Raw genomic sequence first — 115,343 nt, 5'->3', positions numbered from 1 at the left:
GGATGAAAGCGTCACCAAAAGTGATTTGGTATACCAGCTTAATTTGCAAAATATTTACCGTATACCAAAATCTGTAGAAGAAGTGGTAGCAAATTTATATCCATCCGCTGCGCACTGGCATTTATATTCCATATTGTCCGGTGCAAAAAAGGACACCATTAATTTGTTGTATTGTATTTTTAGTACTAACCATTTTATGGTGCAATTAATAAAAAATGGTCAGCTTCAAATCATCCAGCAATTTGACTACAAGTTACCTGAGGATGCGGCTTATTATTTATTAAGTATTTGTGAACAGTTTGGAGCGCCATTGAAGGAGACGGAAGTGGTATTAAATGGAATGATTGACCAGGAGTCTGCTTTATACAAGGAATTAAAAAAATATTTGCCGGAGATCAGGTTCTGCTCACTACCCGAAACATTTACTTATGATGAAGGAATAAAAAATTATGCTCCGCATTATTTTAGTCATTTATTTGAAATTGCAGCATGCGTATAATCAGCGGCATTCACGGTGGCAGAAAAATAAATCCGCCTGCGAATATGCCTTACACTAGGCCAACTACAGATATTGCCAAAGAGGGTTTGTTTAATATCATTCAGAATAACCTTGATATTGATGGACTTAAAACACTGGATCTTTTTGGTGGCACTGGTAGTATCAGTTACGAACTTGCCAGCAGGGGAGCAGCGGACTTAACCATTGTTGAAAAAGACAATAACATGTTTGACTTTATAAAAAAAACTTCAGCTTCCCTGGCACTGGAAAATTTTAAACTGGTAAAGTCAGATGTTTTTAAATTTATCGACAATTGTGCTGATCAGTTTGATTTCATTTTTGCAGGCCCGCCCTATGCGTTGGGAACTATTGACGAACTTCCTAGAAAAATATTTGACAAAGGTTTACTTAAAACAAAAGGCTGGTTTGTGCTGGAACATACGCCGCGTAATGACTATAAAAGGTTTGATCACTACCACGCCGAACGCAATTACGGCACTACAATCTTTTCTATCTTTATCCAATAAAATTGTTTCTTCCACATTATTTTAATTGTTGGCCCAATCTTACAAACAACGATGTACAAGAGTGAAATCAGGAATCTTTATAAAACGAAAAGACAACAACTTTCTTTTTCTGAGAGAGAGAAAATGAGTGACTTGATGCTGATTCATTTTCAACGGTTGCCTATTGACATCCCGACAATAATACTTACCTACTCTCCGTTTCAAAAAATGTCAGAATTTGATCCTCAATTAATTACAGATTATTGCTTCTTTAAAAATAGAGATATGAAATTACTCTACCCTGTCATGATGAATGATCAAAACCAATGCGAAATGCAGGCAGTTTTGGTAGATGATGACAGTTATTTTGAGACCAATAAATATGGAATTGACGAGCCTGTCGGTTGCACTGCCGTCCCTGCATCTGAAATAGAGCTGTCCATTATTCCCTTAATAAGTTTTGACAAAACCGGTAACAGGGTAGGTTATGGCAAGGGGTATTATGACCGTTTTTTAAATAAATGCAGCCCCAAAAGTATCAAAATAGGGTTTAGTTATTTTGATGCCATAGACGTTATTGACGACGTAAATCCTTACGATATCAGGCTGGATTATTGCATTACACCCGAACGTATATTTACATTCTAAAATTTATTTATTGCTAAAAAGTTTCCGATATCTGTTGCTGCCTCTATCATTTTTGTATGGAATGATATTATGGATTAGAAACAAATTGTTTGATAAAAATTATCTCAAATCTGCTTCCTTTAATTTTCCAGTTATATGCGTGGGTAACCTGGCCGTAGGAGGAACCGGTAAAACGCCCATGGTGGAATATTTGTTGCGGTTTTTAAAAAATGATTACGCGACAGCCACTATCAGCCGGGGTTATAAAAGAAAAACCAAAGGTTACGGACTGGCGGATGAGAATACCACGGCGCTTGATATAGGTGATGAACCAATGCAGTTTCATTTAAAATTTCCTGATGTGAGCGTAGCTGTAGGTGAAGAAAGGCTGGAAGCAATACCGCAATTGTTGCATGACAGACCAGATACTCAGGTAATCATTCTGGACGATGCCTTTCAACACAGGCAGGTTACAGCCGGCTTAAATATATTACTGACAGACTACAACAATTTATATACCCGTGATTTTATACTGCCCGGCGGCGATTTGAGAGATATTAAATCAAGCGCAACCCGTGCGCAAATTATTGTTGTGACAAAATGCAGGCGTAACCTGGAAGAAGCCGAAAGAGACCAGATTATAAAAGAATTGAAACCTTCGCCAAATCAACAGGTTTTTTTTACTGAGATCATTTATGGAACGCCCTATCATCTTTTTTCAAAAGTACCGTCAGCAATTTCACATAGCACTGATGTGTTACTGATTTGTGGTATTGCCAATCCCAAACCGCTGAAAGATTTTTTAACAACGCAGGTGCATACCTATGATATGCTGCGTTATCCGGATCATCATATTTTTGACAGTGGTGACCTTGCTGAAATAAAAAAGCAGTTTAGTAAAATCGCTTCTGAGGATAAAATTATTTTAACCACTGAAAAAGATGGTGTAAGGTTGAAGAAATTTGAAAATGAACTGAAAGAGTTACCAGTGTTTGTATTGCCCGTACAACATGCGTTTATGTTTAACCAGTCTGAAGCATTTTGCAACACAGTCACTGATTTTATTGCTTCTTTTAAACCAAAAGAAAACTGAAGTTGCGGACAAACTTATTTTGCTACCGCAATTTTTACTTTTTTATTTTTTATCTTTTCGTCTTTAATCAACTCCAGCACGGAGCCTGCTTTTAACTTCCGCACTGCGACAAAAGAAAAGAAATCTTTCACTTCTATTAAACCGATGTCATCTTTTTTTAGCAGCCCTTTATTCGATAAGAAACCTACGATATCAATTTTATTGACTTTATCTTTTTTACCTGCTGCTATAAATAAAGTGCTCCATTTGGGTTTTTCTGGCAACTCAATTCTTTCCGGCAATTCAATGGCTTCTGTATGGCCTGTTATATAGTTCGGCAGTTTTTCATCTTCAGACAAAATCAATACTGATTTACCGCCGGCATCCATACGGGCGGTTCTGCCGTTGCGATGAGTGTACACATCTGCCGTAGGTGGCAGGTGAAAGTGAATGATATATTTTATATCAGGAATATCAAGTCCACGGGAAGCAAGGTCAGTTGTAACCAATACATTGGAAGTACCATTCTTGAATTTGCACATGGCACTTTCCCTTTCCTGCTGTTCCATTCCTCCATGGTAAAATACATTCACAATTCCCTTTTCTTTTAAAAAATGACTGGTGCGTTCTACCGATTCACGGTGATTACAAAATACGATCATTGATTTGTTACCTATGGAACAAATCAGGCGGAACAAAGTTTCAACTTTATCCTTGTCGGGCGATAGCACGGTTCTTACAACGAGTTCGTCGGCTGCAGGTTTTTCGGAAGGCGATAAAAAATTCAGTCTTGCTGGTGAAACCATTCCGATAAAATCCGGAATGCGAACAGCTTCGGTTGCCGAAGTCAGGATTCTTTTCTTTACCGATGGAAGGGCGCCAACAATGAAAGACATTTCCTCCAGGAAACCCAGCTCCAGCGATTTATCAAATTCGTCCAACACCAATGTAGTGATGGCGTCGGTTTCAAAATTATTCCGTCGGATATGATCTGCTACACGGCCGGGTGTACCAATAATAACTGCAGGCGATTGCACCAAATTATTCTCTTCTGTTTCTCTTTTATGTCCGCCATAGCAAACGGTAACCTTGTAACCGGTAGCCATTTTTCTGAATACCTCATCAATTTGAATGGCCAGTTCACGGGAGGGAACTAATATGAGCGCCTGGACACTTTTATTTTGTTTTGTAAGTAATTGCACTACAGGAAGCAGAAATGCCAGTGTTTTTCCAGAACCGGTCGATGACAGCAACAATACATTGTCGTTTTCTTCATTGGCCTTTAGTGCAGCGTGCTGCATTTCATTTAGCGCTGTTATTTGCAGGTTGGCCAGTATCTTTTCTGTGGGTATATTATTGTGTTGCATTCCGGTAAAAGTAATCTTTGTACCAGTAAGTGCAAAAAATAGAAAGAAGGAGGCTAAATAACTGATGCCCCACAGGGCGGATGATGGTGGTAATAATTTGTTTACTCTGTAAAATGAACAGCAAACTTACACCCATAAGTACCCGGTGTAAAAGTGAAAGTGCCCGATTTAAGGGGCTTTCCTGAGCCGGTAAGGATAACACTTTGTTGACCATTGGCCGCAAATTTTCCGGTGACCGAAAATAGCACGCCATTTACTGCATTACTGCTTACGGAATAGGTTCCTGCGGTAGTCACTGATACTTTTAGTAAAACGGTGTTGGCAGCATTGAGCGCAGTACCCACAATATAAGTGCCGCTTACCACCGGGGCAGTGCAACTGTCGGGTGCTCCGTTTAAGGTAAACTGGGCAACACCAGTTGACTTAGCTGTAAAAGATATAGAAAATGCACATCCGGCAAAACCTGGTATGAAGTTAAAACTGCCTGCTGTTACAGGTGTTCCCGATCCTGTCAAAATAATATTTTGTGATCCTGTGGAAGTAAACTCGCCCGAACCACTAAAGATAACCCCATTGATATTGGCGGTTGCCAGGGTGTAAGAACCAATAGAGTCAACTGTAACTTTTAATGTAATGGTATTTTGATTGTTGAGAGCAGTTCCGGCATTATAGGTACCACTGATTAAAGCCCCGGTGCAGGAATTGGCACCGCCTGCAAATTTAAATTTAGCAGAGCCGCCACCTGTACCGGGTGTAAGTATGCTGGTGGAAGGAAAATTCAATTCTTTCTGGCAGGAAGTAAATGACAGCGCTCCAAAAAGCAATAACAAAAGCCGGGATAATTTTTTGTTCATTTTAATTGGTTATTTATATAATATTTTGCCGGCATTAAATCTATTGAACAGGCAAGCTAAATATCCCATCCGTTATTACTTTCGTATTGCCTCCGGCAGCACCAGTATCACTTATTGTACCACTAAAGGTACCCTGTATCCTGGTATCTGTTTTGCCCGTAATCTTAACAGTAAAAGGTGTATATACAATTGAAGACACAGCGCTCCAGCTTAAGAGAGAAGCATTGGTATATGATACGAGGTAAATCTTCCCGGTAGCCAGGCTATTGACATCAAAAATATCACCTGTAATAATAGAGGCCGTTGTTTTTGTAAGCGACATTTCAATTTTCTCTTCAGAGTCTGCAGCCATGCCTGCCGTAATACCCAGTCCAAAAGTCGCAGGAACAGGTGGCTGAGCCGGTGTGTTAATTGCTGAAGCCGAAACTGAATAACCAAATGTTGTTGTTACACCATCTATTTTACACCTGATGTAATCCACAGGCAATGGATTCGCCGGAGATACTGCGATAGTAAATGAGCATCCGTTGTTGCCGGGTGAATAATTAAAAGGGCCGGAAGTAATAGGGGTTCCGCTGGCAACGAGACCTATGTTTTGTAAACCCGTTGTGGTAAAGGATCCGGAGCCACTAAAACTGATTCCATTATTGGGTAATGTTGCAACCGCCCAGGTTCCTGTTTTGGTAACATTTACCTGGATTCCATTAACTGTGTTTGCTGCTGAAAGTGTTTCTCCCGCAATATAACTTCCATTTACGGTTATTGCACTGCATACATTGGGTGCATCCGGAAAAGTATAAACGGATGTTGCAACAGTACCTTCATTGAATACCACTTCAAATGTGCAACCGTTGGTACCGGGTATATAGGTAAATGTTCCCGCCGCCACCGGCGAGCCCGTTGCCAGTAAGTTTAAGTTTTGAATGCCTGTTGTTGAAAATGTACCTGATCCTTTGAAAGTTATCCCATTAATAGTAGCTGTGGAAATTAGATATGTTCCCGGTGTTTGGACATTAACCTGAAGTGTAACAGTATTGGCAATAGTTACAGACACGCCGGCCGCATAACTTCCTTTCACCTTGGGAGAGGTACAGTTCGGTGCGCCAACATAAGAATAAATCGAAGTTCCGGAATTGGTACCAGTGGTAAATAGTCCCGATTCTGTACTGCGTTCCTTCTCGCATGACGTAAATGCCAGCGTGAATATGATAAAAGAGAAGATATAGAATAATGTATTTTTCATAGAAATAAAACAATTGATAAAATATACGCTTTACTGCGAATGTAATTACAGTTTATTTATAAAATAGGAAGGACACCCGTTTTCGCTACTTATTTCGTTAATTACTAACCTTTTATCAGCCCTAATATAATAATGGCAAAGTCTTTGATAGATATGTTTTAGAATTTCAAGTGTATTATTAAATCCAGTTGCTTTGCTTTTTTAAAACCAACAACATCTTAAATTCTATATCTATGACTGTAACAAAATATTCATCATATACTAACACGAATGGAACCCTTGATTTTTTAAAAAGGGCATTACGACTTGTAACTTTTCTTATCTTTTTTTGTCTTTTTTTAGTTTATTATGTAAAAATGTCAAAAGATACTGGTTTGTAAACAGGTGGCAATAGCATAAAAGAATAATGTATTATTGGGGGTTTTATTGTGCAAAGACCGCATTATTTGTCCCCATTTTTCTATTTTTCATAGATAGTATTTTATTGGTATACACACTAGCTATTGTTTTTGATACCTCATATTAATTTGCACCTGATCTTTTATTCATAAGGTCATTCAATTTAATGATTTACTTCATTTTGCGTAAAATTAATTGTGGAGCAATTCCTATAATTAATATTATGTTAAACAGGCGCACATGCCTTTCTTCTCCCTCCCACGTTTTATTTTTTTTCCTTGCCACTGGCGAATGGATCGTAGCGGTGGAGTGCGTTTTATTTTTGCTGTCCTTATTATAAAGCTAATCAGGTTCACAAATTTGACACGGACGGTCCTTTAAAAATTTTAATCTATTTTTTAATTTTGTATAGCCTTAAATGTCACTCAACATATGGAAAACGATTCGCTCAAGTTCACTGTATTAAAATGGATGATCAGGGTAACCGTCATGGCCATTGCATTCCTGTCAGTGCTCTATATTGCCGCAACTGTTGGCTGGAATTAATAATGAGGTGTTCCATCAAAGCCGGACAGGCTTATTCTAACGGTCTTTATATACAAGTAGTATTTATTCTTGTCCAGCATTAAGCTGAGCTTTTAATTTCGCGATTTTGCAAAAAAAGTATTCCGAATCTCGTAATAAATAATCCGTCTTTCACCTGTTACTTTACACTGGTTTTCATAGGATATTGGACAAAAAACGGGGCGGTGTTTCAACACCAGCCCCTCTTTTATTTAAGCACTGTTTTGTTTGAGCGCCGACGTCAACCTGACTTCCCTTAAAAACTTTCCAGGTTGGTTGCAATACCGGTTAAAATATTTCGTTAGACATTTGTTAATACCTCATAATTCATGTTGTAAATTGTTTTAGCCTCTGTGACAGCAGAGGCATTTTTACTAAAAGATGCCAAATTTATGAATGAAGATTTACTGACGCTGACACTCCTGAAGTGGTTAGTCAGATTTGCTGCTGTTTCCCTGGTACTCCTCATTGCTTACCTTGCCTACGATATAACAATGGCAGGAAATTAACTTCCCCGCTTTTGCTATACCGAAATCTTACCGCTCATAAAAATTGATAATTGTTATGTTGACAATTAACTTATTTTTGTACAAATATTCAAAGTGTCACTATAAATTATATTGGTATAGCAGCTAAGTAATGTGAAGACTTTTCCCGGCATTTTTCTAATTGCCGGGTTTTTATTTAAATAGCGCTATTCAGGCCAACCCGTTCTGCGCCAAAAATTCATCTAATTGAGTAATATTCCGTCGTTACATTAACTAAATATTTAGATAACTTGTTATAAAATAATAATTACCAGCATTTTAATTAATTTTGGAAGTCGTTATATTTTTCATTAGCCATTCTGATTTTATACGTCCATAATGCAAAAATTAATTTTGAAAATATAAATAGGAAAATTAATAGGCTGATAATCAGGAAGTAAATTAACATATTTATCATTTAATTTTAAATAATAAAACCTACTTGGAATTAAATTATTATAAATTGGTCCTAATTCTCTAATTATCAATAAGAATAAAATATTTATTAATTTATTTATGACGGAGTTGGATTAAAATGAAGCAATAAGATCCCGTTCACGACTGCGATGAATGAAAACAGGCTGCCACGTTACCGCAACAGCCTGTTTTATTTCAAATAAATTCTATAAATTATTCAGTATCAGCATCCGACGCTTCCTCCAAATTTGGAGTATCAGTTGCATCTGTATCGGCTTTATCCTGATCTTGATTTTCAGCTGGAGTTATAAGTTCAGTTTCCTCCTCTTTTTCATCCAGTTTGGTAATGGCGGCAATTTCATCACCTTCATCTACCCTTATCAGTTTTACACCTTGTGTCGCACGGCCCTGTTCACTTACGCTTGCGACACTCATTCGAATAGTTACGCCACTTACGCAGGTTATCATCAAATCTTCCTTTTCTGATACATCCAGCAGACCTACCAGCGATCCTGTTTTTTCTGTAACGCTGATAGTTTTAACGCCTTTTCCACCCCTGTTCGTAACACGGTAATTTGCTTCACCGGTTTCAGGATCGTCCAGGTAAGTACGTTTGCCATATCCTTTTTCGCTCACTACCAGTATCGTCCTGGTTTTATCTTCCCGGTTTACGCAGACCATACCAACCACCGCATCATGATCATTGTCCACTTCTATACCGTAAACCCCAATGCCCCCACGACCGGTAGAACGCACTTTCTCTTCCGGAAAACGTATTGCCCTTCCACTCTTCACAGCCATGATGATTTCACAATTGCCATCCGTTAATTTAGCTTCCAGCAGCTGATCACCTTCCAGGATATTAATGGCATTAATACCATTCTGTCTTGGGCGACTGAAATCTTCCAGATCCGTTTTTTTGATAATACCCTTTTTTGTACACAGCAATATATAGTGGCTGTTTACATAATCCTTATCATCAAAATTCTTCACATCAATAATTGCCCTTACAGTATCATCCGGCGGTATTTGTATCATATTCTGCAATGCCCTGCCCTTACTGGTTTTATCGCCTTCAGGTATTTTATATACCGGCAGCCAGAAACACCTTCCTTTTTCTGTAAAAAATAATAAGGTATGATGTGTAGATGCTACAAACAGGTGCTCGATATAATCTTCCAGCCTGGTACTGCTTCCTTTGGCACCGCGGCCACCCCTTCGCTGTGAGCGGTATTCATCTGAAGAAGTTCTCTTGATGTAACCTAAATGCGAAATGGTAACCACTACATCTTCGTCTTCAATCAGGTCAAGCATGCCAATCTCATCATCCGCGTAAGTGATCTCAGATTTACGTTCGTCGCCGAATTTATTTTTGATTTCTGTTAATTCATCTTTAATGATCTGGTAGCGCATGCCTTCATTGGCAAGAATCTCTTCCAAACGTGCAATCAGTTTCATAATCTCAGCATGTTCTTCCCTGATCTTATCTATTTCCATACCAGTCAGGCGTTGTAAACGCAGTTCCAGTACGGCTTTTGCCTGTATCTCACTCATGCCGAAATTACTAACCAAACCCTCCTGCGCCAGGTTAGGCGTAGATGATTCCCTGATCAGTTTTATCACCGCATCCAGGTTATCCAGTGCAATGATATAACCTTCCAGGATATGCGCCCTTTCTCTTGCTTTGCGCAATTCATATTGTGTTCTCCGAACCACCACTTCATGGCGAAACTCAATAAACTCAACAATCAGTTCTTTTAAGTTTAAAACTCTCGGGCGGCCTTTTACCAGGGCCACATTATTGATACCATAAGAAGTTTGTAACTCAGTTAGTTTAAACAACTGGTTAATTACCACCTGCGCAACCACATCTTTTTTAAGTTCTACAACAATCCTGGTACCTTCCTTATTATTACTTTCGTTGTTTACGTCAGAAATGCCTTCGATAGCTTTGTCGTTGATAAGATCACCAATTTTTTGCGTAAGCATATCCCGGTTAACCTGGTAAGGCACCTGGGTGATGATGATTTTTTCCCTTCCTTTATTGTCGATTTCAATATTTGTTTTACCACGCAACACCACCCGTCCGCGGCCGGTATGCAGCGCCTGCTTTACGCCTTCAAAGCCATAAATAATACCGCCTGTAGGAAAATCTGGTCCTTTTACAAAATGAATCAGTTCATCAATTGTTATCTCGCGGTTATCAATGTAGGCAATACAACCATCCACCACTTCGCTCAAATTATGGGGCATCATGTTGGTAGCCATACCTACGGCAATACCGCTGGCGCCATTCACCAGTAAATGCGGAATGCGGGTTGGCAAAACCGTTGGCTCCTTTAAACTATCGTCAAAGTTCAGCTGGTAATCAACCGTCTCTTTTTCGATATCTTCCAGCATTGCTTCAGCAAACTTTTCAAATCTTACCTCGGTATAACGCATGGCAGCCGGCGGATCTCCATCCTGGCTACCAAAGTTTCCCTGTCCGTCAATCAGGGTATACCGCAAGCTCCAATCCTGCGCCATACGCACCATCGTATCGTAAATAGAAGCATCGCCGTGGGGATGGTATTTACCCATTACTTCTCCCACAATACGGGCACTTTTTTTATACGGCTTATTGCTCGTGTTACCCAATTCACTCATGCCGTATAAAACACGACGGTGAACCGGTTTTAAACCATCCCGTACATCAGGCAATGCACGTCCTACAATCACACTCATGGAGTAGTCGATGTAGTTGGTTTTCATTTGTTCCTCTATATTAACAGGAATAATTCTTCCCCTGTTACTGGCTGCGCCGCCATCGTTTATAGGCAGGTCATTTGCGCCGGAATTGTCGTTGTTTTCCATATTATTTTGTAGGCTGCGAATGTACTGATTTTAAGCGGATTTCAGCCCTTAAAACAGATGCTGAAACAACAATCTTTTCAACATTTTTTGCCATTTTGTGGACAACATATTATAGCATTTTCTATCACAGAATTTTAGCTGGTTACCGGGTTAAAAAGTAGCTTTGTGTTACGCTGAATCAGCATAATGGGTTGAATTATTACTTTACCGGCACGTTTAATTATTTCTCCTGTTTCAAATCGTTTACCTTGCAAAAAATTATTTTACTTGAAAACAATCCTGCTGCTGGGAGCCGGCAAATCGGCCACTGTGTTAATCAGCTACCTGTTAAAAGAAGCCGAAGTAAACAAATGGAAATTGATTATTGCAGATGCCAGTAAAGAACAGATACTGGCAAAAACCAACCATTCCCTTTTTGCTGAAGCGGTGCAACTCGATATAACCAACGACAGGCAAAGAGAAAAAATAATTCAGCGGGCACATGTGGTAATTTCGATGATGCCCCCTGCCCTGCATTTTTTAGTAGCTAAAGACTGTGTAGAATACAGAAAACACTTACTTACCGCATCGTACCTGGATCATAATATTAAAAGTCTGCGGGATGAAATAGCGCAGAGAAAACTATTATTTATCTGCGAAGCCGGTCTTGATCCGGGAATTGATCACATGAGCGCCATGAAACTGATGGATGAAATAAAAAAGAAGGGTGGCATAGTTACATCATTCAAAAGTCATTGTGGAGGCCTGGTGGCTCCCGAAAGTGATGATAATCCCTGGCATTATAAAATAAGCTGGAACCCCCGTAATGTAGTGCTGGCTGGTAAGGCCGGTGCAGAATACAAACTGGACAACACTGTCCGGCATAAGAGTTATGCGGAACTTTTTGAAGATTGCCCCCGCGTGAATATTGATGGCATTGATCCGCTTGCTTTTTACCCCAACAGGGATTCTTTAAGTTACATACCGTTGTATAAATTAGGCGTTATTTCCACTTTCATAAGAACAACACTGCGACATCCTTCATTTTGCATCGGGTGGGATGCAATCGTAAAAGCAGATCTTGCAAATGCTGATGTTGCTATCAACACAAATGATTTAAGCTTCGCCAAATGGTCATCTGCTGTTATACCATTTGTAAACGAACACAATCGAACGATGCTTGAGTATCTCGGACTGTTTGATGAAACACTGGTACCAGCCACGGCCCGCACATCATCCGATGTATTGCAATATTTACTGGAAACAAAATTAGCCATGCAACCGGGGGATAAAGACATGATAGTTATGCTGCATGAAATTGAGTATGCTCTTGCTGGCAAAATAACAAAAATGCAAAGCAGTCTTATAGTAAAAGGTGAAGATAGCCTGCATACTGCAATGGCTAAAACAGTCGGGCTTCCGTTGGGCATTGCAGCTAAAATGATTTTAAACGGAGTGCTTCAATTGACCGGTTTATACATTCCCATCATTAAAGAAATATATGAGCCCTTATTACAAGAACTGGAGCTGTATGGCATAAAGTTCAATGAAAAGATTGTTGAATGAGTGAAGCCGAAATCATGGCTCTAGATACTTACGTAACTCCTTTACTCCTTCGGTGGCGGGCATTTCTATTACTGTCAGATTGGTATAATTGTTTATTGCCGGGCTCTTTTTATCTATGATAAATTTAGGTAAATACCTTGGAGCGTATTGCAACAAAGCCGCCGCAGGATAAACCTGTAAAGATGTTCCTATAACTACGAAATAATCTGCATTCTGCACAATCTGAACCGCTTTTTCCATCATTGGTACTTCCTCTTCAAACCACACAATGTGCGGCCGCAATTGCGTTCCGTCAGGAGCCACATCCCCTATTTTAATATCACCTCTTATTTCGTAGACAGTATCAATATCCGCCACACTTCTCATCTTGAAAATTTCGCCATGCAAATGTACTACGTTAGATGAACCTCCCCGTTCATGTAAATCATCAATATTTTGGGTGATGATAGTTACATCAAAATCTTTCTCAAGACCAGCAAGGCCAGTGTGAGCTGCATTGGGCTTTGCTGCAGCAACATCCCTCCTCCTGTCATTGTAAAAATCCAGCACCAGTTGTGGATTTTTTCTCCAGCCTCCGGGTGTCGCCACTTCATATACGTCGTATCCATTCCACAAACCATCACTGTCTCTGAAAGTTTTTAGACCGCTTTCTGCGCTAATACCTGCACCAGATAAAACAACGATGTGCCTTTTATTCATTCAATAAATTTAGCGATTTTGTGCCATGATTTTTGATGGCCTGAATTTTTTATAAACTAAAAAAGAGCATGCAATAATGAGCAGTAACGGCCATGCAGCTATCAGCCCAACCAGGATATCTGCAAGCGATGAAGTACCTGTTTTGAAAGCTGTGACGATGCGGGCAAAAAAACCGGGATTGGCGTTTGCAGGTGTATACCCGTTGATCGGCTGATAAAAATTAAGATTGATAGTGCTGTAAGCAGACTGGTGTGATAGAAATTCCATCCTACCCGCTGCTGATTCTATTTCTTCCTGGATGCCGTTGATTTCAGTTTGTACCTGTAATACTTCTTCCATATTTTTTGATTGCTTTAAGAACTCCAGGTATTTTAAACGCATACCTTTTTTGGCTTCCAGTCTTAGCTTTGTGTCCACCATTTCACCAGTAACATCTTCGGTTGAAATATTTCTTTCCAATATCTTGTTTTTATTGCCTGGCAATTCATTCATAATATTGTCAAACTGATCTACAGGCACTTTGATAACGATTGCGGCTTCCGTTTTCTCGTCAGTTGCATGTTGCTCTTCCTGTGCAACATAGCCGTCGAAATGTTTGACTATGATGTGGATATTATCATTGTATTGCTGAAAATTACTGACCTCAATTTTGACGTGAGCCGTCCTGATAATTTTTTTATCCCAGTCGGGATTGGATGCAGTTTTAAATGGCGCAGCAAGTGTTGCTGAATCCAAGTTACCGGTCTGCAATGCTCCGACCGGGATTTTTTCATATTCTTTCGCCGAAGTTTGGTTGTCTGAATGTTGTGGCGGCGCAGCTTTTTTTAGTTCTGGCAACTGTGTATCTGTAAGGTTAAGTGTTTCTTTGCGGTTCCTGTTGCAGGATATCAGCAAAGTAAAAAATAAAGCGAAAGCAGTAAGCAGTTTAGTGTTCATGGAAATAAGTTTAGAGTTATTAGATGCCTATTGATATCGTTTACATAAAGTGGTAACCAGATGGAAATGTTAATTGAAGACGACTATAAATAACTTTAGCATTTTCTTTAACATTGTATAATAAACCACAATAACAAAATCATATCTTAACAACATGAAAAGAAACTCATTCCTTAAGGTTCTTGTTTTTTTACTGTTATCAGGAATCGCTGTGCAGGCACAGAGCACCCAAACAGGTGCAAAAAAAGTAATAGCCGGTCATAGTGAGCAGGCCGACAAGATACAAGGCAAAAAAATACAGCAGGGCACACTGTCCGGCAATAAGATTGAAAAATTAGATGCCCCTGATGTAGTAAAACCAAAACCAACGAAAAAGATAGTTGCAAAAAAGAAGAAGATAAAGATAAAGAAGCATTAATTTAACAGCATAAAAAAAGGGGCTGCTTGCAGCCCCTTTTTACAATACAATATTTTCTATCTCGGCTTTACCACAAACATACCGGTAAATTTATTACCGTATAATTTACTGTTCAACGGCTGGTATAATTTCTGTGCAGCCATTTGCCGCTGATTACTTTCTTCTGCAGCAGCATACCTGCCAAACGAGCCGGTGCTTATATATTTTAGAGCCGCCCCTAGACATGGTTCAGTTTGATCGCCCCAATTTTTATTAACACCATCCGGGCTCAGTTTATCAGGTGCAAAACCATCATAGTATTCAGCGCTGCCTGCACTGTTTACCGTTTTAAATGAAATAGGATAAATGGCGTAATTAAAAATGGAAATTGGGAAGAAGCCAACGGGTTTTCCATAAGTAGTATCTCCTATCAGTTTAACATCCATATACGGCCGTAGATTATTAATGAGCAATTCACTGGCTGACGCTGTTTCACCGCTAACAATAAAAAACACACGGCTTAATGTGTTTACACTACCTGCTTTTTCAAAAGTCTGGGTATTGTCTGCTGGTAAAAAAGACACATTGCTAAAGCCAGGCTTCTTTTTCAATAAAGGAAATTTGCCGGCTGTTAATGAATCGTTGAACATATAAGTATACATCGTTTGGCCATTAGCTGATGCCGGTGCAATCAGGTCGGCGAAGGCATCCTGCGTTGAGGTAGAACCGCCATGATTGTAACGCAAATCAACCACCAGTTCATTAATACCCTTTGATGCAAAATCAGTAAACGCTGTGTTCAATTCCGTTACAGAGCCTGCGCCGAAAAACTGGTTAAACACTATATAGCCAGTTTTTTTTGCACCTGCAGTAATTACATCTGTATATAAAACAGAGTTGGCGGTAAATGCCGCTTTGGTCAGGTTCATGGCAACGGTGCTTCCATCTTGTTTTGTAAATGTGAAACTGGCAGAGGTTCCTGTTCCAAAGAATATATCATTCAAAATAGTCACGCTTGCGTCGTCATACCCGATGGCTGTATTATTGATCTTGCTGATATACCAGCCTCTTTGAACACCGGCGGTGCCGGAAGGAGAAGCTTTATAAACATACTCGACAAACCAATGAACGGAATCATATGGCAACGCTTTGTCCAGCGCAGCTGCTTTTATAAAAAAACCATAGTCTTCATCAGCGCCTGTCTGTATGGCATCAGAACCAGCCTGTGTGGTTACAAAACTATAACCATGTTTTTTATCCTGGGGTTGCAAAGCCCTTATTGCAGTCATTTCATTTTGGGCAGCTATCAGGTCAGTACTGCCTGTATATTGTCTTGGATTAAATGCGGCATAGGATGGTATTACTTCGTGCCACAGGTACACTTCTTTTGTGTACAGGTAAAGAGAGTCCATCAATAAATCCTTGGCGGTAGCTTTAACTGTAGTGGTGTCCGTTGGTGGAGTGGTTGTTCCGGGATTACTTTTTTTGCAGGACAATCCCAGCATCACAACCAGGGAAAGCCCAACCAGGTACTGATAAATTTTCATAATCTTGAATATTAATGTATGTTATAAAGATAAGCCTATTTAAAAAAAAAAGATGTTAGTGGAAAGTTATTCGTTGGGTAGGCACTACTACCCTTTTTTAATAACGGCTAATACTGGTTTCAGGTTGTCCGCACTTGATCATTTTTCTCCTGCCAGTTCCATTATCACATTCCACTCTTCGTTTGTAACCGGTTGCACAGATAAACGGCCAAGCCTCACCAGGGCCATATTTTCAAGCCGCGGATCTGCCTTTACCTGTACCAAGGTAACAGGTTTTTTTAATTTTTTAAAAGGTTTCAAATCCACCACCACCCACGCTTCTACATCTGTTGTGGGATCCTGGTAAAATTCCTTCGTAACCTTTGCAATACCTACAATCTTCACTCCTTCATTGCTGTGGTAAAATAAAACCTGTTCGCCTTTTTTCATAACCTTAAGGTTATTGCGGGCAGCATAATTGCGAACACCATCCCAGGTGGCTTGCTTATCTTCCACAAACTTATCCCAGCTATATTTAAAGGGTTCTGATTTTACCAGCCAGTATGCCATTGTATTGTATTAAAATAGTGATGAAGATTTGTCCGCAAACATAAATGTTTTTCTATTCCCATCCGCTTGCAAGTACATCTGCAAGATGCATTGTTTTAAGCGGCAGATTCTTTCCTTTAATATATCCATCCAGGTGCATCAGGCAACTAAGATCAGTAGATATAACCAGGCTGGCGCCGGTAGCTATGGCATTCGCAACTTTTTGATCGGCCATACCAATGGATATGCCATCAAACTTTACCGCAAACGTACCACCGAAACCGCAGCATGTTTCCACGTCATTCATTTCAGTCAGCTGAAGACCTTTTACATGGCTTAATAATTTGCGGGGGCCATCTTTGATCTTGCATTCTCTCAGGGCTGCACAACTATCGTGGTAAGTAGCGATAATATTTAAAGAAGCACCAAGGTTTTCAACCTGGAGAACATCTGTTAAAAATTCAGAAAATTCAAAAATGCGATTGCTTATATTATCTGCCTTTTGCAATTCTTCCTCACCGGTAAATAATTTCTTGTAATAATTTTTTACAAAACCTACACAGCTGGCACTGGGTGCCACAATATAGTCAGCCGTATCAAAGTCTCTTAAAAATTTCGTGCAAACTGCTTTGGCCTCGTCCCAAAAACCAGCATTAAAAGCAGGCTGGCCGCAGCAAGTCTGATTGGTGTTATACCCCACTTCACATCCAGCTTTCTCCAGCACTTTAAGCATGTTAAAAGCCGTTTCGGGATATAGCTGATCAACAAAACAAGGTATAAATAACTGAACTTTCATATTGTAGTTCGTAACGGCAAAGCAGGTTAACAGATTAGAAAATGGACTTACCAGATTGGACTATATAGAAAAACTGTCCTTTAATGCAATCATTTTTAAGGCCGTTACCGCAGCTTCTTCGCCTTTATGGCCATGTATGCCCCCGGTTCTTTCATCCACCTGTTGCTGGTTATCTGTTGTAAGCACGCCAAATATAGTCGGTACAGGTAGCAGTAGATTTACCTGTAACACACCTTCTGTTATGGCTTTGCACACGTAATCAAAATGCGGAGTGCCACCGCGTATTACGCAACCAAGCGCTATAAACGCAAAAGGTTTATCATCTTTGTATTTATGTGCGTCCCAGTAATTTTTAATACAAAAGGGAATTTCAAATGCACCAGGCACGGTGATAATTTTATAGGGCACTTTATTTTCAGCTAATACTTTCGTACAGCCGGCTTCCAATTTATCAATAGACGCTGCATTCCACTCAGTACGCACAATAACTACACAGGCACCCTTTGGTAGTTGGATGCCTGCTGTTGAATATAAATTTTCTGTCGAAATTGCCATATGTAATTATTTAGTAACCCCTAACCGCGCAAGGTATTTTTCAACCGGAAAATCAATCCTGTTATCTCTTAAAAAAGCAGGTGTGATCTCATCTTTTATCTGCTGATAAAAATCAATTGCTTCTTTTGTTTTGCCAGTTGCCTCGCAAAATAAAGCCGCTCTTGATAAAGATAAAAATCGGGTAGATTCATCTTTTGCATCAGCTACATCAATCGCTTTTTTATAATAGTTCAACGCCTCGTCATTTTGTTTTAATTCGGAGTAGGCGTCGCCCAGCATCCTGTAACAGGCACTTTGCGGCTGTTTACTACTGGTAGAAAATTCTTTTAGGTGTTTAACCGCGTTGTTGAAATCTTTATTATGCAGGTAACAAGCGCCTGCTATAAAATGGGCTCTTTTACCAGCAGCTGTGCCGCTATAATTCCCTGCTACTTTTAACACACCCGTTATACCGTTGCCGCCGTTTAACACGATGCCGATAGAATCTTTATTAAATCCAAGCTGCGTCATTTTATCAAACAACTGCTCAGCGGGAAAAATTTGTTCTGCTGATTTTGTTTCATTTGGAACCAGTACTAAGTTCTTATAACCAAGCCATCCTCCCGCAATCAAAATAATTGCACCGCCAACATAAATAATTGGTTTGCTGAATTTGGCCCAAAAGCCCTTTGCTTTTTCAACAATTTCATTCGTCTCCACTTCGGGAACTGTAACTTGCTTCTCTGCCATTTTTTGTAGTTGTTTTAACGCTGGTAAATTGATTGGAATTAAACGGAAACAACGCCAGCGGATTATTTCCTGCGGTTAAAATTAGTCGGTTATAAAAGGATAATCCTGCTGTATGTACACATCTTTCAGCAATTCATCATCGTTTGGCCAGGGACTTTCTTCTGCAAATTGCACACTGTCTTCAACCTGCACCTTTACGCGTTCGTTAATTACTTCAATGTCTTCTTCAGTTAATTTGTACTGCTCTTTTAATACTTTCAAAACATGGTCAATAGGATCCCTGTCTTTATATTCTTCCACTTCGTCTTTGGTACGGTATTTTTGCGGATCGCTCATACTGTGTCCTTTATAGCGGTATGTTTTAATTTCAAGTAAAGTGGGACCGCCTTTTTCCCTTGCACGGTTTACTGCCCTTAATACCGCATTGTGTACTTCTTCAGGACTCATACCATCTACGCTGTCGCCAGGCATATCATAGGCATCGGCCAGTTTATATAAGTCCAGTACATTGCTGGTACGGGCAACGGACGTACCCATTGCATAGTTGTTATTTTCGCAAATAAATACTACCGGCAGTTTCCACAACATGGCCATATTAAATGTTTCATGCAACATACCCTGGCGTGCGGCACCATCACCAAAAAAACAAAGTGCCACATTGTTTGTACCACGGTATTTTTCAGCAAATGCCAACCCTGCCCCTGTTCCTATCTGTGCGCCTACAATTCCGTGACCACCAAAAAAGCCAACATCCACACCAAAAATGTGCATGCTTCCACCCTTACCTTTACTGCACCCTGTTGCTTTTCCATACAATTCAGCCATGGTAGCTCTTGGTGTAACGCCCTTTGCGATAGCCAGTGCATGACAACGGTAAGCGGTGATAAATTTATCTTCAGCATTGGTTGCTGTCATACAGCCCGCAGCTACAGCTTCCTGGCCAATATATAAATGACAGAAGCCGCGAATTTTTTGCATTCCATACAACTGGCCGGTCTTTTCCTCAAAACGGCGCAATAAAAGCATTAGTTCGTACCAGTACAGGTAGGTTTCTTTTGAAAACTTTGTAGCCAATGGGTTATAATTTTAGGCTGCAAAGATAAGGGAGAAATTAATAAATTAAACAAGCTAAAAAGAAGCCGTTTTTGGAAGAATTTTAAGGCTTTAATTGTTATATTTTCAAGCTGTTATATCTTTTGAAACTTGAAATCTTATAAATATATTATCATTAAAGATTTAAATAAAGTGAGGATAACAGTGCTGTATAGATACTAGCACTACGCAGTTATAATATTTCAATCACAATTGGCAAATCATCACTTTCATTTAAGATGATTTCATAATGTCATCTGACTCAATTGGCAAGTGAGTTTATTTTATCATCGATAAACGCTACATCTTTTCATTTATCTTGCAACCGCATGTTCAGGCTTTCAAAAATAACCATCACACAATTTAAGAATTACGATTTTTCCACTTTCAATTTTACAGAAAGGGTCATTGGCATATGTGGCCTGAATGGCCGTGGAAAAACAAATCTGCTGGATGCCATTTATTATCTCTGTTTTACGAAAAGTTATTTCACAAAAACTGACAGCCTGAATATTTCTTTTACAGCTGACGGATTCCGGCTGGAAGGTATAACCGCTCCGGCAGTTTCTGACCTGAAATCACCTGTTGATGAAAATACCGTTGCAGGCGCCGACAGAAATTCTTCCAATTCCATTGTATGTGTGTTCAGGGGCCTTGGGAAAAAAGAACTCTTGCTAAATGGTGTACTCTACACCAAATTTTCTGAACACATCGGCAAGTTCCCGTGCGTAATAATAGCGCCGGATGATGTAGAAATGATAACCGGCGGAAGTGAAGAGCGCCGGCGGTTTATGGATACAGTCATTAGTCAGATGAATGCTGAATACCTGCAGCAACTGATTATTTACAACAAAGTATTGCAACAACGCAATAGCCTGCTGAAGAAATTTGCAGAACAGGGTAAGACAGACTGGACGCTGCTGGAGGTGCTGGATGAACAACTGGTGCAACCCGGCAAATACATTTATCAAAAGAGAACAGAATTTACTCTGCAGTTGATTCCGTTGGTGCAGCAATTTTATAAACAGATTGCGAACAATACCGAAGTGGTTGACCTGCATTATGAAAGCCAGCTGAATGACAACGATTTTTTTGCTGTGTTAAATCAATTCCGTCAGAAAGATTTTATTTTGCAACGCAGCAACGGCGGAATTCATAAAGATGATTTGACTATACAGTTAAACGGGCAGGTTTTTAAAACAACCGCATCGCAGGGACAAAGAAAGAGTTTATTGTTTGCCTTAAAACTGGCGGAATTTGAATTACTGAAACTAAATAAAGGCTTTGCCCCCCTGCTGTTATTGGATGATGTTTTTGAAAAATTAGATGAAACCCGGATGCAGAATTTGTTGCACTGGGTTTGCAATAAAAACAGCGGACAGGTTTTTATTACTGATACGCATAAAGAAAGACTGCAACGGGCTTTTGAAGGATTACAAAGTAATTGCCAGGTTATTGAATTGTAGTAACAAAAATTTGTAGACCTGTTAAAAATAGCAGCGCTTATCCAATAAAACAATAACCTGCCAAAAATCAAACAGCAGCAATCTCCATAGTATTATCTTTGCCGTATGGGCGAATTTTCGATGCAGGATGCGATTCAGCAGTTTTTAAAACAAAGCCGTTTAAAAAGCGGTATCCAGGCTTTAAGAATAGAGGATGTGTGGGAGCAAATTATGGGTAAAACAATTGCTAAATACACCGATCAAATTCAGATTGTCAATCAGACTTTATTTATCAGTAGCACGGTGGCCCAGTTAAAGCATGAGTTACTGTACCAAAAAGAAAAGATTATAGAAAGAGTCAATGAAGCCCTGGGCGAAAAAGTGATTAACGACGTTGTAATTAAATAACCAATCCGATCCTTAAGTCCGCATTCTTGGGTCTGCAACGGCATACAAAATATCCGCAAAAATATTGATTACAATAAAAATACAAGCGCTTACCAGTACAGATCCCATTACTACCGGATAGTCCAATTTTTCCAGCGCATCTACTGTTATCTTTCCAATACCCTGCCAACCAAAAATATATTCCACAAAAAAAGCGCCTGCCAATAATTCGGCAAACCATCCGGTTATAGCTGTTATTACCGGGTTCAGCGCATTGCGAAGCGCATGTTTAAAAATGATTGTTCTCTTGCTTAGCCCCTTTGCATAAGCTGTGCGGATATAATCCTGCGATAATACATCCAGCATACTGCTGCGTGTGAGTTGGGTTATAATGGCCAGCGGACGGATACCCAATGTAAACGCCGGAAGAATTAAGTTTTTAAGGGTAATGTATTTTTCTCCGGTAACTTCATCCACTTCAAACCAGCTACCGGTTAAGTTTAGACCGGTAAAAGGGTGCAACACAACACCAAATAAATAGGCTATGATAATGGCCATAAAAAAAGAAGGCGCTGAAATACCTGCAATACTCGCTACCAACGCAGACGTGTCCAGCCAGGTACCTTTTTTTACTGCTGCAACAACGCCCAGTAAAATACCGGTGAATGTTGCAAAAAGCATCGCGGTTACGGCGAGTAATAAAGTGCCGGGTAATGCTTCCATTAATACCGTGCCCACTTTTTTCTTTGTTTGATAACTTGTGCGCAGGTAAGGAATCTTCACTCCTATTTTGGTGTTAGTTCCTAAAAAAAATCCCTTTAATTCTTTCTTTTTTATATCCGCTGCAGTATGCACGCAAAGCGGGCTTACATCATTAAGATACAAAAAAAATTGTTTCCATTTGGGCTGGTCCAGGTAAAGATCTTTACGGATGTTATCCATTGTTTTTTTATCACCGGTTTGGCCAACGATCAGCCTTGCCGGATCGCCAAAACCCTGGAACATAAAAAACACCAGCACCACAATACCCAGCAGTATAAGGGAGGAATAAACCGTTTTCGTTACAAGGTGTTTCAAATAAAATGAATTATCTTTTGCGGACAATAAAATTGCCTGATGCTTTGGCTTGTTAAAGCAACATCATGTTACTTTAACGCCTCTTTAATATCGGCCCAGCTCCATTTATTTTGTACGACCGGCCCTTTCATTAAAAACAAAGTTGGGTTGGCCCGGGCTGCAGTTTTTATGGCGGTGGCATCACAAGTCAAAATCGGGATGCCGTTGTTATTGGTATTAAAAAATACAGTGGCTTTATCTTTATCAGCCGTTACAATATATAGCGGTCTTTTTTGTTGTTTTGATTTTTGCCATAGCGCAGTAAAATCTCCCGACCATTTGGAACTGCCTTCATCCAGTTCTTTTAAAAAGAAAAGATAGTACTCTCCTTCTTGACCAAGCACGCTTTCTGTAACATCCGCACCAGTTGTATCCGTTAAAGAGAAATCATTAATTTTAGGAACATTGTTGGATCCCTTTTTTATCAGGGTTTGCTTGCGGTCTGCATACGTCCAGGTACTATCGGGAAGTTTGTCAGGAGTAAATTCTTTCTTAACACCATCTTTTTGATACACAAAAATATATTCAAACTGGTCGGGTATTGCATTAGGGGGCATCTTCCTTAATTCCAGTAAATTATTTCCCTTTTTATAAGGCAGGCAATCAGTTAAAGGTAAATGTTGCAATACATGCATTTGCAGCATGGATACGCCCATAATACTTAACAGCACAAGTACCAGCGGTAAAAAACCTTTGCCAACAGGAAGGATGTATTGTTGTTTGAATAAAAGAAAAATGATAAGCAGCAGCAGGATGATATCTTTTGTAAAAGTCTGGATGGGAGTAAGCGGAATGCAATCGCCAAAGCAGCCACAGGTAGCAATTTTACCACTAAATAGCACGTAACTGGTTAAAAAAGTAAAGAAGATCATTAACCACAATAAAAGCCGCAATGTTAGCTTTTTGTAAAAGCCTGCCAACAAAGCCACACCAAGTACTACTTCCAATGCAATCATTATAATAGAAAATAAAAAGGAATGATTGTACATCCAGTTCATTATAATGGTTGCGTAGCCTTCCCTGCCCCACACTTCAAAAAATTCCTGCATCTTGTAGGTCAATCCCAACGGGTCGATGGCTTTTACAAGGCCAGAAAAAATAAATAAAACACCTACAATAATTCTTGCAATAGTTACACTAATTTTCATACTTCCTTTTTAATTGCTTACAGTCAACCCGATTATTTTCCGCACGGATTATCTTGAATGTTTTCCCTCTTCAATCAATATCATGGCAAAAACGGCATAGTTCATAATGTCATAATAATTGGCATCAATACCTTCACTCATGATGGTGGCCCCTTTGTTCAATAAAATTTGTTTGATGCGCAACAGCTTTGTCAGTATAAGGTCTGCAAAACTTTCCTGGCTCATTTCCCTCCAGGCTTCTCCATAGTCATGATTTTTGTCCTGCATCAACTTTTTTGCTATAGCTATTTTCTGATCGTATAATTTAGCAACTTCTTCCAAAGGGAGATCTTCTGTTTCATCAGTTTGTTTGTCAAGCTGAATTAAACCAATCACAGCATAGTTTAATATCCCTTTGAATTCACTTAAAATATCATCGCCTATTTTCTGCTCCCCTTTTTCCTGTATAGTGCGGATGCGTTTGGCCTTTATATAAATCTGATCGACTACTGAAATGGTACGGTAAACCCGCCATGATGTGCCATAGTCTTTTGTTTTCTTTAAAAAAATGTCCTCGCATGTTTTTATCGCTTCGTCGTACTGCTCGTTTGTGTTCATTGTTTGCGGAATGTATCTACTTTTGTTAATTGTCAAAAATACTTGTTTCTGCCTGATGTACACACTTAACTGCAAAGGAAAATTATTGGTCATTGAAAAACCGCTGGTGATGGGGATCCTGAATGCAACGCCTGATTCTTTTTATGACCAGTACCCCGAAAAAAGTTTAGCAGCTATCCTAGCGGTGGCAGCAGAAATGATCAGTGAAGGCGCCAATATACTGGATATTGGCGGGCAAAGTACACGGCCCGGAAGCAGCACCGTTTCAGCAGATGAAGAAACTGCAAGGGTACTCCCGGTAATACATGCGCTACTTGAAAGATACCCGGATATTATTTTATCTGTCGATACATTTTACAGCCAGGTAGCCGCTGCTGCTGTGAACGCGGGCGCCGTTATTGTGAATGACATCAGTGCTGGGAATATGGATGCCGCCATGTTGTCCACGGTAGCAGGTCTGCAGGTTCCGTACATATGTATGCATATGCGGGGGACTCCCCAAACCATGCAGCAGTATACAACCTATGATGATATTGTTAAAGAAGTACTTGATTTTTTTATTCATAAATTAGAAGAATGTACCAAAGCAGGAATTAAGGATATTATTATTGACCCTGGTTTTGGTTTTGCCAAAACAATACAACAAAATTTTACCTTACTAAAACATCTGGATGTCTTCAGGATGCTGGATAAACCAATACTGGCAGGACTTTCGAGGAAAAGCACGGTATACAAAACGCTTAATACAACTGCGGCTGAGGCACTGAATGGAACCACTGTTTTGAATACGCTGGCTCTTGAAAACGGAGCAGGTATTTTAAGGGTGCATGATGTAAAGGAAGCAAAAGAGGTGTGCGCACTTGTTGAAAAATATAAACATGCTTAATGTTTGTGTATTACATAAAGAGCTATTGATATCCCTTTGCCTGCAGGTTAAAAAGTTCGGCATAGCGACCGTTATTTTTTAGCAAGCTATTGTGGTCACCAGACTCCAACAGTTGACCTTTTTCCAGCACAAGAATTCTGTCGGCCATACGTACTGTTGAAAACCGATGGGATATCAACACCGCTGTTTTTCCCCGGGTTAGTTCTGTAAATCTTTCAAACACTTCGTATTCGGCTCTTGCGTCAAGGGCCGCCGTTGGTTCATCCAAAATCAGTAACTGCGCTTTTTTCATATAAGCCCTTGCCAGCGCAATCTTCTGCCACTCTCCTCCGGAGAGTTCTACACCCTGATTAAACCGTTTGCCCAGTGCCTGCGCATATTTACCAGGAAGTCTTTGCACCATTTTGTCTGCCAGGCTTTGTTTGGCTGCGTGTTCAATTAGTCCGTTGTTTTCCTTTTCAGCAATGTTGCCGACCGCGATGTTTTGTGATACCGTCATCTGGTAACGGATATAATCCTGGAAGATAATGCCCACTTCTTTTCGCAATTCGGTAAGGTCATATTCTTTCAGGTCATGATTATCCAGTAATATCCTTCCTTCCGTCGGATCATATAATCTTGCCAGGAGTTTAACCAGCGTTGTTTTGCCTGCCCCATTCTCCCCCACCAGGGCTAATTTTTCACCAGCGTGGAGCGTAAAACTCAGGTGCCGGTTTGCCCAGCGGTCTGAATGATGATATTTAAACCCTACATCTTCAAACACAAAACCTGTTTGTATAGGATTTGGAAAAGGCCTTGCATCAGGGGACAATTTAATTTTAGGTTGGATTTCAAAAAAATCAAAAAAATCTTTCAGGTAAATAGCACCCTGGGATACAGCAGTAAAGCGGGAAAGAATGGTTTCCAGCAAACTCCTCAGCTGTCGGAAAGAACCGGCGAGAAAAGTCAATGCACCAATAGATTGTTTGCCCGTAATGGTAGTAGCAATAATAAAAATGTAAGCCCCGTAATAGCCGGCGCTGCCCAAAATAGCAAAGATGGTTCCCCATAATGAACGCTTTACTGATAGTGCTTTGTTATCCTTATAAAACTGATTGGACAACTGCCGGAAACGGTCGGTAAGAAAATTGGAGAGATTAAATATTTTTACCTCTTTGGCTGTTTCGTCACTTGCCCCGATATACCTGATATAGTCCAGTTCCCGCCGCTCAGGAGTTTGTCTTCGGTTGAGCGAATAATTTTTATCATTGAAATAAGCCTCTCCTAAAAACGCCGGTATCACGGCAACAATCAACAGCAGTATCAGCCAGGGATTAAAAACAACGAGTCCTGCGGCAAGGAAGAGCATGGTTATCAGGTCCTGTACCTGGCCTAATACCTGCGATAACAGGATCGTGCGCCCTGCAGTTTGCTGGCGGGCCCGTTCCAGTTTATCGTAAAATGTGGAATCTTCAAACTGGTCGAGGTCCAGTGTAGCAGCATGTTTCATTATCCGGATGCTGGTGAAGTTACTAAACAGATCGCCCAGTAAACCGTCAACCAGATTGGTAGCCCGTGTTAATGCATCTGATAAAATAGCCAGCCCAAATTCAATTGCCACCAGCCGCCATAAAAAAGTATGTGGTACCGCAGTGGTGCTATGGGTCAGCAACACCACTTCGTCGATAATTAATTTCCCGGTGTACAAAATGGCCAGGGGTATAGCGGATCTTATAACCCGAAGCGCTATACTGCAACTCGTAAGTAACCTGCTTGTTTGCCACACAAGTTGAAAAAATGAAGGGAGATTACTGAGTGCGGAAAAGCGTTCTTTTAAACTGATAGCGGCCATATATATTATTGAGGATGTAAAACTAACGCAACTTAATTGCGTGATGACTTTTCACCCGAAAATACCAAATGCTAAAAAAAACAAAAAATCGGCTGCATTAAAATGTGCCCTGTAAACCTGCAGACTATTTTCCTGTCTTTAATACAAACAACGCATAATTATGAAAATTTACTACTACAAAAGACAAAACAAATGGTTGTAAAATTTCAGTAAAGGCAAACAACATTCCTCAATAATTAAAACATTTTATCATGAAAAAGATCTACGAAAAAATTTACAGCAGTTCAAAAAAAGAGTTAGGAATTAAAGCATACGGTATGTTGATTACTACCCTTTCCGCGGCTTACCTGGTAGCCTACATTTTTCTAGTACATTAGCAGACATAATATGGGAAAAGAACAGGCAATTAAATTGCTTGCGTATAAGGTTATGCAAGCTGGATTTTTAAAAAAACTATGGCAATTGGCCATCTGCTTATTTGGAAAATATTATCATCGTTAGTCCGGCGATGTATAAAAGTAACATTACGTTTAACAATTTTTTTGTACCGGCAGGCGCTTTGTCAAATTCCTTCCAAACGTATATACCCCAAAGCGCAGCAATTACGGTAGCTCCCTGTCCTAACCCATACGATACGGCTGGCCCGGCTTTACCTGATGCAATGATACTAAGGCTCATGCCAATGCTCCAGATTGCGCCGCCAGCGATACCTACCAAATGATCTTTACCTAAACCTTTAAAATAACCGGCAAACGACACGGGTTCCCCGGTAAAAGGCTTTTTCATTTGTAAAGTGTTGAATAAAAAACTGCTTATAACAATACCAGTTGAAAAAATTACCAATGCAGTGTACGGCGTTAACTTTCCGGGTTCCGGATCAGTAAAATTAGTTACCATAGAACTGGCCACATATTTATAAAACAGGCCCATCAGGCAACCACTTATTACTGAAAGCAGAAGGCCTTTTTCTGACAGTTTTATGGCAGCACCTGCTTTTAATTTTTGGTAGGCGCGTGCATTTAAAATAATGGCTAACGATATTAGGGCTACGCCGCTAAAGATTAATAGAGGGTTACCTTGCGGCACGGCAATATAATTTACAATTACCCCCAGTACCAACGCAATACCGATGCCTACAGGAAAGGCAACCGACATGCCAGCAATGCCGATAGCCGCTACCAGTAAAATATTGGCAAGGTTAAAGATAACTCCGCCTGCAAATGCAGCAAATAAACTGGCCGGTTGGGCCTGTTTCAAATCCTCCATAAAAGCTCTTCCGTGGCTGCCACTGCTGCCTAATGTAAAAGCAAGCACCAGGGTGGTAAGCAAAATCCCAAAACCATAATCCCAGTAAAATAGTTCGAACCTCCAGCTGGCGCTGGTGAGTTTTGTTGTATTGGCCCACGAACCCCAGCAGAGCATGGTAATAACGCAGAGGAATATCGCTAAGCCGTAATTTTCTACAATAAACATACTATTGTTTTTATTTATTAATTCATTACAAGCCAAGTTCGCTTCTATATGGCACAGATGCCTGTGCACCCAGCCGCGTTACAGAAACGGCCGCAGCATTTACGGCAAATTGTACAACTTTTTGCCAGTTCATATTTTCTGTGAGCGCCACCGTTACAGCGCCGCTGAATGTATCGCCTGCAGCAGTAGTATCAATCGCATTTACTGTTGGTGCTGGTATCGTAAATGCCTCTTCCTTGTTTTTAAAATAAGCGCCTTGACGGCCCAGTGTTATGATTACGTTTTGCACATCTTTGTCCAACAAAATACCTGCAGCTTTTGACGCAGAAATGGTATCTGTTACTGTTATGCCGGTTAAAAATGCCACCTCCGTTTCATTGGGTGTAATTAAAAACAGGCCTGATATTAATTCATCCGGCAACAACATTGCAGGTGCAGGATTCAATATTATTCTTTGTCTGTTTAACCTCGCTTTATTTACAACGGCAGAAATTGTAGTCACAGGTATTTCCAGTTGCATCAGTATAATTCCGGCCTCATGCAGCGAAACTTTTTCAATATCTGCAGGCTGCAGGCAGGCATTGGCACCGGGTGCAACTGCAATACAATTCTCTCCTTCGTGGTTTACAATAATCAACGCAACGCCTGATGGGGACTGTTCATCTGTAAAGACAAATTTTGTATCAATATTTTCTTTCTGCAGGTCCGCAACAGTTTGCCTGCCGAAAATATCGTTACCAACTTTTGCAACAAAGGTAACCTCTCCTCCCAACCGGGCCGCTGCCACTGCCTGGTTGGCACCTTTTCCTCCCGCGTTCATAAAGAAGGTGCCGCCTAAAACTGTTTCGCCGGGAAATGGTAATGTGGCACATTTTACAACCATATCAGTATTGGCGCTTCCTATGACAATTATTTTTTTCATTACAATTTTGTATTTAGGCTGGTTTAGATCAAAGACTTGAAAGGCATCGCAAAACTCAGTGTAATATTGCTTCTGTTAACCGCATCAACAGCACCCAAACTATAAGTTGAAGCATTTATTTAGCCAGTGTTTATCGAAGGGTGAAGGATATAAACCTCCTGAAAATGTGCAATCGATTTTATTAATGGCGGAGACTTGCTAAAAATTGAAGATAAGCTTTTATGTAAAAATCACGATTACCCGACTTTAACAATATGCTTCCTTTTTTTAAATTATCTACCGGCACTGTCACCTTTAATACTATCGGCGTTATGGTTATGGAATGAAAGAGATGGCAATAGTAAATAGAGTTTCAAACATCAGAAAGGAAGGCTTATAGCCGTACAATTTTAGACCTGCATATCCCATATACAACAGCATACAATCAATACACTTATTGATAGTACAATCCAGTGGTCGAAAAGAAATGGTAATATAACCGGGATTATTGTTTTTTGCTTAATATTGCTTTTCAGATTAAAATCTAATTTCTTAAACCAACTTGAAAACAAACATGAAAAAACTTTTCTTCGCAGCAGTCTGCATGATCACAATCACCACAACTAAAGCACAAAAATCTGATCTTAAATTCCAGGGTGGAATCAACGTAGGTATTCCAGCACACAACCTGGGTGGAACCTCATTGGGACTTGGTTTAGATCTGCTGGCTCATTACAGCCTTTCACCGCAAGCCGCCATCACAGGCGACGTTGGATACACTGCCTTGTTTGGCAAAAATGGCGCAACAACTACTAATTTAATCCCTATCAGAGCCGGGCTTCGTTTTTATCCTTCTGACAACTTTTTTGTCGCTGGCAAGATAGGCGCCGGCTTCATCTCCAACAGTGGATCAAGCGTTACAACCACGGCTTACTCGTTTGGCATCGGATATAAAATTGACACAAAGCTTGAATTGGGTGCATCTTATGATGGATACAGTAAAGATGGAACGGTAGGTTTAATCAATCTCCGTTTAGGCTATTTTTTTAACTAGGTAATAAAATAATTTAACAAAAAATCCCGTGAATGGTTTCACGGGATTTTTTGTTCCTAAATGGATAAAAGTATTAATTGATAGGGGCACTAATCATTTCTTAAAATAACGTTTAGTGCTTGCCATGAGGTCCTTTTTTGCCACCCCTGTTACCATGGTCATGTTCTCTTTTCTTAACTTGTCCCGGAGCATAGTCGGTTGCAGAACCGCCATAAATTTTCTTCGCCTGGCCGGGTGGTAAATTTGTTCGCCGGCTTCTTCTTGTGTATACCCTGTCGTCGTCTCTTCTTTCGTCATTCCTTCGGTCTTCGCCCCGTATAATATTGGGAAGACTTGCTGTGTTGTTGGTGGGTTTAGATTTCTTTGGTCCGGATCCGGGAATTACGTCGTAGACACTTTTTTGTGCTGCTACATTAATTGCCCCAAATAATAAAAACGAAAAAATTGCAGCCATTGCGGCTTTTTTGCATTGTGTTGCGTGGTTATTCATATCAGAGGTTTTGTTTTCAATAGTGCAGGCAATTACTTTGCCAGAAATACAGGTGGATTGAATCGTTTTGTACCAGTAAAGGATTATAACGTGTAAAGGAGTTAAATATTTTTGTTCCGAAAGTAAAATATGTCATATGTAAATATGGAGACGGTAAATCCAGTCATGGGTTTGACCAGGTAGCCATTCAGCCACTGAGCCGGTTTAAACAGCATACAAGGTATTTTTTCCCCGAATGCTTCAAATAATCAGACGGGTAGGTATATGGCTGTTTAAGGTTATATTTTATTGCCGCCCCTTGCTGCAATAATAATTCGCTGCTTTTATCAGCACATTTCCTTCGAACTACCGCAAATCAACACAGGCAGCTTAGCTATTTTCTTCTAATTTTTGTTATATAAATGCTGCTGGTTTTACATATGCCAGGGATTTAAATTTGCAGCTCCGGATTTGAAAGTTTTGCCCAAAGCTGCAAAAGTACAAGAGGGCGACGCAACAATGTACCACAAAGTATCTTCAGCCCGGACAAAAATTAAAACAGCTCCGGCTGCGCATTTTCATCATCGATCTTTTTCTCCCACTCCATTTCCACGCTTTTAGAATATTCTGTAAGCTTGGCTCCGACCGCTTTCCAGCCCATTACTTCCACCATATTCTTTACTTTGAATTTGGCGCTGCGTACCAGTTGCCCACGGCCGGTTCTTACAATCAGCAACGGTTCATCGTCTGTCGTTACCATTTCCAGGCGGTTGTCTTTGCCTTCCTTGATGAAGAAGAACTTACTTTTTAATGTGGTCGTTTCAATTTTAAAACGCTTGATATTATACTGCAATTTTTCATTGTCCAGGTACACAGCCGTAACAATTTTGTCCGCTTTAAACTTCTCTATAAGTAATATCTTTTCGGGGTCAAAACGTTGCGTTAACTCCTGGTCTGTGATCTCGTAATTGCCATCGTTGTAAATAACGAGAATTCTGTCTTCTGCATCAAACTTGCCAAGGTACTCCCCTTTTTCTTCAGTATTCAAACGACCGAACTTATTATCAAACCAAAGCTTTTTAGCATCCAGCGTTGACTTGCCGGCTTCCTTAAACTTAACTGACTTTATAGGATATTTTGTTACCTGGTTGCCGATGCTGCTACGGCCTTTTATTTCAAGTTCTTCAAAATAAAATTCCAGTTCTTTTTTCTTGGCAGTGCAATTGGGACTTAACACAATCTTTACCACTTCCGCCTCGCCGTTTGGATTCGCTGAAAAATAATGCACCCGGCTTTTTTCTGCCCCTTTGGTAAGATCGTATTCCTTATCTCTTGTGATCCCTGTTACATTAAAACGCTTGGCGTAAGTAACACCCGTTTTTCCGTCCACATACACCAGGTTATAAGTGGTACGTTCATCATTTTTTTGGAAGACTGCAACATGGATAATGTCTTTACCAATAAATATTTTATCGGATACCCTCACTACTTTCATGATACCGCTTTTTGTAAAAGCAATGATGTCATCCAGGTCGGAAACCTCCGCAACAAATTCATCTTTTTTAAGTCCTGTGCCTATAAAACCATCCGCATAATTTACGTAAAGCTTAATATTGGCAATGGCTACGCTCTTGGCCTGTATGGTATCAAACTGCTTGATCTCTGTTTTACGCTCGCGGCCTTTACCATATTTTTTTAACAGGTTTTCATAGTAGGCTACGGCAAATTCCGTCAGGTGTTCCAGGTCGTATTTAACCTGTTTGATATCGCCTTCCAATCCTTTTATCTGCTCATTCAGTTCATCAATATCCAGTTTGTAAATGCGGCGTACAGGCTTCTCCGTTAGTTTAACGATATCTTCCCGTGTAATTGGCCGGCGCAGCAATTTTTTGAATGGTTCAAAGGCTTTGTCAATTGCCGTAAGCACCTTTTCCCAGGTCTCGTGTTTCTTCTCTAACTCTTTGTATATTTTTTCCTCAAAAAATATTTTTTCAAGCGAAGTGTAATGCCATTTTTCCTGCAGTTCGTTGAGCTTGATTTCAAGCTCTCTTTTCAGCAGGTCTTTTGTGTTATCGGCCGACACCCGTAATAATTCCGGCACGCCTAAAAACTGCGGACGGTCTTTTACGATTACACAGGCATTGGGTGAAATACTGACTTCACAATCTGTAAACGCATACAAGGCATCAATGGTAATATCAGGCGAAATCCCCGGTGCCAGTTCAATGATGATTTCAACTTCAGCAGCCGTATGATCATTTACTTTTTTGATTTTTATTTTTCCCTGGTCTGTGGCTTTTACAATACTCTCCATCAGCTGGGTAGTAGTAACGCCATAAGGCACACTCCTGATCACCAGTGTTTTTTTATCCAGCTCTTCAATGATGGCCCTTACCCTGATTTTACCGCCGCGTTTACCATCGTTATAGTTGCTGGCATCCATGGTGCCGCCGGTTAAAAAGTCCGGTAACAGCTCAAACTTTTTGCCTTTTAAATATTTGATGGAAGCATCTATGAGTTCACAAAAATTGTGAGGTAAAATTTTAGTTGCCAGCCCCACCGCGATACCTTCGGCACCCTGTGCCAGCAGCAGGGGAAATTTCATCGGCAAGGTTACCGGCTCATTTTTTCTGCCATCATAACTCAGCGCCCAGTCGGTGGTTTTATTATTGAACGCTACTTCCAGCGCAAATTTGCTGAGCCTTGCCTCAATGTACCTTGGCGCCGCCGCATCATCGCCGGTACGTACATCGCCCCAGTTTCCCTGGGTTTCAATCAGCAGGTCTTTTTGACCCAGGTTTACCAGTGCATCACCAATACTCATGTCTCCATGCGGATGGTATTGCATCGACTGCCCGATGATATTGGCCACCTTATTGAAACGACCGTCATCCATTTCCTTCATGGCGTGCAGGATGCGGCGCTGTACCGGTTTTAAGCCATCTTCAATGGCGGGTACCGCTCTTTCCAATATTACATAACTGGCGTAGTTTAAAAACCATGTTTTGTACTGCCCGCCAATACCACTGTCTGTGTGTATGTAGTCTTCTTTATTTTTACTTGTTGCCATTGTTATTTCCCCTTATACTTCATACAATTCCAGCGGCTGCCCGTTGGGATCGTAAAAAAAACAAAACTTTTTATTGGTTAATTCATCCACTCTTATACCTTGTACATCTACTCCTCTGCTTACCAGTTCATCCACAGATGCCTCAATATTTTCCACGGCGAACGCCAGGTGCCGCAAGCCTTTTTGTTCCGGAAAAGAAGCCCGTTCCTTAAAGTCCGGAAAAGAAAATAATTCAATTTGGTATTGCCCGTTGATGGTTAAATCCAGCTTGTATGATTTCCTTTCTTTCCGGTATGTTTCGGCCAATATTTTAAAACCCAGCACCTCGGTATAGAACGTCTTGCTGCGCTCATAATCGTCGGTTAAAATGGCTATATGGTGAATGGCTTTGATGTTCATCGGTTATCCTTTTGTTTTTATTTCAAACTCTTTCATGTTGCCCACCTTGCCTTGTACATCAAATATATCCTGCCCGATCAGCACTTTCAAACGCCACAACAGATAAGCATCACCGGTAGTATGTTTAGCTTTGCTTGCATACTGATGTATAATTTTAGAGGCCTTTTGCCAGTCGGGTGTAATCAATTTTTTTAACTCAGCATCATAAAAATCATAGTCTTCCTGGGCCAGCTTTTTACCACCTTCCAGTAAGCGGATGCCTTTGTTTTCGTTGCATAGTTTGGTCCATTCGTCCGGGTCAACTTCAAACTCACTCAGGGTTATTTCCCGGGCAAGTTTTTTCGCTTTCAAAAATTCCTTTGCCGGAATTTCGTGTAACCAGTTGGGGTAAAAGATATTTCCCTTTTCATTGATGAAAGGCAAGTTGTTGAGGTATAAAATAAACACCCGGCCCTGGAACTCCTGCATGTATTTCAGCAACCAGTAATAGCCACTCACATCGTGTTTGTTTTGTGCAGCCCAAATCCAGATGATTTCTTCTTCATTCCTCCTCATCGTGCCAACCAGTTCGGCAACGGTTTTATAGTCATCTACGTCACCACTGTCAGCTTTGCCATCATAATCGCCACCAGCCAGTACTTCCCGCCACCATTGTTTACGTGCTTCAATACCTTCGCCTACATAGATATTATTCAGTGGGCCAACTGCATAATCATCTTTTATCTGCACTACTTCTCCCTGCAGGCTTTCATCCAATGCGATGGCTTCTTTTATAACTTTTATATCTGCTTCGTTAAATACAATATGAATCATGATTTTAATTAAGAATTAATAATTAAAAATTAATAACTCTTTTGTTGTTTGGAGTGTATAATTTTAAAAAAGTTTTCATTATCCTTCCGGCATTTGCTTATATTTTGTCGAATTTAAAATTGCTGTTAGAATTTTAATTATTTCTTCGCAATCGCTAATAAAAGATTCTGCAAGTTTACTTTCCTGTAATTCACTTTCTTTCATAAGTCTTAACCAATATCTTGTTTCTCTTGCTTCCCTATATGCTATCTCCAATTTATGTGCAAAGTCCTTTATGGATGATCCGCCAACTGATTCCTCAACATTGGGCCCAACCGAAGTTCCGCTTCTTAATAATTGCAAACACAAATCTCTTTCAACTTTGGTCTCTTTCAAATGAACAAACAGCTTAACAATCCGCAAACTGAATTGAAATGATTTATCAAGAATGAGGTTGTCATTTTTCATACACCAATTAATTTATGAACTGACCGTTGTTAGAATAATTATTAATTATTAATTTTTAATTAACCAACTACCCTTCCAACACCTCTTTCCCATCCTCCACCAAATCAATTTCCAGTTGCAAATTATCGATGATAAATTCCTGCCTGGTTGGTGTGTTCTTACCCATATAATATTCCAGCAATTGCTGAATATGCGTATCAGGTAACATCATCACCGGCTGCAGTTTCATATCGCGGTTTATAAAACGGGCAAACTCTTCCGGGCTAATTTCTCCCAATCCTTTAAAGCGGGTGATCTCTGGTTTACTGCCCAGCTTTTTTATTGCTGCCTGTTTTTCCGTGTCGTCGTAACAATAAATCGTTTCCTGCTTATTGCGTACACGAAACAAGGGCGTTTCCAAAATATATACGTGGCCATTCTTCACCAGATCAGGAAAAAACTGCAGAAAAAATGTCATCAGCAACAAACGAATGTGCAGTCCATCCACATCAGCATCTGTAGCAAAAACAATGTTGTTGTAGCGCAGCGTTTCATAACCTTCTTCAATATTTAGTGCATGTTGTAACAGGTTGAATTCTTCATTCTCGTACACTACTTTTTTGGTAAGCCCGTAGCAATTTAATGGTTTACCACGCAAGCTAAAAACTGCCTGGGTATTCACGTTTCTTGCCTTGGTAATGCTACCGCTGGCACTGTCGCCCTCGGTGATAAAAATGGTACTTTCCTTTTGTTTTTCTAAAATATTGTCCTTGTCTTTTCCGCTAGCCTCGTCATTATAATGAAACTTGCAATCCCTTAATTTTTTGTTGTGCAGGTTGGCTTTTTTTGCACGTTCATTGGCCAGTTTGCGAATGCCGGATAATTCTTTCCGCTCCCGTTCGTTTTGCTCGATGCGTTTTTTTAAAGCTTCAGCAGTAGCGGTGTTTCTATGCAAAAAATTGTTGAGCTCTTTGCCCAAAAAATCACCTATGAAGTTGCGCATGCTTGGGCCGCCTTCATACACATTTTGAGAACCCAGTTTTGTTTTTGTCTGGCTCTCGAAAACCGGTTCCTGCACCCTTACCGAAATGGCAGCGCAAATGCTGCCGCGTATATCCGCCGCATCATAATCCTTCTTATAAAAATCACGGATGGTTTTTACATAACCTTCCCTGAAAGCGGCTAAATGTGTACCACCCTGTGTAGTAAACTGACCGTTGACAAAACTGTAATATTCTTCCCCGTAAGCATTCTCATGGGTTAGCGCCAGCTCAATATCTTCTCCTTTTAAGTGTATAATCGGGTAGCGAATTTCGTCTTCATTCGTTTTGCGTTGCAACAAATCCAGCAGGCCATTTTTGCTTACATAGCGCTTGCCATTCAGGTTCATGACCAAGCCTGCGTTGAGGTAGCAGTAATTCCAGAACTGGTTGTCTAAATATTCCTGCACAAAATGGAAATTTTTAAAAATGGTTTCATCGGGGATGAAAGTTACAAATGTGCCGTTGTCTTCTTTGGTGACTACTTCCTTGTGTTCTTTTATCAAAACGCCTTTTTGAAATTCGGCAGTCTTTTCTTTGCCTTCACGATATGCAGTTACTTTAAAATAATCACTTAAAGCATTTACCGCTTTAGTACCCACACCATTCAACCCAACACTTTTTTGAAACGCTTTACTATCGTACTTGGCGCCGGTATTTATTTTGCTCACCACATCCACCACCTTACCCAGCGGAATACCACGGCCATAGTCTCTCACTGTTATCGTTTTCCCGTCAATGGTAACATCCACATGTTTGCCATACCCCATGGTATGTTCATCAATACAATTGTCAATAACCTCTTTCATCAGCACATACACGCCATCATCAGCACTACTGCCATCGCCGAGTTTACCAATGTACATTCCCGGCCGTAAACGGATATGCTCTTTCCAATCCAGGCTCCGTATAGAGTCTTCATTGTAATCAGCCGCAACTTTTTCTTTTTCTGCCATTATATTTTTTTTGTCCTACGGTTGTTTTCCAATCAGCAATCTTGCGTCTCCTCCGCCGCGGCGAAACGCACTCCTATTACATACTTCAAATACCAAAGCGGGCCGCAAGCTACTAATTTATTTAGTATTTTTAAACAAAGGCAAATATAAGTAAAGCGGAATAGAGAAATTGCCAAGGGTTTTTAACACCTGTGTATAAAATAAATGTTCTGTACACAATTTTACGTGGCAACCGTAAACAGTCAATTTTTTGATGATAACTGGCTGGCTACGGTGGCCTGAAGTTTTCAGTAAGCAGAAAGCATGATAGTCAGATCTGCTATGGCGCCGCAGCGATTTCTATCAACAATTCATGCCCGGTTAATTGATTTGAAATGATGAAATCACCAAACATTTATTTTTATGATAAATAATAAAATGTATTTTGTTTATTCAACGGGTAACATATTCAATAACAGCTGTTCGCATTTTAAATACCAAATCATGCAAAAGAAAATATTGTTAGCAATAACTTTTACAGGATTACTCTTTTTATCGGCATTTAAATATTTACCCCGTCCCGAAGCCGGTCAACCGAAATTTATTTCCAGGCATGAGGCGTTGAAAAACATATTCATCTTACAGTGTTCGCCAGACTGGAATCATTTAAATAGCGATAGTCTTGCGAAGGGCATTTCTATGTTAAACGGATGGGGCAACTACCAATGGCCTATCTCATCCAGAAACGACAGTGCTCAGCTATTCTTTCAGCAGGGCATAAACATGTATTATTCTTTTCACATCGTTGAGGCTATGGCTTCTTTTAAAAAGGCTGGACAGTTTGATAGCACGAATGCCATGATTTGGTGGGCACAGGCCCTGGCTTATGGTCCCAATATCAATGACTATGCATATTCCGCAACTCCGGAAGCTTTCGCCGCTGCACGCAAAGCGATGGTCTTAGCGGAAGGTTGTACTGCTAAAGAAAAAGACCTGATAAAAGCTATGAATATCCGCTACACAGCCGATAGTACAACCAGCAGGACGATATTAAATCAATTGTATGCAACTGAAATGCGAAAAGCATATCTCCAATTTCCAAACGATGCAGATATAGCGGCGTTGTATGCGGATGCCATGATGAACCTGCATCCCTGGGATTACTGGCAAGACAATGGTGACGCCCAACCATGGACGCCACACATACTGGAAGTACTCGAAAAAACCCTGCGGCTATCGCCCCTTCATCCAGGTGCCAATCACTATTATATTCATGCGGTTGAAGCATCTGCTAATCCGCAGCGTGCGCTAAACAGCGCTCACCGGTTAGCGAAGATGATGCCTTCTGTTTCACACATGGTACATATGCCATCACACATTTACATCAGAAGTGGGATGTACAATGAAGGCGCCAGGGTTAACGAATTATCGTTAAAGGGATATAAAGAATACCTGGCTGCTTACCCGGACGTTGCAAACAGCGCACCGCTTTATCTAATCCACAATTTGCATATGCAATCGGCCTGCGCCATGCTTGGCAAAGGTTATACTTACAGCGCAAAAAGTGCAACTGCGTGCAGGGAAAGCTTTGACAGCACTTACATGTCCATGCCAGCCCCCTTGGGCACTTTTATGCAGTATATCTATATGACGCCAATGATTAATGATATCCGTTTTGGTAAATGGGATGCAGTTTTAAATGCACCCCATTTACCTGAAAAATATGTATACGCAAGTGTTTTGGCACATTGGGCAAAAGGTATTGCGCTGGCACGAACAAACGAGATTGCAAGGGCGAAGAAGGAATTAAACTGGTTGCAAACAAACATGCTACCCGGGGACATGTTGGTAGTAATGCAACCCTTCAACGCTCCCGCTGATGCCGCAAAAGTGGCTGAAAAATTACTGGCGGGTATTATTGCTGAACAGGAAAATAATTTCGGCCCGGCCATACGATTGTTTACAGAGGCGGTAGACAATGAAGCGGAGTTGATTTATAATGAACCCAGGGATTGGTTGCTGCCTGCAAGAGAATACCTGGGAGCAGCACTTTTAAAATCCGGCTCGTTTAGAAAAGCCGAACATGTTTTTAAAGAAGATTTAAAAGAAAACCCCAACAATCATTGGGCGTTAAAAGGATTATACGAGTGTTTGCAGAAGCAACAAAAGTCTGCAGATGCAGCCTTGGTTAAAAAACAATTGAACGCCAGTGTAACCGTTGATACAAAGGACTTGCCAGTGGTGTTTTAGTGATATTTAACCCTAAACAAACTGAATGCAGCTGGTGATTTGTATTACATGATTTTCAGGTTTCAATTGCGCCGGCCAACTTATTCACAAACCCTTTTCGTATTTTTTCCCGGCAACGCTGTGGAATTGATACAATCACTTTAAGAAAAGCAGGCGTTTCCACAACATTTAGGCCCATATAATTTTACCTGCTGCTGTTGATATATCGATCTAACACGCGGACTGATGTGTAATTTAAATGTGGTACAAAAATTGACAGAAGAACTTGATGTTAAATACTGATAAACAATATCGTTACGCATACTATTAAAATCCATGCTTTTATTGCACCAATAAAAAATTACCATTAACTTGTCAAATAAACATAATAATATCTTTCTTTTTACCTTTCTTTGAACATACATTTTAAACGAAAAATTACAACCATGAAATTGACAAAACTATTAATGGCCATTGCCATTATAACAACGGTAAGCTTTGTAAGCTGTAAACCGAAAGACGCAGACATTAAAGCCGCGGTGGAAGCCAAATTAAATGCCATGCCTGATATGATAAAAGGCGCAACAGTAGACGTAACCGATGGTGTAGCAACATTAGGTGGCGAATGTAAAGATGACATGTGCAAGACAGAATGCGAAAAAGCGGCCAAAGAAGTAAAAGGTGTAAAATCTGTGGTTGCTAATTTCACACTCCCCGCACCACCGCCGCCGGCAGTTGCCCCTCCAGCTTCGTTAACCACAACCCTGGATGCTGCAGCTCAGCAAAAAGTAAAAGACGGCTTAAAAGACATCAAAGGTGTTACCGTAACATTTGAGGGAGATAAGGCGGTATTGACTGGTGATGTAAGCAAAGCGGACAGGATGAAAATTATGCAGATGCTGGCTGCTGCAAAAGTAAAATCTGATGTAAGTAAGTTAGGAGACAAAAAATAATTACAATATACTTAAAACGATAATAAAATGGCACTTCAGGAAAAATATGCAGAGTTGATACAATCAGCCACCACTATAGGTGTAGCCAACCTGGCTGTTGCAGAACAGGACGGCGTGTTGCATGTAAGCGGCACAGCAAAAAGTACGGCTGATTATGATGCACTATGGGCATTGTACAACAAAATTGACCCTAACATGGCAAGTGGCGATTTGATGATGAATATTGATATTAAGGCAGATGCAGGAGCTCAGCTAAAAGTAACAACCGATTCAACCAATCTTAATATCAGAAGTACCCCCACTACAGAAGGCGCTATTGTTGGTAAGGCTGCACATGAAGAAATTGTTACACTTGTTGAAAAAACAGACGACAGCTGGTGGAAAATTAAGACAGCCAATGGCGAAGAAGGATATGCTTATGCCCAGTATCTTTCTCCATTGTAATACATACCGGAGCAATTAATTCGAAGAGGCTGTATTGGCAATTGTCATACAGCCTCTTTCTTGTATTGATCCACGCAAAGAAATTAATTCAGATTGTGGCTCCGGCATGACATTGTTAATCAGATACAATTAAATTTATCAGCTAATTTAACAGCAGGTAAGCTATGGACTATACCCTCCTAGCATTCACTTAAACTAATGGGAATATTGATGGCCAGGCCACCGTCTGAAGTTTCCTTGTATTTACTATTCATGTCCAGGGCCGTATCCCACATGGTCTTTATTACTGCATCAAGACTCACTTTTGCATAATCCGGAGTGCTTTGCAATGCAAGCTGGCTGGCGGTTATAGCTTTGATGGCGCCCATTGTATTTCTCTCAATGCATGGTATTTGCACCAGCCCCGCAATGGGATCGCAGGTTAGGCCCAGGTGATGTTCCATGGCTATTTCGGCCGCCATTAAAGTTTGCTTTTGTGTGCCGCCCATACACTCAGTTAATGCTGCCGCAGCCATAGCACTGCTTACTCCAATTTCTGCCTGGCATCCGCCCATCGCCGCAGAGATAGTTGCCCCTTTTTTAAAGATGCATCCCACTTCACTAGCAGTCAGTAAAAAGCGAATAATTTTATCTTCGGTATTGCCATCACAAAAAAGAATATAGTATTGCAGAACAGCCGGTATTACCCCTGCAGCGCCGTTGGTTGGCGCTGTTACAACCCGTCCGAAAGAGGCATTTTCTTCATTCACCGCAAGGGCAAAACAACTTACCCAATCCAGTATGTATTTAAAATTATTGCCGCCTTGCCTGATGGCCGCAATCCAGCCATCGTAATCGTTGTAACTGCGATCCAGCAATAATTTTTTATTTAAATTAAAGCCCCGCCGTTTTACAAATAACCCGCCGGGCAAATTGCCCTGCGTATGGCAACCGCGGTACATACATTCTTTCATCACATTCCAAATCTGCAATATTCCTTGTTTAGTTGCCGATTCGGGCCGCCAGGCGTTTTCATTTTCCATAACCACTTCACTTACATTCATACCGGTACGTATGCACCAATGCAAAAGATCTTCGGCAGTATTGATTGGAAAAGGTAAAACAGTTTCATTTTTTTCATCGGGTGAAAAACCTTCTTTTATAACGAACCCACCACCCACAGAATAGTAAGTTTCGGCAAAGGTATAACCGTTGTGCAGGGTCACTAAAAAACTCAGCGCATTGGGATGAAACGGTAATGATTCTGTAATTAAAAATTCGATATCTTCCTGGGGATCAAACTCAATTTCATGGCGTCCATGCAGCAATATCTTTTTCATATTGCGGATATCATTCATTTTGGCCGTGATATTATCCACATCAAATGTTACCGGATCTTCACCACACAAGCCCAGCTGAACTGCAATATCCGTACCATGCCCGATGCCGGTTTTCGCCAGTGAGCCATACAACAACACTTCGATATTCTGCACCTGTTGCAGCAGGTCTTTTACTGTAAGAGATTCTAAAAATTGCAGGGCAGCCTTCCAGGGCCCCAGTGTATGACTGCTGCTTGGCCCTACGCCAATTTTGAACATATCAAATACTGAAATGGCTTCGTGGCGCAAGGTCATTTTTTTATTGAACTTCTAAAAGCTCGATTGTAAAAACAAGGTTAGAATTTGGAGGGATAGCTTGCCCGGAACCACTGGCTCCATAACCCAGTGATGGTGGAATGTAAAGCGTGATGGAACCGCCTGGTTTGATCAATGGAATGCCGTACTTCCATCCTTCAATCAACTGCCCAAGCTGAAATGTAGTACCGGTTGTATTTTGGTCAAATGGTGTGGTGGTCGTAAGTAATCTGCCCATATACTTAACGGTTACATACGAACATACGACTGGTGTTACCGTCCCGCTGCCCTGTTCGGTGATGTGATAAAAAATTCCACTCGGGTGTGCTGTGTAAGTAATAGAGTTGGAATCCAGGTAAGCTTTTAAACTGGCAATTTCGGTGGCACTTGCCACTGCAGTAGGCGCCTTATAGTTGCATGTGTAAGAAGAGGATGATTTGTTGCAGGCCGTTAACAATAACAAAGGCAAAACCAGTAGAAGCAAGATCTTTTTGTGCATGTTTTTTAAATTGGTGTTAGTTGATTGTTTGTGTTTTATTTTGTTTAGACTTTATTTCATTGTAGAGTTGTTCATTCATTTCCCATTTATACTGCATGCGGAAATAGGCGTAAAAAATAATGATAATCATCATTGCAATTATAATTGTAATAAATGCTCCTGGTGAAGTTGCGGACATCTTCATATACCAGGCCGGCGCAAATAAACGCACAACTATTACTGAAAGAATGATAGGCAAACCAAATAAAAAGGCCATCGGCAAACCGCGGCCTATCTTACTGGCAAAAGTATTTTCACTGTCCCTTACCCCCTCCCAATAAGTCATAAATTGCTTGTCTTTTTCACTGATCATGCGGCAAAGTTAACCAATAATTAAGTTGTTGTTTTGCTAATTGAGCAATATTAGTTAGGTTTGTTTTAGCCAAATATCTTTATTTTGAAAATAGAACAGTTAATTGTACAGTTTTTATACGTTCATAAACAGGTTTCCCTTCAGGGCATTGGTACCATTAAATTAAAACCCAATGTAATTTTACCCACCGAGGGTGATAAAGATTATGTGATGCCTCCCGATGCCTTTTCTTTTGAGTATAATTTAAAAACCGGCCAGGATGAACAGCTGGTAAATTATATAGTTGAACACACCAATAAAATAAAGCCACTGGCATCATCTGATTTAGAAAGTTACGCCATACTGGCCAAACAATTTTTAAACATCGGCAAGCCATTGGTTATGGAAGGTGTTGGCAGCATTCAAAAAAGCCAGCAGGGCATATATGAGTTTTTTCCGGGACAATTGATCACCCCAAAAATTGGCGATATCCCTAAATTACCGAAAGAGAAGAAAGAAGATGTTGTTTCTTATGAAACCGAAGTACCTGCTTCAAAAAATAATAAAGGGTTATCCATCGGCCTGGTTATAGCAGGTGTATTATTGGTTTCCATGGTAGCATACTATTTTTTGGTTCTTCAGCAACCTTCAACAGCACCACCGGTGACAGAAATACCGGTTGAGGTGCCTGCAAAAAAAGATACAGTTACAACTTTAAAGGCAGTTGATTCAACAAAAAAGGATTCATTGGTAACTACCATTGTTCCCGCCGTTACAAAAACAGACAGCACTACTTTTAAAATTGTATTGAAAGAATATTCGTCAGAACAGGCCGTTCAAAAAGCTTATAACCGTCTTACGAGTTATGGCCATAAGTTAATAATCTTAAAAGCTGATTCTGCCAGGTTTAAACTGATGCTGCCATTTTATAAACCATTATCAGATACTGCTATTGTAAGAGATTCAATTAAAGAATTTTTTGGCGGAGCCCCCTACGTGCAATTGTAAAAACGAATTTTAAAAAAGTAAGGCGCATGTTTTGTCTACAGGCGCCTTACTTTTTTAATTGTTATCCAGCTTAGTTAAAACTTACTGCAACAGAAACTTTGGGTTCCTTATTCACTTTGCCAGCTTCGATGGCTTTGCCTGTGATGCCGTAGTCATCTACTTTAACAACAAAGGCTGCCGTAGCAGAAATCATTTTGCCTGTTACAACTATTGTTCCTTTGGTACTAATTGTTTTAGTCACACCATGAATAGTCAGGTCGCCGCTTACCTCCGCAGGATAAGTGCCATCTTTACTAAAATTAACAGCCGCCAAATTCGTTATTTTCCCCTTGAAAGTCGCAGTGGGAAACTTATCTGAATCAAGCCAGTTAACGCTGTTGAAATGTCCCTGCATCATGGGGTTCACAAAAGAGAAACTTTTGATAATCGCTTCAAATGCTATTCCGCCTGTTTTGGGGTCCAAAGCTGCTACTACTGTTTTATTCTCAGCCCTTGGCAAAGCATCCAGGCTGGTTGTGGCATCAAAACTTATTGTACCAGAGGTGGTTGTTCTTTTTTGTGCAAATACACTTGCTCCGGATATAAGCAGTGCAAAAATCAGGGTTGTTTTTTTCATCGTACTTTATTTTTCTTGATGGTTAAATGCTTATTTACTTATAGCACATCTTTTAAAAGTAATGTACTCCGTTTCCAATATTTCGCTGTAAGCGCCTCCGCTGCAGGATCCCTTTACCGATAAACTATCACCAGCCTTTACCCTTCTTGCATTAGCAAGATGCTGTTGTTGAAAAGCAAAAATAACATAAGATCCTGTGCTGTCGGCCATTTTAATGTTTACCGTTGTATCCGCCGGCTCTACTGCTGTTACAATCCCGGTAACTTCAATCATTCTTTCTGCATATTTTTTATTAGCAAGACTGTCACTTTTCTTAAACTCTGCTATCAGGTCCTGCGCTGACATTGTGTAATCAGCCTTCTCTTTACGGGTATCCCCAAATTTTTCTGTAAAAAGATACCATAACACTCCCCCACCGGCGAGTGCAATTAGCAAAACTGCGATCAAAATATTTTTACGCCTGGTTTTACTGATGACCATGATAATATTTTTAAGTTCGTTTTGTTCAAATATACAATGAGAGCACAATGAAATTTTAAATCAAATAATATTTTATGTTAAAATTCTGCACCCACTCACATGAAGACGTTTTTAAAATTTAATTTATTGTTGTTGCCACTGCGTTCCGGTTGAAAAACCGAACTTTTTTAATTCCTTTTTGTTATTGCGTAAATGTTGATTTATGGCAGTTTGAGATATATGATTGCGTATAAATACTTACATTGCGCAAGTATTACAAGTTTGACCACAAAGACGGCTTATACATTTTTAAATTAATAATACGCCTGTATAATTTTTTTCTCTTATGACTCAAAAAAACTCGTTTGTATTTTCAAATACTTCTGAACCCCATCGTATCAGGACAAAGGAAATACTAAAAAGCCACCCTGACATCAGAAACTTGATTGGTAAAAATCCTTCCACTATTTTCGTAATTATCGGCCTGGTTGCACTGCAAATTGTTATGGCATGGCTGGTGGCCGACAAATCCTGGTGGATTGTTGCGGGTGCCGCTTATTTGATCGGTGCTTTTGCTGATCATGCTTTATTTGTGATGATACATGAATGCGCTCACAGGCTATTGTTTAAAAAGCCGGAAGCCAACAGGCTGGCTGGCATACTGGCAAACATTCCCCAAATTTTTCCAAGTTCTGTTTCCTTTGAAAGGTATCATATCAAGCACCACTCTTTTCAGGGAGTACACGAACTGGATGGTGATTTGCCAAATAAATGGGAAGCTAAACTGATAAATAACTACTTTATTGGAAAGGTCATATGGCTCTTATTTTATCCATTTTTTCAAATTTTTCGTATTGCCCGTCTAAAGGAAATTAAACCTTTCGACGGCTGGGTAGCTTTAAACTGGGCTGTTCAGATCGCTTTTGTGGTTGGTATCTCTTTTTTACTCGGGCCAAAAGCAATTGCATTTTTACTGATGAGTTTCTTCTTTTCAGTTGGTCTGCACCCACTTGGAGCAAGATGGATACAGGAGCACTATTTAACACACGGCGAACAGGAAACATACAGCTACTATGGTGTATTGAATACAGTGGCGTTTAATGTTGGATATCACAATGAACACCATGATTTCCCTTCTATACCATGGAACAAGCTGCCACAAATCAGGCAAGGCGCTCCTTCGTTTTACAACAGTTTATATTACCACACTTCATGGACAAAATTATTCTTCCGTTTTCTTTTTGATAAAGAAATTTCTCTTTACTCCAGGATTGTAAGAGCGAATCGCGGTAAGGTAAAACTTACGGACGAATCGAAACCAGATATAGAACTGGTAAACCATAATTGAGTAGCAGGATATGCTATTTCAGGGGTATTAATTTCTGTTTAACTTTTTTCATTTAATTACACATCAGCAGCTGCATGGCTAGTACAAAAATTACCGTTAATAATAACGGCTCTCTTAAGATAGAAGGTGATTTTGAAATAGTAGACAAAAGTGGTGCAGTCTACCACCTGGGTGGCAGAGAAATTATCTCAATTTGCCGTTGTGGTTTATCCAAAAATAAACCCTTTTGCGACGGCTCGCACAAAGGACATTTTGAACATGAAGCGGTTGCTTTTGATCTTCCTCCCAAAAAGCAGGATTAAATTGTTTACAGTTCCTGATCTACCAAAATAATATCCAGGCTATGTAAGAAAGAAAGCGCTTGGGGAAGGCTGAATTTTGCTTTTTTTGTTTTATTATTTTGCAGGTTGATACTGTAGTTGGTGGCGTTCACAAAATTGGCCTGAGACATATCTGTGTTTATAAAAATCGCATTCCTTAAATCTGTTCCGGCAAAATTCGATTGAATAAGGTTGCAGTTAGTGAAATCTGCTTCATCAGCAATACAATCTATCATCTGCATTTTCTTTAAGTTTTTGCCGTAAAAACTGCTGTAACTTATTCTTGAATTTTTAAAGTTGACAGACAAAGGATTGGAAGCGGCATGCCACACAATACCAATTGCTTTTGAACCATTGATCTGTGTATTGCTGAATGCAGTTTCCTTCAATTTGATCAGGGACAAGTCACATTCTTCAAACACACAATTTTCAAAATTGCAATCCTCAAAAACAGATCCTTTTAAACTGCACTTGTAAAAGGTGCGATGGTCAAAATACCTGCCGGTAATTGTTTTTTCTTCCGAGGTAATATTTTTAAATTTTTTTTGGTGATGGGCCGTTTCCTCTTCGCTCGTTTTCATAAAAATATTTTAAAACCATTACTTTTTCTGTCCGCGGCTGATTGGTTTACCATACTTTTTCATCATCCGGTCTTTTTTCCTCACAATAAAATTTACCTTTTTATTTTTGGCTGATTTCTCATGAAAGCTGGGGCCTGCAGCGTCTTTGGCAGGTGTTTTTAATTGGATGATTTTCATGAAAACCTTTGGCTTTTCGTCTTCCGTCAAAACATCCGATATGATCAATTCTGCAGGCAGGTCAGCAACAGGTATTGTGTATTTCATCAATGCTTCAACGGCAGCCTGGTTGGGTTTTTCAGCTTCTGTAACAAATGTTACTGCAATGCCTTTTTTATCTGCACGCCCTGTACGGCCTATGCGGTGAATATAATTTTCCGGTACTTCCGGCATATCGAAATTAATAACGTGCGTTACCTCCGAAATGTCGATTCCCCTGGCAACAATATCCGTAGCAATTATAAAGCGATAGTTACCTTCCTGGAATTGTTTTACCGTGTTAAAGCGGTGATTCTGTTCTTTATTGGAATGTATCACGCCCGCAGTTCCGGGATATTTGGCTTCCAGCTGTTCATACAATTCATCCGCCAGTTTTTTTGTTGCCACAAACACCAGCACTTTACTCATCTCAGTATTGGTTGCCAGCAATAATTCCAGCAGGTTAACCTTGGTATAGAAATTAGGGACGTTATAAATGGTCTGCACAATATTCTCCAGCGGTGTGCCCGTTGGCGCAGCCTCTACCCTTACCGGGTTGTTAAAATAGGTGCTCATCAACTGTTCAACTTCTTCTGTAATGGTGGCAGAAAACATGAGGTTTTGCCTTCTTACGGGTAACAGGTCCAGTATATTTTTTAACTGTGTTCTAAAGCCAAGGTTCAGCATTTCATCCACTTCGTCAATTACCAGGTGCCGGATGGATTTTGTTTTAAAAGCACCATTCATTGCAAGATCATACAGTCGTCCCGGCGTAGCCACCAATACGTCCAGGCCTTTCTCAACCTCCGCTTTTTGGGTATTGATATTTACGCCCCCATATACGCCCACTGCAACAAGGCTGGTGTACTTGCTTAATGCTTTTACAGCTTCTACTACCTGCGCTACCAGTTCCCTTGTAGGAACAATAATCAGTATCTGCGGATTTTTATCTTTTGTAAATTTCCATTGCCGCAGACAGGGTAACAAATAAGCAAAGGTTTTACCTGTGCCAGTTTGAGCAATACCACACACATCTGCACCAGACATAACAACGGAAAAAACCTTGCGTTGAATAGTGGTGGGATTGGTATAGCCAAGGTCATCCAACGCACTTAACAACGGCGTATTTAAATTTAAATCATCAAAAGTCATATTGCTAAAATTGGCTGCAAAGGTAATGGTAATAAGCCGTAAAACCCTTACCAATACTACATTTGAACATCAAGCTGTAATTGAATATAAAACCTTGTTCATTAAGGACAAAGCCAATTTTTAACTGGTAAGTCATGCTGCTTTTTCTGAATGTACAAGACTTAAAATATTTTTATCCCGAATAATTAAATGAAATTGCAGCTGTACAGATCACCATTTTTTCTTTATTATGATGCCGGAAGCACATCGTTATTTTATCATCAACAAGCCGTACAACATGGTATCGCAGTTTGTTAGTCCTGACAAAGTTGGTTTGTTAAAAGATGTGCCATTTGCCTTTCCCGAAGGCATTCATGCAGTTGGAAGGCTGGACAATGACTCGGAAGGATTATTGATTTTAACTACCAATAAAAAAGTAACCAAACTGTTATTTGAAAGCAAAGTACCCCATAAGCGAACGTACCTGGTGCAGGTTAGAAATATTGTAACACCGGAAAAATTATTGTTGCTGCAAACCGGCGTAACTATACGAATTAAAGGCGGGGAATATTATACAACTGGGGCCTGCGATGTGCAACTGGTAGACAAACCGGCCAATTTATTTGGCCGGGCAGATGAATTTAAGGAGGGATTGCCCAACTCGTGGCTACTGATAACCCTTACAGAAGGCAAGTATCACCAGGTAAGAAAAATGACGGCTGCTGTAAAGCATCGCTGCAAACGTTTAATCCGTTTATCCATTGAAGATTTGGCGTTGGGTAATCTTCAACCCGGCGAAGTAAAAGAGCTTGAAGAACAAGATTTTTTTAAGCAATTAAAAATAGACTGGCATCGGTAAATGTATTGGCATTGTTTTTATTCTGACTAACATGAATAGTTTACATGAAAGATAATTTTTCCACTCGGTCAGCTTTGTATGCGACCTTCAGGCCCTCCTACCCGGATGAACTATATGACTTTCTTTTACCGCTTGTTGCGTCAAAACAAAATGCCTGGGATTGCGGAACTGGCAATGGACAGGTGGCAAAAATCCTGTCCCATTATTTTACAAACGTCTATGCTACTGATATCAGTAACGAGCAAATTGATCATGCGATTAAGCAAAACAATATTTTTTATTCAGTAGCAGAAGCTGAAAAAGCAAAATTTGACGATGCTTTTTTTGATATGATAACCGTTGCCCAGGCTATTCATTGGTTTGATTTTGATGCTTTTTATAATGAAGTAAAAAGAACATTAAAACCAGGTGGTTTACTGGCAGTAATGGGCTATGGCCTGCTGAAAATTAACGATGAGGTTGATAAAATAATTAATCACTTTTATACTGAAATCATTGGTAAATACTGGGATAAAGAAAGGAAGTATGTTGATGAAAATTATACTACCATTCCTTTTCCATTTAAAGAGATTAATTGCCCGGCATTTAAAATAATATTTGAATGGACACTGGAGGAACTGACCGGCTATCTTACAACCTGGTCTGCCGTTCAGCATTATATAAAAGCAAACAAAAGTAATCCGGTAGAAATTATTTCTCCGCAACTGGCCGGTTTGTTTCCATCAAAACAAAAAATAAATGGTCACTTTACCGTTTTGTTAAGGGCGGGCTTCAGGTAATTGCAATAGGCATAATTACTGTAGTAAAACATAGATGACAGCATTATTAATTTTTATTTTTTTAACAATGTGTGAATAACTAAACGGCGGCTTTGTCAGTTGCAATTCAGTAAATTTGAATAACCAGTAAAGCATTAAAAGTACCAGGCAATTTCATTCGAAAACTTAAAACCAACAGTACATTGACAGACACTATCATCAACCTCGAGTCAGTTAACCCGATTGAATTTTTTGGTGTTAACAATGGTAAGCTCGACATTCTGAAAAAGAAATTTCCCCTTTTAAAAATTTTAAGCAGAGGCACACAAGTAAAACTGAGCGGGGCTCCCGAGCAAATTGTAGATGCCAAAGAAAAAATCAACCTCATTGTTCAATACATTGAACAGAACGGCCACATGAGTGAAAATTATTTTGAACAGATTTTAGGCGGTGATGATCAGCAGGTGGTAGACAACTTTATTGATCGTAACCCCAATGATGTATTGGTATTTGGCCCCAACGGTAAAACCGTAAGAGCACGTACCGCCAATCAAAAAAGAATGGTTTCAGCGGTTGACAAAAACGATATTGTTTTTGCAATCGGGCCGGCGGGCACGGGTAAAACTTATACCGCGGTGGCGTTGGCAGTGAGAGCTTTAAAAAACAAAACGGTTAAAAAAATTATTTTAACAAGACCCGCAGTTGAAGCCGGCGAAAATCTTGGATTTTTACCGGGCGATCTGAAGGAAAAAATTGATCCGTATCTGCGGCCTTTATACGATGCGCTGGACGATATGATACCTGCTGATAAACTAGGTTATTATATGACCACACGCACGATAGAAATAGCGCCCCTGGCGTATATGCGAGGCCGCACACTTGACAATGCTTTCATCATTTTAGATGAAGCCCAGAATACAAATGATGGACAATTAAAAATGTTTTTAACCCGTATCGGTGCTAATGCAAAAGCAATTATCACCGGGGATCCCACACAGGTTGATCTGCCAAAAAACATGCGTAGCGGTATTGAAAAAGCCTTGCGCATTTTGAAAAACGTAGATGGTATAGCACATATAGAACTGGATGAAGAAGATGTCGTACGCCATAAACTGGTAAAGGCAATCATTAAAGCATATGACAAAGACAAAGAATTTGACATGGCCAATGAACGCAGGTAAAGCAATTATTTTTTTTGAAAGAGGTAGCCATCAACTACCTCTTTTTTATTACCTGCACAATTTTTACCTGGCTTATCTTCAGAGGTGCCAAGTAAGATCTGCTTTTTTAGCTTGCATATTATAAAGATGGTTTACCTTTAATTATGAAAATAAAATCGTTCATTATTTTTCTGGTTATTGCCGCATGCGCCTCCTGCAATAACAGCAGGACTGTTCCTAACACCGACATTGATGTTGCCAGGGCTTTCATAAAAGATGTGCTGGACAATAATTTTGCAGAAGCTAAATCGCTGGTGCTGGATGAAGATATAAACAATCAATATTTTGATTTGTCACGCAAAAATTTTGAAGGGAAAAATAAAGAAGAGCTGAAAAAATACAAAGAGTCTGACATAATCATTAATGAGCTCAAAAATGTAAATGACTCGGTGACCATTGTCAATTACTCAAACAGCTACAAAAAGGATATACGCAACGAGATAAAGGTGGTAAAAGTAAATGGCAAATGGCTTGTTGATTTAAAACATACTTTTCAGGAAGAACCAAAAGAAAAATAATATTACTATCAGATAATCCTTTCAACAGCAACCCTGATAGTAGTTTATTCATTCTATTCCAGGTATTCGCTTTAATGGATTTGCAATTTTAATTATTCTGTAACAACCCAAAAAAATTATTTATGTACGTATTACACCCATGGCATGGTGCCAGTTACGGCGACAAAACTCCCGAAATCGTTAATGCTTTAATTGAAATTCCACAAGGCTCCAGGGCAAAATATGAAATTGACAAAGCTACCGGTTTGCTGATACTGGACAGGGTAATCCACTCCTCTTTTCATTATCCTATTAATTATGGTTTTATTCCTCAAACGCTCGGCGATGACCATGATCCTTTAGATATCCTGGTGATGTGCAGCGAAAGTATTCAGCCACTTTGCCTGGTTGAAGCAACAGTAATTGGTAACATGCAGATGATTGACAATGGCGAAAGAGATGATAAAATAATTGCCGTGGCTACAAACGACCCTACAGTTAATCATTTTACCAGTGTGAAAGATTTACCAACCCACTTCATTGCCGTACTTAAAAATTATTTTGAACAATATAAAGTGCTGGAAAATAAGGTGGTTGAAATTGATGAGTTCCAGGATAAAAAGGCGGCTTATGAAGTAATTACCCATGCCATTGCTTTTTATACAAGAACCTATCCCAATCATGGCAAATAATGATTAACAAAAAAAATACCATGGATCTACAAACATTGGGTATTCTAATACTGATAGGTATTCTGGCTGGTATGCTCGGAGGTATGGTTGGCGTGGGCGGCGGGATTATCATTGTTCCGGCTTTGGTTTTCTTTCTTGGTTTTTCACAAAAAATGGCACAGGGAACTTCACTCGGCATACTTCTTTTACCGGTAGGTTTGCTGGGTGTTATACAATATTACAAACAGGGCTATGTTGATTTAAAAATCGTTATGATCATTTCAGCTGGTTTTTTCGTGGGTAGCCTGCTGGGTAGCAAACTAGCACTCAGTATATCCCAGGAAACCATGAAAAAAATATTTGCGGTTATACTGATCTTGGTTGCTGTTAAAATGCTTTTTTTTGAAAAGCCTGTTTCAACAACTCATTCTGCACTGGAAATAAAAAATAAGCCCTGAATAAAATTTGCAAATCAACATCACTACAAAGCAGCTTCTTCCGGGAAGCTGTTTTTATTAGGTCATGCTGCTCTGCCACCATGTGCTCAGGCAAAGGCGACCGGCTGGTGTGACATTGGCTAAATGACCATTCGCATTTTTGGCCGGTCTCAAATAGATTATTTCTTTTAAACTGCTATGTCAGATTGGCATATTTAACTGGTAATTACTTATTTTTGCACCCTAATTTTAATAATGGATACACTGTTAAATATCAATACAAAAGAGCACGACGAGAAAAGACAGGGAGAAGCTTTCGCCCCTTTTGTGTCAGATGGTAATGAATATAAAAAATTATTTTACATAGAAAGCTATGGCTGTGCCATGAATTTTGCCGATAGTGAAGTGGTTGCTTCTATTTTACATAAAAATGGTTTTGGTGCGACGCTGCAATTCGAAAACGCTGACCTCATCCTGGTAAATACTTGCTCTATCCGTGAAAAGGCGGAAGCAACTGTGCGTAAACGGCTGACTGAATTTCGTAAATTAAAAAAAGCCAATCCCGGACTAATTGTGGGTGTTTTGGGATGCATGGCAGAGCGGCTGAAAGAAAAGTTTATTGAACAAGAAAAACTTGTTGACCTTGTTGTAGGCCCCGATGCATACCGAAGTTTACCATCACTGATTGAAGAAGCGGAAACCGGTCAGAAAGCCGTAAATGTTTTATTGAGCAGGGACGAAACCTATGCCGATATTGCGCCTGTGCGTTTAAATAGTAACGGCGTGAATGCTTTTGTAAGCATTATGCGTGGCTGCAATAATATGTGTTCGTTTTGCGTGGTACCCTTTACAAGGGGAAGAGAGAGAAGCCGGGAAGCCGGGTCTGTAATTGCAGAATGCAAAAGCCTTTTTGAGGATGGATACAGGGAAGTGACTTTGCTTGGACAAAATGTTGACAGCTACCACTGGGTGGGCGATGAAAGCGGGGGCGGTTATGAAGAACCGGTAACATTTGCCAACTTGCTGGAACAAGTGGCTTTGATTTCCCCCCTGCTCCGTGTTCGGTTTTCTACTTCTCATCCAAAAGACATTACGGACGAAGTGCTGTTTACCATGGCCAGGTATGATAACATCTGCAATTATATTCATTTGCCGGTACAAAGCGGAAGCAGCAGAATATTACAGCTGATGAACAGGACTTACACAAGAGAATGGTACGTTGCCAGGGTTAACCGGATAAGAGAGATTTTGCCGGATGCCGGATTATCTACTGATATGATCACCGGGTTTTGTACAGAAACTGAAGAAGACCATCAGCAGTCACTGAGCCTGATGGAATATTGTAAGTATGACCTGGCCTATATGTACTTTTACAGCCAGCGGCCCGGAACCCTTGCCGCCAGGAGATTTGAAGATGATGTTCCTGAAGAAGTAAAAAAAAGAAGGTTACAGGAAATGGTTGAACTGCACCGGAGAAACACATTGTTAAGCATGCAGCGGGACGTTGGCAAAACTTTTAAAGTGCTCATAGAAGGCTTTTCAAAAAAAACACCCGAAGAATTACAGGGAAGAAATGACCAGAATAAAGTGGTGGTTTTTCCAAAAGAAAATTTTAAAAAAGGTGAGTATGTGTCAGTTAAAATCACCGCTTGCACGGCTGGTACATTAATTGGTACCGCTGTGATATAGAACACTTTTCACTAGTAAGAAATTTTCACAACGTTAATTTTTTAACCCGTGGTAAAATCATTTTAATAACGGTTGCCGCTTTGCGGATACAAAAATGCTGTTGCATTGATAACTATTTATGGATTTACAATCAATTAAAAATCGCTTCGCTATTATCGGAAACTCTCCTGCCCTTAACCATGCACTCAATATTGCAGCCCAGGTGGCCAATACGGATCTAAGCGTACTAATCAACGGAGAAAGTGGTGTTGGTAAAGAAGTGTTTTCGCAGATCATTCATGCATTAAGTGCCAGAAAACACAACCCGTTTATTGCCGTGAACTGCGGCGCTATTCCGGAGGGTACCATCGATAGCGAATTGTTTGGCCATGAAAAAGGTTCGTTTACCGGAGCAGTGGATAGCCGCAAAGGCTATTTTGAAACTGTAAACGGCGGTACCATTTTTTTGGATGAAATTGGCGAATTACCATTGGGTACGCAAGCCAGGCTATTGCGTGTATTGGAAGCCGGAGAATACATTAGGGTGGGCAGCAGTAAAGTACAAAAAACAGATGTAAGGGTAATTGCGGCTACCAATAAAGAACTGATAGAATTTACTCAAACCGGGCGGTTCAGAGAAGATCTGTATTACCGTTTAAATACAGTCCCCATCAGAGTCCCATCGTTAAGAGACAGAAAGGAGGATATCCCATTATTATTCAGAAAATTTGCTGCTGATTTTTCTGACCGGTACAAAGGTGCGCCGATCCAACTGGAGGAAGATGCCAAAAATTTATTAATGAATTATCCCTGGCCAGGCAATGTAAGAGAACTGAAAAATATTGCCGAACAGATATCCGTGTTATCGAAAGAAAAAAATATTACGGCAAAAGAATTGCAAAACTTTTTACCAGACCATAATTACAATCGTTTACCAGTTTTAGCCGGTGGTAAATCTGCCGTAAGTCAGCAGGAATTTGCCAATGAACGGGAAATATTGTACAAGTTGTTTTTCGACATGAAAAAAGATGTAAACGAACTGAAGAAGATGTTTTTTGACCTGCTGCAAAATCCCGGTCTTACTTCACATATGCCCATGTACAACAATACAGATAACTCGTTGCCTGAAATAAAACACGGTGGCGCACCGGGTAATTATCCATCTTCCAACATGCCTGTTTTTATTAATCAAAATGGCAATGAAATACACCAGCATGAGCAGGTGGAAGAATCACTAAGCATTATGGATAAAGAAAAAGAACTGATTATTAAAGCGTTGAAAAAACACAAAGGTAAACGCAAGGATGCCTCATCCGACCTGGGTATAAGTGAAAGAACCCTTTACCGGAAGCTGAAAGAATACGATATAGAAGAATAATAGAGTGGAATTTAGCAGAGACTAATTGGCAAAAAGTACACCCGCGCCGGTTATTTTTAACATCAACAGATAAATAAAAACAGGTTAATTTGCAATATGAGGCAACCATTATTTTTAAACAAAACAAGTAGACAAAGCAACTGGTTTAGCCGGATTGGTTTGATAATAGCCAGTTTTTTTACAATAACCATTTTCAGTTTTAACACCTGTAAATATTCGTTTAAAGATACCTCTCCTATACCACCGGAGATTAAGACCTTTCGTGTTAACTACCTTGAAAATAAGGCCAGGTACGTCAACACGCAGTTAAGTCCTCAGCTAACGGAAAAATTAAAAGATAAAATCAGGAGCAATACCAGACTTCGCCAAGTTAATGAAGACAGCGCCCATTACGACATCAGTGGTTATGTTTCTGATTACAGTGTAAGTACAAGTGGTATTTCAGGTACTACAGCAAGCAGCAACAGGTTGTCTGTTACATTTCACCTTATCTTTAAAAATAATTTAGATCTTTCTAAAAATTTTGAAGCTGATATATCCACCAACTATGATTTCAGTGCGTCTCAAAACCTGCCTCAGGCTGAGTCTACACTAACTCCGGATATTATTAAAAACACCATTGACGGTATCTTTAATAAAATCTTTTCCAACTGGTAAAAGACCGCCTGATAACAATTTATAAAAAAAACAGTTGTAAAATATGCAGACTACCGATCAGCTTTTTGAATCTATATTTAAAAGAAACTTTCGTTCGGTTGATACAGAAGCTTTTCTTACTGCGCTTACAAAAGAGTGCCCGTATTTTACTGTAGCCCAATTTTATTTATTAAAGCAGCTGCCCACAAACAGCAGGGATTTCGCCAGCCAGGCGGCCAAAACTGCACTTCTTTTCAATAATCCTTTTTGGCTCAATTATCAATTAACCAGTGATGAGCAAACAACTTTGCAACCTGAAAAAGCAAGTGAAAACAAGGACGTTGATATTGAAGCCACAAAAAACATGGTATTGGGCCCTGTTACAGAACCAGGAGAAAATTCTATTGAACAGGCGGCATTGGAACACACGCCAATTGTCGGCGACAGTTATAAGGAGAACACCGGCAATGAAACAGCAGTCGAAAATCCAGGTTTACCGACTGATAATTTGTATGCTAAAAAAAACAAACCGGAAGACTTGCAAACTCCGGAACTTAGCCTGGCAATGCCGGTAAAAACGGATGAAGCATTCAGTGTTGCAGCGTTACCGGTTACTGAAAATAGAAAGGAAGAAGAACAGGATTTTAATTACGCCCAGGATGCTTCGCTGCAGACGGGGCAAGTTGAAAAAGACAGCCAATATCAAGTTCGTGAGGAACAGACACTTACTGGTGATGTTCACTTGTCAACTGGACAAGTTGATGACGATGCAAAGACAGCAGTAAACGACAACCTTTATAAATCCGGATTCCCAGACGAAAGCAATGCAACCCATACGAACATAGAAGAAACAGAAACTCCGGTTGCTCTATCAATCGTCAATGCAGAAGACAGAGATGATGACGATATAATTAATGACACGGACAATACCTTTGAAAAAGACATGCAACCGATGACTTTAAATTTAACTTTTGATGCAAAGGCCACCACTACTGAAGACACTATTTCTTACCAGCCACTGCATACATCTGATTATTTTGCAAGCCTGGGTATTAAACTCAATGAAAATGGGATACCTGTTGATAGGCTTGGCAAACAGCTAAAAAGTTTTACAGACTGGCTGAAAGTAATGAAAAAAATACATCCCGATCATCTGCCCCAAACGGACGAACTGACGGAACAGACCATCCAGGAAATAGCGGAAAAATCGAACAAAAAAGGAGACGTGGTAACAGAAGCCATGGCTGATGTGTTAATACAGCAGGGCAAGCTGAATAAGGCCATTGAACTTTACCAAAAATTAAGTTTGCTCAATCCTTCCAAAAGCGCTTACTTTGCAGCCAAAATTGACAATATCAAACGATAGGTCAGTGAGAGAAGAAAAACAATTTGAAAAATCATTTTAATTAAAGCATACTACTATGTTAATTGTATTTGGAATTTTAATCATCCTGTCTTCAGTGATTTTAGGATTAATTGTATTGGTTCAAAATCCTAAAGGCGGAGGTTTATCCGGCAGTTTGGGCGGTTTCAGCAACCAGTTAATGGGAGTTAAACAAACTACCGATGTATTGGAAAAAGGTACCTGGGTTTTTGCGGCAGTTGTTGCAATTCTTTGTGTAATGTCTCCGGTGTTTATCCCTTCCGCCAGTGGTACTTCATCTAAAAATGACGAACTGATAAAGAATGCACCGGCGACTGCGCCATCAACCAACCAAACCAATACGGTTCCGATGACTGCTCCTGCGGCTGCAGATACAACAAAAAAACCATAAAATATTTTCAAAAATATTTGAACCCCGTCTGTTTATGACGGGGTTTTTATTTTACTTTGATTATCCAATGAAACAGGATTATTATGACCTCCCGCAAAAAAAACTTCTCACTCAGCCTTGCCATAATTTTTTTGATTGCCATCTTATTGGGCTGGCGAATATTTGGCAGCAACACCAATTTTACAGAAAATAAAAAAAGTTTTTACATCAAAACAGGCAGTAGTTTTAATAGTGTTATTACGCAGCTGGAAGAGCAAAAAATTCTTAAAAACCCAGGCACATTTAAATTGATTGCACACCAGCTTAAATATGATCAAAACGTAAAAGCCGGCCGCTATGTAATTGAAAACGGTGCCAGTATTTTTAACGTGATAAAAATCTTAAAGGCAGGAAGGCAAACGCCGGTAAATTTAATCATTACAAAACTGCGTACCAAAGAAGACCTTGCACAAAAAATAGGTAACAATTTTGAATGTGATTCCATCGCTGTAATCAGTCTGCTAAACAACAATGATTCGTTATTGCAATATGGGCTGGATACCAATACCGCGATGACTGCTGTGATACCAAATACCTACGCGATATTATGGAATACATCTGCCAATAAAATTTTTAAAAAACTAATTACCGAACACGAAAAATTCTGGACGGCAGAAAGAAAAAAGAAAGCTGACGCATTGCATCTGTCAGCAACACAAGTGTATACTTTGGCCAGCATTGTGGAAGAGGAAAGCAATAAAGATGAAGATAAGGGAAAGATTGCGAGTGTGTATCTGAACAGGTTGCGAACAGGCATGCGGTTGTCGGCAGACCCAACGGTAATATTTGCTCTAAAAGACTTTTCGATTAAACGCGTTTATAAAAAATATACTGAATTTCCTTCTCCTTTTAACACTTACCTCAACAGCGGCTTACCACCAGGGCCCGTTTGCACACCATCCATTAAAACGATCGATGCAGTGCTGAATGCACCTGCTACCAATTACCTGTATTTTGTTGCACAACCGAATTTAACCGGCTACTCCAACTTTGCCACTACCTATGAAGAGCATCTGGCGTTTGCAAAACAATACCAGCAATGGCTTACAGGATATTTAAAAGCAAAAGAAGATGCAGACAGTGCAAAGTGATTTGATTTTTTAGCAGCTTAATCAGTAGTTTTGATTGCATCAAACGCTTTTCTCATAAAATATTAACAAGGTTCAACAGTTTGAATAAGTTAGAACGCATTATAATTACAAAAACACCAGTCGGCTATTTTTTTCAAAAGAGTAAAAAATGGCATCTGCCAGGTTTTGAAGGTGTGCCATTGTATGACGTAATTGTGTTTTTCTACAAACAGGTAAAAACGGTCGGACTTACCGAAAGAGCTTCTGCGGTGGCCTACAATTTTATAATGGCCATTCCCCCTTCCTTTTTATTTTTATTTACACTGATACCAAGCTTGCCTTTTATATCCAAAAAAAGTATTAAGCTGCAGTTACATGGATTAATTACAGATGTAATTCCACTAAAAGTACACAATGAAAACCTGATAAAATTTGTAGACAGCTTTATTGATGGTTCAAAAATTGGTCTCATCTCTTTTGGTTTTATTACTGCTTTGTATTTTGCCTCCAATGCAATGATGGGTATCATGCGCTCTTTCAATAAAAATTATATTGGCTTTGCAAAAAGAAAAGGTTTACATAACCGGTGGATGGCAATTAAACTGACGATGTTGTTGTTTCTGGTGGTACTTGGCAGCCTGCTCATGCTGATAACACAAGGAGCTGTTTTAAAATGGATGGGTATACAAAGTGAAACCATCCGCAACATCATTTATTATGTAAGATGGATTTTTATTGTGGCGATGATTTTTTATTCAATGGCTTTTATTTACAAATACGCACCGGCAGTTCAAAAGCGCTGGAAACTGGTAAGCCCTGGCGCTATACTGGCCACATCACTGAGTATACTTGCTTCTGTTGGCTTTTCTTATTTTGTAAATAATTTTGGGCGGTACAATGCCCTGTACGGTTCTATCGGAACCATCATCGTTTTAATGGCACTCATCTACATTAACTCACTCGTACTGATGATTGGTTTTGAATTGAACGTAAGTATCAAAAGCCTTAAGTCTATTGCAGAACAAAGAGAGAAGGAAGAGAAAAATAAAAAACCCGTACCGGGCACTTGATATTGCTGGTTGATAAGCCACATTATCTGCAAAAATTATCATCCTAATACAGGTTAGTAAGCTAAAAAGCAGGCCATCTTGTAACGATAAATTATCCATTTGGCTAATCCCCTATTTCAGATTATTTTTGCTGCGCTAATCGTTCAGACGATTATCTGTTGTTATCAATAAATTCAATCAATAAACAAATAATTAAGTATGGCATACGATGTAATTGTGTTAGGCAGCGGCCCTGGTGGATACCCGGCAGCAATCAGGGCAAGTCAGTTGGGTAAAAAGGTTGCTATAGTTGAAAAAGAAAGCCTCGGTGGCATATGCCTTAACTGGGGTTGTATTCCAACCAAAGCATTGTTGAAAAGCGCCAACGTTTATGAGTATGCCAAACATGCCGCAACATACGGAATCAAGGTAGATAATCCGGGGCATGATTTTGATGCGGTAATTAAACGCAGCCGTGGTGTGGCCGATAAGATGAGCAAAGGTGTTCAGTTCTTAATGAAAAAGAACAAGATTGATGTAGTAATGGGCTACGGTAAACTGGTAGCGCCAACAAAATTAGAAGTAACTGCTGCGGATGGTACCAAACAAATTTTAGAAGCTAAGAATATTGTAATTGCAACAGGTGGCAGAGCCCGTCAGTTACCCAGCATGCCGATTGATGGTAAAAAAATAATTGGTTACAGGGAAGCAATGGTATTGCCATCTCCGCAACCAAAAAGCATGATCATTTGCGGCAGCGGAGCTATCGGAAGTGAGTTCGCGTATTTCTATAACACGATGGGGACAAAAGTTACGATCGTTGAGTTTATGCCACGCATTGTGCCGGTAGAAGATGAAGATGTGAGCAAAGAACTGGAAAAGCAATTTAAAAAGCAGGGCATTGAAATAATGACCAACAGCGAAGTATTGAGTGTGGATACCAGCGGGGAAGGAATTAAAGCAAAGGTAAAAACGCCCAACGGCGAAGTTGAATTAAGTGCTGATATTTTATTAAGTGCTGTAGGTGTTATCGCCAACCTTGAAAACATTGGTTTGGAAGAACTGGGTATCAAAACTGAAAAAGGAAAGATTGTACGGGATGTAAACGGTCTTACCAATATTCCTGGCGTGTATGCTATTGGTGATTGTACACCAGGCCAGGCATTGGCACACGTTGCAACCAAAGAAGGCATCAGTGTAGCAGAGCATATTGCAGGTCATCATCCAGAACCAATGGATTACAACAATATTCCTGGTTGTACTTATTGCTCTCCGGAAATAGCTTCAGTTGGCTACACAGAAAAAGCAGCAAAAGATGCCGGCTTCGAAATTAAGGTAGGTAAGTTTCCATTTATGGCAAGTGGCAAAGCAAGTGCTGCCGGTGCTACAGAGGGCTTTGTAAAAGTTATTTACGACGCAAAATACGGTGAATTTTTAGGTTGCCATATGATAGGAATGAATGTTACCGAAATGATCGCCGAAGTGGTAGTAGCACGAAAACTGGAAACAACCGGCCATGAAATATTGAATGCTGTTCATCCGCACCCGACCATGAGTGAGGCGCTGAAAGAGGCGACAGCAATGGCTTATGGCGAAGCGACTGATATTTAATAAATCAACCGGTTTAATAAAATATAGTATAAAAAAAAGACTGTGAATTTTCACGGTCTTTTTTTATGGATCAAATAATTAATATAAATCATTACTGCTTTTATAGTAAGGTGACTACATCGCCTTAGTATTATTTTTCTTTCTTTTGTTTATCCCAATTTAATATTCATGAAAAATTTATTGTTTAATATTTCACTCTGCTGTCTTTTGACGGCTTCCAATTTATTCGCCCAAACGCCTGGTATAATCGTGCGACCCGCAGGCAGCAATGGCCCTGCGGTTTTAGATCCCAATGCCGACGCCTATACATCGAAAACAACTGCAGGTTTTGGCACGGATGATATCTTAAACAGCGAAATCCCTTATAAAATAGTTCCACCGGTAATAGCTGAACCAACCGGTGATCTTTTAAGGGGACCGGATGGAAAATACAGCGATATTGTAAAAACAGTCGACGGCAGCGGGTTCTACCTTTTCAATGATGGAACCAATCTGCTGTGCAGAATCAGGATGGGAGGCATTGTGAGTGGCTCCAAAGGCTACAGCCTTTTGCTTGATACAGACAATAAATTTGGAAATACCGGGGCTACAGCAGATCCTAATTATGTGCCCGCAACTACTGGTGTAAACGGCAATCCCGGATTTGAACTGGAGATTGTGTTTGAATCTAATTTCAGAATAGCCGTTTACAATGTAGACGGGACAAGCACTCCTGTACTGGTCACCTTCTATCCCATCAATGCCAACTCGCAGATTTCTGTTGCAGCCAGCACTGACGGTGGAGATGCAGACTATTTTTATGATTTCTATGTACCATTTTCCGTGCTGGGTATTTCAGCATCAACTCCCATCAGGGTTTCAGCAACAACGGTGATGTCGCCACAAGCTGCCATCGGCGGTCCAAAGTCAGATATTTATGGCATTGCAGGAAACGATTACATGACGCAGTGGACCACGGCCATTTCCTCTCAACCCTCCTTTACATTCAATAGTTTAAGCAGCGGCGGATCTGGTTTGGGTGCGATTTGTACAGATGCACCTGTTTTAAACGGACCAGTTACACCGTCAGCAACTACAGTAACAGGTACCTGGACAAAAGGAACATCATCCCCTCTTTCTACGGCAACGATTACTTTATACAAAGGTGTCACTGCAATTGGTACCACTACGGTTTCTTCTGGAGCTACCTGGTCCATCAGTGTTTCTGGCCTTGCCAACGCAGATGTAATCACTGCCAAATCCCAGGCATCCGGCGAATCAATGTGTCTGTCAAGTAATGCTGTTACGGTTAGTGTGTGCAACTCATCCAACATACCTGCTACTCCATTACTCAGTTGTACAAGCGGCAGTAAAGGGGTTGGTGGAACCAACTTCGCAACTGGATGGACAATACATGTTGATAATATCACGAGAAGCACCGCTGAAAACAGTGTTGCCAATACAGGTGGATTCTTCGGTGCAAATACCGGCACCAGTCCAAACATTACCTGGCAATATTCAGGCGGTTGCAGTTCAGGTTCCCCCTTAACTTCAGGTTCTTACAAAATTTATTATACAGATAATACCACGGGATGTAACTCTCAGCCAGCCTATTTTTGTGCGGCTGGTAATGGAGGAAATGCGCTCGGCGGCTCACTGGCTGTACCAACCATTACATCTCCGTCTAATGGTGTGTACACGCCGGCTACAACTTCTATCACAGGTTCAATAACAACTGGTGCAACCCTTACCTTATACATTAATGGTATTGTTGCAAAAACTACCACAGCAGCTGCCGGAACATTTACTTTTTCTGGTCTTACATTTTTAACCGGTCAGCAGTTTTATATCGTGTGTGAATTAAATTCAGGAACTGTAGGTACCAGTTATTGCGCCAGTCAAACAGCCCCTGCAACAATTACCTGTTTTACCAGTGCGCCTGTGATAACTACCAGCAGCAGCAACCAGCTTACTACGGGTGTTGCCATTACCGGTACTGCTGCGGAACCCACCGGCACAATAATAAAAGTATATACATCAGCCAATACACTTGTTGCTACCACAACTGTTCAGTCAAACGGCACATGGTCAACCACGAACGCTGGCACCACTCCTGCTGCTTACACAGCTGTGGCTGCCACAAGCTATTATGCAAATGCCCAAAATGGCAGCTGCGGACTGAGTAATAATTCAGCAACAATAGCAACTGTAAGCGCTACCAGTTCCGCACGTTGCGGAACTATCACAGGCCCGGTAACAGAATCCGCAACTTCAGTTTCCGGTACGTTGAGCGGCACAACCTTAGCCGGAACAGTGGTTACTTTATATGCCGATGGAAACTCAGTAGGAACCTATACCACAGCCAATAATGCATGGGGGCCAATTACGGTAAATACTACAATAAACAACAACGTATATGCGGGAGCTACCTTAACGATCGGTATTGCCGAGCCTTCTAAAAATGAGGTCATTTGCGTTACCCAGTTAACCGTAACCTGCACCACCCCTACGGCTCCCGCAGCAAGCCCTGTAAGCACTACCATCGCTGTGGGACAAACGGTTACTTATACCATTGCTTCATCTCAATCCGGGATATTATACTCACTCAGGGATAATGCAGATGCGATTGACATAGGAGAATCTAAATTTGGAACAGGGGGAACAATAACACTTGTATCAAATCCTTTTAACACCGCGGGCACCATTCCTGTAAATGCAAAAGCTACTTCGTTCTCTGGTGCCAATTGTTTAAGTCTGTCTGCTGCGTCAGTTATTGTAACTACACCGTTACCAGTTAGCCTTGTTAATTTTCAGGGCAGGTATAACAACCAATCGGCGATCCTTTCATGGATTACGGCATCTGAAATAAATCTGAAAAACTTTGAATTGCAAAAAAGCTATACCGGCAACCAGTTTAGTGCCATAGCCACTATAGCATCCTCCGGCAACACTCAGCTTACTCATAATTATGGCTTTACCGATGCTTCCATTCATTCAAATGTTGTTTACTACCGGCTTAAAATGGTGGATAATGACAATGTTACTGCCAGGTACAGTAAAGTGATCGTATTGCATGCAGACAAAGGAATTATGGTGAACAATATCAGCCCAAATCCCTTTGCCTCAACAATAAAAATAAATGTCAATGCAGCTAAAGAGGCAAAGCTTGATATTTCACTAAATGATTTATCCGGCAGAAGAATTAAGACGATCCATTACATTGCAAAAGAAGGTGTCAATAACATTACTATGTCTGGCCTTTCCGGCCTTGCCAAAGGCGCCTATATTGTTGAACTCAATTCAGCAAATGAAAATATCAGCAGGCAAATGCTGATTAAGCAATAGCCAGGAATGATTGATCCGGCTTTAAACAAATAGCGGCTACCCGAAGTTTCGGAAAGCCGCTATTTGTATGTTTTACCCTATTTGAATTAAGCACGGCGGTAATCTCCCTTCCAATTTTGTATCGCCATTTTAATTGCTTTTGCAGACAGGTTTTCGTCTACCGCTCTTTTTGATAAGGCTACATATTCATCATCGCCTGCAAAACGCAGTGCAATTATTTGCGGAACAGTGAGACGGCTGTCTTGCGGTTGCCCGGTAGCAATGTAATGCCTGAAATTTTCTTCTGCACTGATGGCCCTGTCCTGTACTTTCAGTGCAGAGAGCCTGGCAATAAAAGCGAGTAAGAGCGTCGCGAAAGACAGTGCTACCAGTAATGAAGCTGAATAAAAATTGCCGGGAACAGAATGTACCAGGTTTACAATTGAGCCGATAAAAACAAATAACAAGAGAGGAACTGTAACAAAGTGAAAAGCAGGAACCAGCTGCGTATGATTTTTGTAATTTTGTGTGGACATGTAAATTAGTTTAGCAACGAAATACCGGTTTTCATTTCAATAAAAAAAATAAACCTTTTCCTTAACCTGTATTAGCTCTATTTCGCTGCTATCATTTCATCATATCCAGTAGCCTCCAAATTTTTTCTCTTACTGTTCCTGGATTACCATCAAAATTATTTACTATAAAAGCAAAAGTGTACTCTCTGCCATTGCTACTTTTTATATAGCCGGTATAACTTCTTACCCCACTGATGTAACCATCTTTCATTCTAATTCCATTTGCCTCCGGCAATGCATTGTAAAAGGATGCGAACCATTTTTGCTGTCTTGCAAACTGCATTACAGTTACCAAAGCTTGTGTGGTAACGCGGCTGGCTGGCGAAAGACCGCTGCCATCCAGGATGTTGATGGCGGAAGTTTCAATACCTTTTTTGCTCCAGAAATCCTTGATTATTTTAATGCCGTCTTCGGTTGAAACGTTTTCGCTTTTAGACAAGGCAATAGTTTTTACAAGGGCCTCTCCAAACAGGTTTACACTTTTTTTCAGAAACCAGTGGTTGATAGAATCCAGTGGCGGTGACAGGATTGAGTCCATTGGCAAGCCTGTTGAAATATCCAATGGGCGGTTAGCGATTAACCTTTCAGAATAGGTTTGGTTATTACCACCAACAGCTATCCCGCCCGCTCTTAACCGATCAGCCAACACCTTCAGAAAAACTGCCGGCGGATTGGGTAACGAACCGGAAATAGTGAACCCATTTGCAGACGCCGGCAGTGTTCCCTTCGCAATAATATTTTTTGCAAAAGGTGCCGAAAAAAGGTACCCATTATCACCACTGCCCCTGGCTCCTGTTGTAATAAAATTGCTGAATTGATACATTGTCAAAACGCATGGCGGCACTGTAGCAATAATATTGGTGGAATCGCCTTCCTTTGCACCCGTTTTAAAACTAACATCAAACTGATTTTCACGCCAGTTCAATCCCCATGCACCCGCCCCGTAATAATTGCCGATATCTTCCCAAACCCAGCCACGGGGCACAGCGTCTGTTGTAAATAAATGATCATCTGCCACCAGGCTTCCAGCAATGCTTTGTATATTGTTTTTTTGCAGTACGGCTGTTATTTTTTTAATCACTCCATCTTCCGATGTGCCCGTCCAGCGTGAACTTCCCAGCGTAGGATCTCCGCCGCCGGCAATATACAGATCGCCCTGTAATGCGCCGTCCGTTATCGGTTTATTGCGGGTCAGGTATGTCTTGTACCTGTAATCATGTCCCAATAATTCAAATGCCGTTACGCTGGTGATTACCTTCTGGCAACTGGCCGGGGCAAGTCCAATTTGTGCATTGTTATCAAAAATCAATTTCCCTGTCTTGGCGTCTACTACGTACATAGCTATAACTGCATGTTTAAATTGTTCGTCGCCCTGCAAATTTTTTATACCGGCAGCCAGTTGAATTGATATATTTTGCGCAGGCAAAACAAACGGCAGCAGGCAGCAAATAAATAAACAACCTTTTTTCATACATGAATTATCTTGCGGTAAAATTAACCCTTTTACCAGGAGTATGACACAGGCAAGCATCATAACAATAGGTGACGAATTATTAATAGGACAGGTAATTGACACCAATAGCGCATGGATGGCGCAAAAATTAAATCTTGCAGGTATTAAAGTGCTGCGGCGTGTAGCCGTGGGCGATACCTGGGATGAAATATGGAAAGCGCTGGATGAAGAAAGTAAACATGCAGACATCATTCTTATTACGGGGGGCCTTGGCCCAACAGCTGATGATATTACGAAGCCTTTGCTCACCAAATATTTCAACGGCAAGCCGGTAACGGATGAAGGAGCTTTGCAGAATGTAAAAGATATTTTTCAGCGGGTGCTTAACCGGCCCATGATTGAAAGCAATTTAAAGCAGGCAGAAGTACCCGACACCTGCACGGTAATACAAAACAAAAGGGGAACAGCCCCGGGTATGTGGTTTGAAAGAGAAGGAAAAGTATATGTGAGCATGCCGGGCGTACCCAACGAAATGAAGGGTATGATGGAAGATGATGTGATTCCAAAACTAAGCACACATTTTATTTTCCCGCACATAACGCACCGCACTTTACTAACGGCTGGTATTGGCGAATCTTTTTTATCGGAACATATCAGCATTTTTGAAAGCAGTTTACCGGAACATATCAAACTGGCTTACCTGCCCAACTATGGCATGGTACGGCTTAGGCTTACCTCCGTCGGGTTCGATCATATTGCCATCGAAAAAGAAATACAGGATTATTTTGAGACACTTCAGCAGCAGGTAAAAGACTGGCTGGTTACCAACCTGGACGAGCCCATGGAAAAAGTGACCGGCAAATTACTGGCAGCAAAAAGCAAAACCATGTGTACCGCTGAAAGCTGCACAGGTGGTTATATTGCGCATTTAATCACTTCCATTCCGGGCTCCTCTGCGTTCTATGATGGCAGTGTCGTGAGCTACTCCTACAAAGCCAAAGAAGATCTGCTCAACGTGTCCAAAGAAACATTGGCAACAAAAGGAGCGGTAAGCGAAGAAGTTGTAATTGAAATGGCAAAAGGTGCTTTAAGTACCATACAATCTGACTATGTGATTGCGGTATCCGGCATCATGGGGCCTGACGGTGGTTTACCCGATAAGCCCGTAGGCACGGTATGGATTGCAGTAGGCAACAAAAATAAAATAGAAGCGCATAAATTATATTTCCGGTTCGACAGGGAGCGAAATACCCAGTTAACCGCCACCAATGCACTCAATTTGCTGAGAAAATTTATACTTGCCGATACAGCACTTTAACCAGCAGTGCATTACACAGAAATAATTATCTTTGACGCTTAAAACAGTGATTGCCGTATTGCAGGATGTTGGTTACAGTTTTTGTCCGGGCATTTGCTTTTCAATTGATCATCGTTGCATCGCCCTCTTGTACCATATACCGGTTGGCATCATTCAGTTCAAATCTTTAATATAAATAGCATGGCACTAGTAGATTTAATAATGCCCAAATTAGGTGAAAGCATCATAGAAGCTACTATTTTGAAATGGCATAAAAAGCCAGGCGATCCCATTAATGAAGATGAAGCCGTGCTGGATATTGCCACCGATAAAGTGGATAGTGAAGTGCCCTCTACAACTGCCGGCGTACTGGAAGAAATATTATTCAATGAAAATGATGTGGTGCCAGTTGGTGCCGTTATTGCTAAAATAAGAGTTGGCGCCGGATCGGCCGTAACACATACCCCATCGGCTTCGCCGGATGTACAACCTGAATATGAAGAAGCTAAGTTAATAGAAGAAGTCCCTTACCAGCCAACACAATTTGTGGTGAATGCATCGCAACCCGGAAGCAAATCTGTTATAAAATTCTATTCTCCTCTTGTACTGAACATTGCCCAACAGGAAGGTGTATCCATGGCCGAACTGGAAACAATTGAAGGTACCGGCCAGGACGGAAGGGTAAGCAAAAAAGATATTTTGGCGCATGTGGCAGCAAAAGCATCCGGCAGCTACCAGGCGCCCATTGCCAGTACAATTACTCATGAACCGGCGACACAAATTGAACCTGCAAAAAATCAGCTGGCTGTAAGCAATGGCAGCCAGGTAATGAGTTCCGGCTACACGGGCAATGTAGAAATAATTGAGATGGATCGTATGCGGAAGATGATTGCCAAGCACATGATTGACAGTCAGAATACCAGTGCCCATGTAACCAGCTTTGCTGAGTGTGACGTAACCAACCTTGTTTTATGGCGGGAAAAAGTGAAAAAAGATTTTGAAAAAAGAGAGGGTGAACGGATCACTTTTACACCGTTGTTTATTGAAGCTATTGTAAAGAGCATCAAAAAATATCCGCTGCTCAGCAGCTCTGTTGAGGGCGATAAAATCATTATAAAAAAAGATTTAAACATTGGTATGGCTACTGCCCTACCCAATGGCAACCTGATTGTACCTGTCATTAAAAATGCAGATCAGTTAAATCTAACCGGTTTAACCAAACAGGTAAACAACCTGGCCAATGCTGCAAGAACAGGCAAATTAAAACCCGACGATACCAATGGCGGCACATTTACTTTAACCAATGTAGGCAGTTTTGGCAGCATCATGGGCACGCCCATCATCAACCAGCCGCAGGTGGCTATTATGGCTGTTGGTGCTATTAAAAAAAGGCCCATGGTAATAGAAACACCCCAGGGCGACAGCATCGCTATACGTCATATGATGTATATTTCCTTAAGCTATGATCACCGTATTATTGACGGTGCATTGGGCTCTACGTTTCTTAATACTGTTTCAAAAGAATTGGAAAATTTTGATGGCAACAGGAGCATTTAGGTCTTAGTAATAAATCTCAAGCAGTACCGGCTTGTCAGACCGGTTAATGAGTTTCTGCAGTTCGTTTAAAAATAAAGGAGCAACTGTCGGGCAACCCCAGCTTTCGCAAATCGGCAATGGTGCAGTTTCTGTATTGGGTACACATGGATGTGCATGTAACACCACAAAGCGGTTATAAGCGTTGCTGTTGGTGGCATCAAGTCCATATAATTTAAAAGCAAGCCCGAATTTACCATTGTAACTATTGCCTATTTTATATTTACCCAGCGAAGTACATAAACTGTTTGCGTTGTTTGAAAACTGAACAGAGCCCAACATACTTCTTCCGCTGCCATGTGCTACCAGGCCAGCCATTTCAATAGAATCTCTTTTAAGATTGTAAACAAAAAAACTGTTTTTGCCGGAGGCTATTTTCATGTCAACCATAAAACAATAGTCAGAATTGTATTGGTTTAGTTTACTGTATTCCTTTACAGATAAAGCCTTTTGCTGAAGTCGTTGCAATACACTGACGTCGCCGGCCGTTGTTTTATAAACAAACTTACCTGCATTTTTTGTCGAATTAAATTTCGGTTTATACCATAAAAAATAGCCCAGGGCAGTAATGGCAATCACCAGCAGCAGCAGTGTTGCTGATAGCTTCAAAAATAATTTCATGCTGTTTTTGGTGAGGTGAGATGCGGGGCAAAATTGTTTCCATAAATATATTTCTTGCAGTGTTAAAGAAATATCAATTCATTAAGCCAAATGCATTTACCTAATTATCCTTAAGTAGTTTATATAAATGTAGCTGTGTAAGTAAAACATTTTACTTTATTTCTGTTTATGGAATTTTACTAAGTTTACATCTAATCAGTACACCTGACTACTTTGAACCCGGACAAATACAAACATATCGAAGACAGCGAGTTGCTTAAATATTTTTATGCCGATAAAAATAATGAGTGGCTGGGCATATTGCTACAACGCTACACGTTGTTGTTACTGGGTGTTTGTATGAAGTACTTAAAAAATGAAGAAAAGGCGAAAGACGGCGTGCAACAGGTTTTTTTGAAGGCCATTACCGAATTGCATAAGTACAAGGTAGATTATTTTAAAAGCTGGTTGTACATGATTGCTAAAAACCATTGCCTGATGAAACTGAGGGACAAAGGAAAAATCCCGGTTGAAATAAATGAAAGACTGCTGGCTACACCCGATGACACCGCAGACAAAAAAGACTTTATTGCAAGAGATACAACACTAACGCAAATGGAAATTGCCTTGCAGCAATTAAATCCGGAACAGCAACAATGCATAACTTTGTTTTATCTGCACAAAAAAAGTTATCATGAAATTACTGCAGCAACCGGCTATACTTTACTGCAGGTGAAAAGCAGTATACAAAACGGAAAACGCAATTTAAAAATAATGCTGGAACGGCTACAAGAAAATGAACAGTGATTTAAAAGACATATTATCCAACAGCAATAAAGATATTGACAACCAGCTGCTGATGGATTACCTGAGCAAACAGGTAGCCCAGCCGGATACGCATGATCTTGAAAAAAGTATGGTAGAAGATGATTTTTTAAATGATGCTGTAGAAGGTCTGCAGGAAATAGCACCATCCCAAAACCTGGGGCTGTATGTAGAACAACTTAACAAGGAACTTCAAAAACAGCTTTCAAAAACTAGAAAAAGAAGAGACAAACACAGCATAACAGATAAGCCCTACGCTATTTTTGCCATTATACTTATTTTGCTACTGGCGGCCGTAGGTTATATAATATGGAAAAAAACTTCACGGCATTTACCTGCAGTAAGACAGGTAACCTCAAGCACACAACCTCAAGCCCCATCAAAGGCAATGGATCTTAAATAAAAAATCCCCCTGAAATTCAGGAGGATCCTTCTTATATATTTTACCGCTTAGTGTTTTGCAGCTTCTTTAGCTTTATCAGCCATTTTATCAGCACCAGCTTTCATTTTGTCAGCGCCTTCTTTAGCTTTATCTACCATTTTATCAGCAGCTTTGTTAACCATTTTGCTTGCGCTGTCGGCAACTTTGTTCATCATTTTATTTCCGCTATCAGCAGCATTGCTGATCATCTTATTTGCAGTATCAACTGTGGCAGCAGCAGCTTTTGTAGCAGAATCAGCAGCAGAAGTTGCAGCTTTTGCAGAATCAGCAGCAGATGCGGCAGTAGATTCACCACCATTGTTACAAGCAGTCATTGACACCGTAACGGCAAGAATAGCAATTAATTTTTTCATTGTATTGTTTTTTGTTTTAAAATTTGTGCGAATATACTCTCTTTTTTTAATTGATCAAATATATCTGCGGTTATTAGATTTTTTTCGTAAACGGCTTAGTTACTAAAAAAGTATATATGGTAATTATTTTTTCCTGAAAAATATCCTGACCGGAACCCCGGTGAATTTAAAGTTGAGTCGCAACTGATTTTCAAGATAATTTTTATACGGTGTTTTAACGTCGTCCGGGTAGTTACAAAAGAAAGCAAAAGACGGCACTACGACCGGCAATTGCGTAACGTATTTTATTTTTACCTGGTTACCCCTTACCACAGGCGGATGGTAAGCTTCTACGGCCTTCAACATTTTATCATTTAATTTAGAAGTGGCAATTTTTTGTTTGCGGTTATCATACACTTCCAGCGCTATTTCCATTGCCCTGAATATCCTGGTCTTTTCCAAAGCCGAAATAAAAATGATAGGCAAATCGCTGAACGGAGCAAACCGCTTTTTCAATTCCACTTCGTAATCCCTGGCTGTATTGGTTTCCTTTGGCATTACATCCCATTTATTTACCAGTACAACGATACCTTTTCCTTTTTTCACCGCCATTGCAAATATGGACAGATCCTGCGCCGCTATTCCTTTTTCTGCATCCAGCAACAGTAAGCAAACATCAGCTTCGTCTACCGCCTTGATTGCCCTGATTACTGAATAGAATTCAAGGTCTTCATTCACCTTGGCTTTACGCCTGATACCGGCTGTATCTATCAATACAAATTCCTTGTTAAATAAATTATAGTGTGTATGAATAGTATCTCTTGTGGTACCCGCTATTTCACTCACGATGGTACGCTCCTGCCCTGTTAAAGCATTTAGCAAAGATGATTTACCAACATTGGGCTGCCCAATGATAGCAAATTTGGGTAATGTCTTTTCTTCAGGTTCAGGTTCATCCTCAATTAAAGCCGTTATTTCATCCAGCAAATCACCGGTTCCGGTTCCGCTGATGGAAGACAAAAAATGTATCTTATCAAATCCAAGGCTATAAAATTCGGAAGCTTCCAATAACCTGTCATGGTTATCTACCTTGTTTACCACTAAAAAAACAGGCTTGGTTGTCTTGCGTAGCATCTGTGTCATCGCTTCATCCAGATCAGTAATACCCGTAGCAACATCTACCATAAAAATAATTACGTCGGCTTCTTCTATTGCTATTAAAACCTGTTTACGGATTTCCTTTTCAAAAATATCCTGGGTTTTCGGTACAAAGCCACCTGTATCTATTACGTTGAATAATTTGCCATTCCATTCGGCTATACCATACTGGCGGTCACGGGTAACACCACTCACATCATCCACAATGGCTTTACGCTCTTCCAGCATCCTGTTAAAGAAAGTACTTTTGCCAACATTGGGCCTGCCTACGATTGCTACTGTAAAACTCATTTCTTATTAATTGATAATTTTTAATTGATAATTGATAATTACTGCCCCTGAAAAATTCTCTGATTGAAAAAATTATCCATTGGTAAATTATCATTTATCCATTTAATCTAATAACCGTACTCTTTCAATTGCATTTCATTGTCTCTCCACTTGGGTCGTACCTTTACAAACAATTCCAGAAAAACCTTACTGTCTAAAAACGCTTCAATGTCTTTCCTGGCGAGTGTTCCCAGCTGCTTGATCATTTTACCGCCTTCACCCAAAATAATTCCTTTTTGTGTATCCCTTTGAACAATGATGTCTGCAACAATTTTTATCAGTGTAGTTTTCTCTTTGAACTCCTGTACCAACACAGTGGCATGATAAGGAATTTCCTCACCATACAATAAAAATATCTTTTCCCTGATCAATTCACTTACAAAAAACTTGGTCGGCAAATCACTGATATCATCTCCTTCATAAAATGGTGCACCCTCGGGCAGCAATTCAATTATTGTAGCGAGTAATTTTTCAATTCCTTTTTTCTTCAATGCAGAAATAACAACTACTTCTTTGCAGTAAGGTTGTTGTTTAAAAAAATCGACCGCCTTGTCAATATCTTCATCACTCACAGCATCCGACTTATTTAAAACTACCAGTGCCGGAACTTTTAATTTTAAGGCTGAAAAAATCACATGACTTTCTTCCGGATTTTCCCTTGCATCGGTAATTAATAATGCTATGTCGGCATCTTCCAGGCTTCCTTTTACAGCCTGCATCATTTTTTCGTGCAGTTTGTATCTGGGCTCAATTATGCCGGGCGTATCAGAAAAAATAATCTGGTGATCTTCGCCGCTTAAAATGGCTTTAATGCGATGCCTGGTAGTTTGCACTTTGTGCGAAACAATAGCTAGCTTTTCGCCTATAAGGGCATTGAGCAAAGTACTTTTGCCTGCATTAGGCTTACCAAAAATATTTACGAAACCGGATTTCATGTATGTAACCTTTAGATAGCAAGTCTATAAAAGACTTTGATTACCGCATACAAACAGACGACTGGAGGAGGTGATCAAATTCATCAGCAACTTGCCAAGAATAAATTTTAAAGAGACATTCTCTTAAAATAAAATGGGCTCAAATGAGAGCCACATTTATTAGTTGCGAAGAGAGGGATCGAACCTCTGACCTTCGGGTTATGAGCCCGACGAGCTACCGCTGCTCTACTTCGCGGTGCAAAACTAAGGGATTACACTTTTGCCGCCAAATAATATACATTCGTATTTCAAATTAATTTATGAAACAAAAGTTAAAAAATGTAATAATGCCAGTGGTAGCCTGCTTCTTACTGGCCGGATGTCATAAAAAAATAAAACAGCAGGAAGACGAAATATACAGCCGGCACCTGCAGGAACACATCAAATTAACAATAATCAGCACACCAATACCCGATAATAAGAGCGATATGAACCTGCTTTTGTTAAATGACGGGCAGGATGTTGATCAATTGCGAATTAAAACCATCACCGACAGCCTGTATAAAAAGAAATTGATTTTACCGTTGCTGATTGTTGCCATCCACGCAGGCAACCGGATGGAAGATTATGGTGTAGGTGGTTACCCTGATTTTAAAAACAATGGAAGCAAGGCCGATAAATACGATGCCTTTATCAGTGATGAACTGTATGATTTTGCAAAAAAGAAAGCAGGTGTAAGAAAATTTAATTCCATTGTAATTGCAGGCTGTTCATTGGGCGGATTATCTGCATTTGATATTGCATGGAACCATGCAGACAAAATTGATAAAGTCGGTGTTTTTTCAGGCTCTTTCTGGTACCGGGACAAGGATACAACGGCTGCGGATTATGCGGATGACAAAGATCGCATCATGCTAAGCAAAATAAAATCTTCCCGGAAAAGGCCAAAGCTTACCTACTGGTTTTATGCAGGGGATAAAGAAGAAGCCGGGGACCGTGATCATGACGGAATAACGGATGTGGTGGATGATACAAAGGATCTGCTGACCATCATTAAAAATAAAAATGTCTGCCCTCCGGGTGACATTGTATATACAGAGACGCCGGAGGGCAAGCATGACTACGCCAGCTGGAGCAGGGTTTTGCCTGACTTTTTACTATGGGCTTTTGGAAGATAAAAAATTATCTGCCGCTTGCCTCTACGTCTTTTTTTAAATCTTCGTTGAAGCCCTTTTCTTTAATCAGGTCTTCAAGATTAAGGTGCATCCTGTACCTCCAGTAATGCCTGGGGTCGGCCGGAATGTTGATGCGTTCATCGTTGGGATTATTCCTGCGCAATGTTTCACTACTACCTAAAATATCCTGCAACTGAAAAATGCTCCACATAGCCGGTGAATAAATATGCTGCAACACGATTTCCTTATTGATATACGGTTCGCAGTAAAACGGAGCTGCACCATAATGCCCCAGCATATTGTTATAAAATTGCTGCGTTTTAGCCTGGTCTTCTTCCCACCAGCCTCTTATGGTACTCATGTCGTGTGTGCTCGGTGTCACCACGCTTAAGTAAGGCGCATTTACCGGGTGAAAAAAAACATCTGTTGTTTGCTTGGGCATGCGCTGAATTTCCAGGCTTAGCATACCTAACTGCCGCATCACGTCTGGCACACAGGCGGGCACCATTCCCAGGTCTTCTCCGCAAACCAGCATATCTGTGCTGCGCTTTAATTCGGGCAGTTTTTGCATGGCCTGCTTTCTCCAGAAATCATCCTGCCTGCGGAAGAAATAATCTACATACAATTCTTTCAACTTCTGCTTGCTGTAGTCGTCCAGATCTCTGAAAGAAGTTGTGTTTTCCATCCCAATGCGAAAATGAAATTCCTGCATCTGCGATCCCGGCTCTTCTATAAAAATAATATTGCTGATTAAATCGAAAAGCCCTCCTTTAATCAGTTGAGTAAAATCAGTTTCAGGTAAATGGCTGAAATAATCTGCAACTTTTCTTTGTGTATTAAAAGCAGGTTTTAATTCATAAAAACCATCGGCCGGGTTTAAAAAATTCTCTTTTACAAATGCAGCCTGCTCCCTGAATTTTTCCTGCAGCACATATTCTGTGATATAAGGCTTACAATACCGGTGATATTGAAAGGAAATATTGTTTTGAAAAAGTTCGTTGATATGTACTGGAATTGCAGGAACAAAGCGTCCCAGAATTCCTTCCACTGCATCCAAAGGAATACTCCAGATTCTAAAAAATCCAAGTATATGATCGATGCGAAATACATCGAAGTATTCGCTCATTTGTTCAAAGCGCTGCCTCCACCAGGCAAAGCCGTCTTCCTGCATCTTCTTCCAGTTGTAAGTAGGGAAGCCCCAGTTTTGCCCTTTCACTGCAAAATCATCCGGCGGTGCACCGGCCTGGGCATCCATATTATACAAACCAGGCGCCATCCACGCATCGCAGCTGTACCGGTAAATGCCTATCGGCAAATCTCCTTTAACTACAATGCCATTTTTATGTGCGTATAAGGTGGCCGCTTTTAACTGCTGGTGTAAATGATACTGAATAAAGTAATGGATGGCCACCGCATCATAGTGAGGCTGGTCGGGCGATGCCAGATCCTGTATTTCGTCATCTTTGAATATACTGTAAGCGGGCCATGTATTATAATCCGCTGTTTTGTACTCATCTCTTAAATAACAAAATGCCGCATAAGGCACCAGCCAATGACGGTTTAAATCAAAAAATTCGAAGTATTTTATGTCGTTGCTGAATGCTTCCTTTTGATCCTGGTACAATCTTTTTATAGTGGCAAACTTATACTTCATCACTTCTTCATAATCTACCTCTGCTAAACCATTTAATTCTTTTTGCTTTTGTTTAAGCGATTTTAGAATAGCTGAATTTTTATCACCCGCTACTTTACTGAGGTTTAAAAATAATGGGTGTAATCCGAAGGCAGAAACTGCTGCATAGGGATAAGAATCAGTCCAGGTATGTGTAGCGGTAGTATCATTTACCGGAAGCAACTGTATTAATTTCAAACCTGTTTCTTTAGCCCAGTCTACCAACAATTTGATGTCAGTAAATTCGCCTGTTCCAAAACTGTTTTCACTGCGCAAACTGAATACTGGAATAGCTACCCCTGCTCCTTTCCAGTTCGGTGCAGCAGTACGTACAAAACCATCATGAGAAATGGTGTATTTACCGTTGCCGCCATCGCCGGGCAACAGGCGGTTGTCACCAGTCTCAAAGCGAACAAAAGATTTTTCTACTGCATTGTAAATACCATATTTGTAAGAAAGCGGGAAGCCACCGTTTGCAATACTTATGCTTATCTTCCACCAGTCGTTTTGTTTGGTGAGCAACAAGGGGCTTGATACATCCCAGTCACCTAAAACTTTTCCGCTACCGGTTATACAAATTACTTCATTGGTTTTAAGCAGCGGACATTTCACTTTAAATTCATGTGTATACTTACCTGCTGGTGTGTCAATTGAGGTTGCAGCTGTCACCTGCTTCAACAATACCTCTTTAAAAGGTTTTGTATAAAATGCATTCTCGATAGTTCCGGCATAATTCCAGGTATCAACCAATATCAGTTCTGCAATATCCTTATTGGCACAATCAATTTGTTTGTTGTCTTTCCATTCAGCAATAACATTACCTGGAGCGTCTTTTAAAATGTAGTAATATTCTATGTTCCCTGATTCAATATCTATATCAGGAATTTCAATTTCGCAATGACAAAACTGGTCGTTGAGGTATTGTAGGGGAATAGCCTGATTTTGATCATAATCGCCCAGGGCAGAACAGTTACCGGTAACATAAAGGGTTTGGCCGAACCGGGTATAAAAACGCAAATAAAAGTGAGTGGTCATTTTATGGCAAGTTAATTTGCGGCAATATAAAACCTTTCAATCACAATGTAAAAAATACACAATGAAATAAGTTTAATACTTTGTGTTTAATAGGCCTAAATACTTACACAGTTAGTTAACTATTTAAAATAGCAGATAAAAAATAAGGCAAAACATTTTATGTATGTTTTGCCTTATTTTTGCAAAAAAAATTTCAATGGAAACAACTAAAAAATCAACCGGTCTTTATTGGGTATTATTCCTCGTTTCTATCGCAGGCCTTGTGGTAACCTATAGCTATGCCGGTGGTTATGCTTCATTAGTTTTACCTTTTAACTTCACCTTTCTTGCAAAGGCGTTGGACCTTATGTAAATTTTATACCAAACTTATTTTAAACTTCTTATAATGGCTGCAAACTCTGTGGCCATTAAAGAAGCTCCCCCTACAAGTCCTCCGTCTACATCAGGCTGGCTGAATATTTCTTTTGCATTAGCAGCTTTTACACTTCCGCCATACAAGATAGAGATACTTTCTGCTACTTCATTACCATAACCTTGTGCCAGTACGCTGCGAATATAAGCGTGTATTTCCTGGGCTTGTGCACTGGTGGCGGTTTTGCCTGTTCCGATGGCCCAAATTGGTTCGTAGGCAATAACAAATCCCGTTAACTGTTCTGCTGTCAAGTGAAACAAACTTTCCTTTATCTGTGATTCCACAAAACTGTTCTGAGTGCCCGCTTCTCTCACTTCCAGCGCTTCTCCGCAGCAAAAAATGGGTTTTAAGCCATATTCAATACACAAGTCAATTTTTTCAGCCAATACCTGGTTACTTTCGTTAAAATATTCCCTGCGTTCACTGTGTCCCACGATCACATAATCGGTACCAATGCTTTTTAATATTTCTACACTCACTTCTCCTGTAAAGGCACCAGACACTTTATTGTAACAGTTTTGTGCTGCGACAAAAACGTGGCTTTTGCCTGCAAGTATATTTTTTACATTCACGAGGTAAGGAAAAGGAACTGCAAATACAGTTGCCTGGGTCTCATTTAATTCCCCGGTTGCTTCCATCAGCTCGTTTACCAACGTCTCGCCTTGCTGAATGGTGAGGTTCATCTTCCAGTTAGCCGCAGCTATTTGTTTTCTCATTGTTTTAAGTTTTTATTGATTGTAAAGTTGTTCTAAATTTTTCTTTTCATGAGGAGTCAGTACAGCTCCTTTTAGCTTTTTCCAGTTACTGATATCCTGTAAAGCTTTTTCAAAACTGTAACGCTCCTTTCCCCATGAAAAATCATTTACCAGTTTTGGAGGAAACCCTTCTCCAAAAATATTGCAGCAAACTCCCACCACTGTACCAGTGTTAAAAGATGTGTTGATAGCCGCCCTGCTGTAGTCGCCCATTAACAAGCCACATTTCAATCCCATGCCAATGTAATCCCTTTCTTTATTACTCCATACCCTTACAGTGCCGGCAGTATTTTTTATATTAGACGTAGTGGTACCTCCGCCGAGGTTACACCATTCACCAATTACACTATCGCCAAGGTAACCATCATGCCCCTTGTTGCTGTTGGCAAACATGACTGAATTTTTGATTTCGCCGCCTGCTGTGCAATAGGGACCAATGGTAGTGGCGCCATAAATTTTACTGCCCATTTTAAGTACGGCGCCTTCGCACAGCGCAAAGGGTCCTCTTATCATACATCCTTCCATTACCTCTGCATTTTTACCAATATATACCGGCCCTGTGGTGGCGTTGATGATGCTGTGCTCTATAACAGCCCCTTCCTCTATAAAAATATTGGAAGGCGATATAGCCCTGTTAGAGGTTGAAAGGCGTGCCGAATATCTGCCTTTTGTAATGAGCTCAAAATCTTTCTGCAGCGCCCATCCATTCAGTAAAAAAATATCCCAGGGTCGCTGGATGCTTTTTATATTCTCGTGTTCTGCTAATATTTTGCCAGCAGCATATGAGGCTGCAATCAAACTGCCTGTATCTTTCGTTGGGATAATATTGGATGGTACCAGCGAATATTCAATTGATGCATCATCTTGTGCTTCTATCAATGACCATTTTTCGCGGATAGTTAGTATACCTACGCGAATATCTGCTACTGAACGGGTTGCAGTGAAGGGGTACAACTGTCCTTTTAGTAAATCATCACCAGGTATCGCTGTCATGGAATGTAAATTACAAAGCAAAAAATTATCAGCATATTTATCATCCGATAAAAAAAATCCCCCCGGGGAAACCGAAGGGACATAAAGTATTTACAAGTAAACAAATAATAGTAAAATATACTAGTTTGCTTTCTTTTCGTAACGCTTCTTAAATTTGTCAATACGTCCTGCAGTATCCACCAATACATTTTTACCAGTATAAAACGGATGAGAGGTGTTTGAAATTTCCAATTTAATTACTGGATATTCCTTGCCATCTTCGTGCAAAATTGTTTCATTTGAATTGGCCGTAGAACGACTCAAAAATGTGGTTCCATTACTCATGTCTTTGAAAACAACAAAACGATAATTTTTGGGATGCAAATCTTTTTTCATAATTGTAAAGGTTTGTGCATGGATTTTGCCATGCGATTTTTAAAGAGTGCAAAAGTAAGGCAAATAATTTAATAATGGGCCACTAAAATGAAACAATGGACTAAAAGGCTTCAATTACCGCTTCCTGTCAAAGGAACACTAGCTCTTCATGTTGGTTTGCTGTAACGCTATGCCAATATTCCATCCCCTTGACGCCTGTATGACTTCCTGTAGATCGTCTATTTTTTTTCCTGTAATACGGATGATATCGTCCATAATGGCGGCCTGAACTTTAAGTCCGCTGTCTTTAATCAACTTCACAATTTTTTTTGCATCTTCCTGCTTGATACCATTTCTTACAGGTATTTCCTGCTTCACAATTTTCCCGCTTTGATGCGGCTCTTTAGAAAGATCGTACACCTCCGGTGCAAGCCCCTGCTTCATACTTCGGCTAATCAGCACATCTATAATCTGGCTCAATTTCATCTCACTGTCTGCTTCGAGGTTTACCTTAAACTCTTTTTTATTAAGTTCAACTACTACATGACTTCCTTTAAAATCAAAGCGGTTGGTAATTTCTTTGCTTACAGTGTTGATGGCATTATCTAAAGTTTGCAAATCAACTTTACTGGCAAAATCAAATGATGGCATAAGTGACAATTTTTAAAAATATTCAGAAAATGATTAGCAAAACTAAGTATTTATCTTTTGCCTCTCCACTTTTTACACCAGTGCAAAATGCATTTGCACTAGCGGACTTTTTTCAAAGTATCAATTTGCTTGACGTATTTCTTAAATTTTTTCATGGGTAATTATAAAAAGGGTATATTTATTACACCATTGTACTCTGTGTAAGCTGCTGTTTGTTCCAATAACCAATGCGTTTACCGGTATGATTTTTTTGCAAAACTTTGTCCATAAAATTAAAAATATAGGGTATACTGATTACCTGTCCGACTATGAGAAGAAACGACTGGTTATTTTCAACATCCTCAACTTTACAGGTTTTTGCCTGGCCACAATCAGAACTTTATACACGTTATTGCTGGCACCTGCCTGGTACAATTACTGGACAGTAGCTTCAAATTTTGGACTCTTATCTGCGTTTTTGGTGCTATTTGCAGTAATACATCGTCATTTGTACAGTACGGCAACAGTAGTGTCTTTTGCAACTATTCCGGCTTTGCTGGCATTTTCAAGTTTGACGACACCTGATTCCGGCACAGAAATTTACCTCATACTGTACATGATGCTAGCCTTCTTTTTTCTTCATAAAATAAGAAATATCATTTTTGCTTTCAGTTACTCTTTGCTTCTCTATGTTGGTTTACATTTTTATTTTAAAAATAACCCTGCCGGCACAGCGTCCAGTTCAATGGCTATTTATTATACCAGTTTTAATTATCTGTGTTCCTTTTTAATGATATTTATTACCATGTACCTGATTAAATTTCAGGTATGGAAGTATGAAAGATCAATTAAAGCAAAGAAGGAATTAATCCGTCTGTCCAATAAAAATATTTTGTTTAAAACGAAGCAAATAGAACAACAATCAGCATTGCTACAGAAGAAAAATGTGGAGTTAACCGAACTTAATAATATTAAGATCAAACTATTTTCTATCATCTCGCACGATCTCAGAACGTCTATTTATGCATTGAAAAATATAATGGATGCCTTTGCCAAAGGCGCCTTTTCAAAAGAAGATATGTTGATGAGTTTACCTGGTGTAAATGCAGAAGTGGACAAATGTGTAGAACTGATGGATAATCTGCTCAGCTGGGCACGCAACCAGTTAAACGAAAGCAAGGTGACACTGCAAAGTCTTGAACTGAGCAATATTACCTCCAACACGTATAAACTTTTTTCAAAAAAAGCGGCTGAAAAAGGCATTACGCTCATCAATAACATTGAACCAAATACCTGTGCGTATGCAGACGCCGACATGATGAAAACAATTTTGCGCAACCTTATTGGCAATGCGTTGAAATTTACCAGGGCTGGTGGCTGTGTTGAAATTTTTTCGGAAAAAAATAATGAAACGGTTAACTTAATGGTGAAGGATGATGGTGTTGGTATCAGTGAAGAAGCACTGACCAAAATATTCAGTGAAAAATACTATACAACATTGGGTACGGGCCAGGAAATGGGTACAGGGCTGGGACTGATGATCTGCAGGGATTTTATTAAATCCAATAATGGAAAATTTACGGTCAGCAGCAAAACCGGCGAGGGATCCTGCTTTACCATTACATTACCCATCTATAAGAAAAACCTTCAAATGCAGGAAGCATCAGTTGACTATTAATTTAACTGGCTTTCGCGTAACCAGTTTTTTGGATTACTCATCATATACAATTTGGTATAGTCTATCACTAGTGTCCTGTTAAAATAATTCCATTGTTAATTGTTGACATTTTTGTTCTTTGACATTCTTATGGACATCACTTTTTAATAACACATTTAAGTGTGTTTTATCAAATAATGAGGCACTGATTATTTGCAGTATTTCATAGGTTGACCGATTTGTTTTCAATTTACATTTAATGATTGCCACCAGCGTGTACGTTATTATTGCTATATAAACTTGTGTTTTTACCGCATTCATTGATGTACCCCAAAATGATTTTATTTTAAGGTGCTGCTTTATCCATTTGAAGAATAATTCCACTTTCCATCGATATTTATACAGCAATGCAATGTCTGTTGCAGGCTGTTGAAAGTTATTAGTGAGGAATACAAATATTCTTTGCTGCTCTTTGTCAAAGTATTTAATTCTTCTTAAGACTTCAGGGTAGTTGGTTGAAGATTTAATGCTCTTAAGCTTTATTGTCTGGTCACATAAAATACTGTTTGCTTTGTCTGGTTTAACTGAACGGATTCGCCTGAAATTGAGATTTTCTTTGGCTCTTACAACAAAATAAGCTCTTGCTGAATTGATTGAAAACAAACGCTTAAAATCTACGTATGCTTTATCTACAACGTAGAACCCATCTGCCTCGTAGATTAATACATCCATTGCTTTCACATCATGCACATTACCTTCGGTTATGTGTATAAAGGCTGGAATTGAGGTTTTTACATCGTACAGCGTATGTATTTTTATCGCACCTTTTGCTTTTCGAAAAGTTGCCCACCAAAACACGTTCAAGCAAAGATCAACGGTTGTATAATCAAAGGCATACACATTCCCAGGAAGCAAAAGAGGAAAGTCAGTTTCATCAGTTAAATGGCCTTGTGCAATTGCAATCATTTCGTAAGCAAAAGATTCGTAAATACTACAATTACGCTGCTCATTTGCCATTGCTAAATTTGAACGGGACACATTTTTTCCTAAACCTAAATGATAATATTTATTGGAATGGGCACTGATAGTAATGAGCAGATCCCGTAAACTTTCACGCCCACTCAACTGGCCAAAAATCATACACATCAGCTGATTCCAGCAACTAAAATGTTTTACCCATTTGTTACCCTCGTATCTTGAAACACATTTATCAAAAACCCGGGCAGGCAAAAAAGTAATAATCTGTGCAAACACGTATTTACCATTATTCATGGCAAATTTTAACGGAAATTTTTCGGATACTATTCAAATCGTCACCATTTATTTTTCGCCTTAAATGCACGTCTATAAAGAATTTCAAAGAACTATTGATTAATTTAACAGGACACTAGTGATAGTCTATCTATAAAACAAAAAACGCAGCCCTTAAAGAACTGCGTTTTTGAATATTCAACCTCAAATTAATTTACTCCTTTTATCCTGTTCTGTTCATCTCCGGCACCGCCCGTATTTCTTTTTTGAACTCCCTTGATTGGTTTACCAAACCGGTAGGTAAAGTTGACTGATACAACTCTTGAATCTCCATACTGATGAAAACGGGCATCGGTATTAAGAATGTCAATTTTACCATTTTGTATCATGGAGAAAAATGCATCCCTTACATTTAACTTAATCGTTGCCTTCTTTTTTAAAATCTCTTTTTGTATGCCTGCATTTACCTGGCTTAAAGGATTGATTGATATCTGGCCCTCAATTCCTTTAGTACGATAAAAGCCCGATAATTCTGCACTCCAGCCCTTGTTAAATTTAAATTGGTTGTTAATATTAATCAGGTAAGTAGCCCCTGTTCTTTTTTCGCTGTTGCCAAATGTCAATCCTTTGTACTGGCTGTAATTGGCTTCTGAATAAACAATCAGAGTCCAGATTTTGGTAATTGCTTTTTGAGCATTGACAGATATACTTCCATTGTCAGAACTGGCAAAATTACCTTGCTTAATTACCGTTGCATAGCCTCTTGGTTCAAAGGTTTCGCTAAACAAATCTTTTGTGTGAGCATAGTTGATTGTTGTAGTCAGCCATTGATTAAAAGTGTGCGACATCTCCAGTACATTGGCATAAGAGGGACGTAAAAAAGGATTGCCTTCACCGTAGGTATATTTATCCAGGTAGAACATAAAAGGATTCAGATCTTCATATGCCGGACGATTGATTCTTCTGCCGTATGAAAATGTAAACTGATTTTTTTCATTGGCATTGTAGCTTACAAACATAGTCGGAAACAATCCGGCATAGCTTTTTGTAAAAGAGCTGTCTGGTCTTTGCGGATTACCAAACTGGTCGCCTGAATAATTAGTATTTTCCAATCTAAGCCCTGCCTGGAAGCCCCATTTTTTTATTTCTCTACTTGCATTTAAATATGCGGCATTGATGTTCTCTTTATATCTAAAGCGGTTTGTTTTTTCATAATCCGGATGCTTTACATCGTTGATGATATTAAAATAGCCCGCTGTATTATCTGTATTTACAAAACTTGTTTTTACACCGGTTTCAATTTTTACGCCTTTCCTTAACGGGTGCGTATAATCTGCTTTCAGAGAGTAAATTTTTATCACCGATGGCAGCTCTCCTACCAGTTTGTTACTGTTGGAAACAGTTCCATCAGGCAAATAAGTGATGTTACTAAAAGGTTGCGTTTTAGTGGCATTGTAATCCATGTAGTCTGCGTCCATTGTAAACTCTCTTCCTGTAGAATCAAACTGATGTCGAAGGTTAACATTCACTGCTCCATTTTTCCACCGGCCATCTTCTGAACCTTCGGAAACTGCTACAGAGTCAACAATACCTAATTTGCTTTTTAAATAACTTGTATTAAGATTGGATTGCTTTTCAGGATTTACAAAACCAGAAACCACCACTCCAACTGTAGTCTTTTTACTTGCGTAATAGTCAACGCCGAGTTTTGCGCTGTTGCTCCCATTGTTGTGTAACATCCTTGCATTCTGATCAAAAATGGCATTTACCGACTGATCTGAATTTTTATAAATACGGTTGATATCCAATTGCTGAAAATTTTTGCGGTGATTAACACTTAGTGTGCTAAACACATTGAATTTGCCGTTGCGGTAATTTAAGTTAAGGCTGTTATTTGTTTTACCATAAACGCCCTGGCCATAACCAACGGTAGCACTGCCGTTGAACCCTTTTTGCTTGTTCTTTTTTGTTTTGATATTGATAATCCCAGAGTTGCCAGCAGCATCATATTTTGCAGAAGGATTGGTCATTATTTCGATCTGGTCTACATTGGTGGATGACATACTCCTCAACAGGTTGGCCAGTTCTGCACCGTTTAGGTAAGAAGGCTTTCCGTCCAACATTACCATTACGCCCTGTTTTCCTTTCAGACTTATATTGCCGTCTTTGTCCACTGTAACGCCCGGGCTTTTCTCCAGCACTTCCATTGCGGTGGTACCAGCATTCGTTACAGAAGCATCTACATTCACAACAGTTTTATCAATTTTTCTTTCGATAAAAGCCTTTTTGGAAACGATTGTTACATCCTTCAATTCTTTTCGGGCGGGCTGCAATTGCAAAACCTCTACAATAATGGTGGGCTTTTCAACTGAAAGGGTAAGCTGTTTACTGTAAGTTGTAGTATGTCCTGCTGAGCTTGCAGCTACCATATAATTACCTTCGTTAATATTTTCAAAAGAAAAATTGCCGCTTTTATCAGCAACCGCTGCCTTTACAAGACTGCTATCATTACTATGTAATAGTGATATAGTGGCTGCGTCAACTATTTGCTGATTGCCATCATCTTTAATTGTACCCGAAATTTTTCCGTTTAGCTGCGCAAGGCTGACAATACTTATACTCATAGCAGTCAGCAGGCTTAATAAATGTTTCATATTCATTTGTACCTTGTTTTGAATTGTACATAACAAAAGTAGGTACTTTGCATTGCAAGGAACAGTATTATACACAAACGGTTATTAGCTACCATGATTGGTAAAAAGAAGTTACCAGCAAAAAGGTTGTTTACGCGGATCTTGAAAACCTCATTTTAGCTATAACAATTAATATAACGCCGGACAAGATGAGGAACAAAGCGATTATTTCAGCCTGGCTAAGGTGAAAACCAAGTACGGTATAAAGGTGATTTACACGTATTTTTTCAATAAAGAATCTTTCGAACCCATTCAGAACAAGATATAAACCGAACATTACACCTGGAATCTTTAGTCTTTTTCGATATGCCCACATCATCAAAAATAATAAGGTGCACATAACGGTCTCGTAAAACGCAGTCGGAAAAACAGGTTGAGGTAAAGCACGACAGTGCTCTTCATTACAACCAGGAATCTTTTTGCCGTCTTTATTTACATTCATTGGGTAAGAATAGGCAATCATCCATTTTGGTAAAAAAGAAGGTCCTTTTACTGCCAGTCGTGGTACTGCTTCCAGGCTGGTGAAAGTTCTGGCAGTTGGTATGTAAGTGAACAAGTTTCCGCTATCCAGCACCCTCGCCTTCAGATGATAATTGGCAAATTTTCGTAACTCCTGATCAAATTCCGGCTGCGTGCATTCCTTTACCTTACCGTAATCGTCGCTTATGTAGGCGCTGTTATAAATTCCCCAGTCTCCATCTCCAGATACCTGGCATCCGATACGGCCAACGGCATACGCAATCATCAAGGCAGGCGCCGCAGCATCCGTCAAATGAACGAGTTTAATGCCTTTCCTGTAAGCAAACCAGCAAATCGCAATCGTGGCCAAAATCAATCCGCCATAAAATGCAAGGCCGCCCCCAGAAAAAATGGTTCCAATTGGGTCGGCAATCAGTTCATCCAGGTTTTCCATAGCATCAAATAACTTGGCGCCCAAAATGCCGAATATTAACCCTAGTATGATTATATCGCCTACCCTGTCATGCGGCCAGATTCTCACATTTCTTTGCTCTGGTTCTTTAAGTTTATGTTTATTTTTTTCCCACCACTTTACACCTATTAATATCAATCCCAGTATTATGCCAGCAAATAAATTACCCTCACGTGAGAAAATATATGTTTGTGCGCTAACCTCATCAGGTTTGTTAAGCACTAAACCAAACAATTTATAGCCAAATAAAAAACCGGTAACAAAATTTACAAAAAGATCAAGGAAGGAAGCCGGCATCCCAACTGTTATGGCTTCCTCCCTTGGTAACAACAGACCTTGCTTTTCCTTCCGTTTTAGTTCGCTTGACAAAACCACAGCGGCAGACACGAACCCCATTGCCACCATTAAGCCAAATGTATTAAACAGATTAAGCGCTTTCCACTGAACTCCAAACAGGTCTTTAAAAAAATAATATAGATTGGGATACATACTTTAAAATTAAGTGTTGCAAGATATTCAATTATTCTTTGCAGTAAATTGATAGTATGCTTAAATAAAAATCCCGAAACTGAAGGCTTCGGGATTGACAATTAAAATGTTCTTTTAGTTACAGTACTGCTCAAATGCACCAATTAAATTTTCGGCAATCATTTGGGCACTTCTTCCTTCTATATTGTGCCTTTCAATAAAATGAACCAACTGGCCGTTTTTAAATAAGGCAATTGAAGGGGATGACGGAGGATAGGGCAACAAGTGCTCCCTGATTTTTTTAACTGCGTCCACGTCAAAGCCTGCAAAACTGGTTGCCAGGTTATCAGGCTTTTTTGCACTGTTATGCACGGCCATCAAAACACCAGGTCTTGCTGTTCCGGCACTACAGCCACAAACTGAATTTATCACCACAAGCGTAGTTCCTTCATTGGCTAACCTGTTATCTACCTCTGCGGCAGTTAACATTTCTACAAAGCCATTTTCAGTCAGCTCTTCCTTCATTGGTATTACTATTTCTTCCGGATACATAGTTTTTTGTTTTTAGAAAGCAAATTTACAACTTAGTTTGAATTAATATTCAAGTTTATCAATACGTTTTCACCGGTACACCCGACGAAAGAAAACGACATCCCGTCATACATATTCAAAGTAAAGTGCCAGTATGGCTTAAATGTCTATAACAAAAGGTCATATTTTCTAAAAAAGGGGGCTGGAACAACTTTTGAACAATCAAAACAAACAAATTTTAAAACTAAAAAAATTATAGACATGACATTCGTAAAAGTAAACAACCCGCCTGTAAGAAATTTTGATGGTTTGATGAAAGATATTTTTAACGAGATCCCGGCTTCTTTTGGAAAAACTTTCCGGGAAGATGTTTTAGGTTTTCCTCCGGTAAATATCACAGAAAACGCAAAGGTATATCAGCTGGAAGTTGCAGCACCCGGTCTCGAAAAAACTGATTTCACAATTAAATTAGATGGTACTTTATTGGTAATCAGTGCATCAAAAAAGGAAGAAGCAACAAATGACGACGTAAAAAGCATCCGCAAGGAATTTAGTAACAAAGGATTTAAAAGAAGTTTTACGCTGGATGAAAAAATTGATGCGGCAAATATAGCGGCCAAATATGAAAATGGTATTTTGAAGTTGACACTTCCCAAAAAAGAAGAAACAGCTCCGGCAAGCAAAGAAATCGCGATTCAGTAAGGTTAGAGTAAAAATAGAGTTTGTTTTGGTTAAGAAAAGGCTATTCTGTTAATGCAGGATAGCCTTATTTTGTTTAATTACCTGTTAGCCTTATTTTTATGTTTTACCTTTGCCGGTATACCTCTTAAAAGAAAAACATGATCAAAAAAAATTGTTTATATCTCCTGATTTTCTTCACCCTTCCGGCAACACTTTTTTCACAGGTTAAATTAGATTCCATTCCGGTAATATCTAACCCGGCTGATACGGCTTTGCGGATAAAAAATCTTAATCCCTATTTTAGCCTGCATGTTGACTCTACGCTAAGATATCCGCTGATAATTAATAAAGACATTGCTAAATATTACTGGTTTTTAAAGAACTCTCCCGTAGGCTTAAAAATCAATAAAGACAATGGTGAACTTACATTTAAAGCTGAAAAATCATTTTTCCTTTCGGGGAGATTAAAGTATGACTACGAATATAAAGTATCGTTAAGCGTCCAAAACCTCGACAATCCGGAGGAACGCGTAGACACGAGTTTTGTGCTTTTGTTTTACAATACAGAGATTATACCTTCCAAGGTAAAGCCTACGGTAACAAATACTTTATTTATTGATGAAGGCGATACTGTGAGTTTTAAATTGCAATGTGACAACGGTAATTTTCCGATTGAGGAAATTACTTATTTCAGTAATTATCCGATAAAATCGCTGACTCCCGTTACTAAATGTAATGATGATTTTACCTGGCGGGCACCCTTTGATTTTATTAAGGACACAGATAAAGATAAAATAAAGAAACTGGAGATCTATTTTATTGGTACCAATAAGTTTAATAACCGTGATACCGCCATCATTAATATTATTGTAAAAGAAAGTATCAATTACCCGCAGCAGGTTATTGAATTTGAAAAACTGCGGACAGAAATCGACCATTATGTATTGCAGCTTAAAAGTAGCTTTAGACTGGTTGACAAAAAGATAAAAAAGACGAAAGGCACCAGAACAAGTTTTGATCTTGCATCTGCCTCAACAGCGCTTGGAGGAACAGTATTTTCTTCTTTACCGGGCAGAAGTGAGCAAACTGCAGGCAAAATTTTACCAAGTGTAGGCGTGGCGCTGGTGCCGGTAAAAGAGGCTTCTGCACCAAATAGTTCATCTGACCAAAATACGGCTACCTTAATTAGGAACAGTATAAAAAGGCTTGAGTATTTACTAGCAGACAACACATTGGCGGGAGAAAAAGATCCTAATATTTTAACGAAGTCTAATAAATTAAAAGAAGAATTAAAACAGAGTCAGGTACAGTTAATTGATATTCCAATTGCGGAGGAAAATTTAAGCCAAAAAGAATTGGATGATTACTTCAACAATCCCAAAGTAAATAAGAAATATAAAGTAAAACATAAAGCCAATTAAGGTGACATCGTTATAATAAAAAAAGTGGCAGTTGCCACTTTTTTTATTATAATTCTTTAATCCGGATAAATTTACATATATCCTAAAATCTTCAGCATACTTTGTGCGGTTTGTTCCTTTGCATACACCCAGTCAACCAGTTTGCCATTTTTATCCCGTTCTACAATAATATGTTTTGGAGACGGTATCAGACAGTGCTTTATACCGCCGTATCCACTTATCTGGTCCTGGTATGCTCCGGTATGGAAGAAGCCCACATACAGCGGCTCTCCACCTGCAGTCAGCTTCGGCAAAAATACTTCATTGATATGTTCCTCAGAATCATAATAGTCATGACTGTCGCAAGTAATGCCCCCCAAGGTTACCCGTTGGTATTCATCCTTCCATTTGTTGATTGGAAGCATCAGAAATTTCTCCCCAATCCCCCAGGTATCTGGTAATGTTGTAATAAAAGAAGAGTCGATCATGTACCATATCTCCCGGTCATTCTGCATCTTTTCTCCAATTACGCTATAAATGTGTGCCATGCTTTCGCCAACGGTATAGCTGCCGAATTCGGTAAAAATATTAGGCATCTGCACTTTGTTTCTTTTGCATGCAACCTTAATATTACGCACAATTTCATTGATCATGAACTGGTAGTCATATTCAAAACCAAGCGAGTGTTTTATAGGAAAGCCTCCACCGATATTGATTGAATCCAGTTCAGGACAAATCTTTTTTAACTGGCAATAAAGGTTAATTACCTTGTTTAATTCACTCCAGTAATAGATATCGTCTTTTATCCCCTTGTTTAAAAAAATATGCAGCATCTTCAACTGAAACTTATGCTCAAACCCTTCAATTTCATCTACATAAAATTCCAAGATATCTTTCGCCCGCATGCCCAGCCTGGAAGTGTAAAAAGGGAAATTCGGCTCTTCCTCTGCAGCCACCCTTATACCCACTTTAAAAGGAACTTTTACCGATTTATACGCCTTCAATTCTTCCTTATTATCCAGAATAGGAATTACATTTTTAAAGCCTGTATTCAATAAGCGGGCAATACGGCTTGTATAGGACTTTTGCTTGTAACCATTACAGATGATAAAGGTGTCCTTATTAATCTTCTTGCGTTCGTATAATTTATTTACAATTTCTATATCGTAGGCGTAGGAAGTTTCTAAATGAATATCATGCTTAAGCGCTTCTTCCACAATGAAAGAAAAGTGTGAGCTTTTTGTGCAGTAACAATAATTGTACTTTCCTTCGTACTGGTGTTTCTTAAAGGCCTTGGCAAACATATCTTTTGCCTTATTAATCTGCATACCTATTTTTGGCAGGTAGGTTAACTTGAGCGGCGTTCCATATTTATCAATCAGCGATTTTACATCCAGCCCATTGTATTGCAAATACTCGTTTTCAACTTTAAAATCATGTTGAGGAAAGTTAAAAGTCTGATCGACCAGATCAGCATAAGTATTGTTCATGTTATTCATTGACTGCAATGGGTTTTATTTATGAAATGCAAATGTACTTGAATGAGAAATGTAATGCATAAAAAACCGGCTATGATTTTGTCATACCCGGTTTTTCTTTGTTGAAAGGTTCAACTATTCGTTTTAAATAAAAGTATTTGTTATCCTTTTACCTGCGCAACAAGGCTCTTAAAACTTTCTGGTTCATTCATTGCCAAATCGGCCAGCACCTTGCGGTTGATGTCGATATTTTTAACGGCTAACTGGTGAATGAATTCGCTGTATGTTAACCCTTCGGCCCTTACGGCGGCATTGATACGTGCAATCCACAAAGTGCGGTATTCACGCTTCTTTAATTTACGGCCAACATAACTGTATGTTAAGCCTTTTTCCATTACGTTTTTGGCGACGGTATAAACGTTTTTACGTTTTCCGTAATAACCTTTGGCGGCTTTAAGTACTCTTTTTCTCCTGGCCCTGGATGCAACTGCATTTTTTGAACGTGGCATATCTTAATAATTTTGAAATGTTAGTGTGTTGAAATGTAAATTGGTTGTTGAAACTGATTTAACCTTTCAGACGTAATAAACGCAATACGAAATCGTGGTTGGTAGAATGCACTACGCCATCTTTTCTTAAATTACGTTTGCGTTTTTTCGATTTCTTAGTTAAGATGTGACGTTTAAAGGGCTTTTGAAAAGTAACCAGGCCGGTTCCTGTAACTTTGAAACGCTTCTTTGCGCTCGAGTTGGTTTTAACTTTTGGCATTTAATAACTTATTATAGTTACTCCCTGCTGGCGTTCCGAACAGACGGACACTTTTTGAGCCATGTGGGAAATGATCAAAAAAGAAAGAGCTCTTTTTCGGGCGGCGAAGGTAGGAAAAAGCAGGCTATTTATAAAATAAATTTACTTCTTCTGCTTAACACGGCATTATTGAAAACAAAAAGAGAAGCAATGCTTCCCTTTTTAATAAATATGCTATTTTAATTTTTAGGCTTTTTCTGACTTTTTGGAGCAAACATTACCAGCATTCTCTTGCCTTCCATTTTAGGCATGCCTTCCAGCGCTCCTACATCCTTCAGGCGGTCGGCGAACTTCAATAACAACAATTCTCCTCTTTCCTTAAACATAATGGCACGGCCTTTAAACTGAACGTGCGCCTTTACTTTATTGCCATCCTGCAAAAACTTTTCTGCATGTTTACATTTGAATTCAAAATCGTGATCATCTGTATTGGGCGTAAAACGAACTTCTTTAACCTCACTGGTTTTTGATTTCGCTTTCATTTCCTTCTTCTTCTTCTTTTCATCGTACAAAAATTTATTGTAATCGATGATTTTACAAACCGGCGGCGTTGCACCCGGAGAAATTTCTACCAAATCCAGCTGCTGATCCTGCGCCATTTTTTGCGCATCGGCAAAAGAATAAATGCCTGGCTCAATGTTTTCGCCTACCAGCCGTACCTCCGGTACCCTGATCATGTGGTTTGTACGATGTTCCTGTTGTTGTTCTTTTTTAAAACGGGGGTTAAATGCGCCGCGGGGGGCTCTTGGTGGAAATGCCATTAATTGATTTTATATTTAAAATATGGGGCAAACAGCCCTTGTTTTGATTTAAAGTTAATAATATTTTCTATTCAAACGCTCTTTTACTTTTTACTTCTTCGTTAACCGCTGCAATGAATTCATCTATTGTCAGCACCCCTGTGTCTCCTTTGCCTTGTCTGCGGGTAGCTACTTTATTCTCATTCATCTCCTTCTCCCCTATTACTAACATCAAAGGAATTTTGGCCAGTTCGGTATCCCTTATTTTCTTGCCAATTTTCTCGTTTCTGTCATCTATCTCTGCACGAATATCAGCATTTTTCAATTGCTGTGCCACATTTTCTGTATAAGGCAAAAATTTATCGCTGATAGGCAACAGTTTTACCTGGGTAGGTGCTAACCACAATGGAAACTTACCGGCACAATGCTCAATCAACACTGCAATAAAACGTTCCATACTTCCAAATGGTGCCCTATGAATCATAACTGGCCTGTGTTTGGCGTTATCTTCACCGACATAGGTAAGGTCAAAACGCTCCGGCAAATTATAATCTACCTGGATGGTTCCCAGCTGCCATTTACGTCCGATCGCATCTCTTACCATGAAATCTAACTTAGGGCCATAGAATGCCGCTTCGTCGTATTCAATGACAGTATTCAATCCTTTTTCGGCAGATGCTTCGATGATGGCCTGTTCTGCCAGCACCCAGTTTTCATCAGAACCTATGTACTTCGCCCGGTCTGTTTTATGCCTTAACGAAATTTGTGCAGTATAGTTTGTAAAACTCAGCGAGTTAAAAACATATAAAACCAGGTCAATCACTTTTTTAAATTCATCTTTTACCTGGTTGGGCATACAAAACAAATGCGCATCATCCTGGGTAAACCCACGCACCCTGGTGAGGCCGTGTAATTCGCCATGCTGCTCGTAACGGTAAACCGTTCCAAATTCGGCCAGGCGCAAAGGCAAATCCTTATAACTGCGGGGGGATGTTTTATAAATTTCGCAGTGGTGCGGGCAGTTCATTGGCTTTAAGAAAAACTCCTCACCTTCCTGCGGTGTTTTAATTGGCTGAAAACTGTCCTTGCCATATTTTTCATAGTGACCGGACGTAACATATAAATTTTTATGGCCGATATGCGGTGTAATTACCGGCAGGTAGCCAGTATCCATCTGCGCTTTTTGTAAAAACTGCTGCAGTCGTTCTCTTAACATGGCGCCCTTCGGTAACCACAAAGGCAATCCCATGCCCACCTTCTCTGAAAAAGCAAACAGCTCAAGTTCCTTACCCAGCTTGCGGTGATCACGCTTTTTCGCTTCTTCCAGCAAAACCAAGTATTCATCCAGTTCTTTTGCAGAAGGAAATGTGACGCCGTAAATGCGGGTAAGCATTTTATTTTTTTCATCACCTTTCCAGTAAGCACCTGCAATACTGGTAAGCTTTATTCCTTTTATAAAACCGGTGTTGGGAATATGCGGTCCGCGGCATAAATCGGTGAATTTGCCCTGGGTATATAATGTAATTCCACCGTCCTGTAAATTGCTCAACAGATCCAGTTTATATTCATCACCTTTTTCAGTAAATAGTTGTACGGCGTCGGCTTTGGAAATTTCTTTGCGCAAAAATGGGTTGGCCTGTTTTGCAAGTTCCGCCATCTTTACCTCCAACCTGCGAAGATCTTCTTCGCCAATCGAATTGTCGCCCGGATCTATGTCATAATAAAAACCAGTTTCAAGCGGCGGCCCTACCCAAAACTTTACTCCGGGAAATAAGGATTCAATCGCCTCTGCCATCAGGTGAGCGGAAGAATGCCAGAATGTTGATTTACCATTTAAGTCATTCCAGGTTAATAATTGCAGCGTTGCATCTTCCGTAATGGGTCTTTCAGCATCCCACACCTGCCCGTTAACACTTGCTGCCAGTACCTTACGGGCCAGCCCTTCACTGATTGACTTTGCAACTTCCATCGCAGAAACCGCCGCTTCATATTCCTTTACAGCTCCGTCTGGTAATGTAATCTTTATCATATTGTAATAGCTTCCTTATTTTTAAGTTTGCAAATTTAACGAAACTATTAGGTATAGAAGAAGTTATCTAAAATATCTTTGTATTGTTTAAATATGTCGTACCCGTTGTGAACCACCCCTCTAATTTTTACAAATTGTATTAAGGTTGAAAAAATAATTTTACGGATGAAAAAAATTTTAGGCGTTGCTGCATTGCTGTTTTTAATATGTGAAACAGGATTTGCTCAAAAATTAAACGGTCAGTGGCGTGGCTTTTTTAACAGCAAGGGAGACATTGTTTTAACCGGCGGCGACAATACAGAATATGTGCTTGAGCTGGAGATTAAAGGCACCGAGGTTACCGGTTTTTCGTATACTTATTTCCAGGATAGAAAATATTACGTGATTTGTTCACTGGCGGGCAATTATTATAAAAGCACCAAAAGTTTACGGGTTACTGAAACTGCAAAAGTCAAAGGTTCTACTCCGCTTGGCTGGAGCGATTGTTTGCAGACGCACATTTTAACTTACGATAAACAAGATGGCGAAGAAGAACTCAAAGGATCCTGGAGAACAGCTCCGGGCCAATTGGGAGAATGCGGAACGGGCACAACCACCCTTACAAGGAGAACGCTCAGTAAAAACCTGGCATCATTTAACAAGCCTGTAAAACCCACCCCGTTTTCCGGGCCCAAATCAACCACCAAAGTTCCTGATTTATCAGATAAAAATAAAAAGCCTGCTACACCTCCGGTAGCCAAAACAAAACCGGTACAGCAACCAGCTAAAGCAAACCGGCCGCCCTTGGCAAGCAAGGATGTGGCGATAAAACCAGCACCGTTAGTGAAAACGACACCGGAAAAAATAGCGCCGGAAGTAAAAAAACTAACGCCTGCAATTCCACCTATAGCCGATCCAAATTTTGAGAAAAGAAGCGCCGATGTTTTAAAAACAATAGAAATCGGAAGCAATAATTTTAAGGTAGATCTTTATGACAACGGTTCAGTAGATGGAGATAGTGTGTCTCTTTTCTATAATGGCAAACTGATTTTATCTCATAAAATGCTGAGCGAAAAAGCGATCACCTTAACCCTGGATGCCACAACAGATTATGCCATCAATGAGCTGACGATGTATGCTGATAACCTGGGCTCTATACCACCCAATACGGCGCTAATGGTAATTACTGATGGAGACAAGCGGTATGAAGTGCGCATTTCCTCCGACCTGAAAAAAAGTGGTACGATTCGTTTTGTGCATAAGACCAAAACAGATCAGTAAATATTAAAATTTGAAGTTCCAGGTAACAGCAGGTATAATTGGAAACAGGCTAACCTGTTTTCCCTGCACTTTCAGGGTGCCGTCATAAGCACTTCCGGATTGATCAAAATAAATAAAGTAGGGATTCTTTCTACTGTACACGTTGTAAATGCTGAATACCCATTCAGAATGCCAGGTACGTTTCTCATTCTTTTTAGGAGAATAGATCGCTGCAAAATCAAGGCGGTGATAAGCAGGTAAACGATATTCATTAATGCGGCTGTATTCTTGCGTAAGAATACCATTTACAAGATAAAAACGTTGCGGCAATGTGGTGGCATTACCACTTCCATAAACAAAAGTTGATGATAGTTTCCAGCGTTTATTCAACTCATATAAAGCCACTACACTCAGGTCATTTCTCCTGTCGTATTTGGCCGGATATTTTTCACCAAAATTAAGCCCCGGAAATTTACGCCATGTATAACTCAACGTATATCCAATCCAGCCCGTAAGCCTGCCCTTGGTTTTATTGATAAAAAATTCGCTTCCATAACTCCAGCCCTTGCCGAACGTAAAGAAATTCTCAGTATCTTCCAGCGTGTTGGGTGTATAGCCTTCCTGGTATTCAATCTGGTTTTCCATACTCTTGTAATACAGTTCTACAGAAGTTTCAAAAGTATTATTATTGAAATTTTTGAACAGGCCCCCGGCATACAACCAGCTGACCTGCGGCTTTACTTTATATGTGCTGGGCACCCATAAATCCGTAGGCAAGGTACTGCCGGAATTGCTTACAAGATGGATGTACTGCAGGTTTCGGGTAACAGATGCTTTTAAAGATGTTTCATCGTTCAGCGCATACCGCATAGTCAGTCTTGGTTCAAGTCCGCCGTAAGTTTTTACAGGTTTACCCGAGCCAAATTTGGTACTATCGGTTCTGTTGCCATTGGCATCGGTTGTATAAATATTATATGGGCCAACCTGCTGAAACAAGCTGTAACGAAGACCGGCATTGATTTTAATTTTATCGCTCAGGTCCCAGTCATCCTGCAAATACAAGGCAGCTTCATGTGCAAATTTTGTCTGTGGATTTTGCGGTTTAAAAACAACACTGTCCTGTGTACCGCTCACTACCGATGGCGTAAATTTATGGTAGGTATACAATCCGCCAAATTTGATTTTATGCCCGGTAAAAGGATACAGATCGAAATCCTGCTTTAAACTAACATCCCTGATACCGGAAGCCAATTTAATATCAAAATTATTTTGAGCAGCCTGGAAGGAGAAATTATAATTGTTAAATACTACCGAAGTATTGCCGAACAAACGCTTATTAAAAACATGGTTATACCGCAGGGTGCCAGTGGCATTTCCCCATGGAATTTTTACATCCAAACTTCTTTTTCCATTAACAAAATCAAACACATCCCTTCCAAAATAGCCGCTGATGTACAACCGGTCCTTTTCAGAAAATTTATAATTCATTTTTGCATTCAGGTCATAAAAATAATAACCTGAGCCATAGAACTGGCTCGTCTTTTTAATAAATGGTTTAGTGAGCGCATCAATATAAGTACGTCTTGCTGAAATAATAAAAGACGCCTTGTTTTTTTTAATGGGTCCCTGGATAGAAATGCGGGATGCAATTAACCCTATACCCCCTTCTACCTGGAATTTTTTATCATTGCCTTCCTTCATGGAAATATCCAGCACGCTTGACAAGCGGCCACCATATTGAGCCGGCATGCCCCCTTTTATTAAGGAAACATTTTTTATAGCATCCGAATTAAAAATAGAGAAAAATCCAAAGAGATGACCTGTGTTGTAAACAATGGCATCATCCAGCATGATTAGATTTTGATCGGGACCGCCACCACGAACATAAATACCAGCGCTGCCTTCGCCCGCATTTCGGACACCGGGCAAAAGTTGAACGGTTTTTATCAGGTCTACTTCGCCCAGGAATGCCGGTATCGCCTTAATTTGTTCAATGGGAAGTACAAATTTTCCCATCTGGGCTGTCTTAACATTGGCGTCTGTTTTTTTTGACGCAATAACCACCTCCTGTAAAGCTGACCTTGTGATAAGGTCAAAGTTTATTTGCTGGTCGGCGTTTAATTTTATGGTTGCAATTTTTGGCTGGTAACCGGCGTAAGAGCAAATCAGTTCATAATCTCCTTCCAGTAAAGTGATGGAGTAAAAACCATATTGGTTGCTGGTGATACCTTTCGAATTTCCCTTAACGGTAATGGTGGCGCCAATGAGGGTTTCGCCATTCTGAACATCTTTGGCGTAGCCGCTGATGGTATATTTTTTTTGTGCCACACAAGCTAAAGAAATCAGTATCGAAAAAAACAAGCAGAGATATATTTTCATATTTGGTACTTACAATTGGTGCTTAGTTTTTGACATTGATACGTTGTTGATTATTGCGGGCGTACCATTGGTTATTGCGCCATGATGCTGTCCTTCAGTTCGCCGCAGTGCAGCATGGTAGCCTTGTACTCAGGATTTTTTTTACCTAGATATGGATTGATGATTTCTGCCGAATTGCTTATCCAATTAGCTTCTTTTCCTTCGCCAAAAGCCATAGGGCAATTTTGCCAGTACAAAGTTTGCCCTTCATAGTGAATTGTTTTTAACAAGGGATAAATGCTTTCACTTACCATCCTGAAATCCTGGCGCATTTCGGTCAGGTTTAGTTGCTTTAAAAGGCTCTCCGCATTGGCTTTAATATCATTCAGCTGCATCTCAGCGCTTTCGGCAATACCTGCAGTATCTTTTTTCAGTTCATTCAGTTTCAGACTATCGCAAACCAGCAAAAGTTTTTGTGTTGCGGCTTTCGCCTGCACAGAATCAGCTTCTACAAAGGCGGTTTTTAAATCAAGGTACGCTGTCATCATGGTGTCAATACTCCTGTTGAATTCGGGAGAATGTTTCATCACTTTCAACGGTGCGCTTTTGGCTGACTCTACTGCTTCAACAGGCTTAAATTTAAACCAATAGATACTGAAAGCCAATACCAAAATCACCAATATCCATATTACTTTTTTCATGCAAAAACTTTTTACAAAGCTAAGGCATAACATCAAATTCATTAAATAGTTTGCCGATTGAATTACTTTTGCAGCCAAACAGGTATTTCAACCATTAATTTTTATATACAATTATGCTTTTAGGATTACAAAATGTGACGTTTGAATTTGGTGCCCGAACGATAGTGGAAGATGCCACCTGGCATATACAACCCAATGAACGTATTGCGCTGATTGGCTATAATGGCACAGGCAAATCTACCCTGCTAAAAGTGCTTACAAGACAGTACCTGCCGAGTAAAGGAACGGTTGAACAAGGAAGGGAAACAACCATTGGATTTTTACACCAGGACCTCCTGAGCTTTGATACAGATGATTCGATACTTGAGGTAGCCATGGGCGCCTTTGAAAGAGTAAAGGAACTCGAAAAAGAGATTGAGGCTATCGGACATGAACTGGAAAGAACAGGCGATGAAGCGCTGGCACATGATTATTCTGAAAAATTACATGAGCTTGAAGTATTGGGCGGTTACGACATTCATCATAAAACAGAAGAAATTTTACAGGGATTGGGATTCAGCAATGAAAATTTACATAAGCCTTATAAATTATTTAGTGGAGGATGGAGGATGAGAGTGTTGCTGGCAAAAATGATTTTGATGGCGCCCGATGTTTTGTTGCTGGATGAGCCGACGAATCACCTTGATTTACCAAGTATTGAATGGCTTGAAAAATACCTGATCCACTACCAGGGCGCTGTGGTAATGGTAAGCCATGACCGCTATTTCTTAGACAGGATGGTAAATAAAGTGGTGGAATTATACCAGCAAAAATTACATTTTTATACAGGCAATTATTCTTATTACGAAACAGAAAAAGCCTTGCGGGTTGACATACAGCAAAAGGCCTATGAAAACCAGCAGGACTATATCCGCCAGAATGAGCGTTTTGTGGAGCGCTTTAAAGCCAAAGCCAGCAAAGCCGCGGCAGCACAGAGTATTGTAAAACGTTTGGAGAAACTGGACAGGATAGAAAATGTGGAAATTGAGCGGCCAAATATGCGCATTAACTTCTCAATTGATAAGCAGCCGGGCCGTGTATTGTGTACCTTAAAACATGTAACAAAGCAATTTGGCGACCTGGTTATTATGGAAGATACTGGTGCCGAAATTGATCGTGGTGATAAGATTGCATTGATCGGTGCAAACGGAAAAGGAAAGTCAACTTTGTTGCGTGTAATTGTTGGCAACGAAGAATTTACCGGAGAAAGAATCTGGGGTCATAACGTAGAAGAATCATTTTATGCACAGCACCAGCTGGAAGCATTGAATATTGAAAACAGCGTACTGGATGAAATGAAGGAAAGCCGCAGTGGCAAAACCGATCTTGAACTGAGAAGCCTGCTCGGATGTTTTTTGTTCAGCGGCGATGATGTAGATAAAAAAATTAAAGTACTGAGTGGAGGCGAAAAAGCAAGGGTTGCGTTAGCCAAAACTATTGTGAGCAAAGCCAATTTTTTAATGCTGGATGAACCTACCAATCACCTGGATATACATTCAGTTGACTTGCTGATTGGCGCTTTAAATAATTATGAAGGAAGCCTTGTTTTTGTAAGTCATGACAGACATTTTGTTAGTAAGATTGCCAACAAGATTTGGGAAATTGAAGATCATAAAATTGTAGAATTTAAAGGCAGTTATACAGAGTGGGAAGATTGGAAAGAGAGAAGACTTGCCGCTGCAAAACTGGAAGAAAAAAATACTGCGGGCACTGTAAAAACGCCAGAACAAAAAAGCAATAAAGAGCAACCTGCAAAGAAGGAAACGGCGCCGGAAGTGGTACAACAGGTTACGCAACAACGCAGTCCTCTTGATAAGGAGCTGAAAAAGGAATACCAGAAGAATAAAACACGCTTTCAGCAAATAGAAGAAAAATTGGCGCAACTCAATCATCGTAAAGCTGCGCTGGAAACCACCATGGCCTCGCCTGACAGTTATGGCAATAAAGAAAAGTTTCAAAAAACGGAAACTGAGTATAAAGCCGTTACTACTGAGCTTTCCAGCCTGAACAAAGAATACGAAACTGTGTTTGAAAAAGTGATGGAGCTGGAAGAAAAGATGGGGTGACTAAATTAAGTATGGATTAAACAATGCCTGCTGAATGCAGGCGGCCCTAACAGGCATGTAAAACTACTTTCTGTGCATATACATAACATGAAGTAGTCAATATTTAATCTGACAATTGGGATTAATTTTAAGTTACCACACTTATTTAAATAACCCCAAAATGCCAGATTATGAAACAAGAATCGAAATTAATCAAAACCAAGTTAGGTCTGCTAAATCTTGCAGAACATTTAGGCAATGTCTCCCAGGCATGCAAAGTAATGGGCTACAGCCGGGATAGTTTCTACCGCATCAAAGAGATGTACGACACTGGTGGAGAAGCAGCCTTAAAGGAGGTTAGCCGCAGTAAACCAATCTTAAAAAACCGGGTTGATCCGGAAGTGGAAACAGCAGTTGTAAAAATGGCTTTTGAGTTTCCGGCATATGGTCAGTCAAGAGCCAGTAATGAACTTCGTAAACTGGGTATTTTTATTTCACCAGGCGGTGTTCGAAGTGTTTGGCTGCGCAACGATCTGGAAGTGTTTGACAAAAGCCTGAAAGCTTTAGAGGCCCGTGTTGCACAAGATGGTATTATCCTGACCGAAGCCCAGGTAATTGCCATGGAACGCAAGAAAGAAAAGAGAGAAGCCTTCGGTGAAATAGAAACCGAACATCCGGGTTATCTCGGTTCACAAGACACTTATTATGTGGGCAATATCAAAGGAGTCGGTCGCATCTATCAACAAACATTTATTGATACTTACAGCCGTGTTGCCTTTGCCAAACTCTACCAAAGCAAGCATGCTATCACTTCTGCAGACGTGCTCAATGACGGGGTATTGCCTTTCTTTGAAGAACAGCAAATTCCACTGGTCAGAATCCTTACTGACCGTGGTACAGAATACAACGGTAAACCGGAGCACAATGAATACCAGCTGTACCTGCAGATTGAAGGCATTGATCACAGCAAAACAAAGGTCCGGCATCCACAGAGTAACGGCATTTGCGAACGTCTTCACCGAACTATACAGGAGGAATTTTATGCCGTTGCTTTCAGGAAAAAACTGTACGATAATCTGGAAGATTTACCACAGGATCTTGATCAATGGATAACGTTTTACAATCATCAGAGGCCCCCATAGCGGCAGGTATTGTTTTGGTAAAACTCCGATGGAAACTTTCAAGGATTCTATTACCTTAGCAAGGAAGAAGTTTTTAGGGCAGGTTACACCGGCAGCATAAAACAAAAATATATCCTGACCCCATAAACTAAAAATCCTTTATTGTCCGATTAAGTACTGTCTATTACATTTTAACCGTCCATTGCAGTTCTTTTCTGTCAATATGTGCCTTTTTTCTTTAGGTTGCGCAATACTTATCGAATCAAACTAAGGGTTACATTTATTTTGCCCCGGCGCATAAATCTCCAAAGCAGTTGTTTTACTCAATGTTTGCATCGACTATTTTTACATTTTTTGGTTGCTGTTTATGGTGTTTGGTGCGTGCCTCGCTTTTAGGCAATTCCCGTGTCCGTTGCACGTGTTTATTGAGGGCTTGATTCACTTCTGTGCCCCCTATTATCTTTCGATTTATGACAGATGTCTTGCAAAGTACATCCGCGTTGGGTGGCTTCACCTGATATTTTAATATGATTTGCCCGTAGCCGTTATCTTTTTTCTTTTGCAGCTGCTGTCCATGGCATATGCATAAAAATATTTTCCTGTATCGTAATGTTAATGAGCTGCAACTGTTCCGCGTGTAGGTTTTAGCTTTTGTCTCTATCCTGCGGCAACCGCAACAAAATCAATGGTTAAAATGCATTTGTCTACAACTGTGAATTAAATAGAAAAGAGGCTGCCCTTTTGAGACAGCCTCTTGCTGAAATGTTTTTTTACGTTACCAATCCCGGCTCAGCATCTTACCAACGCTTCACTTATCCATAGTCTGCTCAGTTCATCTATTCCGACATACGGGAAGAACCTTAAGTCATTTACAAAGTACTCCTGCAACAATTTGGTCAACTGGGCAGACGAGTCCTTTTTTATAAAACGTGGTGTACGTTCTCTAAATGATCGTTTTTATATCATTGGCCATCATTTCTTTAACCAGTGATGCCAGATCATATTTTGGAACCCACCCTAACTTGGTCCTCGCTTTTGTGGCATCCCCGATAAGCAATTCTACCTCTGTAGGGCGAAAATATTCTGCATCAACCGCGACAACAATACTTCCTTCAGCCAATTGGTAGGCCGGATCTTTGCAGGAAACAACATATCCTTTTTCGTCAACGCCGACCCCCTTGAAAGAAAGCTCAACACCTACTTCACCAAAAGCCAGTTTGATAAAGTCCCTTACTGTAGTTGTTATGCCAGTAGCAATAACAAAATCTTCGGGTTTCTCTTGTTGCAAAATGCGCCACATAGCTTCCACATAGTCTTTGGCATGTCCCCAATCCCTTCTCGCATCAAGATTTCCGAGATAAATTCTATCCTGTTTACCCTTGACGATGGCGGCAACTGCTCTTGTAATCTTCCTGGTTACAAAAGTCTCTCCCCTTAACGGGCTTTCATGATTGAACAATATACCATTACATGCAAACATTCCATAAGCTTCACGATAATTAATAGTGATCCAGTAGGCATAGAGTTTTGCTACCGCATAAGGGCTCCTGGGATAAAATGGCGTTGTTTCACTTTGTGGTACAGCCTGCACCAAACCATACAGCTCGGAAGTACTCGCCTGGTAAATCCGCGTCTTCTTTTCAAGACCTAAAATTCGCAACGCTTCCAAAAGCCGCAATGTGCCAATACCGTCCGCGTTGGCCGTATATTCGGGCTCATCAAAACTTACCTTAACATGACTCATTGCCGCGAGGTTGTAAATTTCATCCGGTTGTGTTTCCTGTATAATCCTGATTAAATTGGTACTGTCCGTCATATCGCCATAATGTAACTGAAAGCGAACGTTCTTTTCATGGGGATCCTGGTACAAATGATCTATTCTTTGCGTATTGATCAGGGACGATCTTCTTTTGATACCGTGCACTTTATAGCCTTTCTCCAGCAGCAGATCAGCCAGGTATGCTCCGTCTTGCCCGGTAATACCGGTAATTAAAGCTGTTTTGTTTGGTTCCATTATACAATAATGTCTTTTTAATGATAAAAAATTGGGTTATGTTCTTATTAGATATTAAGTGATTTTTTCTGCTTTGTTAGAAAATCATGATAAGCCAGAAGTATTCCTTCTTCAAGTTCAATGGTGTGTTTCCAGCCTAATTGATGCAGTTTTGAGACATCCATCAGTTTGCGTAACGTGCCATCAGGTTTCGTAGTATCAAATACGATGTCTCCCTCAAAACCAACCACCTTTTTTGTAAGTAAGGCCAGTTCTTTGATGGAAAGATCTTCACCCGTACCTATATTGATCAGTTGTTCTTCATTATATTTTTCCATTAAGAAAATGCAGGCTTCAGCTAAATCATCTGCAAACAAAAATTCTCTCCTGGGTATTCCCGTTCCCCAAACAACTACTTCTGAGCGAAGGCCAACCTTGGCTTCATGCATTTTTCGGATGAGGGCTGGCAGCACATGAGAATTGTTAAGGTCATAATTATCGCCAATACCATATAGATTAGTAGGCATCACACTGATAAAATTGCATCCGTATTGACTTCTGTAAGCTTCACACAATTTAATGCCGGCAATTTTAGCTATTGCATAAGGTTCGTTTGTTTGTTCAAGCGGACCTGTGAGCAGATACTCTTCTTTAAGTGGCTGAGGAGCCATTTTAGGATAAATACAGGAACTGCCAAGCAACATTAATTTTTCAACTTTCTGATCAGCCGCTGCCTGGATGATATTTACTTCAATCATTAAATTATCATATAGGAAATCTGCCCGGTAAGTATTATTGGCAAGTATACCGCCTACTTTTGCAGCGGCAAGAAATATATATTCCGGTCTTTCTGCATTGAAAAATTGTTTTACCGCCTCCTGATTTCTTAAATCAAGTTCGCCTGACGTTTTTGTAATGATATTGGAAAATCCTTTACTTTCGAGATTCCTCAATATGGCCCCTCCCACCATTCCGCGATGCCCCGCCACATAAATCTTATTATTTAACTCCATAATACATATTAATTTAATTGACTAAAAAATTTACTTTGCAAAAGCCGAATGGTCATTATCACTGGCTGGATGATTTATCTCTAATCTTAATAGCAATAAGATTTTCAAAAATATAAGCAAAAAAGAAAAACCAAAAAGGCATTGTGATATGAAACATTCTGCGGTATGCAGTTAAAAATATGCTTCCTCCCAAATAAATAAGGATAAAAATACCCAGAAAAATGATTTCCTTAGGGATGCGTCTGTAATAAAAAATGCTCACTGAAAGTGTGAAAACAATGCAAACAAAGACAAACATATTTGGTACGAATGGGATATAGGAAAAAATTGTGTCAGGCGCAAGATCGGATGGAAAAAATAACAGCTGACCAATATTGCTCACTATGTTGGTCAGGTATTTTGCCGGATGCGTTTTGATATTGGTTACTGCCTGTTTTTTATATGCCTCATCTTTTAGTAATGGCGTTAGTTTTGAAATACTATCAATAAAAACAGCATGATTGGGATTTTTGGCCAGCTGCTCTTCCGTATGCCATTGGCCAGACTCATTGGCGAATGGAGAACTCATGGTATATAGCGACATACTGCCGGAATTGCTCCAGTAAAACGGTTTACCGGTCAGATGGTAAGTATAGTAGAGCCACGGCAAACACAATATAAAGGCGGCAAGGAATATCAGCACCAATTTTTTAACGAATGGCCGGAAAAGCGGCATGGCATAAGCGAAAAAAGCAATAACAAGCATTGCCGTGACAACATAGCCAAAAATAACTTTCGTCATGCAGAGGTAGGCAATGGAAAAAGCTGAAAGCAGTATAAATTGCAATGAGATTTTTTTTTGCCTGTAGCAGCTTAAAAAAGAATAGCAAATAAGGCTTACCAAAAACCAGGTAAGACATTCCGTCATCAGTATCCTGAGCGAATCGAAAATGGGAAAATAGACAGCCAGTAAAATTGTAAAGACAAAAGCTCTTTTAGTTGAACAATAAAGACCGATCGTTTTATAACTTAATACAAGCGAAAAATAAAGTAAGAATGCATTTAATACTCTCAATGCAACCAGGGGAAATTTAAAAAATTGAAAAAAAGCCAAAAATAAGGGATAACCGGGTCCATTCCAGAGATTGATATCAGGAAATGGCAAAGAATAATAGCCGTGCAGTAGGTTATTGGCAAACCATAAATATCTTTTTTGGTCAGAAAAAGCCTCATCTTTTGGAAACAGAACTGCAATAGCCACATACAAGGCCAGGAAAGGAATTAACTTGTAATAGATATTTAACCCGGAATAAAACTTTAAGATTTTTCTCATACATCGATTAAAATAAAATAAATTCAACTGCTGTTAAAAGCGACAGTGATGATGCTTAAGCCCATTTTATTGACTATTAATTTGTCAATTATTTTGAAGACCGGGACCAACCTGTTAAATAATTGCATTTGTTTTTCAGGAATAAGCTGTTTTTTTAAAATATTCCCGCTCCACCACCAACCCCACATTCCCACAAAATTAAAATAGCTTGTTTTCCGTCTCGTTAAACCTGCTTTTAGCACAATGTCTTCCAGAGCAGATTTCGTGTAACGCCGAAAATGCTTCAATTCTGTGTCAAAACTGTTGTAGAGCCAACGGTAGGCTGGAACAAGAATGATCAAATTACCGTTTTCACGGAGTAATTTTTTACAATTTATAAGCGCTTGCTGATCATCTTCTACATGCTCTATAATGTTCAGCGCTACAACGCAGTCAAATTTGCCCAGCAAATCATGGTAAACATCGTTGAATTTGGGGTGAACAATATCGATTTTCCTGATATCCGGCCTAATTGGCAAATTTCGGAAACGCCTGTCAAGCAAGTCGCAATAGGTGTCCCTGACATCGCTTGCAGTTAGCCTGAAACCATCTCTTAGCATAAACTGTGTTATATTTCCGATACCGCTGCCTATTTCCAATACCCGTCCTTTTAAAAAAGGTTTGATTGACTGGTACATCCATTGATTGAAATTATCAGATCCCGACAGGGTTGTTAAGGTCTCAAATCCCTGCTCATCCTCCTCCACATAAACAAATTCCCTGTTTACCATACACTACAATTTACCTATCCCAAATATTATACTTGGAAATACACCACAAAGCCCTGAATCCGTCTTTCCAGCCTATCTTTTTGCCCTCTAAAAAAGTTCTTCCATAATACGAAATACCTACCTCATAAATTCTGATGCCTTTAATTCTTGCCATCTTTGCCGTTACTTCCGGTTCAAAGCCAAATCGTTTTTCCTTTAGTGGTATCGATTGTATAATATCTGTCCTGAATAATTTGTAACAGGTTTCCATATCAGTAAGATTTAAATTACCGAACATATTAGCTAAGGTAGTCAGAAATTTATTACCTATTGTATGCCAGAAAAATAATACCCTGTGGGCATTACCTCCCATAAACCTGGATCCATATACAATATCCGCATATCCGTTTACTACCGGCTTCAAAAGGTCATTATATTCCTGCGGATCATATTCCAAATCTGCATCCTGGATGATGAGGTACTCGCCCGTAGCTTTACTTATTCCGGTATGTAAAGCGGCTCCTTTTCCTTTGTTTATTTCATGTTTAAAATACTGAATGTTTAAATCCGGGTTACCAGCTATATACTGCGTAATCGACTGTTCTGTTTCATCCGTTGAACAATCATTTACAATGATTATTTCTTTGGTTATGTTGTGAATCAAATTCACCGATTTTACCTTGTCTAAAATGAGATGGATTGTCTTTCCCTCGTTATAGGCAGGAATGACAATAGATAATTTTTCTATCATTGTGCGGTTTTATTTTAGTAAATGATTTTTTATTTAACCCTCCTGACCAGTCTGCACAATTCTCGCCCTGGGTATTTCCCGGTTTAATAGGTATAAATTGAAAATACAGATAACCAAGAGCATCAGGGGCTACTCACCTAACAGCTATTCTATATAACGGGACCAATGGTTCCAGACGATTACGGATAGCTATTTTTTTGCCAGCATATACATAAAATCCCTCCAAAATGTAGTAGATTTCATGTTTACGTAGTGTCTGGCTAAAATATGCTTATGAGCCTTCCGGGTAAACTGAAAGCTATATTCATCATTGATTTTTATCAGTACTTCATCCAACGAAAAAAAATCTTCGGGATTAAAGTATTTATTGAGGATGGCAAAGGACGTTTGCTCGGTTCTAAAATCTGCCTTTTCTTTAAGGTATTTGCAAATGGATACCCAACCCGGATAGGCAGAGAAGTCTCCATTCGCAAATATCAATCCTGCGTTTAATGGAGCCTGATTATTTAATGCTGTTAAGTTCAATGCCTCCAGCATTTCGTTGCTGTAACAATGGAGTATATCATTGCCCATTTTCAAAACAGGATGCGTCAGGGGCAATTTCTTTTGAGGGTCAGCAAACCAAAGTATATCCGTGTCCGAATACAACAATGGAAATTGAGCGGCGCAATATAAAATGGAAACATACTTCTTGCCCCAAAGTTCATTTTGTGCGTAGTCAGCCAGATCTTTATTGCCGGTATTTCTAAAATGATCTGCTGCTTCTTTCCAGGATATCAAATCTACTTTTTTAGGCCAGGGCACAAGTTGAGATTGTATTTTTTCCAAGGGTGTCCCATCTGAAATAATCAATATTTCGGGTAATGTATTCCAATATTTGTGAATAGATACCAAAGACGCATTGAGGTAATTAATTCCTTCAGCACCGCAAAAATATACCAATTTAAAATCAGATGTAAGTTTTGGGCTTTTTTTTGTATTATACAACCGATGAATATTTGAAGTACGCATAATATCAAAGAATTTGAAAATTATTTTATGCTTTAACTTCATCTCCGAAAATTTGGTACTCATTTGCTATCTGTTTGTAGTTATTTTATTAGTGGTTATGTGTTTATTCGGGTTGCGTTGAAGTCAAACTGTGTGCGCCAATATCCATTTTAACCGGTTGCCGGGCGAAAAATTGAGAAAAATTAATGAAGCTATTATACAAATTATTAAAATTCGTGGCACTTGAGCTGGAATGTAGGTGCCGTTAAAAACTGAACCAAAATCAAACCCGCTTTTTGCCCTATGAAATTTTATTCTGAGCGTCAAAATGATGAATAAATGCCGAGGTGTTGTCAATATTTATTTTAGAAGATGCTCCAAAAAGTATCGACTCAATATTGGGCAGGCCGCAAACATATTCAATAGCTTCCTTCGGATGTATAGCGCCACCACCCAAAACCTGCATAGCGATTACCCGTACTTTTTTTGTTTTGAGCACTTCTTCGTAGACAGCTTTACCGCCACTCATTCTAAAGCCGGCTTTATTGATTGAAGCACAAATAATGGGATTTTCAATACCTTTAGCCTCCAGAACTGCCAGCAGCTTAGGCATGTTCATGGTGATGAAACCTGCTTCTGCATTGTACTTCTTCTTGATATAGGCATGAAAAGCTACCAGAACATCCACCGCCCTTAATCCTAGCAGCAAATCTGTAATAACATTTTGTAAAAAAATTACGGGTGTATTAATCCCTTTAAACATTTTCATTTCAGCATCTATCATCAGCTCCATAATGGACTCGTAGTCTTTGCTTAAATAGGCCATGCCTCCTTTAAACAATGAACCAAAAAAGTTACCTGGTACATATTGCTTTAACGTGCCTGCGATACCAAGTTCGGTAACGGCATTGGCGTATTTATGGGCATACGGCATGCAGGGAAAGATTTTATAGTTTTTATATTTTTCCGGGTTAGCCCTTATGATATCGCAAATATTAGCAATCCTGTCATGTGTGGTACACATAAATGTATTAATGCCCGTAGCCATGGCGTCATCCAGCACTTTTATTATAGCACTGTCATCTTTAAATTTAATTGATTGTGCTCTTGACTTTTCATCTGAAATATGATTGACAGCAAAAAACTGGTTGTCTCCAAATAGTATCCTTTCCATTGATTAATTTATTTTGAATTTTTTCTGATGATTGAAATGGCTTTATCTGTATTGGCAGCGCTGGCAAAATTATTAATGGTATTGGGCACTTTTCTTTCGCATGCTTTTACAAAATAATCCAGTTGAGATGAATACTCCTCTCCTCTCAGATAGAAGTCAACACCTTCCTGTAGGTCAGTTATATACTTTACGTTCCACCCTTTTACATATTTGTCCAATGCATTTTCTTCCCTGAAAAAAACTTTCAGTTCATTGGCATCACTTATTAATTTACCCTTGGTACCAATTAATGTGATGGAGGTGCTCATTTTACGGTGAGTATCATCACTCCAGTTAACTGATAATAAGCCAGACTGGCCGCTTTGCGTTTCTACAAGGGAATATACTGCATCTTCTACCTGGCCACTGTAAACAGATTTGAGTAAAGTACCTTTAGCAGATTGAATCGGCGACACAATATCATTTAGCAAATCGATTACATGAGAAGCATAATCCAATAAGCAACCGCCGCCCTCGGCCGGATCACTGCGCCAGGTATCGGCCTTTTTTTTGAGCACTACCGGTCCGTAAGATTCACCGATAAAGTGATAAATATCGCCCAATGCACCACTTTGTGCAATGCGTTTTACTTCGCGAAACGTTCCAATAAATTTGTTATGATAGCCAACCTGGTTTACTACATTTTTTTGAGTCGCTAATTTTACAAGTTCTTCGCTTTGCTCATAAGTCAAACAAAAAGGTTTTTCAGCAAATATATGTATACCGTTTTCCAGCAAATCCTTAATAATACTATAATGAAATTTAGTAGGAACCGCTACGACAACAGCATCCGGTTTTGTTTCCGCAATCATTTTTTTGTAATCAGAAAAACAATTGAACCCACCTTGTTTGGTTAAAAAATCGGTTACCATTTTAGAGGTGTCACAAACTCCGACTATATCAGTGGTGGCGTATCCACCCAATATGGCCAAATGAGAAAGGCCCATTTTGCCGGCTCCGATCAAAGCTATTTTAAGCATATTCTATAATTTCTTTTTATTGTTTAATAATTCAATGTATTCATCTGTAATTTTATCCCAGTTAAATCTGCTTTTGATGTCAGACTGGCCATCGCTGGCTTTCGATTGTATTGTCACTTCATTTTGCAAAACATATTCCATTTGTCTTGTCAGATCGGATGAATTTCCGGATGCAAAAGTAGTGGCGTTCTCTCTGCATATAAATTTATTTTCTACAATATCGCTGCAAATCAATGGAGTTCCCAATCCCATCACCGTCAAAATTACGGGCGACAATCCTTCTATCAGGGATGGTTGAATATATGCAAATGCGTTTTTCATAAGTATATTGGTGTCGTCTCCATACACATAACCAGGAAAAACAATTCTGGCGTCGTTCGTATTTTTAACACTGGCTTCATACTCGCTTGGGTTAGGCGAACCACCTATTAATACAAGTTTTTTATCTGTGTTAAGATTATTGAAAGCAGGCACTAATATATGGAGGCCCTTATCAGGAATAAAACGGCCTACAAATAAAAAATATTCTCCTTTTTTGATGCCAAGTTTATCAAGAATATCCGTGCTATCGGGTGGTGTTTTTACTTCGGATCCATAAGGAACAAAAGCATAGGTGCGTTTAAACTTTTTTTCAAAATATTCTTTTGTAAACACGTTGTCAAAAGCAACCGCATTAGGACAATAGGCAGTGAGGTAATTAGATACAATATAAAATAATTTGCCGTACCAGGGCCATTTATCCCTTTTCCAATCCATTGCAAACTGGCTTATTACCACCCGCTTGCCGGCCAGACGAAGTAATAAAGCCCAAATACTATTCGCTCCGCTATGCAGGTGCACTACATCAGCAGTGTTTTTAAAAATCACATCCATTGTACATTTAAAGGAGTGTACAAGTGTATCAAAACCAGCCTTTTTTACAGTCTTAAAGTATTTTATCTGCACACCTTCATATACCGAATGAAGCGGGTCTGTATCACCAGGATAAATACGGCAATATGCAAGCATAGTATGTCCCTTTGCTGCAATTCGCGGATACAGCTCAAATGCGAATTTATCTGACCCTGCTGCACCAGCTTTTGGTGGAATACATCGAAAGCCTCCAAAGGCTGCAATTTTTAATTTATCCATTCAGTTAGTCTAAAAATCCTTTATAATATTGGTCCATATATTGTTTCAGGGCTGCCC

The 115,343-nt window shown here is 39.8% G+C and carries 106 protein-coding genes, 1 tRNA gene and 1 pseudogene (1 of these 108 running past the window's edge); 45 read left to right on the top strand and 63 right to left on the bottom strand.

Going from position 1 to position 115,343, the window contains the following annotated elements:
* The 4 genes in view from QWZ08_RS18225 to lpxK are tightly spaced (at most 51 nt apart) and all read left to right on the top strand, a layout consistent with a single transcriptional unit that may run on beyond the window.
* Positions 1–499, top strand: the 3' portion of a protein-coding gene (locus tag QWZ08_RS18225; protein ID WP_290338955.1) for a DUF3822 family protein. Its footprint begins 329 nt before the window's first position; the window shows 499 of its 828 coding nt (coding positions 330–828); the start codon falls outside the window, past its left edge; it ends in the stop codon at positions 497–499.
* On the top strand, positions 490–1,026 hold the full coding sequence (locus tag QWZ08_RS18220) for an RsmD family RNA methyltransferase (RefSeq protein WP_290338954.1): 537 nt from the start codon (positions 490–492) through the stop codon (positions 1,024–1,026). Before QWZ08_RS18225 ends, QWZ08_RS18220 begins: the two co-directional genes overlap by 10 nt.
* A gap of 51 nt (positions 1,027–1,077) precedes the next feature.
* The gene (locus QWZ08_RS18215; protein ID WP_290338952.1) at positions 1,078–1,653 is read left to right on the top strand and encodes a 5-formyltetrahydrofolate cyclo-ligase; all 576 of its coding nucleotides are present in this window, start codon (positions 1,078–1,080) and stop codon (positions 1,651–1,653) included.
* Between the two features lie 10 nt (positions 1,654–1,663).
* Complete coding sequence (lpxK, locus tag QWZ08_RS18210) at positions 1,664–2,725, top strand: tetraacyldisaccharide 4'-kinase (RefSeq protein WP_290338951.1); 1,062 nt, start codon at positions 1,664–1,666, stop codon at positions 2,723–2,725.
* A 14-nt stretch (positions 2,726–2,739) separates the two neighbouring features.
* On the opposite strand, the gene QWZ08_RS18205 is transcribed toward lpxK, so the two are convergent.
* From QWZ08_RS18205 to QWZ08_RS18195, 3 genes are all read right to left on the bottom strand, one after another.
* Complete coding sequence (locus QWZ08_RS18205) at positions 2,740–4,071, bottom strand: DEAD/DEAH box helicase (protein ID WP_290338950.1); 1,332 nt, start codon at positions 4,069–4,071, stop codon at positions 2,740–2,742.
* 101 nt (positions 4,072–4,172) lie between these two features.
* A complete protein-coding gene (locus tag QWZ08_RS18200; protein WP_290338949.1) occupies positions 4,173–4,925 on the bottom strand; it encodes a hypothetical protein in 753 nt (250 codons plus the stop codon).
* A 40-nt stretch (positions 4,926–4,965) separates the two neighbouring features.
* Positions 4,966–6,168, bottom strand: a complete 1,203-nt coding sequence (locus QWZ08_RS18195) for a hypothetical protein (RefSeq protein WP_290338948.1) — start codon at positions 6,166–6,168, stop codon at positions 4,966–4,968.
* Between the two features lie 1,316 nt (positions 6,169–7,484).
* On the opposite strand from QWZ08_RS18195, the gene QWZ08_RS18190 reads away from it, so the two are divergent.
* On the top strand, positions 7,485–7,640 hold the full coding sequence (locus QWZ08_RS18190; protein ID WP_290338947.1) for a hypothetical protein: 156 nt from the start codon (positions 7,485–7,487) through the stop codon (positions 7,638–7,640).
* Between the two features lie 648 nt (positions 7,641–8,288).
* Here QWZ08_RS18190 and gyrA read toward each other — a convergent pair.
* Positions 8,289–10,928 carry a DNA gyrase subunit A gene (gyrA, locus tag QWZ08_RS18185; RefSeq protein WP_290338945.1) on the bottom strand — a complete coding sequence of 880 codons (2,640 nt, stop codon included), beginning with the start codon at positions 10,926–10,928 and terminating at the stop codon, positions 8,289–8,291.
* A gap of 267 nt (positions 10,929–11,195) precedes the next feature.
* Between gyrA and QWZ08_RS18180 the strand changes: the two genes are divergently transcribed.
* The gene (locus tag QWZ08_RS18180; RefSeq protein WP_290338944.1) at positions 11,196–12,473 is read left to right on the top strand and encodes a saccharopine dehydrogenase C-terminal domain-containing protein; all 1,278 of its coding nucleotides are present in this window, start codon (positions 11,196–11,198) and stop codon (positions 12,471–12,473) included.
* A 12-nt stretch (positions 12,474–12,485) separates the two neighbouring features.
* On the opposite strand, the gene QWZ08_RS18175 is transcribed toward QWZ08_RS18180, so the two are convergent.
* Complete coding sequence (locus tag QWZ08_RS18175) at positions 12,486–13,172, bottom strand: SIR2 family NAD-dependent protein deacylase (RefSeq protein ID WP_290338942.1); 687 nt, start codon at positions 13,170–13,172, stop codon at positions 12,486–12,488.
* Positions 13,173–13,181: 9 nt separating this feature from the next.
* Positions 13,182–14,108: a DUF4349 domain-containing protein gene (locus QWZ08_RS18170; RefSeq protein ID WP_290338941.1), complete on the bottom strand. Its 927-nt coding sequence runs from the start codon at positions 14,106–14,108 to the stop codon at positions 13,182–13,184.
* Positions 14,109–14,262: 154 nt separating this feature from the next.
* Between QWZ08_RS18170 and QWZ08_RS18165 the strand changes: the two genes are divergently transcribed.
* The gene (locus QWZ08_RS18165) at positions 14,263–14,526 is read left to right on the top strand and encodes a hypothetical protein (RefSeq protein ID WP_290338940.1); all 264 of its coding nucleotides are present in this window, start codon (positions 14,263–14,265) and stop codon (positions 14,524–14,526) included.
* A gap of 56 nt (positions 14,527–14,582) precedes the next feature.
* On the opposite strand, the gene QWZ08_RS18160 is transcribed toward QWZ08_RS18165, so the two are convergent.
* From QWZ08_RS18160 to pdhA, 6 genes are all read right to left on the bottom strand, one after another.
* On the bottom strand, positions 14,583–16,052 hold the full coding sequence (locus tag QWZ08_RS18160; RefSeq protein WP_290338938.1) for a S41 family peptidase: 1,470 nt from the start codon (positions 16,050–16,052) through the stop codon (positions 14,583–14,585).
* Positions 16,053–16,190: 138 nt separating this feature from the next.
* Positions 16,191–16,601 carry an EVE domain-containing protein gene (locus tag QWZ08_RS18155; RefSeq protein WP_290338936.1) on the bottom strand — a complete coding sequence of 137 codons (411 nt, stop codon included), beginning with the start codon at positions 16,599–16,601 and terminating at the stop codon, positions 16,191–16,193.
* 52 nt (positions 16,602–16,653) lie between these two features.
* A complete protein-coding gene (locus QWZ08_RS18150; RefSeq protein ID WP_290338935.1) occupies positions 16,654–17,376 on the bottom strand; it encodes a (Fe-S)-binding protein in 723 nt (240 codons plus the stop codon).
* A 60-nt stretch (positions 17,377–17,436) separates the two neighbouring features.
* Positions 17,437–17,931, bottom strand: coding sequence for a 6,7-dimethyl-8-ribityllumazine synthase (gene ribH, locus QWZ08_RS18145; RefSeq protein ID WP_290338933.1), 495 nt, complete (start codon positions 17,929–17,931; stop codon positions 17,437–17,439).
* 6 nt (positions 17,932–17,937) lie between these two features.
* Positions 17,938–18,660: a tetratricopeptide repeat protein gene (locus QWZ08_RS18140; protein WP_290338932.1), complete on the bottom strand. Its 723-nt coding sequence runs from the start codon at positions 18,658–18,660 to the stop codon at positions 17,938–17,940.
* Between the two features lie 81 nt (positions 18,661–18,741).
* The gene (pdhA, locus tag QWZ08_RS18135) at positions 18,742–19,734 is read right to left on the bottom strand and encodes a pyruvate dehydrogenase (acetyl-transferring) E1 component subunit alpha (RefSeq protein ID WP_290338931.1); all 993 of its coding nucleotides are present in this window, start codon (positions 19,732–19,734) and stop codon (positions 18,742–18,744) included.
* 347 nt (positions 19,735–20,081) lie between these two features.
* Between pdhA and recF the strand changes: the two genes are divergently transcribed.
* Together recF and QWZ08_RS18125 are read left to right on the top strand one after the other, a co-directional pair.
* Positions 20,082–21,218, top strand: coding sequence for a DNA replication/repair protein RecF (recF, locus tag QWZ08_RS18130; protein WP_290338930.1), 1,137 nt, complete (start codon positions 20,082–20,084; stop codon positions 21,216–21,218).
* A 105-nt stretch (positions 21,219–21,323) separates the two neighbouring features.
* Positions 21,324–21,605, top strand: coding sequence for a DciA family protein (locus tag QWZ08_RS18125; RefSeq protein WP_290338929.1), 282 nt, complete (start codon positions 21,324–21,326; stop codon positions 21,603–21,605).
* Between the two features lie 12 nt (positions 21,606–21,617).
* Here the strand turns inward: QWZ08_RS18125 and QWZ08_RS18120 are convergent, their stop codons facing one another.
* From QWZ08_RS18120 to QWZ08_RS18110, 3 genes are all read right to left on the bottom strand, one after another.
* A complete protein-coding gene (locus QWZ08_RS18120) occupies positions 21,618–22,661 on the bottom strand; it encodes an ABC transporter permease (protein WP_290338928.1) in 1,044 nt (347 codons plus the stop codon).
* A gap of 68 nt (positions 22,662–22,729) precedes the next feature.
* Complete coding sequence (locus QWZ08_RS18115) at positions 22,730–23,848, bottom strand: BT_3928 family protein (RefSeq protein ID WP_290338927.1); 1,119 nt, start codon at positions 23,846–23,848, stop codon at positions 22,730–22,732.
* 48 nt (positions 23,849–23,896) lie between these two features.
* Positions 23,897–24,445 carry a DUF1599 domain-containing protein gene (locus tag QWZ08_RS18110; protein WP_290338926.1) on the bottom strand — a complete coding sequence of 183 codons (549 nt, stop codon included), beginning with the start codon at positions 24,443–24,445 and terminating at the stop codon, positions 23,897–23,899.
* 55 nt (positions 24,446–24,500) lie between these two features.
* Here QWZ08_RS18110 and folP point away from each other — a divergent pair, with 55 nt between their 5' ends.
* Entirely contained in the window at positions 24,501–25,331 is an 831-nt protein-coding gene (gene folP / locus QWZ08_RS18105; RefSeq protein ID WP_290338925.1) for a dihydropteroate synthase, read from the top strand.
* Between the two features lie 22 nt (positions 25,332–25,353).
* Here folP and QWZ08_RS18100 read toward each other — a convergent pair whose 3' ends face one another.
* Positions 25,354–27,162, bottom strand: a complete 1,809-nt coding sequence (locus tag QWZ08_RS18100) for an ABC transporter ATP-binding protein (protein ID WP_290338924.1) — start codon at positions 27,160–27,162, stop codon at positions 25,354–25,356.
* Positions 27,163–27,413: 251 nt separating this feature from the next.
* On the opposite strand from QWZ08_RS18100, the gene QWZ08_RS18095 reads away from it, so the two are divergent.
* Positions 27,414–27,539: a hypothetical protein gene (locus QWZ08_RS18095; protein WP_290338923.1), complete on the top strand. Its 126-nt coding sequence runs from the start codon at positions 27,414–27,416 to the stop codon at positions 27,537–27,539.
* Between the two features lie 97 nt (positions 27,540–27,636).
* Here the strand turns inward: QWZ08_RS18095 and QWZ08_RS18090 are convergent, their stop codons facing one another.
* Both QWZ08_RS18090 and rbsK read right to left on the bottom strand, forming a co-directional pair.
* Positions 27,637–28,635 (bottom strand): GRP family sugar transporter, encoded by a 999-nt coding sequence (locus tag QWZ08_RS18090; RefSeq protein ID WP_290338922.1) that lies wholly within the window; start codon positions 28,633–28,635, stop codon positions 27,637–27,639.
* A 25-nt stretch (positions 28,636–28,660) separates the two neighbouring features.
* Positions 28,661–29,557 carry a ribokinase gene (gene rbsK / locus QWZ08_RS18085; protein WP_290338921.1) on the bottom strand — a complete coding sequence of 299 codons (897 nt, stop codon included), beginning with the start codon at positions 29,555–29,557 and terminating at the stop codon, positions 28,661–28,663.
* 553 nt (positions 29,558–30,110) lie between these two features.
* Here rbsK and QWZ08_RS18080 point away from each other — a divergent pair.
* A complete protein-coding gene (locus QWZ08_RS18080) occupies positions 30,111–30,590 on the top strand; it encodes an outer membrane beta-barrel protein (RefSeq protein WP_290338920.1) in 480 nt (159 codons plus the stop codon).
* A 112-nt stretch (positions 30,591–30,702) separates the two neighbouring features.
* Here QWZ08_RS18080 and QWZ08_RS18075 read toward each other — a convergent pair whose 3' ends face one another.
* The 6 genes from QWZ08_RS18075 to QWZ08_RS18050 form a co-directional block, all read right to left on the bottom strand.
* A complete protein-coding gene (locus QWZ08_RS18075) occupies positions 30,703–31,044 on the bottom strand; it encodes a hypothetical protein (RefSeq protein WP_290338919.1) in 342 nt (113 codons plus the stop codon).
* A gap of 568 nt (positions 31,045–31,612) precedes the next feature.
* Positions 31,613–34,129, bottom strand: a complete 2,517-nt coding sequence (locus QWZ08_RS18070; protein WP_290338918.1) for a DNA gyrase/topoisomerase IV subunit A — start codon at positions 34,127–34,129, stop codon at positions 31,613–31,615.
* Between the two features lie 12 nt (positions 34,130–34,141).
* The gene (gene gloA2 / locus QWZ08_RS18065; protein ID WP_290338917.1) at positions 34,142–34,528 is read right to left on the bottom strand and encodes an SMU1112c/YaeR family gloxylase I-like metalloprotein; all 387 of its coding nucleotides are present in this window, start codon (positions 34,526–34,528) and stop codon (positions 34,142–34,144) included.
* Positions 34,529–34,531: 3 nt separating this feature from the next.
* A complete protein-coding gene (locus QWZ08_RS18060) occupies positions 34,532–35,341 on the bottom strand; it encodes a DUF1835 domain-containing protein (RefSeq protein ID WP_290338916.1) in 810 nt (269 codons plus the stop codon).
* Positions 35,342–35,419: 78 nt separating this feature from the next.
* Positions 35,420–35,788: a four helix bundle protein gene (locus QWZ08_RS18055; RefSeq protein ID WP_290338915.1), complete on the bottom strand. Its 369-nt coding sequence runs from the start codon at positions 35,786–35,788 to the stop codon at positions 35,420–35,422.
* Between the two features lie 67 nt (positions 35,789–35,855).
* Positions 35,856–37,763 carry a DNA topoisomerase IV subunit B gene (locus QWZ08_RS18050; protein ID WP_290338914.1) on the bottom strand — a complete coding sequence of 636 codons (1,908 nt, stop codon included), beginning with the start codon at positions 37,761–37,763 and terminating at the stop codon, positions 35,856–35,858.
* 483 nt (positions 37,764–38,246) lie between these two features.
* Between QWZ08_RS18050 and QWZ08_RS18045 the strand changes: the two genes are divergently transcribed.
* The 3 genes from QWZ08_RS18045 to QWZ08_RS18035 all read left to right on the top strand — a co-directional run bounded on the left by QWZ08_RS18045 (position 38,247) and on the right by QWZ08_RS18035 (position 41,368).
* Positions 38,247–39,992 (top strand): tetratricopeptide repeat protein, encoded by a 1,746-nt coding sequence (locus QWZ08_RS18045; protein ID WP_290338913.1) that lies wholly within the window; start codon positions 38,247–38,249, stop codon positions 39,990–39,992.
* Positions 39,993–40,417: 425 nt separating this feature from the next.
* Positions 40,418–40,924: a BON domain-containing protein gene (locus tag QWZ08_RS18040; protein WP_290338912.1), complete on the top strand. Its 507-nt coding sequence runs from the start codon at positions 40,418–40,420 to the stop codon at positions 40,922–40,924.
* Positions 40,925–40,951: 27 nt separating this feature from the next.
* Positions 40,952–41,368, top strand: a complete 417-nt coding sequence (locus tag QWZ08_RS18035; protein WP_290338911.1) for an SH3 domain-containing protein — start codon at positions 40,952–40,954, stop codon at positions 41,366–41,368.
* Positions 41,369–41,547: 179 nt separating this feature from the next.
* Here QWZ08_RS18035 and QWZ08_RS18030 read toward each other — a convergent pair whose 3' ends face one another.
* Genes QWZ08_RS18030 through QWZ08_RS18020 form a run of 3 tightly spaced genes read right to left on the bottom strand, consistent with a single transcriptional unit; the run spans position 41,548 to position 43,832 of the window.
* A complete protein-coding gene (locus QWZ08_RS18030) occupies positions 41,548–42,981 on the bottom strand; it encodes an L-serine ammonia-lyase (protein ID WP_290338910.1) in 1,434 nt (477 codons plus the stop codon).
* Positions 42,982–42,985: 4 nt separating this feature from the next.
* Positions 42,986–43,480, bottom strand: a complete 495-nt coding sequence (locus tag QWZ08_RS18025) for an FKBP-type peptidyl-prolyl cis-trans isomerase (RefSeq protein WP_290338909.1) — start codon at positions 43,478–43,480, stop codon at positions 42,986–42,988.
* A gap of 16 nt (positions 43,481–43,496) precedes the next feature.
* Entirely contained in the window at positions 43,497–43,832 is a 336-nt protein-coding gene (locus tag QWZ08_RS18020) for a hypothetical protein (protein ID WP_290338908.1), read from the bottom strand.
* 84 nt (positions 43,833–43,916) lie between these two features.
* On the opposite strand from QWZ08_RS18020, the gene QWZ08_RS18015 reads away from it, so the two are divergent.
* On the top strand, positions 43,917–44,819 hold the full coding sequence (locus QWZ08_RS18015; RefSeq protein ID WP_290338907.1) for a hypothetical protein: 903 nt from the start codon (positions 43,917–43,919) through the stop codon (positions 44,817–44,819).
* Between the two features lie 70 nt (positions 44,820–44,889).
* Here the strand turns inward: QWZ08_RS18015 and QWZ08_RS18010 are convergent, their stop codons facing one another.
* Positions 44,890–45,435: a YceI family protein gene (locus tag QWZ08_RS18010; RefSeq protein ID WP_290338906.1), complete on the bottom strand. Its 546-nt coding sequence runs from the start codon at positions 45,433–45,435 to the stop codon at positions 44,890–44,892.
* A 30-nt stretch (positions 45,436–45,465) separates the two neighbouring features.
* The gene (locus QWZ08_RS18005; RefSeq protein WP_290338905.1) at positions 45,466–45,915 is read right to left on the bottom strand and encodes an OB-fold protein; all 450 of its coding nucleotides are present in this window, start codon (positions 45,913–45,915) and stop codon (positions 45,466–45,468) included.
* A gap of 325 nt (positions 45,916–46,240) precedes the next feature.
* Between QWZ08_RS18005 and QWZ08_RS18000 the strand changes: the two genes are divergently transcribed.
* Positions 46,241–47,242, top strand: coding sequence for a fatty acid desaturase (locus tag QWZ08_RS18000; RefSeq protein WP_290338904.1), 1,002 nt, complete (start codon positions 46,241–46,243; stop codon positions 47,240–47,242).
* 74 nt (positions 47,243–47,316) lie between these two features.
* The gene (locus tag QWZ08_RS17995; protein ID WP_290338903.1) at positions 47,317–47,544 is read left to right on the top strand and encodes a CDGSH iron-sulfur domain-containing protein; all 228 of its coding nucleotides are present in this window, start codon (positions 47,317–47,319) and stop codon (positions 47,542–47,544) included.
* Between the two features lie 5 nt (positions 47,545–47,549).
* On the opposite strand, the gene QWZ08_RS17990 is transcribed toward QWZ08_RS17995, so the two are convergent.
* A complete protein-coding gene (locus tag QWZ08_RS17990; protein ID WP_290338902.1) occupies positions 47,550–48,143 on the bottom strand; it encodes a pentapeptide repeat-containing protein in 594 nt (197 codons plus the stop codon).
* A gap of 18 nt (positions 48,144–48,161) precedes the next feature.
* A complete protein-coding gene (locus QWZ08_RS17985) occupies positions 48,162–49,490 on the bottom strand; it encodes a DEAD/DEAH box helicase (protein WP_290338901.1) in 1,329 nt (442 codons plus the stop codon).
* 229 nt (positions 49,491–49,719) lie between these two features.
* On the opposite strand from QWZ08_RS17985, the gene QWZ08_RS17980 reads away from it, so the two are divergent.
* The 15 genes from QWZ08_RS17980 to QWZ08_RS17910 all read left to right on the top strand — a co-directional run bounded on the left by QWZ08_RS17980 (position 49,720) and on the right by QWZ08_RS17910 (position 66,461).
* Entirely contained in the window at positions 49,720–50,328 is a 609-nt protein-coding gene (locus tag QWZ08_RS17980) for a pseudouridine synthase (protein ID WP_290338900.1), read from the top strand.
* A gap of 44 nt (positions 50,329–50,372) precedes the next feature.
* The gene (locus tag QWZ08_RS17975; protein ID WP_290338899.1) at positions 50,373–51,107 is read left to right on the top strand and encodes a class I SAM-dependent methyltransferase; all 735 of its coding nucleotides are present in this window, start codon (positions 50,373–50,375) and stop codon (positions 51,105–51,107) included.
* A 182-nt stretch (positions 51,108–51,289) separates the two neighbouring features.
* Complete coding sequence (locus QWZ08_RS17970) at positions 51,290–52,267, top strand: PhoH family protein (protein ID WP_290338898.1); 978 nt, start codon at positions 51,290–51,292, stop codon at positions 52,265–52,267.
* Between the two features lie 143 nt (positions 52,268–52,410).
* Positions 52,411–52,824, top strand: a complete 414-nt coding sequence (locus tag QWZ08_RS17965; protein ID WP_290338897.1) for a nuclear transport factor 2 family protein — start codon at positions 52,411–52,413, stop codon at positions 52,822–52,824.
* A 122-nt stretch (positions 52,825–52,946) separates the two neighbouring features.
* On the top strand, positions 52,947–53,495 hold the full coding sequence (locus tag QWZ08_RS17960) for an inorganic diphosphatase (protein ID WP_290338896.1): 549 nt from the start codon (positions 52,947–52,949) through the stop codon (positions 53,493–53,495).
* A gap of 20 nt (positions 53,496–53,515) precedes the next feature.
* Complete coding sequence (locus QWZ08_RS17955; RefSeq protein WP_290338895.1) at positions 53,516–53,932, top strand: sulfite exporter TauE/SafE family protein; 417 nt, start codon at positions 53,516–53,518, stop codon at positions 53,930–53,932.
* 234 nt (positions 53,933–54,166) lie between these two features.
* Complete coding sequence (gene miaB / locus QWZ08_RS17950) at positions 54,167–55,600, top strand: tRNA (N6-isopentenyl adenosine(37)-C2)-methylthiotransferase MiaB (protein WP_290338894.1); 1,434 nt, start codon at positions 54,167–54,169, stop codon at positions 55,598–55,600.
* A gap of 118 nt (positions 55,601–55,718) precedes the next feature.
* The gene (locus QWZ08_RS17945) at positions 55,719–56,957 is read left to right on the top strand and encodes a sigma-54 interaction domain-containing protein (protein WP_290338893.1); all 1,239 of its coding nucleotides are present in this window, start codon (positions 55,719–55,721) and stop codon (positions 56,955–56,957) included.
* 96 nt (positions 56,958–57,053) lie between these two features.
* A complete protein-coding gene (lptE, locus tag QWZ08_RS17940) occupies positions 57,054–57,614 on the top strand; it encodes an LPS assembly lipoprotein LptE (RefSeq protein WP_290338892.1) in 561 nt (186 codons plus the stop codon).
* A gap of 43 nt (positions 57,615–57,657) precedes the next feature.
* On the top strand, positions 57,658–58,959 hold the full coding sequence (locus QWZ08_RS17935) for a hypothetical protein (RefSeq protein ID WP_290338891.1): 1,302 nt from the start codon (positions 57,658–57,660) through the stop codon (positions 58,957–58,959).
* Positions 58,960–59,014: 55 nt separating this feature from the next.
* On the top strand, positions 59,015–59,368 hold the full coding sequence (gene secG / locus QWZ08_RS17930; RefSeq protein ID WP_290338890.1) for a preprotein translocase subunit SecG: 354 nt from the start codon (positions 59,015–59,017) through the stop codon (positions 59,366–59,368).
* Between the two features lie 83 nt (positions 59,369–59,451).
* Positions 59,452–60,498, top strand: a complete 1,047-nt coding sequence (gene mltG, locus QWZ08_RS17925; RefSeq protein ID WP_290338889.1) for an endolytic transglycosylase MltG — start codon at positions 59,452–59,454, stop codon at positions 60,496–60,498.
* Between the two features lie 80 nt (positions 60,499–60,578).
* Positions 60,579–61,547 (top strand): YihY/virulence factor BrkB family protein, encoded by a 969-nt coding sequence (locus QWZ08_RS17920; protein WP_290338888.1) that lies wholly within the window; start codon positions 60,579–60,581, stop codon positions 61,545–61,547.
* A gap of 198 nt (positions 61,548–61,745) precedes the next feature.
* On the top strand, positions 61,746–63,137 hold the full coding sequence (gene lpdA / locus QWZ08_RS17915) for a dihydrolipoyl dehydrogenase (RefSeq protein ID WP_290338887.1): 1,392 nt from the start codon (positions 61,746–61,748) through the stop codon (positions 63,135–63,137).
* Positions 63,138–63,305: 168 nt separating this feature from the next.
* On the top strand, positions 63,306–66,461 hold the full coding sequence (locus tag QWZ08_RS17910; protein WP_290338886.1) for a T9SS type A sorting domain-containing protein: 3,156 nt from the start codon (positions 63,306–63,308) through the stop codon (positions 66,459–66,461).
* An 86-nt stretch (positions 66,462–66,547) separates the two neighbouring features.
* Here the strand turns inward: QWZ08_RS17910 and QWZ08_RS17905 are convergent, their stop codons facing one another.
* The gene (locus tag QWZ08_RS17905) at positions 66,548–66,976 is read right to left on the bottom strand and encodes a DUF6526 family protein (RefSeq protein ID WP_290338885.1); all 429 of its coding nucleotides are present in this window, start codon (positions 66,974–66,976) and stop codon (positions 66,548–66,550) included.
* Positions 66,977–67,067: 91 nt separating this feature from the next.
* Positions 67,068–68,486 (bottom strand): D-alanyl-D-alanine carboxypeptidase/D-alanyl-D-alanine endopeptidase, encoded by a 1,419-nt coding sequence (gene dacB, locus QWZ08_RS17900; protein WP_290338884.1) that lies wholly within the window; start codon positions 68,484–68,486, stop codon positions 67,068–67,070.
* Between the two features lie 43 nt (positions 68,487–68,529).
* On the opposite strand from dacB, the gene QWZ08_RS17895 reads away from it, so the two are divergent.
* Together QWZ08_RS17895 and QWZ08_RS17890 are read left to right on the top strand one after the other, a co-directional pair.
* Positions 68,530–69,786 (top strand): CinA family nicotinamide mononucleotide deamidase-related protein, encoded by a 1,257-nt coding sequence (locus QWZ08_RS17895; protein WP_290338883.1) that lies wholly within the window; start codon positions 68,530–68,532, stop codon positions 69,784–69,786.
* A 180-nt stretch (positions 69,787–69,966) separates the two neighbouring features.
* Positions 69,967–71,322 (top strand): dihydrolipoamide acetyltransferase family protein, encoded by a 1,356-nt coding sequence (locus tag QWZ08_RS17890; protein WP_290338882.1) that lies wholly within the window; start codon positions 69,967–69,969, stop codon positions 71,320–71,322.
* Positions 71,323–71,325: 3 nt separating this feature from the next.
* Here the strand turns inward: QWZ08_RS17890 and QWZ08_RS17885 are convergent, their stop codons facing one another.
* The gene (locus QWZ08_RS17885; RefSeq protein WP_290338881.1) at positions 71,326–71,979 is read right to left on the bottom strand and encodes a murein L,D-transpeptidase catalytic domain-containing protein; all 654 of its coding nucleotides are present in this window, start codon (positions 71,977–71,979) and stop codon (positions 71,326–71,328) included.
* Between the two features lie 213 nt (positions 71,980–72,192).
* Between QWZ08_RS17885 and QWZ08_RS17880 the strand changes: the two genes are divergently transcribed.
* Both QWZ08_RS17880 and QWZ08_RS17875 read left to right on the top strand, forming a co-directional pair.
* Positions 72,193–72,765 carry an RNA polymerase sigma factor gene (locus QWZ08_RS17880; protein ID WP_290338880.1) on the top strand — a complete coding sequence of 191 codons (573 nt, stop codon included), beginning with the start codon at positions 72,193–72,195 and terminating at the stop codon, positions 72,763–72,765.
* Positions 72,755–73,186, top strand: coding sequence for a hypothetical protein (locus QWZ08_RS17875; protein ID WP_290338879.1), 432 nt, complete (start codon positions 72,755–72,757; stop codon positions 73,184–73,186). The genes QWZ08_RS17880 and QWZ08_RS17875 overlap by 11 nt, the downstream gene beginning before the upstream one ends.
* 47 nt (positions 73,187–73,233) lie before the next feature.
* Here the strand turns inward: QWZ08_RS17875 and QWZ08_RS17870 are convergent, their stop codons facing one another.
* The 4 genes from QWZ08_RS17870 to QWZ08_RS17855 form a co-directional block, all read right to left on the bottom strand.
* Positions 73,234–73,578, bottom strand: a complete 345-nt coding sequence (locus tag QWZ08_RS17870) for a hypothetical protein (protein WP_290338878.1) — start codon at positions 73,576–73,578, stop codon at positions 73,234–73,236.
* Between the two features lie 123 nt (positions 73,579–73,701).
* The gene (der, locus tag QWZ08_RS17865; RefSeq protein WP_290338877.1) at positions 73,702–75,006 is read right to left on the bottom strand and encodes a ribosome biogenesis GTPase Der; all 1,305 of its coding nucleotides are present in this window, start codon (positions 75,004–75,006) and stop codon (positions 73,702–73,704) included.
* A gap of 107 nt (positions 75,007–75,113) precedes the next feature.
* A complete protein-coding gene (era, locus tag QWZ08_RS17860; protein ID WP_290338876.1) occupies positions 75,114–75,980 on the bottom strand; it encodes a GTPase Era in 867 nt (288 codons plus the stop codon).
* A gap of 163 nt (positions 75,981–76,143) precedes the next feature.
* Positions 76,144–76,215, bottom strand: a tRNA-Met gene (locus QWZ08_RS17855).
* A 64-nt stretch (positions 76,216–76,279) separates the two neighbouring features.
* Between QWZ08_RS17855 and QWZ08_RS17850 the strand changes: the two genes are divergently transcribed.
* Complete coding sequence (locus QWZ08_RS17850; RefSeq protein WP_290338875.1) at positions 76,280–77,137, top strand: alpha/beta hydrolase; 858 nt, start codon at positions 76,280–76,282, stop codon at positions 77,135–77,137.
* Positions 77,138–77,141: 4 nt separating this feature from the next.
* On the opposite strand, the gene QWZ08_RS17845 is transcribed toward QWZ08_RS17850, so the two are convergent.
* Positions 77,142–79,841, bottom strand: a complete 2,700-nt coding sequence (locus tag QWZ08_RS17845; RefSeq protein WP_290338874.1) for a 4-alpha-glucanotransferase — start codon at positions 79,839–79,841, stop codon at positions 77,142–77,144.
* Between the two features lie 196 nt (positions 79,842–80,037).
* Here QWZ08_RS17845 and QWZ08_RS17840 point away from each other — a divergent pair, with 196 nt between their 5' ends.
* Positions 80,038–80,193 (top strand): hypothetical protein, encoded by a 156-nt coding sequence (locus tag QWZ08_RS17840; RefSeq protein ID WP_290338873.1) that lies wholly within the window; start codon positions 80,038–80,040, stop codon positions 80,191–80,193.
* A 14-nt stretch (positions 80,194–80,207) separates the two neighbouring features.
* Here the strand turns inward: QWZ08_RS17840 and tpiA are convergent, their stop codons facing one another.
* The 4 genes from tpiA to QWZ08_RS17820 form a co-directional block, all read right to left on the bottom strand.
* Entirely contained in the window at positions 80,208–80,969 is a 762-nt protein-coding gene (gene tpiA, locus QWZ08_RS17835) for a triose-phosphate isomerase (protein ID WP_290338872.1), read from the bottom strand.
* Between the two features lie 12 nt (positions 80,970–80,981).
* A complete protein-coding gene (locus tag QWZ08_RS17830) occupies positions 80,982–82,001 on the bottom strand; it encodes a putative sugar nucleotidyl transferase (protein WP_290338871.1) in 1,020 nt (339 codons plus the stop codon).
* Positions 82,002–82,121: 120 nt separating this feature from the next.
* Positions 82,122–82,376, bottom strand: a complete 255-nt coding sequence (locus QWZ08_RS17825; protein WP_290338870.1) for a type B 50S ribosomal protein L31 — start codon at positions 82,374–82,376, stop codon at positions 82,122–82,124.
* A gap of 138 nt (positions 82,377–82,514) precedes the next feature.
* Positions 82,515–83,006 (bottom strand): YajQ family cyclic di-GMP-binding protein, encoded by a 492-nt coding sequence (locus QWZ08_RS17820; protein WP_290338869.1) that lies wholly within the window; start codon positions 83,004–83,006, stop codon positions 82,515–82,517.
* A 241-nt stretch (positions 83,007–83,247) separates the two neighbouring features.
* On the opposite strand from QWZ08_RS17820, the gene QWZ08_RS17815 reads away from it, so the two are divergent.
* Positions 83,248–84,663, top strand: a complete 1,416-nt coding sequence (locus QWZ08_RS17815; RefSeq protein ID WP_290338868.1) for a sensor histidine kinase — start codon at positions 83,248–83,250, stop codon at positions 84,661–84,663.
* Positions 84,664–84,741: 78 nt separating this feature from the next.
* Here the strand turns inward: QWZ08_RS17815 and QWZ08_RS17810 are convergent, their stop codons facing one another.
* The 4 genes from QWZ08_RS17810 to QWZ08_RS17795 all read right to left on the bottom strand — a co-directional run bounded on the left by QWZ08_RS17810 (position 84,742) and on the right by QWZ08_RS17795 (position 90,537).
* On the bottom strand, positions 84,742–85,914 hold the full coding sequence (locus QWZ08_RS17810) for an IS4 family transposase (RefSeq protein WP_290338867.1): 1,173 nt from the start codon (positions 85,912–85,914) through the stop codon (positions 84,742–84,744).
* A 188-nt stretch (positions 85,915–86,102) separates the two neighbouring features.
* Positions 86,103–88,547, bottom strand: coding sequence for a TonB-dependent receptor (locus QWZ08_RS17805; RefSeq protein WP_290338866.1), 2,445 nt, complete (start codon positions 88,545–88,547; stop codon positions 86,103–86,105).
* Between the two features lie 130 nt (positions 88,548–88,677).
* On the bottom strand, positions 88,678–90,006 hold the full coding sequence (locus tag QWZ08_RS17800; RefSeq protein WP_290338865.1) for a prolipoprotein diacylglyceryl transferase: 1,329 nt from the start codon (positions 90,004–90,006) through the stop codon (positions 88,678–88,680).
* A 114-nt stretch (positions 90,007–90,120) separates the two neighbouring features.
* On the bottom strand, positions 90,121–90,537 hold the full coding sequence (locus QWZ08_RS17795; RefSeq protein ID WP_290338864.1) for a BrxA/BrxB family bacilliredoxin: 417 nt from the start codon (positions 90,535–90,537) through the stop codon (positions 90,121–90,123).
* A 240-nt stretch (positions 90,538–90,777) separates the two neighbouring features.
* On the opposite strand from QWZ08_RS17795, the gene QWZ08_RS17790 reads away from it, so the two are divergent.
* Complete coding sequence (locus QWZ08_RS17790; protein ID WP_290338863.1) at positions 90,778–91,218, top strand: Hsp20/alpha crystallin family protein; 441 nt, start codon at positions 90,778–90,780, stop codon at positions 91,216–91,218.
* 137 nt (positions 91,219–91,355) lie between these two features.
* The gene (locus QWZ08_RS17785) at positions 91,356–92,618 is read left to right on the top strand and encodes a hypothetical protein (protein WP_290338862.1); all 1,263 of its coding nucleotides are present in this window, start codon (positions 91,356–91,358) and stop codon (positions 92,616–92,618) included.
* A 71-nt stretch (positions 92,619–92,689) separates the two neighbouring features.
* On the opposite strand, the gene QWZ08_RS17780 is transcribed toward QWZ08_RS17785, so the two are convergent.
* From QWZ08_RS17780 to thrS, 5 genes are all read right to left on the bottom strand, one after another.
* Positions 92,690–94,087 carry a type III PLP-dependent enzyme domain-containing protein gene (locus QWZ08_RS17780; protein ID WP_290338861.1) on the bottom strand — a complete coding sequence of 466 codons (1,398 nt, stop codon included), beginning with the start codon at positions 94,085–94,087 and terminating at the stop codon, positions 92,690–92,692.
* Positions 94,088–94,236: 149 nt separating this feature from the next.
* Complete coding sequence (gene rplT / locus QWZ08_RS17775) at positions 94,237–94,584, bottom strand: 50S ribosomal protein L20 (RefSeq protein WP_290338860.1); 348 nt, start codon at positions 94,582–94,584, stop codon at positions 94,237–94,239.
* Between the two features lie 58 nt (positions 94,585–94,642).
* Entirely contained in the window at positions 94,643–94,843 is a 201-nt protein-coding gene (gene rpmI, locus QWZ08_RS17770; RefSeq protein WP_290338859.1) for a 50S ribosomal protein L35, read from the bottom strand.
* Between the two features lie 218 nt (positions 94,844–95,061).
* Positions 95,062–95,643, bottom strand: a complete 582-nt coding sequence (infC, locus tag QWZ08_RS17765; RefSeq protein WP_290338858.1) for a translation initiation factor IF-3 — start codon at positions 95,641–95,643, stop codon at positions 95,062–95,064.
* Positions 95,644–95,710: 67 nt separating this feature from the next.
* Positions 95,711–97,651, bottom strand: a complete 1,941-nt coding sequence (gene thrS, locus QWZ08_RS17760; protein ID WP_290338857.1) for a threonine--tRNA ligase — start codon at positions 97,649–97,651, stop codon at positions 95,711–95,713.
* A 165-nt stretch (positions 97,652–97,816) separates the two neighbouring features.
* Between thrS and QWZ08_RS17755 the strand changes: the two genes are divergently transcribed.
* Positions 97,817–98,911 (top strand): hypothetical protein, encoded by a 1,095-nt coding sequence (locus QWZ08_RS17755; RefSeq protein WP_290338856.1) that lies wholly within the window; start codon positions 97,817–97,819, stop codon positions 98,909–98,911.
* Positions 98,912–98,914: 3 nt separating this feature from the next.
* On the opposite strand, the gene QWZ08_RS17750 is transcribed toward QWZ08_RS17755, so the two are convergent.
* Together QWZ08_RS17750 and QWZ08_RS17745 are read right to left on the bottom strand one after the other, a co-directional pair.
* The gene (locus QWZ08_RS17750) at positions 98,915–101,269 is read right to left on the bottom strand and encodes a TonB-dependent receptor (protein WP_290338855.1); all 2,355 of its coding nucleotides are present in this window, start codon (positions 101,267–101,269) and stop codon (positions 98,915–98,917) included.
* A 71-nt stretch (positions 101,270–101,340) separates the two neighbouring features.
* The gene (locus QWZ08_RS17745; RefSeq protein WP_290338854.1) at positions 101,341–101,949 is read right to left on the bottom strand and encodes a DUF3347 domain-containing protein; all 609 of its coding nucleotides are present in this window, start codon (positions 101,947–101,949) and stop codon (positions 101,341–101,343) included.
* 113 nt (positions 101,950–102,062) lie between these two features.
* On the opposite strand from QWZ08_RS17745, the gene QWZ08_RS17740 reads away from it, so the two are divergent.
* Both QWZ08_RS17740 and QWZ08_RS17735 read left to right on the top strand, forming a co-directional pair.
* Positions 102,063–104,054, top strand: a complete 1,992-nt coding sequence (locus QWZ08_RS17740) for an ABC-F family ATP-binding cassette domain-containing protein (protein WP_290338853.1) — start codon at positions 102,063–102,065, stop codon at positions 104,052–104,054.
* A gap of 170 nt (positions 104,055–104,224) precedes the next feature.
* Positions 104,225–105,275: pseudogene (locus QWZ08_RS17735) on the top strand (IS481 family transposase).
* An 822-nt stretch (positions 105,276–106,097) separates the two neighbouring features.
* Here QWZ08_RS17735 and gmd read toward each other — a convergent pair.
* From gmd to QWZ08_RS17690, 9 genes are all read right to left on the bottom strand, one after another.
* Positions 106,098–107,168: a GDP-mannose 4,6-dehydratase gene (gene gmd, locus QWZ08_RS17730; protein WP_290338852.1), complete on the bottom strand. Its 1,071-nt coding sequence runs from the start codon at positions 107,166–107,168 to the stop codon at positions 106,098–106,100.
* Between the two features lie 47 nt (positions 107,169–107,215).
* Complete coding sequence (fcl, locus tag QWZ08_RS17725; RefSeq protein WP_290338851.1) at positions 107,216–108,160, bottom strand: GDP-L-fucose synthase; 945 nt, start codon at positions 108,158–108,160, stop codon at positions 107,216–107,218.
* Positions 108,161–108,218: 58 nt separating this feature from the next.
* Positions 108,219–109,472 (bottom strand): ArnT family glycosyltransferase, encoded by a 1,254-nt coding sequence (locus QWZ08_RS17720; RefSeq protein WP_290338850.1) that lies wholly within the window; start codon positions 109,470–109,472, stop codon positions 108,219–108,221.
* A 23-nt stretch (positions 109,473–109,495) separates the two neighbouring features.
* Positions 109,496–110,242, bottom strand: a complete 747-nt coding sequence (locus tag QWZ08_RS17715) for a class I SAM-dependent methyltransferase (protein ID WP_290338849.1) — start codon at positions 110,240–110,242, stop codon at positions 109,496–109,498.
* Positions 110,243–110,252: 10 nt separating this feature from the next.
* Positions 110,253–110,972 carry a glycosyltransferase family 2 protein gene (locus tag QWZ08_RS17710; protein WP_290338848.1) on the bottom strand — a complete coding sequence of 240 codons (720 nt, stop codon included), beginning with the start codon at positions 110,970–110,972 and terminating at the stop codon, positions 110,253–110,255.
* A 189-nt stretch (positions 110,973–111,161) separates the two neighbouring features.
* A complete protein-coding gene (locus tag QWZ08_RS17705; RefSeq protein ID WP_290338847.1) occupies positions 111,162–112,046 on the bottom strand; it encodes a hypothetical protein in 885 nt (294 codons plus the stop codon).
* A 217-nt stretch (positions 112,047–112,263) separates the two neighbouring features.
* Positions 112,264–113,136, bottom strand: coding sequence for an aldo-keto reductase family protein (locus QWZ08_RS17700; RefSeq protein WP_290338846.1), 873 nt, complete (start codon positions 113,134–113,136; stop codon positions 112,264–112,266).
* An 8-nt stretch (positions 113,137–113,144) separates the two neighbouring features.
* A complete protein-coding gene (locus tag QWZ08_RS17695) occupies positions 113,145–114,155 on the bottom strand; it encodes a Gfo/Idh/MocA family protein (protein WP_290338845.1) in 1,011 nt (336 codons plus the stop codon).
* A 3-nt stretch (positions 114,156–114,158) separates the two neighbouring features.
* Positions 114,159–115,286, bottom strand: coding sequence for a glycosyltransferase family 4 protein (locus tag QWZ08_RS17690; protein WP_290338844.1), 1,128 nt, complete (start codon positions 115,284–115,286; stop codon positions 114,159–114,161).
* Positions 115,287–115,343 lie beyond the last annotated feature (57 nt).

The sequence above is a fragment of the Ferruginibacter paludis genome (assembly GCF_030409685.1).
Taxonomy (GTDB): domain Bacteria; phylum Bacteroidota; class Bacteroidia; order Chitinophagales; family Chitinophagaceae; genus Ferruginibacter; species Ferruginibacter paludis.
Note: the sequence above shows the minus strand (reverse complement) of the source record. Positions and strands in the feature narration are given on the sequence as shown.

Coding starts and splice junctions, on each gene's coding strand:
- QWZ08_RS18100 (WP_290338924.1), bottom strand. CDS start 27,162: ATGGCCGCTATCAGTTTAAAAGAACGCTTTTCCGCACTCAGTAATCTC.
- QWZ08_RS18175 (WP_290338942.1), bottom strand. CDS start 13,172: ATGAATAAAAGGCACATCGTTGTTTTATCTGGTGCAGGTATTAGCGCA.
- QWZ08_RS18205 (WP_290338950.1), bottom strand. CDS start 4,071: ATGCAACACAATAATATACCCACAGAAAAGATACTGGCCAACCTGCAA.
- QWZ08_RS17690 (WP_290338844.1), bottom strand. CDS start 115,286: ATGGATAAATTAAAAATTGCAGCCTTTGGAGGCTTTCGATGTATTCCA.
- QWZ08_RS18150 (WP_290338935.1), bottom strand. CDS start 17,376: ATGAAAGTTCAGTTATTTATACCTTGTTTTGTTGATCAGCTATATCCC.
- folP (WP_290338925.1), top strand. CDS start 24,501: ATGTACACACTTAACTGCAAAGGAAAATTATTGGTCATTGAAAAACCG.
- QWZ08_RS18005 (WP_290338905.1), bottom strand. CDS start 45,915: ATGGTCATCAGTAAAACCAGGCGTAAAAATATTTTGATCGCAGTTTTG.
- QWZ08_RS17960 (WP_290338896.1), top strand. CDS start 52,947: ATGTACGTATTACACCCATGGCATGGTGCCAGTTACGGCGACAAAACT.
- QWZ08_RS18030 (WP_290338910.1), bottom strand. CDS start 42,981: ATGACCTTGCGCCACGAAGCCATTTCAGTATTTGATATGTTCAAAATT.
- QWZ08_RS17845 (WP_290338874.1), bottom strand. CDS start 79,841: ATGACCACTCACTTTTATTTGCGTTTTTATACCCGGTTCGGCCAAACC.
- QWZ08_RS18055 (WP_290338915.1), bottom strand. CDS start 35,788: ATGAAAAATGACAACCTCATTCTTGATAAATCATTTCAATTCAGTTTG.
- QWZ08_RS17710 (WP_290338848.1), bottom strand. CDS start 110,972: ATGATAGAAAAATTATCTATTGTCATTCCTGCCTATAACGAGGGAAAG.
- QWZ08_RS18215 (WP_290338952.1), top strand. CDS start 1,078: ATGTACAAGAGTGAAATCAGGAATCTTTATAAAACGAAAAGACAACAA.
- QWZ08_RS17705 (WP_290338847.1), bottom strand. CDS start 112,046: ATGAGTACCAAATTTTCGGAGATGAAGTTAAAGCATAAAATAATTTTC.
- QWZ08_RS17895 (WP_290338883.1), top strand. CDS start 68,530: ATGACACAGGCAAGCATCATAACAATAGGTGACGAATTATTAATAGGA.
- QWZ08_RS18020 (WP_290338908.1), bottom strand. CDS start 43,832: ATGATCAGTGAAAAAGACAAGCAATTTATGACTTATTGGGAGGGGGTA.
- QWZ08_RS18195 (WP_290338948.1), bottom strand. CDS start 6,168: ATGAAAAATACATTATTCTATATCTTCTCTTTTATCATATTCACGCTG.
- lpdA (WP_290338887.1), top strand. CDS start 61,746: ATGGCATACGATGTAATTGTGTTAGGCAGCGGCCCTGGTGGATACCCG.
- QWZ08_RS18170 (WP_290338941.1), bottom strand. CDS start 14,108: ATGAACACTAAACTGCTTACTGCTTTCGCTTTATTTTTTACTTTGCTG.
- mltG (WP_290338889.1), top strand. CDS start 59,452: ATGACCTCCCGCAAAAAAAACTTCTCACTCAGCCTTGCCATAATTTTT.
- der (WP_290338877.1), bottom strand. CDS start 75,006: ATGAGTTTTACAGTAGCAATCGTAGGCAGGCCCAATGTTGGCAAAAGT.
- QWZ08_RS17720 (WP_290338850.1), bottom strand. CDS start 109,472: ATGAGAAAAATCTTAAAGTTTTATTCCGGGTTAAATATCTATTACAAG.
- rplT (WP_290338860.1), bottom strand. CDS start 94,584: ATGCCACGTTCAAAAAATGCAGTTGCATCCAGGGCCAGGAGAAAAAGA.
- QWZ08_RS17870 (WP_290338878.1), bottom strand. CDS start 73,578: ATGAAAAAATTAATTGCTATTCTTGCCGTTACGGTGTCAATGACTGCT.
- QWZ08_RS17805 (WP_290338866.1), bottom strand. CDS start 88,547: ATGAAACATTTATTAAGCCTGCTGACTGCTATGAGTATAAGTATTGTC.
- QWZ08_RS18050 (WP_290338914.1), bottom strand. CDS start 37,763: ATGGCAGAAAAAGAAAAAGTTGCGGCTGATTACAATGAAGACTCTATA.
- QWZ08_RS17840 (WP_290338873.1), top strand. CDS start 80,038: ATGGAAACAACTAAAAAATCAACCGGTCTTTATTGGGTATTATTCCTC.
- QWZ08_RS17755 (WP_290338856.1), top strand. CDS start 97,817: ATGAAAAAAATTTTAGGCGTTGCTGCATTGCTGTTTTTAATATGTGAA.
- dacB (WP_290338884.1), bottom strand. CDS start 68,486: ATGAAAAAAGGTTGTTTATTTATTTGCTGCCTGCTGCCGTTTGTTTTG.
- QWZ08_RS18040 (WP_290338912.1), top strand. CDS start 40,418: ATGAAATTGACAAAACTATTAATGGCCATTGCCATTATAACAACGGTA.
- QWZ08_RS18060 (WP_290338916.1), bottom strand. CDS start 35,341: ATGATTCATATTGTATTTAACGAAGCAGATATAAAAGTTATAAAAGAA.
- miaB (WP_290338894.1), top strand. CDS start 54,167: ATGGATACACTGTTAAATATCAATACAAAAGAGCACGACGAGAAAAGA.
- QWZ08_RS17875 (WP_290338879.1), top strand. CDS start 72,755: ATGAACAGTGATTTAAAAGACATATTATCCAACAGCAATAAAGATATT.
- QWZ08_RS17985 (WP_290338901.1), bottom strand. CDS start 49,490: ATGACTTTTGATGATTTAAATTTAAATACGCCGTTGTTAAGTGCGTTG.
- tpiA (WP_290338872.1), bottom strand. CDS start 80,969: ATGAGAAAACAAATAGCTGCGGCTAACTGGAAGATGAACCTCACCATT.
- gyrA (WP_290338945.1), bottom strand. CDS start 10,928: ATGGAAAACAACGACAATTCCGGCGCAAATGACCTGCCTATAAACGAT.
- QWZ08_RS17750 (WP_290338855.1), bottom strand. CDS start 101,269: ATGAAAATATATCTCTGCTTGTTTTTTTCGATACTGATTTCTTTAGCT.
- QWZ08_RS18200 (WP_290338949.1), bottom strand. CDS start 4,925: ATGAACAAAAAATTATCCCGGCTTTTGTTATTGCTTTTTGGAGCGCTG.
- secG (WP_290338890.1), top strand. CDS start 59,015: ATGTTAATTGTATTTGGAATTTTAATCATCCTGTCTTCAGTGATTTTA.
- QWZ08_RS17715 (WP_290338849.1), bottom strand. CDS start 110,242: ATGGTAAACAGGGAATTTGTTTATGTGGAGGAGGATGAGCAGGGATTT.
- QWZ08_RS18080 (WP_290338920.1), top strand. CDS start 30,111: ATGAAAAAACTTTTCTTCGCAGCAGTCTGCATGATCACAATCACCACA.
- QWZ08_RS17740 (WP_290338853.1), top strand. CDS start 102,063: ATGCTTTTAGGATTACAAAATGTGACGTTTGAATTTGGTGCCCGAACG.
- QWZ08_RS18115 (WP_290338927.1), bottom strand. CDS start 23,848: ATGAAAATTAGTGTAACTATTGCAAGAATTATTGTAGGTGTTTTATTT.
- QWZ08_RS17810 (WP_290338867.1), bottom strand. CDS start 85,914: ATGAATAATGGTAAATACGTGTTTGCACAGATTATTACTTTTTTGCCT.
- QWZ08_RS17815 (WP_290338868.1), top strand. CDS start 83,248: ATGATTTTTTTGCAAAACTTTGTCCATAAAATTAAAAATATAGGGTAT.
- QWZ08_RS17695 (WP_290338845.1), bottom strand. CDS start 114,155: ATGCTTAAAATAGCTTTGATCGGAGCCGGCAAAATGGGCCTTTCTCAT.
- QWZ08_RS17830 (WP_290338871.1), bottom strand. CDS start 82,001: ATGACAGCGATACCTGGTGATGATTTACTAAAAGGACAGTTGTACCCC.
- QWZ08_RS18035 (WP_290338911.1), top strand. CDS start 40,952: ATGGCACTTCAGGAAAAATATGCAGAGTTGATACAATCAGCCACCACT.
- QWZ08_RS17935 (WP_290338891.1), top strand. CDS start 57,658: ATGCAGACTACCGATCAGCTTTTTGAATCTATATTTAAAAGAAACTTT.
- QWZ08_RS18220 (WP_290338954.1), top strand. CDS start 490: ATGCGTATAATCAGCGGCATTCACGGTGGCAGAAAAATAAATCCGCCT.
- QWZ08_RS18075 (WP_290338919.1), bottom strand. CDS start 31,044: ATGGCTGCAATTTTTTCGTTTTTATTATTTGGGGCAATTAATGTAGCA.
- QWZ08_RS18095 (WP_290338923.1), top strand. CDS start 27,414: ATGAAAAAGATCTACGAAAAAATTTACAGCAGTTCAAAAAAAGAGTTA.
- infC (WP_290338858.1), bottom strand. CDS start 95,643: ATGGCATTTCCACCAAGAGCCCCCCGCGGCGCATTTAACCCCCGTTTT.
- QWZ08_RS17820 (WP_290338869.1), bottom strand. CDS start 83,006: ATGCCATCATTTGATTTTGCCAGTAAAGTTGATTTGCAAACTTTAGAT.
- QWZ08_RS17745 (WP_290338854.1), bottom strand. CDS start 101,949: ATGAAAAAAGTAATATGGATATTGGTGATTTTGGTATTGGCTTTCAGT.
- era (WP_290338876.1), bottom strand. CDS start 75,980: ATGAAATCCGGTTTCGTAAATATTTTTGGTAAGCCTAATGCAGGCAAA.
- QWZ08_RS18125 (WP_290338929.1), top strand. CDS start 21,324: ATGGGCGAATTTTCGATGCAGGATGCGATTCAGCAGTTTTTAAAACAA.
- QWZ08_RS17825 (WP_290338870.1), bottom strand. CDS start 82,376: ATGAAAAAAGATTTGCATCCCAAAAATTATCGTTTTGTTGTTTTCAAA.
- rpmI (WP_290338859.1), bottom strand. CDS start 94,843: ATGCCAAAAGTTAAAACCAACTCGAGCGCAAAGAAGCGTTTCAAAGTT.
- QWZ08_RS17780 (WP_290338861.1), bottom strand. CDS start 94,087: ATGAACAATACTTATGCTGATCTGGTCGATCAGACTTTTAACTTTCCT.
- QWZ08_RS17905 (WP_290338885.1), bottom strand. CDS start 66,976: ATGTCCACACAAAATTACAAAAATCATACGCAGCTGGTTCCTGCTTTT.
- QWZ08_RS17890 (WP_290338882.1), top strand. CDS start 69,967: ATGGCACTAGTAGATTTAATAATGCCCAAATTAGGTGAAAGCATCATA.
- QWZ08_RS17975 (WP_290338899.1), top strand. CDS start 50,373: ATGAAAGATAATTTTTCCACTCGGTCAGCTTTGTATGCGACCTTCAGG.
- QWZ08_RS18165 (WP_290338940.1), top strand. CDS start 14,263: ATGAAAAGAAACTCATTCCTTAAGGTTCTTGTTTTTTTACTGTTATCA.
- QWZ08_RS18110 (WP_290338926.1), bottom strand. CDS start 24,445: ATGAACACAAACGAGCAGTACGACGAAGCGATAAAAACATGCGAGGAC.
- ribH (WP_290338933.1), bottom strand. CDS start 17,931: ATGGCAATTTCGACAGAAAATTTATATTCAACAGCAGGCATCCAACTA.
- QWZ08_RS18160 (WP_290338938.1), bottom strand. CDS start 16,052: ATGAAAATTTATCAGTACCTGGTTGGGCTTTCCCTGGTTGTGATGCTG.
- QWZ08_RS17965 (WP_290338897.1), top strand. CDS start 52,411: ATGAAAATAAAATCGTTCATTATTTTTCTGGTTATTGCCGCATGCGCC.
- QWZ08_RS17945 (WP_290338893.1), top strand. CDS start 55,719: ATGGATTTACAATCAATTAAAAATCGCTTCGCTATTATCGGAAACTCT.
- QWZ08_RS17785 (WP_290338862.1), top strand. CDS start 91,356: ATGATCAAAAAAAATTGTTTATATCTCCTGATTTTCTTCACCCTTCCG.
- QWZ08_RS17980 (WP_290338900.1), top strand. CDS start 49,720: ATGATGCCGGAAGCACATCGTTATTTTATCATCAACAAGCCGTACAAC.
- QWZ08_RS17990 (WP_290338902.1), bottom strand. CDS start 48,143: ATGAAAACGAGCGAAGAGGAAACGGCCCATCACCAAAAAAAATTTAAA.
- lptE (WP_290338892.1), top strand. CDS start 57,054: ATGAGGCAACCATTATTTTTAAACAAAACAAGTAGACAAAGCAACTGG.
- QWZ08_RS18070 (WP_290338918.1), bottom strand. CDS start 34,129: ATGGCAACAAGTAAAAATAAAGAAGACTACATACACACAGACAGTGGT.
- QWZ08_RS18025 (WP_290338909.1), bottom strand. CDS start 43,480: ATGCACAAAAAGATCTTGCTTCTACTGGTTTTGCCTTTGTTATTGTTA.
- QWZ08_RS18010 (WP_290338906.1), bottom strand. CDS start 45,435: ATGAAAAAAACAACCCTGATTTTTGCACTGCTTATATCCGGAGCAAGT.
- QWZ08_RS17885 (WP_290338881.1), bottom strand. CDS start 71,979: ATGAAATTATTTTTGAAGCTATCAGCAACACTGCTGCTGCTGGTGATT.
- QWZ08_RS17850 (WP_290338875.1), top strand. CDS start 76,280: ATGAAACAAAAGTTAAAAAATGTAATAATGCCAGTGGTAGCCTGCTTC.
- rbsK (WP_290338921.1), bottom strand. CDS start 29,557: ATGAAAAAAATAATTGTCATAGGAAGCGCCAATACTGATATGGTTGTA.
- QWZ08_RS18090 (WP_290338922.1), bottom strand. CDS start 28,635: ATGTTTATTGTAGAAAATTACGGCTTAGCGATATTCCTCTGCGTTATT.
- fcl (WP_290338851.1), bottom strand. CDS start 108,160: ATGGAGTTAAATAATAAGATTTATGTGGCGGGGCATCGCGGAATGGTG.
- QWZ08_RS18155 (WP_290338936.1), bottom strand. CDS start 16,601: ATGGCATACTGGCTGGTAAAATCAGAACCCTTTAAATATAGCTGGGAT.
- QWZ08_RS17955 (WP_290338895.1), top strand. CDS start 53,516: ATGGATCTACAAACATTGGGTATTCTAATACTGATAGGTATTCTGGCT.
- QWZ08_RS17995 (WP_290338903.1), top strand. CDS start 47,317: ATGGCTAGTACAAAAATTACCGTTAATAATAACGGCTCTCTTAAGATA.
- QWZ08_RS17910 (WP_290338886.1), top strand. CDS start 63,306: ATGAAAAATTTATTGTTTAATATTTCACTCTGCTGTCTTTTGACGGCT.
- QWZ08_RS17795 (WP_290338864.1), bottom strand. CDS start 90,537: ATGTATCCGGAAGAAATAGTAATACCAATGAAGGAAGAGCTGACTGAA.
- gloA2 (WP_290338917.1), bottom strand. CDS start 34,528: ATGAACATCAAAGCCATTCACCATATAGCCATTTTAACCGACGATTAT.
- QWZ08_RS18140 (WP_290338932.1), bottom strand. CDS start 18,660: ATGGCAGAGAAGCAAGTTACAGTTCCCGAAGTGGAGACGAATGAAATT.
- QWZ08_RS18045 (WP_290338913.1), top strand. CDS start 38,247: ATGCAAAAGAAAATATTGTTAGCAATAACTTTTACAGGATTACTCTTT.
- QWZ08_RS18000 (WP_290338904.1), top strand. CDS start 46,241: ATGACTCAAAAAAACTCGTTTGTATTTTCAAATACTTCTGAACCCCAT.
- QWZ08_RS17700 (WP_290338846.1), bottom strand. CDS start 113,136: ATGGAAAGGATACTATTTGGAGACAACCAGTTTTTTGCTGTCAATCAT.
- recF (WP_290338930.1), top strand. CDS start 20,082: ATGTTCAGGCTTTCAAAAATAACCATCACACAATTTAAGAATTACGAT.
- QWZ08_RS17790 (WP_290338863.1), top strand. CDS start 90,778: ATGACATTCGTAAAAGTAAACAACCCGCCTGTAAGAAATTTTGATGGT.
- gmd (WP_290338852.1), bottom strand. CDS start 107,168: ATGGAACCAAACAAAACAGCTTTAATTACCGGTATTACCGGGCAAGAC.
- QWZ08_RS17800 (WP_290338865.1), bottom strand. CDS start 90,006: ATGTATCCCAATCTATATTATTTTTTTAAAGACCTGTTTGGAGTTCAG.
- thrS (WP_290338857.1), bottom strand. CDS start 97,651: ATGATAAAGATTACATTACCAGACGGAGCTGTAAAGGAATATGAAGCG.